The 115343-nt window shown below is 69.9% G+C and carries 83 protein-coding genes, 7 pseudogenes and 3 CRISPR repeat arrays; of the genes and pseudogenes, 55 read left to right on the top strand and 35 right to left on the bottom strand.

The window, feature by feature from the left end:
• The first annotated feature begins 51 nt into the window (after positions 1-51).
• Complete coding sequence (locus tag FHX81_RS02505; protein ID WP_425473797.1) at positions 52-1545, top strand: SulP family inorganic anion transporter; 1494 nt, start codon at positions 52-54, stop codon at positions 1543-1545.
• Here the strand turns inward: FHX81_RS02505 and FHX81_RS02500 are convergent.
• Positions 1531-2301: a S41 family peptidase gene (locus FHX81_RS02500; protein WP_246107586.1), complete on the bottom strand. Its 771-nt coding sequence runs from the start codon at positions 2299-2301 to the stop codon at positions 1531-1533. The genes FHX81_RS02505 and FHX81_RS02500 overlap by 15 nt on opposite strands.
• Before the next feature lie 386 nt (positions 2302-2687).
• Here FHX81_RS02500 and FHX81_RS02495 point away from each other — a divergent pair, with 386 nt between their 5' ends.
• Positions 2688-3509, top strand: a complete 822-nt coding sequence (locus tag FHX81_RS02495; protein ID WP_141975008.1) for a bifunctional DNA primase/polymerase — start codon at positions 2688-2690, stop codon at positions 3507-3509.
• Here FHX81_RS02495 and ligD read toward each other — a convergent pair.
• From ligD to FHX81_RS02480, 3 genes are read right to left on the bottom strand one after another with little or no spacing between them, the layout of a single operon-like run.
• The gene (gene ligD / locus FHX81_RS02490; RefSeq protein ID WP_141975007.1) at positions 3506-4450 is read right to left on the bottom strand and encodes a non-homologous end-joining DNA ligase; all 945 of its coding nucleotides are present in this window, start codon (positions 4448-4450) and stop codon (positions 3506-3508) included. The two genes, FHX81_RS02495 and ligD, sit on opposite strands and share 4 nt — an antisense overlap.
• A gap of 28 nt (positions 4451-4478) precedes the next feature.
• Positions 4479-5591 carry an MFS transporter gene (locus FHX81_RS02485; protein ID WP_141975006.1) on the bottom strand — a complete coding sequence of 371 codons (1113 nt, stop codon included), beginning with the start codon at positions 5589-5591 and terminating at the stop codon, positions 4479-4481.
• Positions 5591-6205 carry a hypothetical protein gene (locus tag FHX81_RS02480; RefSeq protein ID WP_141975005.1) on the bottom strand — a complete coding sequence of 205 codons (615 nt, stop codon included), beginning with the start codon at positions 6203-6205 and terminating at the stop codon, positions 5591-5593. Before FHX81_RS02480 ends, FHX81_RS02485 begins: the two co-directional genes overlap by 1 nt.
• Before the next feature lie 613 nt (positions 6206-6818).
• On the opposite strand from FHX81_RS02480, the gene FHX81_RS02475 reads away from it, so the two are divergent.
• Genes FHX81_RS02475 through FHX81_RS02455 form a run of 5 tightly spaced genes read left to right on the top strand, consistent with a single transcriptional unit; the run spans position 6819 to position 15027 of the window.
• A complete protein-coding gene (locus FHX81_RS02475) occupies positions 6819-7874 on the top strand; it encodes an ACP S-malonyltransferase (RefSeq protein ID WP_141975004.1) in 1056 nt (351 codons plus the stop codon).
• Positions 7875-7884: 10 nt separating this feature from the next.
• Positions 7885-8712, top strand: coding sequence for an ACP S-malonyltransferase (locus FHX81_RS02470; RefSeq protein WP_141975003.1), 828 nt, complete (start codon positions 7885-7887; stop codon positions 8710-8712).
• A gap of 11 nt (positions 8713-8723) precedes the next feature.
• On the top strand, positions 8724-12302 hold the full coding sequence (locus FHX81_RS02465; protein WP_141975002.1) for a type I polyketide synthase: 3579 nt from the start codon (positions 8724-8726) through the stop codon (positions 12300-12302).
• Positions 12302-13639: an MATE family efflux transporter gene (locus FHX81_RS02460; protein WP_141975001.1), complete on the top strand. Its 1338-nt coding sequence runs from the start codon at positions 12302-12304 to the stop codon at positions 13637-13639. The genes FHX81_RS02465 and FHX81_RS02460 overlap by 1 nt, the downstream gene beginning before the upstream one ends.
• Positions 13636-15027, top strand: coding sequence for a condensation domain-containing protein (locus tag FHX81_RS02455; RefSeq protein WP_170231898.1), 1392 nt, complete (start codon positions 13636-13638; stop codon positions 15025-15027). The genes FHX81_RS02460 and FHX81_RS02455 overlap by 4 nt, the downstream gene beginning before the upstream one ends.
• 60 nt (positions 15028-15087) lie before the next feature.
• Here FHX81_RS02455 and FHX81_RS02450 read toward each other — a convergent pair whose 3' ends face one another.
• Positions 15088-15954 (bottom strand): DUF4231 domain-containing protein, encoded by an 867-nt coding sequence (locus FHX81_RS02450; RefSeq protein WP_141974999.1) that lies wholly within the window; start codon positions 15952-15954, stop codon positions 15088-15090.
• 133 nt (positions 15955-16087) lie between these two features.
• Positions 16088-18340 (bottom strand): rhamnogalacturonan lyase, encoded by a 2253-nt coding sequence (locus FHX81_RS42550; RefSeq protein WP_141974998.1) that lies wholly within the window; start codon positions 18338-18340, stop codon positions 16088-16090.
• A 319-nt stretch (positions 18341-18659) separates the two neighbouring features.
• On the opposite strand from FHX81_RS42550, the gene FHX81_RS02440 reads away from it, so the two are divergent.
• The 9 genes from FHX81_RS02440 to FHX81_RS40235 all read left to right on the top strand — a co-directional run bounded on the left by FHX81_RS02440 (position 18660) and on the right by FHX81_RS40235 (position 28334).
• Complete coding sequence (locus FHX81_RS02440; RefSeq protein ID WP_211363357.1) at positions 18660-18902, top strand: hypothetical protein; 243 nt, start codon at positions 18660-18662, stop codon at positions 18900-18902.
• On the top strand, positions 18899-19051 hold the full coding sequence (locus tag FHX81_RS40240; protein WP_170231897.1) for a hypothetical protein: 153 nt from the start codon (positions 18899-18901) through the stop codon (positions 19049-19051). The genes FHX81_RS02440 and FHX81_RS40240 overlap by 4 nt, the downstream gene beginning before the upstream one ends.
• Positions 19048-20871 (top strand): DUF6807 family protein, encoded by a 1824-nt coding sequence (locus FHX81_RS02435; RefSeq protein WP_141974997.1) that lies wholly within the window; start codon positions 19048-19050, stop codon positions 20869-20871. Before FHX81_RS40240 ends, FHX81_RS02435 begins: the two co-directional genes overlap by 4 nt.
• A gap of 81 nt (positions 20872-20952) precedes the next feature.
• Positions 20953-21273 carry an L-rhamnose mutarotase gene (locus FHX81_RS02430; protein ID WP_141974996.1) on the top strand — a complete coding sequence of 107 codons (321 nt, stop codon included), beginning with the start codon at positions 20953-20955 and terminating at the stop codon, positions 21271-21273.
• A gap of 18 nt (positions 21274-21291) precedes the next feature.
• On the top strand, positions 21292-22476 hold the full coding sequence (gene rhaI, locus FHX81_RS02425) for an L-rhamnose isomerase (protein WP_246107585.1): 1185 nt from the start codon (positions 21292-21294) through the stop codon (positions 22474-22476).
• On the top strand, positions 22473-24497 hold the full coding sequence (locus FHX81_RS02420) for a bifunctional aldolase/short-chain dehydrogenase (RefSeq protein WP_425473796.1): 2025 nt from the start codon (positions 22473-22475) through the stop codon (positions 24495-24497). Before rhaI ends, FHX81_RS02420 begins: the two co-directional genes overlap by 4 nt.
• Before the next feature lie 151 nt (positions 24498-24648).
• Positions 24649-25689, top strand: coding sequence for a LacI family DNA-binding transcriptional regulator (locus FHX81_RS02415; RefSeq protein ID WP_141974994.1), 1041 nt, complete (start codon positions 24649-24651; stop codon positions 25687-25689).
• A 176-nt stretch (positions 25690-25865) separates the two neighbouring features.
• Positions 25866-28076, top strand: coding sequence for a rhamnogalacturonan lyase family protein (locus tag FHX81_RS02410; protein WP_281291712.1), 2211 nt, complete (start codon positions 25866-25868; stop codon positions 28074-28076).
• 120 nt (positions 28077-28196) lie between these two features.
• Positions 28197-28334, top strand: a complete 138-nt coding sequence (locus FHX81_RS40235) for a hypothetical protein (protein WP_170231896.1) — start codon at positions 28197-28199, stop codon at positions 28332-28334.
• Here FHX81_RS40235 and surE read toward each other — a convergent pair.
• The 5 genes and pseudogenes from surE to FHX81_RS02385 form a co-directional block, all read right to left on the bottom strand.
• On the bottom strand, positions 28331-29071 hold the full coding sequence (surE, locus tag FHX81_RS02405) for a 5'/3'-nucleotidase SurE (protein WP_141974993.1): 741 nt from the start codon (positions 29069-29071) through the stop codon (positions 28331-28333). The genes FHX81_RS40235 and surE overlap by 4 nt on opposite strands.
• On the bottom strand, positions 29068-29988 hold the full coding sequence (locus FHX81_RS02400; protein WP_141974992.1) for a PfkB family carbohydrate kinase: 921 nt from the start codon (positions 29986-29988) through the stop codon (positions 29068-29070). Before FHX81_RS02400 ends, surE begins: the two co-directional genes overlap by 4 nt.
• A 32-nt stretch (positions 29989-30020) precedes the next feature.
• Complete coding sequence (locus FHX81_RS02395) at positions 30021-31292, bottom strand: M1 family metallopeptidase (RefSeq protein ID WP_141974991.1); 1272 nt, start codon at positions 31290-31292, stop codon at positions 30021-30023.
• Complete coding sequence (locus tag FHX81_RS02390) at positions 31289-35077, bottom strand: Pls/PosA family non-ribosomal peptide synthetase (protein ID WP_246107584.1); 3789 nt, start codon at positions 35075-35077, stop codon at positions 31289-31291. The genes FHX81_RS02395 and FHX81_RS02390 overlap by 4 nt, the downstream gene beginning before the upstream one ends.
• Before the next feature lie 149 nt (positions 35078-35226).
• Positions 35227-36105 (bottom strand): annotated as a pseudogene (locus tag FHX81_RS02385) (LLM class flavin-dependent oxidoreductase); the annotation flags it as partial.
• 663 nt (positions 36106-36768) lie between these two features.
• On the opposite strand from FHX81_RS02385, the gene FHX81_RS02380 reads away from it, so the two are divergent.
• Positions 36769-38241 (top strand): hypothetical protein, encoded by a 1473-nt coding sequence (locus tag FHX81_RS02380; protein ID WP_141974988.1) that lies wholly within the window; start codon positions 36769-36771, stop codon positions 38239-38241.
• Positions 38242-38285: 44 nt separating this feature from the next.
• On the opposite strand, the gene FHX81_RS02375 is transcribed toward FHX81_RS02380, so the two are convergent.
• Positions 38286-38516 carry a hypothetical protein gene (locus FHX81_RS02375; protein WP_141974987.1) on the bottom strand — a complete coding sequence of 77 codons (231 nt, stop codon included), beginning with the start codon at positions 38514-38516 and terminating at the stop codon, positions 38286-38288.
• An 81-nt stretch (positions 38517-38597) separates the two neighbouring features.
• Entirely contained in the window at positions 38598-39632 is a 1035-nt protein-coding gene (locus FHX81_RS42920; RefSeq protein ID WP_141974986.1) for a S8 family serine peptidase, read from the bottom strand.
• 500 nt (positions 39633-40132) lie between these two features.
• Between FHX81_RS42920 and FHX81_RS42915 the strand changes: the two genes are divergently transcribed.
• Positions 40133-40324, top strand: coding sequence for a zf-HC2 domain-containing protein (locus FHX81_RS42915; RefSeq protein ID WP_425473874.1), 192 nt, complete (start codon positions 40133-40135; stop codon positions 40322-40324).
• Here the strand turns inward: FHX81_RS42915 and FHX81_RS02360 are convergent.
• The 3 genes and pseudogenes from FHX81_RS02360 to FHX81_RS02350 all read right to left on the bottom strand — a co-directional run.
• A pseudogene (locus tag FHX81_RS02360) lies at positions 40297-40578 on the bottom strand (transposase family protein); the annotation flags it as partial. The gene FHX81_RS42915 and the pseudogene FHX81_RS02360 overlap by 28 nt on opposite strands.
• A 47-nt stretch (positions 40579-40625) precedes the next feature.
• Positions 40626-43487, bottom strand: a complete 2862-nt coding sequence (locus FHX81_RS02355; protein ID WP_246107582.1) for an AfsR/SARP family transcriptional regulator — start codon at positions 43485-43487, stop codon at positions 40626-40628.
• Positions 43488-44274: 787 nt separating this feature from the next.
• The gene (locus FHX81_RS02350) at positions 44275-47064 is read right to left on the bottom strand and encodes an AfsR/SARP family transcriptional regulator (RefSeq protein WP_342787158.1); all 2790 of its coding nucleotides are present in this window, start codon (positions 47062-47064) and stop codon (positions 44275-44277) included.
• Positions 47065-47208: 144 nt separating this feature from the next.
• Between FHX81_RS02350 and FHX81_RS02345 the strand changes: the two genes are divergently transcribed.
• Positions 47209-47754 carry a hypothetical protein gene (locus tag FHX81_RS02345; protein WP_141974984.1) on the top strand — a complete coding sequence of 182 codons (546 nt, stop codon included), beginning with the start codon at positions 47209-47211 and terminating at the stop codon, positions 47752-47754.
• A 221-nt stretch (positions 47755-47975) separates the two neighbouring features.
• On the opposite strand, the pseudogene FHX81_RS02340 reads toward FHX81_RS02345, so the two are convergent.
• Positions 47976-49083, bottom strand: a pseudogene (locus FHX81_RS02340) (IS110 family RNA-guided transposase).
• Between the two features lie 120 nt (positions 49084-49203).
• On the opposite strand from FHX81_RS02340, the gene FHX81_RS02335 reads away from it, so the two are divergent.
• Positions 49204-49572, top strand: a complete 369-nt coding sequence (locus FHX81_RS02335; RefSeq protein ID WP_170231895.1) for a transposase — start codon at positions 49204-49206, stop codon at positions 49570-49572.
• Positions 49573-49669: 97 nt separating this feature from the next.
• A pseudogene (locus FHX81_RS02330) lies at positions 49670-50284 on the top strand (IS3 family transposase); the annotation flags it as partial.
• Here the strand turns inward: FHX81_RS02330 and FHX81_RS02325 are convergent.
• Complete coding sequence (locus tag FHX81_RS02325) at positions 50232-51605, bottom strand: IS30 family transposase (protein ID WP_141974981.1); 1374 nt, start codon at positions 51603-51605, stop codon at positions 50232-50234. The pseudogene FHX81_RS02330 and the gene FHX81_RS02325 overlap by 53 nt on opposite strands.
• 44 nt (positions 51606-51649) lie before the next feature.
• Here FHX81_RS02325 and FHX81_RS02320 point away from each other — a divergent pair, with 44 nt between their 5' ends.
• Positions 51650-51994: an IS3 family transposase gene (locus FHX81_RS02320; protein WP_211363356.1), complete on the top strand. Its 345-nt coding sequence runs from the start codon at positions 51650-51652 to the stop codon at positions 51992-51994.
• 261 nt (positions 51995-52255) lie between these two features.
• Here FHX81_RS02320 and FHX81_RS02315 read toward each other — a convergent pair whose 3' ends face one another.
• Complete coding sequence (locus tag FHX81_RS02315) at positions 52256-52654, bottom strand: hypothetical protein (protein ID WP_141974980.1); 399 nt, start codon at positions 52652-52654, stop codon at positions 52256-52258.
• A 246-nt stretch (positions 52655-52900) separates the two neighbouring features.
• On the opposite strand from FHX81_RS02315, the gene FHX81_RS02310 reads away from it, so the two are divergent.
• From FHX81_RS02310 to FHX81_RS02300, 3 genes and pseudogenes are all read left to right on the top strand, one after another.
• Positions 52901-55723 (top strand): AfsR/SARP family transcriptional regulator, encoded by a 2823-nt coding sequence (locus FHX81_RS02310; protein WP_246107580.1) that lies wholly within the window; start codon positions 52901-52903, stop codon positions 55721-55723.
• A gap of 377 nt (positions 55724-56100) precedes the next feature.
• Positions 56101-57102 (top strand): annotated as a pseudogene (locus FHX81_RS41740) (transposase).
• Between the two features lie 56 nt (positions 57103-57158).
• Positions 57159-58418 (top strand): IS701 family transposase, encoded by a 1260-nt coding sequence (locus FHX81_RS02300; RefSeq protein WP_425473873.1) that lies wholly within the window; start codon positions 57159-57161, stop codon positions 58416-58418.
• 232 nt (positions 58419-58650) lie between these two features.
• On the opposite strand, the gene FHX81_RS02295 is transcribed toward FHX81_RS02300, so the two are convergent.
• Both FHX81_RS02295 and FHX81_RS02290 read right to left on the bottom strand, forming a co-directional pair.
• On the bottom strand, positions 58651-59691 hold the full coding sequence (locus tag FHX81_RS02295) for an IS110 family RNA-guided transposase (protein WP_141983673.1): 1041 nt from the start codon (positions 59689-59691) through the stop codon (positions 58651-58653).
• A gap of 215 nt (positions 59692-59906) precedes the next feature.
• The gene (locus FHX81_RS02290) at positions 59907-60395 is read right to left on the bottom strand and encodes a transposase (RefSeq protein WP_246107578.1); all 489 of its coding nucleotides are present in this window, start codon (positions 60393-60395) and stop codon (positions 59907-59909) included.
• An 877-nt stretch (positions 60396-61272) separates the two neighbouring features.
• On the opposite strand from FHX81_RS02290, the gene FHX81_RS02285 reads away from it, so the two are divergent.
• From FHX81_RS02285 to FHX81_RS02275, 3 genes are all read left to right on the top strand, one after another.
• On the top strand, positions 61273-61884 hold the full coding sequence (locus FHX81_RS02285; RefSeq protein ID WP_141974978.1) for a hypothetical protein: 612 nt from the start codon (positions 61273-61275) through the stop codon (positions 61882-61884).
• Positions 61885-62581: 697 nt separating this feature from the next.
• On the top strand, positions 62582-63067 hold the full coding sequence (locus tag FHX81_RS02280) for a hypothetical protein (protein WP_141974977.1): 486 nt from the start codon (positions 62582-62584) through the stop codon (positions 63065-63067).
• Entirely contained in the window at positions 63064-66015 is a 2952-nt protein-coding gene (locus FHX81_RS02275; RefSeq protein ID WP_141974976.1) for a tetratricopeptide repeat protein, read from the top strand. The genes FHX81_RS02280 and FHX81_RS02275 overlap by 4 nt, the downstream gene beginning before the upstream one ends.
• 677 nt (positions 66016-66692) lie before the next feature.
• On the opposite strand, the gene FHX81_RS02270 is transcribed toward FHX81_RS02275, so the two are convergent.
• On the bottom strand, positions 66693-67052 hold the full coding sequence (locus FHX81_RS02270; protein ID WP_141974975.1) for a hypothetical protein: 360 nt from the start codon (positions 67050-67052) through the stop codon (positions 66693-66695).
• Between the two features lie 73 nt (positions 67053-67125).
• Positions 67126-67398: a CRISPR direct-repeat array (repeat unit 29 nt; unit sequence CGGACCACCCCCGCTCGCGCGGGGAAGAC).
• Positions 67399-67623: 225 nt separating this feature from the next.
• Entirely contained in the window at positions 67624-70803 is a 3180-nt protein-coding gene (locus FHX81_RS02265; protein WP_141974974.1) for a hypothetical protein, read from the bottom strand.
• Between the two features lie 108 nt (positions 70804-70911).
• Here FHX81_RS02265 and FHX81_RS43135 point away from each other — a divergent pair, with 108 nt between their 5' ends.
• Positions 70912-71127, top strand: a complete 216-nt coding sequence (locus tag FHX81_RS43135) for a DUF6192 family protein (RefSeq protein WP_484336716.1) — start codon at positions 70912-70914, stop codon at positions 71125-71127.
• A gap of 552 nt (positions 71128-71679) precedes the next feature.
• Here FHX81_RS43135 and FHX81_RS02260 read toward each other — a convergent pair.
• Positions 71680-71877 (bottom strand): hypothetical protein, encoded by a 198-nt coding sequence (locus FHX81_RS02260; RefSeq protein ID WP_141974973.1) that lies wholly within the window; start codon positions 71875-71877, stop codon positions 71680-71682.
• Between the two features lie 326 nt (positions 71878-72203).
• On the opposite strand from FHX81_RS02260, the pseudogene FHX81_RS42910 reads away from it, so the two are divergent.
• Positions 72204-73099 (top strand): annotated as a pseudogene (locus FHX81_RS42910) (IS5 family transposase).
• 215 nt (positions 73100-73314) lie between these two features.
• Positions 73315-74355, top strand: coding sequence for an IS110 family RNA-guided transposase (locus FHX81_RS02250; protein WP_141983673.1), 1041 nt, complete (start codon positions 73315-73317; stop codon positions 74353-74355).
• A 285-nt stretch (positions 74356-74640) separates the two neighbouring features.
• Here FHX81_RS02250 and FHX81_RS02245 read toward each other — a convergent pair whose 3' ends face one another.
• From FHX81_RS02245 to FHX81_RS02230, 4 genes are all read right to left on the bottom strand, one after another.
• Positions 74641-75198, bottom strand: a complete 558-nt coding sequence (locus FHX81_RS02245; protein ID WP_141974972.1) for a flavoprotein — start codon at positions 75196-75198, stop codon at positions 74641-74643.
• Positions 75195-76316 (bottom strand): helix-turn-helix domain-containing protein, encoded by a 1122-nt coding sequence (locus FHX81_RS02240; RefSeq protein ID WP_170231894.1) that lies wholly within the window; start codon positions 76314-76316, stop codon positions 75195-75197. Before FHX81_RS02240 ends, FHX81_RS02245 begins: the two co-directional genes overlap by 4 nt.
• Before the next feature lie 180 nt (positions 76317-76496).
• Entirely contained in the window at positions 76497-77141 is a 645-nt protein-coding gene (locus FHX81_RS02235) for a 2'-5' RNA ligase family protein (protein ID WP_211363352.1), read from the bottom strand.
• Positions 77138-78472, bottom strand: a complete 1335-nt coding sequence (locus FHX81_RS02230) for a helix-turn-helix domain-containing protein (protein WP_141974970.1) — start codon at positions 78470-78472, stop codon at positions 77138-77140. The genes FHX81_RS02235 and FHX81_RS02230 overlap by 4 nt, the downstream gene beginning before the upstream one ends.
• A gap of 318 nt (positions 78473-78790) precedes the next feature.
• Here FHX81_RS02230 and FHX81_RS02225 point away from each other — a divergent pair, with 318 nt between their 5' ends.
• From FHX81_RS02225 to FHX81_RS02180, 10 genes are all read left to right on the top strand, one after another.
• Positions 78791-79777, top strand: a complete 987-nt coding sequence (locus tag FHX81_RS02225; protein ID WP_141974969.1) for an NB-ARC domain-containing protein — start codon at positions 78791-78793, stop codon at positions 79775-79777.
• Positions 79778-79806: 29 nt separating this feature from the next.
• Positions 79807-81189 carry a tetratricopeptide repeat protein gene (locus tag FHX81_RS02220; protein WP_141974968.1) on the top strand — a complete coding sequence of 461 codons (1383 nt, stop codon included), beginning with the start codon at positions 79807-79809 and terminating at the stop codon, positions 81187-81189.
• A gap of 47 nt (positions 81190-81236) precedes the next feature.
• On the top strand, positions 81237-81959 hold the full coding sequence (locus FHX81_RS02215) for a hypothetical protein (protein WP_141974967.1): 723 nt from the start codon (positions 81237-81239) through the stop codon (positions 81957-81959).
• A 2-nt stretch (positions 81960-81961) separates the two neighbouring features.
• Positions 81962-84055 carry a tetratricopeptide repeat protein gene (locus FHX81_RS02210; protein WP_246108215.1) on the top strand — a complete coding sequence of 698 codons (2094 nt, stop codon included), beginning with the start codon at positions 81962-81964 and terminating at the stop codon, positions 84053-84055.
• Positions 84056-84255: 200 nt separating this feature from the next.
• The gene (locus FHX81_RS02205; protein WP_141974965.1) at positions 84256-84474 is read left to right on the top strand and encodes a helix-turn-helix domain-containing protein; all 219 of its coding nucleotides are present in this window, start codon (positions 84256-84258) and stop codon (positions 84472-84474) included.
• Between the two features lie 61 nt (positions 84475-84535).
• Positions 84536-84745 carry a helix-turn-helix domain-containing protein gene (locus FHX81_RS02200; protein WP_141974964.1) on the top strand — a complete coding sequence of 70 codons (210 nt, stop codon included), beginning with the start codon at positions 84536-84538 and terminating at the stop codon, positions 84743-84745.
• A 6-nt stretch (positions 84746-84751) separates the two neighbouring features.
• A complete protein-coding gene (locus tag FHX81_RS02195) occupies positions 84752-85630 on the top strand; it encodes a tetratricopeptide repeat protein (protein ID WP_141974963.1) in 879 nt (292 codons plus the stop codon).
• Positions 85593-85901, top strand: coding sequence for a PadR family transcriptional regulator (locus FHX81_RS02190; protein WP_211363351.1), 309 nt, complete (start codon positions 85593-85595; stop codon positions 85899-85901). Before FHX81_RS02195 ends, FHX81_RS02190 begins: the two co-directional genes overlap by 38 nt.
• Positions 85898-86857, top strand: a complete 960-nt coding sequence (locus tag FHX81_RS02185) for a helix-turn-helix domain-containing protein (protein WP_141974962.1) — start codon at positions 85898-85900, stop codon at positions 86855-86857. The genes FHX81_RS02190 and FHX81_RS02185 overlap by 4 nt, the downstream gene beginning before the upstream one ends.
• Positions 86858-86922: 65 nt before the next feature.
• Positions 86923-87771 carry a helix-turn-helix domain-containing protein gene (locus FHX81_RS02180; protein ID WP_141974961.1) on the top strand — a complete coding sequence of 283 codons (849 nt, stop codon included), beginning with the start codon at positions 86923-86925 and terminating at the stop codon, positions 87769-87771.
• 143 nt (positions 87772-87914) lie between these two features.
• On the opposite strand, the gene FHX81_RS42780 is transcribed toward FHX81_RS02180, so the two are convergent.
• Positions 87915-88280: a DDE-type integrase/transposase/recombinase gene (locus FHX81_RS42780; protein ID WP_425473872.1), complete on the bottom strand. Its 366-nt coding sequence runs from the start codon at positions 88278-88280 to the stop codon at positions 87915-87917.
• 622 nt (positions 88281-88902) lie between these two features.
• Positions 88903-90704: a CRISPR direct-repeat array (repeat unit 28 nt; unit sequence GGACCACCCCCGCTCGCGCGGGGAAGAC).
• A gap of 671 nt (positions 90705-91375) precedes the next feature.
• Here FHX81_RS42780 and FHX81_RS02170 point away from each other — a divergent pair.
• Positions 91376-91684 carry a hypothetical protein gene (locus tag FHX81_RS02170; RefSeq protein WP_170231892.1) on the top strand — a complete coding sequence of 103 codons (309 nt, stop codon included), beginning with the start codon at positions 91376-91378 and terminating at the stop codon, positions 91682-91684.
• Between the two features lie 1235 nt (positions 91685-92919).
• Here the strand turns inward: FHX81_RS02170 and cas2e are convergent.
• The gene (cas2e, locus tag FHX81_RS41720; RefSeq protein ID WP_246108214.1) at positions 92920-93102 is read right to left on the bottom strand and encodes a type I-E CRISPR-associated endoribonuclease Cas2e; all 183 of its coding nucleotides are present in this window, start codon (positions 93100-93102) and stop codon (positions 92920-92922) included.
• Positions 93103-94210: 1108 nt separating this feature from the next.
• Between cas2e and cas3 the strand changes: the two genes are divergently transcribed.
• The 7 genes from cas3 to cas6e are packed head-to-tail and all read left to right on the top strand — an operon-like array spanning position 94211 to position 101625.
• Positions 94211-96589, top strand: coding sequence for a CRISPR-associated helicase Cas3' (cas3, locus tag FHX81_RS02155; RefSeq protein ID WP_342787157.1), 2379 nt, complete (start codon positions 94211-94213; stop codon positions 96587-96589).
• Entirely contained in the window at positions 96582-96944 is a 363-nt protein-coding gene (locus FHX81_RS02150; protein ID WP_141974959.1) for a hypothetical protein, read from the top strand. The genes cas3 and FHX81_RS02150 overlap by 8 nt, the downstream gene beginning before the upstream one ends.
• Positions 96941-98539, top strand: coding sequence for a type I-E CRISPR-associated protein Cse1/CasA (casA, locus tag FHX81_RS02145; protein ID WP_246107576.1), 1599 nt, complete (start codon positions 96941-96943; stop codon positions 98537-98539). Before FHX81_RS02150 ends, casA begins: the two co-directional genes overlap by 4 nt.
• Entirely contained in the window at positions 98536-99150 is a 615-nt protein-coding gene (gene casB, locus FHX81_RS02140) for a type I-E CRISPR-associated protein Cse2/CasB (protein WP_141974958.1), read from the top strand. The genes casA and casB overlap by 4 nt, the downstream gene beginning before the upstream one ends.
• Positions 99147-100253: a type I-E CRISPR-associated protein Cas7/Cse4/CasC gene (gene cas7e, locus FHX81_RS02135; protein ID WP_141974957.1), complete on the top strand. Its 1107-nt coding sequence runs from the start codon at positions 99147-99149 to the stop codon at positions 100251-100253. The genes casB and cas7e overlap by 4 nt, the downstream gene beginning before the upstream one ends.
• On the top strand, positions 100250-100969 hold the full coding sequence (gene cas5e, locus FHX81_RS02130; protein ID WP_141974956.1) for a type I-E CRISPR-associated protein Cas5/CasD: 720 nt from the start codon (positions 100250-100252) through the stop codon (positions 100967-100969). Before cas7e ends, cas5e begins: the two co-directional genes overlap by 4 nt.
• A complete protein-coding gene (gene cas6e, locus FHX81_RS02125) occupies positions 100960-101625 on the top strand; it encodes a type I-E CRISPR-associated protein Cas6/Cse3/CasE (RefSeq protein WP_141974955.1) in 666 nt (221 codons plus the stop codon). Before cas5e ends, cas6e begins: the two co-directional genes overlap by 10 nt.
• 653 nt (positions 101626-102278) lie before the next feature.
• Positions 102279-102854: a CRISPR direct-repeat array (repeat unit 29 nt; unit sequence GGGACCACCCCCGCTCGCGCGGGGAAGAC).
• Between the two features lie 468 nt (positions 102855-103322).
• Here cas6e and FHX81_RS02115 read toward each other — a convergent pair.
• The 3 genes from FHX81_RS02115 to FHX81_RS02100 form a co-directional block, all read right to left on the bottom strand.
• Positions 103323-103520 (bottom strand): hypothetical protein, encoded by a 198-nt coding sequence (locus FHX81_RS02115; protein ID WP_141974953.1) that lies wholly within the window; start codon positions 103518-103520, stop codon positions 103323-103325.
• A 570-nt stretch (positions 103521-104090) separates the two neighbouring features.
• Positions 104091-104990 (bottom strand): TIR domain-containing protein, encoded by a 900-nt coding sequence (locus tag FHX81_RS02110; RefSeq protein ID WP_141974952.1) that lies wholly within the window; start codon positions 104988-104990, stop codon positions 104091-104093.
• Positions 104991-105286: 296 nt separating this feature from the next.
• Positions 105287-105550, bottom strand: coding sequence for a hypothetical protein (locus FHX81_RS02100; RefSeq protein ID WP_141974951.1), 264 nt, complete (start codon positions 105548-105550; stop codon positions 105287-105289).
• A gap of 35 nt (positions 105551-105585) precedes the next feature.
• Here FHX81_RS02100 and FHX81_RS02095 point away from each other — a divergent pair.
• The 3 genes and pseudogenes from FHX81_RS02095 to FHX81_RS02085 all read left to right on the top strand — a co-directional run.
• Positions 105586-105684, top strand: a pseudogene (locus FHX81_RS02095) (IS5/IS1182 family transposase); the annotation flags it as partial.
• Between the two features lie 695 nt (positions 105685-106379).
• Positions 106380-107894, top strand: a complete 1515-nt coding sequence (locus FHX81_RS02090; protein ID WP_141974950.1) for a NucA/NucB deoxyribonuclease domain-containing protein — start codon at positions 106380-106382, stop codon at positions 107892-107894.
• 78 nt (positions 107895-107972) lie between these two features.
• Positions 107973-108419, top strand: a complete 447-nt coding sequence (locus FHX81_RS02085; protein ID WP_141974949.1) for a hypothetical protein — start codon at positions 107973-107975, stop codon at positions 108417-108419.
• Positions 108420-108533: 114 nt separating this feature from the next.
• On the opposite strand, the gene FHX81_RS02080 is transcribed toward FHX81_RS02085, so the two are convergent.
• Positions 108534-109190 carry an HNH endonuclease family protein gene (locus FHX81_RS02080; protein ID WP_141974948.1) on the bottom strand — a complete coding sequence of 219 codons (657 nt, stop codon included), beginning with the start codon at positions 109188-109190 and terminating at the stop codon, positions 108534-108536.
• 440 nt (positions 109191-109630) lie between these two features.
• Between FHX81_RS02080 and FHX81_RS02075 the strand changes: the two genes are divergently transcribed.
• Both FHX81_RS02075 and FHX81_RS40230 read left to right on the top strand, forming a co-directional pair.
• Complete coding sequence (locus FHX81_RS02075) at positions 109631-111901, top strand: hypothetical protein (RefSeq protein ID WP_141974947.1); 2271 nt, start codon at positions 109631-109633, stop codon at positions 111899-111901.
• A gap of 160 nt (positions 111902-112061) precedes the next feature.
• Entirely contained in the window at positions 112062-112256 is a 195-nt protein-coding gene (locus FHX81_RS40230) for a hypothetical protein (protein WP_170231891.1), read from the top strand.
• Positions 112257-112671: 415 nt separating this feature from the next.
• On the opposite strand, the gene FHX81_RS41115 is transcribed toward FHX81_RS40230, so the two are convergent.
• Positions 112672-113475 carry a hypothetical protein gene (locus FHX81_RS41115; protein WP_211363350.1) on the bottom strand — a complete coding sequence of 268 codons (804 nt, stop codon included), beginning with the start codon at positions 113473-113475 and terminating at the stop codon, positions 112672-112674.
• Positions 113476-113737: 262 nt separating this feature from the next.
• On the opposite strand from FHX81_RS41115, the gene FHX81_RS02060 reads away from it, so the two are divergent.
• A complete protein-coding gene (locus FHX81_RS02060) occupies positions 113738-115033 on the top strand; it encodes a hypothetical protein (RefSeq protein WP_141974946.1) in 1296 nt (431 codons plus the stop codon).
• Positions 115034-115343 lie beyond the last annotated feature (310 nt).

Here is a 115343-nt window from a genome sequence, read left to right as displayed (position 1 = left end):
CGGCCCACGTCCGCGCGCCCGAACGGCGTGCCCGACCACGACAGGGTGGTTGTGAACCCCTCCGCACCGACCACGGCACCACGCCCGACCTGGCCGACCCTGCGCGCGTTGCGCGACCCCAAGACCCTGCGCACCGAGGTGCTCGCGGGCCTGGTGGTGGCGTTGGCGCTGATCCCCGAGGCGATCTCGTTCTCGATCATCGCCGGGGTCGCGCCCGGCGTCGGCCTGTTCGCCTCGTTCACCATGGCCGTGGTCATCTCGGTGGTCGGCGGCCGGCCGGCGATGATCTCCGCCGCCACCGGCGCGGTCGCCCTGGTCGTCGCGCCGCTCGTGCGCGAGCACGGCCTGGGCCACCTGCTCGCGGCCGTCATCCTCGGCGGGTTGGTCCAGGTGGCGCTGGGCGCGCTCGGGGTGGCCGGGCTGATGCGGTTCGTGCCGCGCTCGGTGATGGTCGGGTTCGTCAACGCGCTGGCGATCCTGATCTTCCTCGCGCAGGTCCCCGAGCTGGTCGACGTGCCGTGGGCGGTGTACCCGCTGGTGGTCGGCGGGCTGGTGCTGATGGTGCTGTTCCCGCGGTTGTCGAAGGTGGTGCCCGCGCCGCTGGTGTCGATCGTGGCGCTGACCGCGGTGACGGTGGGCGCGGGCATCGCGGTGCCGACCGTCGGCGACCGGGGCGAGCTGCCGTCGTCCCTGCCGACGCCCGGCCTGCCGGACGTGCCGTTCACGCCGGAGACGCTGCGCGTGGTCGCGCCGTACGCGGTGGCGTTGGCGCTGGTCGGGCTCATGGAGTCGCTGATGACCGCGAAGCTGGTGGACGACCTCACCGACACCGGCTCGGACAAGCGGCGCGAGTCGATCGGCCAGGGCGTGGCCAACGTGGTGACCGGGTTCTTCGGCGGCATGGGCGGCTGCGCGATGATCGGCCAGACGATGATCAACGTCAAGAACGGCGCCCGCACCCGGCTGTCGACGTTCCTGGCGGGCGCGTTCCTGATGGTGCTGTGCGTGGTGTTCGGGCCGGTCGTGTCGCAGATCCCGATGGCCGCGCTGGTCGCGGTGATGGTGCTGGTGTCGTTCGCGACCTTCGACTGGCACTCGATCGCGCCCGCGACGCTGCGCCGGATGCCCGCCGGCGAGATCGGCGTCATGGCCGTCACCGTCGCCGTCGTGGTGGCCACGCACAACCTGGCGATCGGCGTCGTGGTCGGCTCCGTCGCCGCCCTGGCGGTGTTCGCCCGCCGGGTCGCCCGGGTGGCGACCGTGGAGGCGCGCAGCGACGGCGAACGGGTCGTCTACACGGTGACCGGTGAGCTGTTCTTCGCCTCCAGCAACGACCTGGCGCACCGGTTCGACTACGCGGGCGACCCGGACCGGGTGGTCATCGACCTGTCGGCCGCGCACGTCTGGGACGCGTCGTCGGTCGCCGCGCTGGACGCCGTCACGGCCAAGTACGCCGACCGGGGCAAGACCGTCGAGATCACCGGCCTCAACCGGCACAGCGCGAAGCTGCACGGCACCCTGACCGGCCGGCTAAGCGCTCCCTGACCGGGCGGCGCGCACCTCCGCGAGCGCGGGCGGGTCGCCACCGCGGCGGTCGAGCTCGGCCAACGCCTCGCGGTGCGCGCGGTCCAGGGCGTCGGCGGCGGGCACGGCGATGTCCGGCGTCACGCCGACCAGCTCCCAGTTCGTGCCCGACACGGGGTTGACGGCCCGCGCGGTCGGGATCGTCGCCTCCAGGTGGGGGTGCACGGTGAAGCCGCGCCGGGGGTGCGCGCCACCGCCCGTGCGCTCGCCGACGACGGTCGCCCGGCCGAGCTGCTGCAGGTCGTAGGCCAGCTCCTCGGCGCCGGAGAACGTCTTGCCGCTGGTCAGGACGTACACCGGTTTGGTGCCGCCGAACCGCCTGCCCGGCACGTGGGTCGGGCTCCAGAACTGCCGGGACGCCTCGCCGCCCCGGTCGTGCATGGTGTTGAGGTGCGTCGCCTCGTCCAGCAGGTGGCCGCAGACCAGCGCGACCGTCTCCGGGTCACCGCCCGTGTTCGCGCGCAGGTCGATGATCAACGCGTCGCCGCGGGAGGCCAGGGTGAACGCGGCGGTGATGCCCTCGGCCGCCCACGCGACCGGGAACAGCGACGGCCCGAGCTCCAGGTGCACCACGTTGCCCGTCATCCTGCGCAGTCCGGGCACACCGCCCAGGGACCGCCCGAACGAGCGGGCGACCTCCTGCATGAGCGCCGCGTCGTCGCCTTCGGGCACCCGGTCGGGGTGGAACTTCAGCCGCAGGTGCCGATCGCCGTTCACCGACGTTCCTCATCAACATCCCGGTGACCGCGCTGATCCTGGCCTGCACGCCGTTCGTGATCACCGAGAGCCGCGTGCCCGAGCGGGTCAAGCTGGACGTGCCCGGCGCGATCACTGGAGGTCGGCGGTGACCGCGGTGCCCAGCTCCTCCGGCGTGGCCACGTCGTAGGCGCCGGCGGCCAGCCGCGCGGCGAGCAGCGCGTCCAGCTCCTCGGCCACGTCGGCGGTTGGGGGAGACGTTGCGCCGGCTGGTGCGGCAGGCGCGGGACGCGGGAGGTGACGAAGCCGTCCACGGCGTCCTGGTGGCCCTGTACCGGCAGGCCTGAGCCCGGCACACTGGACGTCGGCGGCGCTTCCCCCGTTGCCCGACACCAGGGGGGACGAGCATGACCAGGTACCGGGCGGCGCTGGCCGCCGCCGCACGAGGCTGGCCGGTGGTCCCGTTGCGCCCGCACGGCAAGGAGCCCGCGCTGCGCGGCTGGGACGACGAGGCGACCCTGGACCGCGACCGGATCCGGCACTGGTGGTCGCGCCGGGCCTACAACGTCGGCATCTCCTGCGGTCCCGCCGGGCTGCTGGTGGTCGACCTGGACGTGCCGCACGGCCGCGAGGCGTTCGCCCGCCGCGCCTGGCAGCACGGCGCGGAAGACCCGCGCGACACCTACACCGTGGCGACGCCCAGCGGGGGAGAGCACCGCTACTTCCGGGCGCCCGACGTGCCGCTGGGCAACAGCGTGGGCCGGATCGCGCCGCACGTCGACACGCGCGGCGCGGGCGGGTACGTGGTCGCCGCCGGTTCCCTGCTGGGCCGCGGCCGGTACCGGGTGGTGCGGGACGCGCCGGTCGCGCCCGCACCCGGGTGGCTGGTCGCCGTGCTGACCCCGGAACCGCCGGAGGACCTGCCGATCCCGGCGCAGCGGCCCTCGCCGCGCCGGGTCGACGCCTACCGCGCCGCCGTGGTGGAAGGCGAGGCGGACCGCGTCCGCGACGCCCGGCCCGGCACGCGCGCGCACGTCGTGTTCACCGCCGCGTGCCGCCTCGGCGAGCTGGTCGGCGCGGGCTGGCTGGACGAGGGCACCGCGATGGCCGTGCTGCTGACCGCGGCCTCCCGCCACGACGGCGTGGACGGCTGGACCGCGCGGGAGGCGTTGCGGCACGTCGAGAACGGCCTCGCCCTGGGTCGGCGACGACCACGCGTGCTGCGCTAGGGCTCGGGCACGTCGACCCCGTCGCGGTCGGCCCACTCCAGCAGCGGCTCCAGCGAGAACACCGCGTCGTCGATCCCGGCGTGCAGGTCGCCCAGCTCGGCGAACCGGGCGGGCACGGTGGCGATGGTGAAGTCGCGCGGGTCCAGCGAGTCGATCTCGTCCCACCGCACCGGCGTGGACACCGTCGCCTCCGGCACGCCCCGCACCGAGTAGGCACTGGCGATGGTGTGGTCGCGCGCGTTCTGGTTGTAGTCCACGAACAGGCTGCGCGGGTCGCGGTCGCGCCGCCACCAGGCCGTGGTCACGTCGTCGGGCGCCCGCCGCTCCACCTCGCGCGCGAACGCCAGCGCCGCCCGCCGCACGTCGGCGAAACCCCACTCGGGCTTGATCCGCACGTAGATGTGCAGCCCCGACCCGCCGGACGTCTTCGGCCAGCCCACCGCGCCCAGCTCGTCGAGCACCTCGTGCGCCACGTGCGCGACCCGCCGCACCCGGTCGAACGGGCAGTCCGGCATCGGGTCGAGGTCGATGCGCCACTCGTCGGGCTTCTCGGTGTCGGCGCCGCGGGAGTTCCACGGGTGGAACTCCACCGTCGACATCTGCACCGCCCACACCACGTCGGCCACGTGGGTCACGCACAGCTCGTCGGCGTGCCGGTCGTACCGGGGGAAGTGCACCCGCACGGTCCGCACCCACGGCGGCGCGCCGCTCGGCAGCCGCTTCTGGTGCACCTTCTCGCCGGCGACCCCGGACGGGAAGCGGTGCATCATGCACGGCCGCTCGCGCAGCGCGCGCACGATCCCGTCGCCGACCGACAGGTAGTAGTGGGCGAGGTCCAGCTTGGTCTCCCCGCGCGCGGGGAAGTAGACGCGATCCGGGTTCGAGATCCGCACGACGCGGTCCCCGACCTCCAGCTCCACCGAAGGCACCTTTCCGGCCATGCGGGCAACCTAACCCGGATCGCGCCGATCAGCGCGTCACCAACCTCCTTCCGCGGTTCGTGGCGGCGATCGCGGCGGCCGCGACGGCGACGGCGGCGCCCACGAGGGGGACGGCCGGGGCGTGCACCGCGCCGCCGAGCACACCCGCGCCCGCGATGCCGGTGTAGATGGCGGAGGCGTTCAGGGCGAGCAGGAGGTTCGCCCGGTCCGGGTCCACCGCGACCAGCGCCGCGAACAGGGGCGGGTTGAACGCCCAGAACAACGCGCCCCACGCGGCCATCACGACGACCGCCGTCGCGCCGGCCAGCATCGTCGGCAGCACCACGAGGACCGCCGCGCAGCCGCCCAGCGCCACCAGCAGCGGTGTGCGCGGCCCGTGGCGGTCCGCGGCCACGCCGCCGATCGCGTTGCCCAGCACCCCGCCCAGGCCGTAGGCCAGCAGGTGGCCGCCGTCGGGCGGGCGGCCGGTGATCGGGCCGAGGTAGCCGTACACGCTGAACGTGGCCAGGCACGCCAGCAGCGACACGGCCAGCAGCCGGCGCACCGGGGGATCGGCCAGCGGCGCGAGCCGTTGCCGCAACGCCACCGCGGGCCCCGGCCGCACCGGCGGCACGGCGGACCGCACCACCAGCGCCGCCACCACGCACAGCGCCGCCACCAGCACGAACGACGCCCTGTAGCCGTAGCGGTCGGCGACGAACCGCCCGGCCGGCACGCCCAGCAGCGTCGCGGCCGTCAACCCGGCGGTCACCACCGCCATGGCCTTGGCCTTGTGCTCCGGGTTGAGCTGCGCGGCGACCGCGGTCGCCGCCGGCGTGGCCAGCGCCGCCCCGCACGCGGTGAGCACGCGGGCGACCAGCAGCAGGTCCAACGTGGGCGCGAGCGCCGCGCCGACGTTGCCGACCGCGGCCACCAGCAGCGCGGCGACCAGCAGGGCCCGCCGCTCGAACCGGGCGGTGAGCATCGCGAGCACCGGCGAGCCGACCGCGTAGGCCAGGGCGAACGCGGTGATCGTCCGCCCCGCGGCCCCGGTGGTGACGCCGAGGTCGGCGGCGACCTCGGTGAGCACCGCCGCGACCACGTACCCGCTGGACCCCGCCGCCACGGTCGTCGCGGCGAGCGCGGCGGTCCGGGCGCGCATCAGGACACCAGTCGGGGCGGCGCCGGGGTCAGGTAGCCGGTCAGGTCGGGTGGGCGGCGGCCGGTGAACGCGACCCGGTAGACGGTCTCGCGGACCAGCGCGACGGGCCGGCCCGCGCTGAGCAGCGTGGCCTGGCACCACAGGGCGGGCACGTCGGCCGGGTCGTCGGGCAGCGGGTCGGCGAAGTCGGGGTCGTCGGGGGCGCGGGTGGTGGTGGCGTAGTGGGTGGCCCGGCGCGCGCCCGTGACCAGCACGCCGAGCGGCGTGTAGCCGCGGTCGAGTTCCTCGCGCGCGGGTTCGTCCAGTTCGAGGCCGCGCTGGTGCACCAGCGCGGTGATCGCGGCCAGGCGCGGGCCGTGGTCGCCGAGGTGGGGCACCAGGTAGCCCTCGCGCCGGGTCACCTCGGTGTGCGGGGGTAAGCCGAGCAGGCAGGCCTGCCGGGGGGTGAGGCGGTGTCGGGTGTCGGGTTGCCGGGGGTCGCGGCGCAGGCGGTAGCCCACCCACAGGGACAGCACGCGGGTGAAGGGGACGGGTACGTCGCGCAGGAGCCGGGCCATGGTCTCGGCCCGCGCGCCTGCTTCGTCCGCGTGCTCGACGGGTGCGGAGTTGATCATCGGGTGCACCTTCCGTGAGGGCCGCACAGGTCGTTGTGCGGGCGTCGGTGCGATGGACACCACGATGAGGCCGCACTGATGCGGAGACATCGGTCGGGTGACGGAGAAGATCGCGCGCCGAGTCCGGGTTGGACGGTCGTGGCCGAGGCGACCGGGCGCTGTGCCGTGTGGGCCGTCCGGCCGCGTGGACTACGTGCTCCCGTACCCCGCCACGTGCGGCGGCGACCCGCCACCTCGGCGTCCCGGGCTCCCGAATTGCCCAGGTGGGGGACTCCGACGCCGGCCGGAGTGCGCTTTCCGCGTCGTCTGCGACCGCTTCCGCGGTGCGCTCGGTCAATTGTCGTGAACCCTCCTCGCGATTAGCGTGACGCCGCGTTCGCGAGAACACGACGACCGACCGAGGAGAACACCGAAGACGGGCCGACCGGCCCGCCATAAAAAAGGCGAATGCCGATCACGGCCCCATAGGGGTGGCCTATCAGGTCGTCGCCGAAGTCGCTTTGAATTAATTTCTTCGCGACTCCCTGTTAACACATCGGGCCAGGTGGACGGTGCCGTGACCCGGCACGTCACCCGGCCGGACCAGTGCTGCCCCGAAACAGGTCGAGGTGCTGTGCGCTCTCTTTTGCTGTTCGACGGTCTGGGTGGGACCGACGATCACCTGATAACCGGCCTGCGCGAGCTGCGCGCACGGCCGGAGAACGCCGCGTTCTTCCACGCCGTGTACCGCGCGCTGGACGAGGCGGTCGATTATCTGGGCCCCGACGCGCGGCCGGACGGGTTGCCGTTGGAAAAGTGGCTCGGCGGTGTGGAACCACCACCGCCGGACTCCGTCGCGGCCGGTGTGTGCGTGCACGTGCACCAGCTCTGCCGGCTTCAGCCGCAGGGCGGGGGCGACGGCGTGGTGGCGACGCTGGGGCACAGCATCGGCTTGCAGGCCGCGGTGGTGGCCGGCGTCCGGGCACGTCGCCTGGACGAGTTCCTGGCGTTGGCCGTCACGTCGGTGAAGCTGGTCGCGGTCAGCCTGGTCCGGGCGCACCGGATCGCGCCGGACGGGGACGTGGATCCGGACCTGGTCGCCCGGTACCGGCGCGGCCGCGGCGGCCCGCCCGGCCCGATGGCGTCGGTGACGGGGATGCGGCGCGACGAACTGGCCGCCCTGCTGGCCGACTTCGGCGCGGTGGCGCTCGGCCTGGCCAACGCGCCCACCGCGCACGTCGTCAGCGGCGCCACCGCCGACCTGCTCGCCCTGCGGGCCGCGCACGCCGACGCGTTCGACCGCCCCGGCGTGTCCTGGGCGTTCCTGCCCAACACGATCCCGTTCCACAGCCCCGCCCTGGCGGACGTGCCCGCCCGGGTCCGCGCCGACCTGGACTTCGTCGGCCCCACGCCCGCGCCCGACCGGCTCGAGCTGCCGGTCTACGCGGGCGACGGGCCCCGCGACCTCCGGCACGCCGACGACCTGGTCGACGAGTACCTGTGCCAGGTGTTCGCGCGGCCCATCGACTGGGAACCGGCCGTGCGGCACGCCGTCGCGGACTCCGCCGCGGACCAGGTGCTGGACTGCGGGCCGGGCGCGGGCGCCCGCCGGTTCACCCGCGAGTGCCTGCGCGCCGGCGACCGCGCCGTGCGCGTCGAGTCGTTCCGCCGACCCCACCCAGCCGGATAGGAGATCCGCCGTGTTCTGTCTGCTCTTCCCCGGTCAGGGAGTCCAGCGCAAGGGCATGGGCGCCGAGCTGTTCGCCCGCCACCCCGACGTCACCGCCCTGGCCGACGACGTCCTCGGCTACTCGATCGAGGAGCTGTGCGTCCGCGACCCCGACCGGCGGCTGCGCGACACCCGGTACGCCCAGCCGGCCGTGTTCCTCGTCAACGCGCTGTCGGCGCTGGACCGGCTCGCCGAGCACCCCGGCCGGTACGCCTTCTTCGCCGGGCACAGCCTGGGCGAGTACAACGCGCTGGTCGCGGGCGGTGTGCTCGACCTCGCCGACGCGCTGCGGCTGGTCAAGCGGCGGGCCGAGCTGATGTCGACGATCAGCGGTGGCGGCATGTCCGCGGTGCAGGGCGTGCCCACGGCGTTCGTGCGGCGCGCGTTGGCCGAAGCCGGCCTGCCGAACGTCTTCCTGGCCAACCTCAACGCCGACACCCAGACCACCATCGCGGGCGACCGCGCGGAGGTCGCGGTGGCGGGCAAGGCGATCGCCGCGTTGCCGGGCGCGCGGGTCGTGCCGATCAACGTCAGCGGGCCGTTCCACACCCCGCTGATGGAACCCGCGGAGACGGCGTTCCGCGAGGTGCTGGCGGGCTTCCCGTTCGCGCCCGCGACGACACCGGTGGTCTCCAGCGTCACCGGCGAGCCGTTCACCGGCCCCGACCTGCTCGCCCGCCAGCTGTCCGCGCCGGTGGAGTGGGTGCGCGCGGTCAAGACCCTGCGCGAGGCCGGGGTCACCGAGTTCGACGAGGTCAACGGCCGGACCTTGACCTCACTCGTCATCAAGATCCACTGAGGGGTACCGCCATGAACACCGACATCGCAGTAGTGGGCCTCTCGGTGGACGTGCCCGGCGCACGCGACCTGGACGCCTTCTGGCACATCATCAGCACCGGCACGAGCACCAGCAGGCCGTTCCCCGCCGACCGGCGCGAGAAGCTCGCCGAGTACATCCGCTACCTGCGGGCGACCAGCATCGACCCGGTGCCCGACCCCGACATCGACTACCACAACGGCTACTTCCTCGACGCCGTCGACCACTTCGACCACGCCGCGTTCGGCATGAACCCGCGGCAGGCCACGCTCACCGACCCGCACCACCGGATGGTGCTGCGGGCGATGTACCTGGCGTTCGAGGACGCGGGCTACTCGCTGGACCGGCTGCGCGGCAGCCGCACGGGCGTCTACGTCGGGTTCGCGGTCAACCCCGGCTCGACGTACCTGGACTACATCAGCCGGGTCGACCCGTCGGTCGGCCAGCAGGCCATCACCGGCAACATCCCGGCGATGCTCGCCAACCGGCTGTCGCACTTCCTGGACCTGCGCGGCCCCAGCATGGTGGTGGACACCGCCTGCTCGGCCACCCTCGTCGCGGTGCACCAGGCGAAGAACGCCCTGCTGCTCGACGACTGCGACATGGCCGTGGTCGGCGGCGCGCGAATCGTGTTCGCGCCGGTCAAGCACCGGCACTCCAACATCGGCATCGAGTCGTCCGACGGCGTCACCCGCACGTTCGACGAAGCCGCGGACGGCACGGGATTCGGCGAGGGCTCCGGCGCGGTGGTGCTCAAGCGGCTGGACCGGGCGCTGGCCGACGGCGACCGGGTGTACGCGGTGATCAAGGGCAGCGCGGTCAACCACGACGGCAACACCGAGGGCATCACCAACCCGGACTCCGACTCGCAGGCCGACCTGCTGCTGTCGGCGTGGCGCAACGCCGACGTCGACCCGCGCACCATCGGCTACTTCGAGGCGCACGGCACCGCGACCCGCGTCGGCGACCCGATCGAGCACGAGGGCGTGAAGCGGGCGTTCGCCAAGCACACCACCGACCGGGGTTTCTGCGCCGTCGGCACGGTCAAGGCCAACGTGGGTCACCTGTTCGAGGGCTCCGGCGTGATCGGCCTGATCAAGGCGATCGCCGTGCTGCGCCACCGGATGATCCCCCCGCAGGCAAACTTCACCACCCCGAACCCGAAGCTCGACTTCGCCTCCGGCCCGCTGTACGTGCCGACCAGCCTGGAGCCGTGGGAGTCCGACGGCCCTCGCCGCTGCGGCGTCAGCGCGTTCGGGCTGGGCGGCACCAACGCGCACGTCGTGCTGGAGGAGTTCACGGCCGTGCCCGACGAACGCCCGGCGTCGTCCGGCGCGCACCTGTTCACGCTCAGCGCGGCCACCATCAAGTCGTTGACGCGGATCGTGGAGCGGCACATCCGGTTCATCGACGGCGGCGGGCTCGACGGCGTGGACATCGCCGACGTCTGCCACACCAGCCGGGTCTCGCGCGGCGGCCACCGGCACCGGGTCGCGCTCGTCGTCACCGACGCCGCCGACCTGCGCCACCAGCTCGCCGAACTGCTCGCCGACCGGCCGACCCCGCTGCCCGAGGGCCCGCTGGGCGACCAGGCCCGGGTGTTCACCCGCGGCGGCGAGGTCGACTGGAAGACCCTGCTCGGCGACCGCGCACCGCGCGTCGTCCGGCTGCCCGGGTACGCGTTCGACGAGACGCCCGCCTGGGTGAGCTTCCCCGACACGTGGCGCGAGAAGCTGAACTTCGACACCACCGACGAGCGGCACCCCGTGACGCACGACGTCGAGTTCCAGGACGCGCCCGCGGCACGGCCGGTGTCCGCGCCGAACGCCGGGGTGCTGGCCCTGGTCGACCCGGACACCGACGCCGAAACCGTCCTGGCCTGCTTGGGCGACGTCACGTTCCTGCGCCTGGGCGAGCCGATCGGGTCCGGCACGCCGTTCGCCGCGGACGACACCGCCGCGCACGAGGAGATCGCCCGGCTGGTGGGCGACGGCGTCACGCACCTGGTGCACGCACTGGCGTTCGAGGACGCGCCGGCGACCGACGTGGCCGAACTCGAACGGCGCGCCGGCAAGAACCTGCACAGCCTGTTCCTGCTGACCAAGGCGCTGATGGCGGCGGGGGTGAAGGTCGACCTGACCGTGCTCACGCGCACCGCGGTGTGCGCGGAGGAGGGCGACGCCGTCGTGGCGGAGAACGCCGCCCTGGTCGGGTTCGGCAAGGTGGTCGGCCGCGAGTACCCCTACATCAAGGTCAAGCACGTGGACGTGGACGCGTCCGTGCCGCCCGCGGCGCTGCGGGCCGAGGTGTTCGCCGACGAGCACGGGCTGTTCCTGCTGCGCGGCGACCGGCGCCTGCGCGAGGTGTTCGTGGAGGTGCCGGAGGTCGAGCCCGCCGGCGCGGACGACTACCTCAAGCCCGGCGGCACCTACCTGATCACCGGCGGCACCGGCGCGCTGGGCCTGGCCGTGGCGGAGCGGTTCGCCGCCGCGCGGCCCGACCTCACCCTGGTGCTGCTGAGCCGGTCGGGCGTGCCGCCGCGCGAGCAGTGGGACGACCCGATCGCGGTGCCCACCGGCTCGGCCGCGGCCAAGCGGGTCGACGCGGTGCGGGCGCTGGAAGCCGCAGGGGCGACGGTGGCCGTCGTGGCGGCCGACGCGGGCGACCCGGAGGCGTTGGCCGAGGCCGTCACCGCCGTCCGGCGCGACCACGGGCGCATCGACGGCATCGTGCACGCGGCCGGCCTGCCCGGCGGCAGCACGATCATGTTCCGCCGGTCGGCCGACTTCGACGCGGTGGTGCGGGCCAAGCTGCACGCCGCGTTCGTGCTCGACCGGCTGACCGGCGACGACCAACCGGACTTCATCGCCCACTTCTCGTCCGTGGCCTCGGTGTTCCCCGCCCCCGGCCAGGCCGACTACGCGGCGGCCAACTACTACCTGGACAACCTCGCGCGCGCCCGGGCGGGCGGGCCGTGCCACGTGATCGCGCTGGACTGGGTCGCCTGGAAGGAGATCGGCATGGCCGTCGACTTCGGCACCAACGGCGACACCATGTTCAAGGCGCTGCCCACGGCGGTCGGCCTGGACGTGCTGGACGCGGGCCTGAGGTCGACGCGCTCGCGACTGTTCGCGGGCGAGCTCAACTACCGGGGCGAGCTCATCCACCTGCTGCGCTCCTACGACGTGACGTTGTCGGCCGACATCGAGGCCAAGGTGGAGGCGGAGATGCAGGCGCTGGAGCAGCGGCTGGTCGAGGCCGCGGAGAAGACCCGGGCGAGCGTCGCGGCCGTGTCGGTCGAGCTGGAAGGCCGACCCGACGGGCAGTACAGCGACGTGGAGCGGTCCGTCGCCCGGTGCCTGGCGCTGGCGTTCGGCTACGACGCGCTCGACGTGGAGGCCGACTTCTTCGACCTGGGCGGCGACTCCATCATGGCGGCCGGCGTGGCGGGCACGATCGCGATCTGCCACGGGGTGTCCTACGACGTGGCCGACCTGCTGGCCGACCGCACCATCGCCGAGATCGCCTACCACGTCGAGGACCTGGCCGCCTTCGCCGCGGAAGTCGCCTGATGTCCGACGTCTCCGACATGACCGCGGGGCCGGCGCTGCGGCGCATCGTCGGCTTCGCGCTGCCCCTCACCGCGGCCAACCTGCTGCAACAGGGCTACCTGCTGGTCGACGGCATCGTCGTCGGGCACTACGTGGGCGTCGAAGGGCTGGCCGCGGTCGGCGCGAGCGGGCCGTTGTTCTACCTGCTCAACGCGATGTTCATCGGGTTGGGCACGGCGTTCACCATCCGGCTGGCGCACCTGCGCGGCGCGCGGCAGGACGGCGAGCGGCGCGGCGTCGTGCTGTCGCTGGCGCTGCTGACGGCGGTGTGGTCGGTCGGGTGCGTCCTGCTGGTCACGGTGCTGGCCCGGCCGACGTTGGCGCTGATGGGCATCGAGGGCGCGCTGGCCGACGACTGCGCGGAGTTCATCGGCACGCTGTCGCTCGGGTTCCCCGGCATCTTCGGCTCGGCGGCGGTGAGCGCCTACCTGCGCGGCTTGGGCGACTCGCGGGCCGCGATGTGGGTGCAGGGGTTCGGCAGCGTCGTCAACGTGGTGCTGGTCCTGCTGTTCGTCGCGGTGCTGGACCTGGGCATCTCCGGCGCGGCGCTGGCCACCGCCGTGGCCGCCACGGCGGCGCTCGTCGCCGGTCTGCTGCACGCCGCGCGCACGCATCCCGTGCCGGGGGTGGGGGAGCGGCCCGCCGTGCGGCGGGAACTGCGGGACGCGGTGCGGCTCGGGTTCCCGTTGGCGAGCCAGCACATCATCCTCGCGGTGGGGATCATGGTGCTGGTCTGGATCGTCCAGGGGTTCGGCCCGGTGGTGCTGGCGGCGTTCACGATCGTGTCGCGGATCGAGCAGTTCACCGCGATCCTGTTCCTGGACTTCTCCGGCGCGGTCACCGCGTTCACCGCGCAGAACCTCGGCGCGGGCCGGGAGGAGCGCACCCGGCGAGGCCTGTGGCAGACCCTCGGGCTGACGGTCGGCCTCACCGCGGCGCTGGCCGCCGCGGTGCTGCTCGCCCGCGGCCCGATCGCCGCGCTGTTCACCGACGACCCGGCCACCCGCGAGCTGACCGAGCGGTACATCGTGATCATCTACCCGTTCTTCGCGCTCTACACGGTGATGGTGGTGCTGCACGGCCACCTCAACGGCGCCCGCCGCACCACCGCGCCGCTGGTCTGCACGGTGATCGCGTTCGTGCTGGTGCAGATCCCGTTCGCCTACCTGTTGCACGGCGTGTTCGGCATCGAGGCGGTGATGTGGGCGGTCGTCGCGGGCTGGACCGCGGGGCTGGCCTACTCGGTGTGGTGCCTGCGCCGCGTCCTGTTCGCCCAACCCGCGGGAGTCGCGTCGTGATCACCGAGAGCAGCGCCGAGGTCGAGTTCCACGGCGGCCGGGCCCGCACCGGCCACCTGACGTGGGGCCAGCAGGGCACGTGGGACGGCCTGGAGCACTGGCTGCCGGAGGTCAAGCCGTTCTTCTTCCTCACCCGGTGGCTGCCGGTACCGTTGCTGCTCGAACTGGGCGACGTGCTGGACGTGGTGGGCGAGCTGCTGCGGCGGCACGAGTCCCTGCGCACGCACTTCCACGTCAGCCCGAGCGGTGACGTGACGCAGGAGGTGCTGGGCTCCGGGGTGCTGCGGGTCGACGTGCACGACCGGCCGGCCGACGACCCCGTGCAGTTCGGCGACATCGTGACCACGTGCTGGCAGCGCGGCACCGCCACACCGTTCGACCACGCCCGCGAGCTGCCGATCCGGCTGTCCGTCGCGCTGCACGAGGGCATCCCGGTCCTGGTCGTGTTCGCCCTGTCGCACATGGCCGCCGACTACACCGGCACGGAAGTGCTGGTGACCGAGATGGCGGCCCTGTTCAAGGCCCGCGCCGACGGCTCGCCGCCGCCCAGCCCCCGCCCGTCGCTGCAACCGGTCGACCTCGCGTCGTCCGAGCGGTCGCCGGACGGCCAGCTGCTCAACGTCGAGGCGATGCGCCGGCTGCGGGCCGAGCTGGAGCGGATGCCACCGGCCACCCCGGCCCGCGCCGAGCCCGCGTCACCCCGCTTCGTCGGCGCCGACCTGGACTCCCGGGCCCTGCCGGTGGCCGTGCGGCTGGCCGCGCGGCGGTGCCGGACCACCACGTCCGTGGTGATGCTGGCGATCGCGACCGCGCTGGTCCGCTGCTTCTGCCCCGGCCCGCTGCACCGCCTCGACGTCATGCAGAGCAACCGGGTGACGCCCGAGCTGATGGGCAGCGTCACGACCCTCAACCAGGCCGTCCGGACCGTGGTCGACCTGCGCGCGGACTCGTTCGCCGACCTGCTGCGCCAGGCGGAGCGCACCATGGCCGACGCCCGCGCCCGCTCCCGCTACGACACCCGCGCGGCGCGCGAGGTGGTCCGGGCGTGGGGCGGCGTGCTCGAACCCGGCACCCAGTTCAACGACATGTGGTCCACCGTCCCCAAGTCCCGTGCCACGACCACGGAGATGGACACCTCGACGTCGGAACTGACCTGGCCCGCCACCTCCGACGCCGAGGACATGGTGCTGTACCTGGACACCCGCGGCACCGCCGACCGGATGCAGCTGGTGCTGATGGCGGACACGGCGGTGCTGGCGCGGGAGGAGATCGGCGGCTTCCTGCTCGCGTTCGAGCGGGTCGCGGTCCTGCTGGCCACCGAGGACGTGCCCTTGGCACGGGTGGGGGAGCTGTTCGCGGAAAGCCGGGTGGAGCCGCTGACGGGCTGAGGCCGCGTCGGGCGGCCGCGCGCCGAACGCGGCTGCCCGGCACGCCGTCGACCGGGACCGTCAGTTCTCGACCGGCCGGGACGCCAGCCACAGCCGGTGCTCCCGGCCCATCGACTTCTCGGCCTCCGCCACCGCGTCGGCCCACGACGCCTCGTCCGCGTCCAGCAGCTTCACCCGCACCAGCGCCAGCTCTCGCGCGGCCATCGAGTAGCTGGTCGCGAGCGTCGAGTGCCGCCGCGTGCCGAGCCACGCCGCACCGCTGGCCACCGCGGCGGCCAGGACACCGGACATGTCGACCTCCCACACGCCGAACGTCCGCACGCCCGCGAGCACGATGGCGGCCACCTCACCCGCGATCAGCGCGCTGCGCCACTGCAACGCGCGCGTGCGGTTGTGCTGCGCCCGACCCGAGTACCAGGTCTTCTGCTCCTGCAGCCGGTGCTCCAGGTAAGCGGCCCGGCGCTGCTCGAACGGCGCCGCCCGCAACGCGGTCATCGCCGCCGTGGGCGACGGGTCGTCGCCCACCATCGCCAGCCGCTCCTCACTCGCCGCGACCACCTCGGCCACCCGGTCGCGGTACAGCGCCTGGGCGCCCGGCGCGTCCGCCGGGAACGGCGCACCGGCCGCCGCGTACCGCCAGGCCAGCGTCTTGATCGACTCGGCGACCGCGCGCCCGGCGTACCAGTCGCGCTCGGGCTGCTGCGTCCACAGCAGGATCTCCACCACGAGCGCCACCGAGAACGCCACCATCGCCAACGCGCCACCGGGAGAGGCGTCCCCGAAGAACTTCCACGTCATCGCGCCACCGATCGCCGCCAGCACGGCGCTGATCAAGCGGATCCTGCTCCACGCCAAGGCCTGTCGCTGGCCGCGCAGCGAAGCGCGCTCGGCGTCGTGGAAGAGCGCGGGAAGGTCGGCGTCGGTCATGCCCCTCCATCCGTGGTGCCCGTCGGACCGCCGCCGGCACCGCGGCGTCCACCCCGGTGCCGGCGGCAGCCGATCATCCCACCGGACGGTCCCACACCGCCGAACGACCCGCCGACGTGACCACCCACCGGGCCTAGCGCGGCACCTTCGCCCAATCGACGTCGGAAGCCAGGTGGAAACCGGTGTACGCGGGCTGGTTGTAGGCGGTCTGCTGACGGGCCACGTCCGCCCGGTACTGCGGGTCGTGCATCAGCGTGTAGAGCTTGTGGCCGGTGACCTCGGTGCTCAGGTAGACCCGCAACGCCGAGCTGTCCGCCGTGCGCACCACCAGCTCCTCGCGCCAGTCGCCCAGCACGTCCGCCACCAACGACGGGTTGCCCTTCGTGCCGTTGTTCGTCCGCGTGCCCGTCGCGGTGAGCACCGTGCCGCGCCGCCAGTCCTTGACCGTCGGCGTCACGTCCTGCGCGCCGTCGACGACCTGCGTGGTCAGGTCCGCCGCCCAGCGGATGCTCGCGTTCGTGCCCGGGATCGCCGTCGACAGCGGTCGCCCGTCCGCCGACCACAACCCGGCCGCGTCCGTGCCACCCGGCAGCGACGCCCACGTCTCCAACCCGGGCTCGTCCGGCAGCACGTCACCGACCATGCCGCGCCCGGTGTCCCGGCCGGTGTACCCGCCGTAGATCACCTCACCGGTGGCCGCGTCACGCAGCGCGTAGCCGTAAGGCGCCGAGGTCGCGCCCTCGTGCACCATGTAGACCTCCAGCCCCGGACGGGCCGGGTCGATGTCGGTCACGTGCAGCGCGTCGCCGTGCCCGAGCCGCGCCACCGCGCCGGGGTTCGCGCTGCCCGGCGGCAGGACACCCGACGAGTGGTACAGCACCTCGCCGTCGTGGTCGAGGGTGGACGCGCCGTAGACGATCTCCTGCTTCCCGTCCCCGTCCACGTCCGCCACGCTCAACGAGTGCGCGCCCTGCGTGGCCAGGCCGCCGTGCGTCGGCGACGTGCCGTCCCGCCCGTGCACCGGGAAGTCGAACGGGTTGCTCATCGGCACCCAGCCGCTGTCCACGAACCAGTCCTTGACCAGCTCGCGGCCGTTCCACCGGTACGCGGCCAGCGTCGTGCGCGTGTAGTAGCCGCGCGCGAACACCGCCGACGGCCGCTTGCCGTCCAGGTACGCGACACCCGCCAGGAACCGGTCCACCCGGTTGCCCGGCTCGATCCGACCCAGCGCGTAGTCACCCCACATGAGCCCGTCGTCGTGCCTGCCCGGCTCGTACCGCACCGTCTCCAGCTCGCGGCCCGACCTGCCGTCGAACACGGTCAGGTACTCCGGGCCGGCCACGATGAACCCGGCGAACGCCCGCAGGTTGTTGCGCGTGCTGCGACTCGGCGCGTACACGTCCATGAAGTGGTCGGCCAGCGCCCGGGCGTCCGCGTCGGACAGCGGGTAGGCGTAGCGCGGCTCGATGCCGAACGCCTGCTCCAACGTCGCGGGCCACCGACCCGCCACCACCTCGGGGTGCCGGTGCCAGGCCCGGAACATCCCCACCACGTGCTCGTAGTAGCCCGCGGCGCTGAGCCGGTAGTCGTCGCGGTGCGAGTACCCCGCCCGCACGTCCTCGCGCGGCATCGTCACGTACCGCTCGGACACCGCGTTCCCGCGCCGGTCGTACGTCGTCACCTTCGTCCCCGGCGCGGTCTTCATCATCATCTCCGAGCGGCCGTCGCCGTCGAAGTCGTAGACCAGGAACTGCGTGTAGTGCGCGCCGGCGCGGATGTTGACGCCCAGGTCCACGCGGTGCAGCAGGGTGCCGTCGAACCGGTACGTGTCGATGTAGGTCGGCCCGGTGTAGCCGACCTGCGAGACGTCCTTCTGGTTGGACGGGTCCCACTTCACCACGTACTCGTAGGCGCCGTCGCCGTCCACATCGCCGACGCTGACGTCGTTGGCCGAGTACGTGTACGTCTCACCGGCCGGCGTCACGCCGTCGGCGGGCTTGCGCAGCGGCAGGTCGTAGGACCCCGCGGCCCACGGCGACACCGGCCTGCTCGTCTTGCCCTGCCGGCCGCGCACCACCGGCGCCACCCGGTACTCCGAGCCGCCGTCCGGGTCGAGGTAGTTCGTGCTGTCGGTGACCGTGGCGATCCGGCGGCCGTCGCGGTAGACCGCGAACGCCGGACCGGCCAGGCCGGTCGCGGTGTGGCCCGTCACCTCGTGGCGGAGGAGCCGCCAGCTCAGGAACACCCCGCCGTCGGTGCGGGTGGCCACCAGGCCGCGGTCGAGGCGTTCGAGCCGCGGCCCGTCGGGCGTCGCCGAGGCGGGGGACGGGCTCAGGACTAGCGCTAGGGCCGCCAGGAGGGCGGGCAGGGGTCTGACGCGGGTCATCGGCTGCCTCCAAGGAGCGCGACGGTGCGCGAGGTGCGTGACGACGCCACACGATGAACCGTTTCAACGCGAAAGGCAAGGGCAGGTGTCGGGATAGTCGTGTCGGTGGAACGCGAGCCTTGACGGCGTGCGGGGGCTCACCTACGTTGGTTGAACCGATTCAATCCACGGGTGAGGGTGATGGGACGAGTGTCTCGCCGCGGCGCGGCAGGCCTGCTGGTCGGTCGGGTGTCGCCGTCCGGCTGCGGCCGCGAGTCGACCGGCGGCCCGGTGACTCCGCGGTTCGCCGCGGCGCCCGACCGGCGACGACCACGCCGAGGTGTTCGACGGCGTCGGCGGGTTCGGGGTGCTGCACCACTCCCGGAACCCGCTGGTGATCCCGGTGGGGGCGGGAGTCACCCTGCCGTCGGCGCTGTGGCTGTTCATCGACCGGGCGACGCGGTCCGCGTTCGGCCCGATGTTCGCCATGTCGGTGCTGGAGCTGCTGCCCGTCGGCCCGTTCTCCTCGGCGTTCCAGCGCCTCCTCGTGGACGGTGCGGCGACCTGCGGGATCAACGGGTGAACGCCTCGGCGCTGCCGGCCGGGGTGCTGCTGATGGGTGGGCTGCCGGGCGCTGCGGTGCCGGGGCCGGTGGTCGCGCGGGCGCCCGCGTTCGCCGTGGTCGTGCCGGGCCTGCTGGTGTTCGCCGCGGTCGCGGTGGAGCGCCGGTGACGCCGCGGGTGGTGCTCGCCGGAGCGGGCGGCTACGGGCGGTTGTACCTGCGGGAGATCGCCGCGCTGGAGGCCGAGGGCCTGGTCCGCCTCGCCGGGGTGTGCGAGGTCGACCCGCTCGACGGCGAGGCGCGGCGGCTGGTCGGCGACCGGCCGGTGTCCGCCGACCTGCCGGCGCTGATGCGTGACGCGGACGTCGGCATCGTGTCCACGCCGCCGCACACCCACGCGCCGCTGGCGCACCAGGTGCTGGACGCCGGCGCGCACCTGCTGCTGGAGAAACCGCCCGCGCCGACGTTGGCCGACTGGCACGACCTGGTCGCCCGGTCCGGGGGCGCGGTGGTCCAGGTCGGGTTCCAGAGCCTCGGCTCGCACGCCGTGCACCGGCTCGCCGAGCTGATGCGGTCGGGCGCGTTGGGCGAGATCCGGGGCATCGGCGTGCGCGGCACGTGGTCCCGGGACGACGCCTACTACACCCGTGCGCGGTGGGCGGGCCGTCGCACGCTCGACGGCGTGCCGGTGGTGGACGGCGCGCTCACCAACCCGTTCGCGCACGGCATCGCGACCGCGCTGGCGCTGGACGGCAGCACCGGCGTGGACGACGTCCACGACATCGAGCTGGAGCTGCTGCGCTCCCGCGACATCGAGGCCGACGACACCTCCTGCCTGCGGCTGCGCACGCGCAACGGCACGGTCGTCGTGGCGGCGGTGACGCTGTGCGCCGAGGTCGTGCGCGATCCCGTGCTCGTCGTCCACGGCAGCCGCACCCGCGCCGAGCTGCACTACGCCGAGCACCGGCTGGTGATCGACGGCATCGAGGAGCGCCACCGGCACGTCCCGCCGCTGCGCAACCTGCTCGACCACCTGGCCGACCCGGCCGTGCCGCTGCAGGCGCCGCTCACCGCGACCGGGGCGTTCACGCGCGTGCTGGAAGCGGTCCGCACCGCACCCGACCCGACCCCGATCGACCCCTCCTGGCTGCGGCGCAACGGCAGGCGCGTGGACGTCGACGGCGTCGACCACGTGGTGGCCAAGGCCGCCGAGCACCTGCGCACGTTCGCCGAGCTGGAGGTGCCGTGGTCGCCGCTGGGCGGAGTGGCCCGGTACGGCTGGGACGGCGTGCGGCTGCCGCTGGTCGTGCCGCGGCCCGCGCTGCACCCCGTGCGCACGCTCGGCGGGGTCGTGGTCACCGGCGAGCACCCCGACGACCACCCGTGGCACCGGGGGATCGGCCTCGCCCTCCCCGACGTCAACGGCGTCAACCTGTGGGGCGGGCGCGACTACGTGCCCGGTCAGGGGTACGTGCCGGGCGAGCTGGGCCGGGTCGAGGAGACCGGACCGGGCGAGTTGGCCTGGTGCGACTCGGCGGGTGCGGTCCTGCTCCGGGAACGCCGCCGGGTCCGCAGGCGCGTGGTCGACGGCGGCTGGGAGCTGGCGTGGACCAGCGTGCTGACCGCCGAGCGGGACGTGGTGCTGCACAGCCCCGGGAGCAAGGGCCGGGAGGGCGCGGGCTACGGCGGCTGGTTCTGGCGGCTGCCCGACCTCGACCCGCTGTCCGTGCGCGTGTACACGCCCAACGGCGCGGGGGAGGCGGAGGTCAACGGGCGGACCGCGCCGTGGCTCGCGGTCGTGGTCGCCGACCCGGCGCACCCGTGGACGGCGGTGGTGTCCGGGCCGACCGACCCGTGGTTCGTGCGGGTCGGCCGGTACCAGGGCATCGGCTCGGCCCTGGCCTGGGACGAGCCGCTCGTGCTCGCGCCGGGCCAGGAGCGGGAGATCGCCGTGACGGTGGCGTTCCACGACGGCGTGCGACCGCCGTGACCGCGAACAGTCCAGACCATTGACAAGCGTTGCGGCGCAACCATAGCGTCCGTGTGAAACGTTTCATTTCCGGAGGTCGACGTGCGACGTGTCTGCTTCCTGCTCCGGGTGCGCCCGGAGCGGCTGGAGGAGTACCGGGAGCGGCACCGCGAGGTGTGGCCGGAGATGCGGCAGGCGCTGCGCGAGACCGGGTGGGGCAACTACAGCCTCTTCCTGGCCGACGACGGGCTGCTCGTCGGCTACCTGGAGACACCCGACTGGGACGCCGCCCGGGCGGGGATGCGCGACCGCGAGGTGAACGACCGGTGGCAGGCCGAGATGGCCGAGTTCTTCACCGCGCTGGACGGCAGGCATCCCGACGAGGCCATGAGACCGCTGACCGAGGTCTTCCACCTCGACTGAGCAGGTAAGGAGTCCGGAGTGGACACCAACACACCAGCACCCGGGACGGTCGCGGTGGCCGAGGCACTGGCCGGGCAGCGGATCGAGCTGCCGTCCTGGGCGTTCGGCAACTCGGGCACCCGGTTCAAGGTGTTCGCGCAACGCGGCGTGCCGCGCACCCCGCACGAGAAGATCGCCGACGCCGCCGCGGTGCACCGGTTCACCGGTGTGGCGCCGTCGGTGGCGCTGCACATCCCGTGGGACGCGGTGGACGACTACGCCGAGCTGGCCGAGTTCGCCCGGGACGAGGGCGTGTCGATCGGCACGATCAACGCCAACGTCTTCCAGGACGACGCCTACGTGCTGGGCAGCGTGTGCTCGCCGGACCCGGCGGTGCGCCGCAAGGCGGTCGACCACCTGCTCCAGTGCGTCGACATCATGGACGCGACCGGGTCGCGCGACCTCAAGCTGTGGTTCGCCGACGGCACCAACTACCCCGGCCAGGACAGCATCCGCGCCCGCCAGGACCGGCTCGCCGAGGCGCTGCGCGAGACCTACGACCGGCTCGGCCCGAACCAGCGCGTCCTGCTGGAGTACAAGCTGTTCGAGCCCGCGTTCTACACCACCGACGTGCCGGACTGGGGCACGGCGTACGCGCACTGCCTGGAGCTGGGCGAGCGGGCGCGGGTCGTGGTGGACACCGGTCACCACGCGCCGGGCACCAACATCGAGTTCATCGTCGCGGTGCTGCTGCGAGCGGGCAAGCTGGGCGGGTTCGACTTCAACTCCCGCTTCTACGCCGACGACGACCTGATGGTCGGCGCCGCGGACCCGTTCCAGCTGTTCCGGATCATGGTCGAGGTGGTGCACGGCGGCGCGCTCGCGGCCGACTCCGGGGTGGCGTTCATGCTCGACCAGTGCCACAACATCGAGCCGAAGATCCCCGGCCAGATCCGGTCGGTGATGAACGTGCAGGAGGCCACGGCGAAGGCGCTGCTGGTCGACCGGGAGGCGCTGGCCGCCGCGCAGGCGGCCGGTGACGTGCTCGGCGCGAACGGCGTGCTGATGGACGCCTACAACACCGACGTGCGGCCGCTGGTGGGGTCCGTGCGCGAGGGCATGGGGCTGGACCCGGACCCGATGGGCGCCTACGCCCGGTCGGGGTACGGCGAGCGGATCGTGGCGGAACGGGTGGGCGGCGAGCAGGCGGGGTGGGGAGCGTGAACGACCAGGTGCGGGCACTGCTGGCCCGCTCGCACGAGCTGGGCGCGGACCCGGCGACCACGAACTACGCGGGCGGCAACACCTCGGCCAAGGGCGTGGGGACCGACCCGGTCACCGGCGCGCCGGTCGAGCTGTTGTGGGTGAAGGGCTCGGGCGGTGACCTGGGCACGTTGACCGAGCGCGGCCTGGCCGTGCTGCGGTTGGACCGGCTGCGCGCCCTGGTCGACGTCTACCCCGGCGTGGACCGCGAGGACGAGATGGTGGCGGCGTTCGACTACTGCCTGCACGGCAAGGGCGGGGCCGCGCCGTCGATCGACACCGCCATGCACGGCCTGGTGGAGGCCGCGCACGTGGACCACCTGCACCCCGACGCGGGCATCGCGCTGGCCGCGGCGGCGGACGGCGAGGCGTTGACCGAGGAGGTCTTCGGCGACCGCGTGCTGTGGGTGCCGTGGCGGCGTCCCGGGTTCCAGCTCGGACTGGACATCGCCGCGATCGCCCGCGAGCACCCGCAGGCGATCGGCGTGGTCCTGGGCGGGCACGGCATCACCGCGTGGGGCGCGACCTCGGCGCAGTGCCGGGAGCGGTCGCGGGAGATCATCCGGCTGGCCACCGGGTTCCTGGCCGCGCGCGGCCGGCCGGACCCGTTCGGCGCGAAGCTGCACGACCCGCTGCCCGCCGACGAGCGCCGCGCCCGCGCCGCCGCGCTGGCACCGCTGCTGCGCGGACTGGCGTCCGCGGACCGGCCGCAGGTCGGCCACTTCACCGACGCCGACGTGGTGCTGGACTTCCTGGCCCACGCCGAGCACCCGCGGCTGGCCGCGCTGGGCACGTCCTGCCCGGACCACTTCCTGCGCACCAAGGTCCGGCCGATGGTCCTGGACCTGCCGCCGACCGCGCCGCTGGACGAGGTGGCGGCACGGCTGCGCGAGCTGCACGAGGCGTACCGCGAGGACTACCGGGCCTACTACGAGCGCCACGCCACCCCCGACTCGCCGGCGATGCGCGGCGCGGACCCGGCGATCGTGCTGGTGCCCGGCGTCGGCATGTTCTCCTACGGCAAGGACAAGCAGACCGCGCGGGTGGCCGGCGAGTTCTACGTCAACGCGATCAACGTGATGCGCGGCGCGGAATCGGTGTCGAGGTACGCGCCGATCGACGAGGCGGAGAAGTTCCGCATCGAGTACTGGGCGCTGGAGGAGGCCAAGCTCCAGCGGATGCCCGCGCCCAAGCCGCTGGCCACCCGCGTCGCCCTGGTGACCGGTGCGGGCTCGGGCATCGGCAAGGCCGTCGCGCTCCGGCTGGCCGCCGAAGGCGCGTGCGTGGTCGTCGCGGACGTCAACGCCGACGCGGCGCGGGCCGTGGCGGACGAGCTCGGGCCGGACACCGCGGTGGCGGTGGTCGCGGACGTGACCGACGAGGACGCGGTGGCCGCGGCGGTCGGCGAGGCGTGCCTGGCGTTCGGCGGGGTCGACCTGGTGGTCAACAACGCCGGCCTGTCGATCTCCAAGCCGCTGCTGGAGACCACGACCCGCGACTGGGACCTCCAGCACGGCGTGATGGCGCGCGGGTCGTTCCTGGTCGCGAAGGCGGCGGCGAAGGTGATGGTCGAGCAGGGGATGGGCGGCGACATCGTCTACATCGCCTCGAAGAACGCCGTCTTCGCCGGGCCGAACAACGTCGCCTACGGCGCGGCCAAGGCCGACCAGGCGCACCAGGTCCGGCTGCTGGCCGCCGAACTGGGGGAGCACGGCATCCGGGTCAACGGCGTCAACCCCGACGGCGTGGTGCGCGGGTCGGGCATCTTCGCCGGCGGGTGGGGCGCGCAGCGCGCTGCGGTGTACGGGGTGCCGGAGGAGGAGTTGGGCGCGTTCTACGCCCAGCGCACGTTGCTCAAGCGGGAGGTGCTGCCCGAGCACGTGGCCAACGCGGTGTTCGCCCTCACGGCGGGGGAGCTGTCCCACACGACCGGCGCGCACATCCCGGTCGACGCGGGCGTGGCGGCGGCGTTCCTGAGGTGACCGGGCCGACCGCGCCACCGGAGGCGGGTGAAACGTTTCAACCCACAGCTCGGCGGGTTAGGATCACCAGGTGGTGCCATCGCCGGACCGGGAGCGGTACCGGCCGATAGAGTCCACTCCCTCCACACCTTCAGTCCGCCGAGGAGGCGCGGTGGTGTCACCGGTGAGCATCCGCGACGTGGCCACGCGTGCGAAGGTGTCCGTCGGCACGGTGTCCAACGTGCTGAACCGTCCCGAGGTCGTCGCACCGGCGACCAGGGACCGGGTCATGGGCGCGATCGAGGAGCTGGGTTTCGTCCGCAACGACGCGGCGCGCCAACTGCGGTCGGGCACGCCGCGCGCCATCGGGCTCGTGGTGCTGGACGTGGGCAACCCGTTCTTCACCGACGTCGCCCGCGGTGTGGAGGACACCGCGAGCGAGGCGGGGCACGCGGTGATCCTGTGCAACAGCGACGAGTCGCCGCAGCGCGAGGCGCGGCACGTGGAGCTGCTGGCCGAGCAGCGGGTGCACGGCGTGCTGATCACGCCCGTGGACACGGACCTGGCGGCGGTGCGGCGGCTGCGTGACCGGGGCATGTCCGTGGTGCTGCTCGACCACCCGACCACCGACCCGGACCTGTGCGCGGTGGCCGTGGACGACCGGGCGGGCGGCGAGCTGGCCGTCACGCACCTGCTGGCCGAGGGCTACGAGCGGATCGTGATGGTGAACGGGCCGTCGCGCATCCACCAGGCCCGCCAGCGGCACGAGGGCGCCCTCGACGCGGTGCGCAAGGCGGGCCGCGACGAGGGCGTGCTGGAGGAGCTGAGGGTCCCGGCGCTCAACGTGGTGTCCGGGCAGCGGGCGGCCGAGCAGCTCCTGGCCCGCTCCGCCCGCCCGGACGCGGTGTTCTGCGCGAACGACCTGCTCGCGCTGGGCGTGCTGCAGGTGCTGGTGCGTGCGGGCGTCCGGGTGCCGGAGGACATCGCCATCGTCGGCTACGACGACATCGACTTCGCCGCCGCCGCTGCCGTGCCGCTCACGTCGGTGCGCCAGCCGCGCCAGCAGATCGGCCGCACGGCCGCGGAGCTGGTGATCGCCGAGACGATGACGCCCGCCGAGCACGAGCACAAGCACGTGCTGTTCGCGCCGGAGCTGGTGGTGCGCGAGTCGAGCCGCCGGGTGCAGCGGCCCCGGCGTCGAGCACGGGACTGAACCCTTTCAGGCCGCATCGGTCCAGCTAGGAGCGTCCGCCGGTACCCGTCGAGCGGAGTGCGGCGAACCGTTTCACGCTGTTGACACCGGTTCCGGCTCGGTGCTGTCATGTCGGCAGCGAGGGCGTTCCCGGTCCGGTTCTGGGAGCGCTCCCGGAATGAGACGGAGGAGCAACGGTGCTCACCAGTTCGTTCAGGGTGCGGGCGATCGGCGCGGTCACCGCGATCGGCGCGCTGACCGGTGGACTCGTCATGGCGGGCGTGGCGTCGGCCGCCCCCGGCTGCAAGGTCGACTACGCGGTGCAGACGAAGTGGCAGGGCGGGTTCACCGCCAACGTGACCATCACCAACCTCGGCGACCCGGTGGACGGGTGGCGGCTGGCCTGGGCGTTCCCCGGTTCCGAGCGGTACGGCCAGGGCTGGAACGCGGTGTTCTCCGCTTCGGGGGCGAGCGTGACGGCGTCCAACGTGGACTACAACCGGCAGATCCCCACCGGGGGCACGGCGTCGTTCGGGTTCAACGGCACGATGACCGGTGACGTGGTGGGTGTGCCGTCCACGTTCACGCTCAACGGCACCACGTGCACCGGGGCCCTCAACCCGACGACCACCACCACGACCACGACCACGACTGACCCGGGCCCTGGCCAGGGTGACCCGACGGGCCGCAAGCAGGTCGAGCGGTTGGACCGGGGCGTGGTGAGCGTGCGGTCGGGTTCGGGCAACCTGGTGAGCTGGCGGCTGCTGGCGGGCGACTCGCCGTCGACGGGCTTCACCGTCTACCGGGGTGGCACCAAGCTCAACGCCACCCCGATCACCGGGTCGACGAACTACCTCGACAGCGGCGGGGCGGCGGACGCCTCCTACACCGTGCGTGCGGTGGTCGACGGCGTGGAGCAGCCTGCCTCGTCGGCGTCGCTGGCGTTCGGCTCGGGTTACCGGGACGTGCCGATCCAGTCGCCGGGTGCCGGGTACGGCGCGAACGACGCGAGCGTGGGCGACCTGGACGGCGACGGTGACTACGAGTTCGTGCTGAAGTGGGATCCGGACAACGCCAAGGACAACAGTCAGGCGGGTGTGACGGGGAACGTCTTCGTCGACGCCTACCGCCTGGACGGTTCCCGGTTGTGGCGGATCGACCTGGGTCGCAACATCCGGGCGGGTGCGCACTACACGCAGTTCCAGGTCTACGACTACGACGGTGACGGCAGGGCCGAGGTCGCGATGAAGACCGCGGACGGCACGCGGGACGGGCGGGGCGCGGTGATCGGCAACGCCTCGGCCGACTACCGCAACTCCTCGGGCTACATCCTGACCGGGCCGGAGTTCCTGACCATGTTCGACGGTCGGACCGGCGCGGCGATGTCGACGGTGAACTACGACCCGCCGCGCGGCAACGTGGGCTCGTGGGGTGACACGTACGGCAACCGGGTGGACCGGTTCCTGGCCGGCACCGCCTACCTCGACGGCGCACGCCCGTCACTGATCATGGCGCGGGGCTACTACACGCGTGCGGTCGTCGCCGCCTGGGACTTCCGCGACGGCACCCTGACCAAGCGGTGGACCTTCGACTCCAACACCTCGGGCAACTCCGGGTACGCGGGGCAGGGCAACCACTCGCTGACCATCGGCGACGTGGACGCCGACGGCCGGGACGAGATCGTCTACGGCGCCGCCACGATCGACGACAACGGGCGGGGCCTGTGGACCACGGGTCTCGGGCACGGTGACGCGGCCCACCTGGGCGACCTCGATCCGTCGCGGCCGGGCCTGGAGTACTTCAAGGTGTCGGAAGACTCCTCGAAGCCGGGTTCGTGGTTCGCCGACGCGCGCACCGGCGCGCGGTTGTGGACCACGGCGTCGGGCAGCGACAACGGCCGCGGCGTGTCGGGCGACATCTACGCGGGCAGTCCGGGCGCGGAGTCGTGGTCCTCGGCGGACGGCGGCCTGCGGAGTCCGAGCGGCGCGAACGTCGGCCGCAAGCCGTCGTCGGCGAACTTCCTCATCTGGTGGGACGGCGACCCGACCCGCGAGCTGCTCGACCAGACCCGCATCGACAAGTACGGCACCGGCGGCGACACGCGCCTGCTCACCGGTTCCGGCGTGGCGTCGAACAACGGCACGAAGGCCACCCCCGCGCTGAGCGCCGACCTTGTCGGCGACTGGCGCGAGGAGGTCGTGTGGCGGACCTCGGACAACTCGGCGCTGCGGATCTACTCGACGCCGCACCCGACCGACCGGCGCATCCCCACGCTGATGCACGACACGATGTACCGCGTCGCCATCGCGTGGCAGAACACCGCCTACAACCAGCCGCCGCACCCGAGCTTCCCCATCGGGAACGGCATGGCCACCCCGCCGTGGCCGGACGTGCACTACGCCGGCTGACCACCCGCTGATCACCCTGCGTGCCGTGGCCTACCTCACCCGGGGGTAGGCCATCGGCCGTTCGGGGTGTGGAACGCCCGGTCTGTGGGTACCAGTCCGGGGATCGAGGGAGGTCACACCATGGGCAAGCACAGACTGGGCCAGGCAGAGGGACGTCAGTGGGGCGGTCCCGACCTGGTCAACGGCGCGGAGGACGCGCTGGGCCGGTCCGACGGCGAGCAGGCCGAGCCGGCGGCGGAGCGCGCGGAGGACGACTAGAACTCGATGTCGTGGTCTTCGGCGACCGACCTCAGCGGTGTGACGGTCGGGCGTCCGGCGGCCAGCAGCGCCGCGTCGGTGCCGGGGGACAGGTCGTCCTCGACCAGCACGGCGGCGAGGGCGATCGTGCCGTCGTCGCTGTCCTTGATCCTGGTGCGCACGGCGCCGAACTCGGCGAGCCCGGCCCGTTCCGGTTCGCCCACCTCGGCCCGGTTGGGCACGTTGAGGTTCACCACCGCCCCGGCGGGCAGGGCGGCGACCCGGTCGAACAGCGTCGCGGCGACCGCCACCGCGGTGTCCCAGTGGTGCGGCACGTCGACGTCCAGCCCGACGTCGAGGGAGACCGCCAGGGCGCGGGCGCCGTTGACGGCGGCGGTCAGCGCCGCGCCGACCGTGCCGGAGTGCAGGACGGCGCGGCCGACGTTCGCGCCGCGGTTCACGCCGGACAGCACGAGGTCCGGCGGGTCGCCGAACGCGCCCTGCGACGCGACCAGCGCGATGAAGGCCGGGTGCGCGGCGACCGCGTAGGCGGGCACGCCGTCCAGCCCGGGCAGCTCGCGCCGCTCGACCTGGACGCGCCGGTCGTCCTCGGCGGCGGTCAGACCGGCGCTCGTGCCGCTGGACTCCCGCGCGGGCGCGGCGACGACGGTCGTCCAGCCGTGCGCGACCGCGCCGCGGGCCAGGGCGGCCAGCCCCGGCGAGTCGATGCCGTCGTCGTTGGTGATGAGCACCCTCATGCGTCCTCCCACGGACGCAGTCCTACCCGGTCGACCAGTTCGCGAACCACGTCACCGCTGCCGGTGCCGAGCCCGTGCCGGGTCACGTTGACCGCGCCGGCCGCCGCGCCCAGCTTCAGCGACTCCGTCAAGGATCGGCCCAGGGCGAGCCCGGCGGCCAACCCGGCGGTCATGGAGTCGCCGCCGCCGCGCGTGTCGACCGGGCTCAGGTCGGGAGCCTCCACCAGGTGCAGGTCGCCGTCGAGCCAGGCCAGCGTGTCCTCGGCGGCCCGGGACACCACGACCGCGCTCGCGCCGCACTCGGCGATCTTGCGGCAGCCCTCGACCAGGTCGGGCAGCGAGTCGGACGCGGCCAACCCGTCGGACACCAGCTCCTCGTGGCTGACCTTCACCACGGTGGGCCCGCCCGCGAGCGCGGCGGCGAGCCGGTCGCCGGAGAGGTCCACGACGACCTGGCAGCCGTTGCCGCGCAGGTCCTTGGTGAGCCGTTCGTAGACGGAGTCGGGTACGGGCGTGTCCTGCCCGGCGGGTCCGCTGAGCACGGCGACGCCCGCGTTGAGGGCCTCGACCAGGGTCATCTCGTACAGGTCGTCGAGCTCGTGGCGGGACAGCGCGTCGGCGGGCATCCGCACGATCTGGTCCCGTGCGCCGTCGCGCCGGTCGTGCACGTACCCGCCGTTGCGGGCGGCGACGTCGCGCGCCCTGAGCTCGACGCCGATCAGGTGCCGCAGCACCTGCCCGGTCTCACCGCCCAACGCCGAGCACAGCACGACCTGCGCGCCCAGGGACTCGATCATGCGCGAGATCCACACACCCTGCCCTCCGGCGTGGATGTGGATGTCGGGCGTGCCGTCCAGCTCTTCGACCGTCACCGTCAACTCGGGGGAGGGCGCGAACACCGCTACTTGACCGGGCATACCGGACATCTACCCGTTCTGCCGTGATCGAATCACCGCGCAGGTAGGCGCGGTTCGGCCAGCCAGGCGCGGAAGAACGCGGTCAGCGGCTCGCGGGCGTGCCGCTGGGCCAATCCCACGAAGTCGCTCGTGGTCGCGGTGCCGTGCCGGTGGCCGTCGGTCCACTCGCGGAGGACACCGAAGAACGCCGCGTCACCCAGCTCCCCGCGCAGGCCGTGCAGGGTCAGCGCGCCGCGCTGGTACACGCGGTCGTCGAACAGGTCGGCCACGCCGGTGTCGCCGACGCGGAGGTCCTGCGGGAGGCGGGCCAGCCGCGCGTGGGCGCGTTCGGCGTGCGCGGCGGCGGACGGGCCGCCGGACCGCTCCGACCACAGCCACTCCGCGTAGCAGGCGAAGCCCTCGTTCAGCCAGATGTCGCGCCAGTCGGCCAGGCCGACGCTGTTGCCGAACCACTGGTGCGCCAACTCGTGCGCGACCAGCCGCTCGTGCCCGCGCCGCCCGTCGACGTGGTTCGCGCCGAACACCGACATGCCCTGCGCCTCGACCGGCACCTCCAGCTCGTCGTCGGTCACCACCACCTGGTAGTTCCGGAACGGGTAGGGGCCGAACAGCTCCTCGAACACGGCCATCATCCGCGGCTGGCGGGCGAAGTCGTGCCGCGCCGCGCGCAGCAACCGCGCGGGCGCGGCCACGTCCTGCCCCTCGGCCAGCGCCAGCCGTTCGTAGCGGCCGATCTGCACCGACGCCAGGTACGTGGCCATCGGCTCGGCCTGCTCGTACACCCACGTCGTGCTGCTGCCACCGGCGCGCAGGTCGACCGGCACGCCGTTGGCCAGCACGGTGTAGGGCGACGGCGCGGTCACCGAGACGCGGTAGGTGGCCTTGTCGCGCACCAGGTCGTTGCACGGGAACCAGGACGGCGCGCCGATCGGCTGGCTCGCCACCAGCGCGCCGTCGGTCAGCTGGTCCCAGCCCAGCTCGCCCCAGTGCCGGGAGCGGACCGGGCGCGCCACCCCCGAGTACCGCACCTCGACGGTGAACGCGCCGTCCACCGGCCGCGCCGGGCGGACCCGCAGCTTCCCGCCGCCGTGCACGTGCCGGGCGGGCCGGCCGTCCACCAGCACCCGGTTGACCGTCAGCGTGCCGAAGTCCAGCACGACCCGCGCGCACGGGCCGTCGGCCACGGCGGACAGCGTCGCCCGCCCGGCCAGCCGCCCGGTGTGCGGCTTGTAGTCCAGCTCCAGGTCGTAGTGCGAGACCCGGTAGCCGCCGTCACCGTGGTCGGGCAGGTACGGGCCGGTCATCGCCAGGCGGAGATCGGGTTGCCCAGCCAGCGCGTGCCGTCGGGCACGTGCTCGCCGCGCATCACCAACGACGCCGGGCCCACCGCCGCGTGCGCGCCGACCGTCGCGCCCGGCAGCACGATGCCGTGCGGTCCGAGCGTGGCGCCGGCGGCCAACTCCACCTGGTCCATGCGCAGGATCCGATCATGGAACAGGTGGGTCTGCACCACGCACCCCCGGTTCACCGTCGCGCCGTCGCCCAGCCGCACCAGGTCCGACTCCGGGAACCAGTACGACTCGACCCACGTGCCGCGGCCGATCCGCGCGCCCAGCGACCGCAGCCACGCCGCCATCACCGGCGACCCGCCGGCCCGGCCGACCAGCCACGGCACGGCCAGCACCTCGACGAACGTGTCCGCCAGCTCGTTGCGCCACACGAACCCGCTCCACAACGGGTGCTCCCGCGCCCGGAACCGGCCCACCAGCAGCCACTTCGCCGCCGCCGACACCGCGCACGCCAGCACACCGGCGGCGAGCAGCACCGGCCCGGCGAGCCACGGGCCCACCTCGCGCAGCGCGAACAGCACACCGACGACCAGCGCCACGTGGCACATCACCGGCACCACCCGGCACAGCTCGACCAGCGCGCGGGCCACGACCAACCGCCGCGGCGGGTCGAACGTGCGGCTCTGGTCACCCTGCTCGGCCGCGCGCGGCAGCTTCATCGGCGGCATGCCCAGGTACGAGCTGCCCGCCTTGGCCCGCTTCGGCGTCGCCGACAGCACGCCGACCAAGCCCCGGTTCGGCACCGAACGGCCGGGCGCGGTCATGCCCGAGTTGCCCAGGAACGCGCGCTTGCCGATCCGGGCCGCGGCGATGCGCAGCCAGCCGCCGCCCAGCTCGTAGGAGGCGACCATGGTGTCGTCGGCCAGGAACGCGCCGTCGCCGATCGTGGTCATCTTCGGCAGCGCGAGCACGGTCGACGCCTCGACCCGGCGGCCGACCCGCATCCCGAGCATCCGCAGCCACACCGGCGTGAACAGGCTCGCGTACAGCGGGAACAACGCGACCCGCGCGGTGTTCATGAGCCGTTCGGTGGTCCATGCCTGCCACGCGACCCGGCTGTGCACCGGGTACGTCCCGGCGCGCAACCCGATGCCGAGCAGCCGCACCGCCACCAGCACCGACAACGCGTAGGAACCCAGCCACACCACCGTCGCCGGCGGCACCGCGAGCAACGCCGACCCGAGCGTCACCGGCTCGCGCACGACCAGCAGCACCGGCGGCACGGCCGCCGCCACCGGCAGCAGCCCCAACGCCGACGTCGTCACCGCGTAGACGAGCCGCCACCACCACGACCGCGGCGGACGCGGACCCGGCCGGCCCGCCTTGCCGTCGCGCTGCGCCGGCACCCCCGCCCACCGCTGGCCCGTCGGCACCGAACCGAGCACGCCCGAACCGGGCGCGACCACCGCCCGCTTGCCGACCCGCGCACCCGGGAACAGGGTGCTGCGCGCGCCGACGACCGCGCCGCCGCCCACCCGGATCCGGCCGACGTGCAGCCGGTCGCCGTCCACCCAGTACCCGGACAGGTCCACCTCGGGCTCGATCGCGCAGCCCTTGCCGAGCTTGAGCAGGCCGGTCACCGGCGGCGCGGAGTGCAGGTCCACGTCCGGGCCGACCTTCGCGCCCAACGCGCGCGCGTAGTGCGTGAGCCAGGACCCGGCCAGGTTCGTCGCACCGCTGAACTCCGCGAGCCGTTCAGCGGTCCACAACCGCAGGTGCACGCCGCCGCCGCGCGGGTACGTGCCAGGACGCAGACCGCGCAGCAGCAGCCGCGCCCCACCGGCCGCGATGAGCACCTTGCCGGGCGGGCTGACGAACACCAGCCACCCCGCGGCGATCCACCACCACGACACGGGCGTGGTGAAGCCGACGACGTTGCCGACCGCGGCCAGCGCCACCGACCACCGCAGCCCGACCAGGCTCATCAGCGGCACGAGCAGCAGCGACTGCACCAGGCCGGTGCGCCGCGGCGTGGGCGCGACCTCGCGCGTGACGCGCTGGTGACCGCTCAGCTCGTCCAAGCGGGCGGCCAACGCGCGCAGCGTCGGGTGCTGGTAGACGTCGTTGACCGAACCTCCGGGGTGGCGGGTCCGGATCGCGGTGACCAGTTGGGCCGCGGCGAGGCTGCCGCCGCCGTGCGCGAAGAAGTCCGCGTCACGGCTGCCCACCCGGGTGCCCAGCAGCCGCGACCACTGCTCGGCCAGCCACCGCTCGGTCCCGGTGAGGTCGTCGGTCGGCGCCGCCGCGTCCAGCTCGGGCAGCGGCCACGGCAACGCGGCCCGGTCCACCTTGCCGGACGTGCGGGTCGGCAGCGTGTCCACGGTGGCCAGCAGCGGCACCAGGGCCGCGGGCAGCGCGGAACGCAACCGCGACAGCGCGTCGGCCTGCTCGAAGCCCTCCGGCGCGACGACGTACCCGACCAGCACCTGGTTGCCGGCCCGCGTGGTGCGCACCGCGGCGGCGGCGCCGGCGACCCCCGGCAGCGCCTGCAGCGCCGCGTCGACCTCGCCCAGCTCGATCCGCCGCCCACCCAGCTTGACCTGCTCGTCCGCCCGGCCCAGGAACAGCAACCCCTCGGGCTCGGCGCGGACCAGGTCACCGCTGCGGTAAGCGCGGTCCCACCCCAGGGCCGGCAGCGGCGCGAACTTCTCCGCGTCCTTGACCGGGTCCAGGTAGCGGGCCAGGCCGACACCGCCGATCACCAGCTCCCCGGAACCACCCATCGGCACCGGCACGCCGGCCGCGTCCACCACGGCCAGCTCCCACCCGTCCAGCGGCAGCCCGATCCGCACCGGACCCGCACCCGTCAACGGCGCGGCGCACGCCACCACGGTCGCCTCGGTCGGCCCGTAGGTGTTCCACACCTCGCGACCGTCGACGGCGAGCCGTTCGGCCAGCTCCGGCGGGCACGCCTCACCACCGAAGATCAGCAGCCGGACGTCGTCCAGCGCGTCCACGGGCCACAGCGCGGCCAGCGTCGGCACCGTGGACACCACCGTCACCTCGCGCTCGACCAGCCACGGCCCCAGGTCGAACCCCGTGCGGACCAGGGCGCGCGGCGCGGGCACCAGGCACGCGCCGTGGCGCCACGCCAGCCACATCTCCTCGCAGGACGCGTCGAAGGCCGCGGACAGGCCCGCCAGCACCCGGTCGTCCGGCCCGATCGGGTCGTCGGCGAGGAACAGGCGCGCCTCGGCGTCCACGAACGCGGCGGCCGACCGGTGCGAGACCGCGACGCCCTTCGGCTTGCCCGTCGAACCGGACGTGAAGATGATCCACGCGTCGTCGTCCGGCCCGGGAGCGCCGACGAGCCCCAGGGGCGTGCCGCGCAGCCGGAGCCCGTCGGTGACGACCGCGCACACGTCGGCTTCGCCGAACACCAACTCGGCGCGCTCATCCGGGTCGTCGGCGTCGACGGGCACGTACGCCGCGCCCGCCGCGAGCACGGACAGCACCGCGAGGTAGAGGTCGACGGTGCCGGACGGGACGCGGACGCCGACCCGGTCACCGACACCGATGCCGGCCGCGGCCAGCGCCCGTGCCCGCGTGCCGACCTCGTCCAGCAGTTCGCGGTAGGTCAACGACGTCGTGCCGTCGTCCAGCGCGGGGGAGTGGGGGTGCCGGCGCGCGGTGTCGGCCAGCACGTCGACCAGGGTGCGCTCAGGGGCGGCCGAGCCGGCGCGGAACACCGCCGGCGTCTCGATCAGCGTGGGGAGTGCGGTGTCGGGAGCGATGGTCACCGACGGGCACCGGGGAAGCGAAATGGCACAGTGAAGTCCTCCAAGAAAACGCCGACCTGCGACTTTACCGGGGATTCACGTGCCCGTCGCGCCCATGTGACCGCGAGTGGGTGGTGTCACATCGTGCTACGGCACCGGATCTCGGCCGATCAGTCCACAGTGGAGGAACCAAGTTCTCTGTGCACCAACGGCATGATCTCGGTGCCGAGCAGTTCGATCGCCTCCATGACGAGGTGGTGCGGCACCCCCGACCAGTCCATCTGCAACGCGTAGCGGTCGGCGTTCACCAGGCGGCCCACCGAGATCAGGCGTTCCGCCACCTCCTGCGGGCTGCCCGCGAAGATCGACCGCGCCCCGCGCGTCCACGCGTCGTACTCCGCCCGCGACGGCACCGGCCAGCCACGCGCCCGCGAGCCGTACTTCATCGTCTCCAGCCAGTACGGGTAGAACGCGTCCTTGGCGTCCTGCGAGCGGCGCGCGACGAGGCCGATCGCGCTCATCGTCACGCTCAGCTCGGCGGCATCGTGCCCACCCGCTTCGCCCGCTTGCCGGTACACGTCCACCAGCGGCGCGAACCGCTCCGGCTCACCGCCGATGACCGCGTACACCACCGGCAGGCCGAGGAGCCCGGCCCGGATCGAGGACTCCGGGTTGCCGCCGGTCCCGACCGAGATCCGCAGGCGCTCGCCGTACGGGCGCGGGTGGACGTGCGCGTTCCGCAGCGGGGCCCGGAACTTGCCCGACCACGTGATCGGGTCCTCCCGGTCCAGTCGCAGCAGCAGCGCGAGCTTTTCCTCGAACAGCTCGTCGTAGTCCTCCAGGCTCGCGCCGAACAGCGGGAACGACTCGGTGAACGACCCGCGCCCGGCCAGCAGCTCCGCCCGGCCCCGGCTGAGCTGGTCGAGCGTCGTGAACTGCTGGTAGACCCGCACCGGGTCCTCGGTGCTGAGCACGGTGACCGCACTGCTCAACGTGATGCGCGAGGTGACGCTCGCCGCGGCGGCGAGCACCGTGCCCGGGTTGGAGATGCCCTCTCAAACACGCAGATGTGGGACTCGACCCACCTTCAAGGTGAAGGATGCGAGTCACACGTACAAACTAGCAGCGGAGACGGCGATCCGTACAGGTGGGACCGATCCCACACCGGCATCGCAACGTCGTCACCGTCAGTGCACGCCGGACGTGGACGATGCGGCCACTGCGGGCGAGAAGCCAGGCGCACATTGACCTTCTCGCGGTCGCTGAGCCGACTCGCGACGCCGTCGAGTCGGACTGGGTTACGCGCCGCGATGTGCGGCGGCGGCGTGTGGCCGACATGCTGCTGGCGGACGCAGAGCGGGCGCTTGAGAATTGCTATTCACCGGCCCAGAAGGGGTGTAGCCGATCAGGACGACCACGCCGATGACGATCCACAACACCAGGTAGACGAGCCCTTCGAGTAGCGTGCGGGTTTCCCGGCCGATGCGGCGGCAGGGCATCGCGCCGAAACTGGACGGTGTCCGCCCTGCTGTGGAAGCCGCCCAGGAACCTGAAGATCGCCGACACGGGCCCGGCGTCGGCGGCCCAGAAGTCGTGCACGACCAGCTTCATGCCTCGCGGTTCCCGTCGCGCCACGAGCTGGCCGACGTGGTCGGCTAACCCTACCGGTCAGGACGATGATCCGCCACGGATCTTCCAGCACACTGACTGGCATGGACTTATCGCCCGAGTCGGTGCTGCGGATGGTGCTCATCTGGGCCGTGGCCATGCTGGCGTTGTCCGGGCTAAGCGAACGGCGGACGCGCCGGTTACTCCTCGGGATGCTGTACCGGAGAGTGTTCCCGCTTCTGCTGGTCGGGCTCTTCGCGGTCGTAGTGTTTCTGGTGCCCGACCGCTTCCCGCAGTGGTGGGACAGGTGGTGGCGGTACGTGGTTCCGCTGTCCACGGTGCTCCTCGGCCTGGCGCTGTGGCTGCGACAGCAGGGCCAACGGCTGATCTGGAGCGGTTACTGGGAATTCCGTGATCCCACCCCGGAACCCGAGATCGGCGTGGAGGGTCTGACCCGACCTCCGATCACGAGGCTGCGGGTGCTCGGCTACATGATGATGCTGGTCGGTCTCGCCCTCACGGCCGTTCCCACACTGGTGTTGCAGCGGCGCGACATCACCCCGGACTGGGTGGAGCCGAACGGGTTCCTCATCGGCGTCGCCGGGGTGTTCACCATCCTTTACGGCGGCAAGACGCTTAAGCTCGCCCGCACCCGGCGGGCGCGGGAACTCTCGTCGCGGCCGATCCGCGGGAATGCGTGGTCGGGATCGCTGCTGTGGGTCGCGGCCTGGCTGTGCTGTCTGGCCGGGCTGGTGCTGACGCTCGGCGGGCTGTCGGTGATGATGGACCCTCGCGACCTCGCGTGGTGGCAGACGTTTCTCACGCTGTGGACCATGATCCTGGGCGGTGCCGTGTTCACGCAGGGCCGCAAGGCGTTCCTGCGGGCAAGGCGGCACCGGACCCGTTTCATCCCGGATCATCGGCACCTCCGGGCCGGTTCCTATGTGCTCTACCTGCGCTCGTTCGAGGAGGACGAGCGGCACACGGCCCTGCATGAGGTGCCGCTACCCGGTCTGACCGGTGGTGCGATGTTCGGATTCCTGGTGTCCGGGCGTTCGGCGGAGGAGCACGTCGCCGAGATCCTGCGGCCGGTCGGGCCGTTGGTCGCGGTCGGCGCACCGGGTGAGCGGCTGCCGCATATGGGCGCGGTGCGCCTGTACCTGCCCTATGAGGGCTGGCAGGAGCCGGTGCGCGAGCTGATGCGTGGATCCCGGCTGACCGTGCTGACCCTCGGCACGAGTGAGGGCACGATGTGGGAGTTGGCCGAGGCGTTCCGGCTGCTGTCTCCGCAACGGCTGGTGTTGTTCATCCCGAACCTGGGCGACGCGGACTACCGGCGCATCCGCGCATCCGTGCCGCGTCTGCCGGAGTGCCCCGTGTGGCTGGCCACCGGGCACCGAACTGTGATCCAAGGCGTCATCCATTTCGCTGCGGACTGGACGCCGTCCATCGTGCCCGTCGTGGACGACCACGGCGACGCGACATCGAACCTCTTCACGGCAATGATGCCCGCGCTGCTACCCGCCTTCACCGCGCTCGGGGAGTACGAGAAGGAAACCGGCGCCGACCGACTGTGAACTGGTGTCCGTTCGACGAACAGCGCTGTCGTCCCCGGCCTGGGTTACAGGTCGCGCCACGTTCCCCGGCCGTTGTGCCACGACGTCCACCGCATCCCGCCGCCGTGTTCGAGGGTGAACAGGTCCATCTCGTTGGTGTAAGGGGCGACCGCCGTGACGACGGACTTCGGCGCGGCCGTGCTGCTCGGGATTGGAAACCAGGGGCGCCAGGTCTCGTCGGGGTTCTTCCAGGTCGACGACACGGTTCCGGTGGGGCTGACGGTGAACAGGTCCATCTGAACGGGTTGTGTGCCACGACGGACACGGTCGCGCCGGGCGCCGCTACGCCGTCGGAGACGGTGTTCCAGCCCAGCCAACTATTGAACGGATGGCCCCACCAGGCGGTCCTGATCCGGCCGTCCGAGCCGACGACGAACAGTTCCATGCGGTCGGGGTTGCGGGCCAGCGCGGTGACCGTCGTGCCCGGCGCGGCGATCGGGTCCTCGGTGACCGCGGCCCAGCTGTGCCAGTCTTCGACGGTGTTCCACCAGTTCGTCAGGACGTGGCCAGCGGCGTTGGTCGTGAATAGGTCCATGAGTTCGGGTTTGCGCGCCACCACCGACACCGTCGCACCGGGCACGGCGACCGAAGCCTCCGTGAGACGGTACCAACTCTGCCAACCCCTGATCGGACCGTCCCACCGGACCGACACGACCCGGCCGGCGGTGTCGGTGACGAACAGGTCGATCAGGTCCGCACTGCGCGCCACCGCCGACACTGCGGCCCCGGGCAGCGTGACCACCTGGTCGTCGATGGAAAACCAACTGTGCCCACCCTCGGCGGGATTCCACCAGTTGGTCAGCACGCGCCCCTCGGCGTCGGTGTCGAAGACGTCGACCTGATCGTGCTTGCGCGCTACGGCGGTGACCGCCGTGGTCGGCCCGGCCGCAGGCAGGTCTCCCAGGCGCTCCCGTGCAGGCCACCACGCGCTTTGGTTCCACCACCGTGTCCAGACATGCTTGTCCGCACCGACTGCGAAGGTCTCCAGGTGGCCCGGAATACGGTCGAGAGCCGACTTCCCGTGGTTGGACAGCACCGACAGGTCGGCGTAGAAGAACCTGTTGGGCGAACCGGCGCCGGGATCGCGGACCTGGTTGATCGTGGCGGCGGCGGTGAGCGTGTCCCTGACCTGCCGCGGAGTCGCCAGGGGGGCTGAGCGCCAGGTAGCGCGCCGCGATCCCCGCGACGTGCGGGGCCGCCATCGACGTGCCGCTGAGCGTCGCGCTGTCGTTGTCGTTGCGGTGGTACGCCGACACGATGTTGACGCCGGGCGCGAACAGCGACAGACAGAAGCCCCGATTGGAGAACCCAGCCCGTTGGTCGTTGCTGCCGGTCGCCCCGACCGTGATCACACCTCACGCCCGCGCGGGCGTGGATGCGCACGCGTCGGCATTGTCGTTCCCCGCGGCCACCACGACGGTGGAACCCAGACCGGCAAGACGGGTGACCGAGTCGTCCACGATTGGGTCACGCCGGAGGTGCTGAAGCTCATGTTGACCACGGCGGGCCGGGCACGGACACCGGCCACCCAGTTGATCCCGGCCAGGAAGTCCGACACACGGCCGGGATTGTCGGGCGTCGGCTGCATGCCCGGCGTCGTGAGGGCGAGCAACTGGACGGTGCGCACGCCAGGCCCGCCGCTCGGGCCCGTCGGACCGCTGCCTGGACGCGTGGCGGGTGACCGGGTTCTCCGGCGGCTATCGGGTAAGCATACGGGGTTGCAACGACGGTGAATTGTAGAAATGGGGCGGCATGCAGCTCGACGACGGCTCCATCGCGATTGTGAACGCCAAGTGGCCAAGTGCCTTGGACGCCCCCCCGTGGGCGGGTTCGCGTACCGGGCCCGTAAGGCCTGCAACAGGCGTACCTCCAGGCTCACATCGCCGACGCTTCGACAGAACGCTGTCGTGCTGCGATCACCCGGCTCGGCGCGTGGATCCGCAGCGGCCTGACCCGGCGCGAGACAGCCCAGGTAGAAGATCACCTGGATTACTCTCTCACTGCTGCACGCTGGCTGCCGTGGCGCTTGTGTTTTCCCGAGTAGTACGGCCGGTCGGCGGCGACGCGGTTGATCCGGAACAGGGTGTGCCGTCAAGGATGACGTAGGTCTTGCTCATGGCGATTTTCGGCGCGTCGGCCAGGTCCGGTGCCAGCGCCGCCAGGAGTTGGGCGGCCTTGTGGATGTAGTGGCAGACGGTGGCCGGGCCGGCGCCGAACCCCGCGGCCAGGCGGCTGTAGGTGTCGCCGCAGTGCAGATAGGGGCAGGACCGATAGGGCTTGGCGTCCGGGACGAGCCCGGAGATCCCGTTTTATGGTTAGCGGAGTCTGCGGGTTGTCATCGGCTGTCATCGGCGGAAATTATCGACGGGATCGCGTGCGAACTCGTCGAGTTGTTGTCGGATGCGTTCTGCTTCGTCTTCTCTACCGTGTTTTCGGTAGAGCTCGAGCGCTTGGCGCCATGCTGTGATCGCCTGCTCGTGGCGGCCGAGGGCGGCGTAGGAGTTGGCGATGGTGGCGAGTGTGGGTGCGGCGGCGTATGTGTGGCCGAGTGTGTGGAGCAGGGTGAGCGCGAGGCGGTGGTGCTCGACGGCTTGGTGGTGGTGGCCGGTGGCCTGGTCGATCCATCCGAGGACCACCAGGCTGTCGGCTTCGCCGGCGATGTAGTTGTCGCGGCGGGCGAGGCGCAGTGCGGCGTTGCAGTGTTCACGGGCGGTGCCGTGGTTGCCGTTCAGGGTTTCGTACCAGCCGATCATGGTCAGCGTGTTGGCTTGCCAGGCTGTGTTGTCGAGGGTGCGGTAGAGGTCCATTGCTTGTCGGGCGTGTCGGAGCCCGTCCGGGTGGGCCTGCGGTGGTGCTTCATGCCGGGATGCGACCCAGGCGATGGTGTAATGCAGGTACGCCTGTTCGTGCATGTCGGTGTGATGGGCGCTCAGCGTCAGGGCGCTGTCGAGGTGTTCGGTCGCATCGTCGTGCCGCCCCAGCCTCGCGAACGTGAGCCCGAGTCGTCGGTGGATCATGGCTGTGACTGCGGGCTGGTTCAGTTCTTCGGCGGCGTCGAGCGCGGTGTTCCACACGGGCAGTTCGTCGTCGTAATGCCCTCGTCGGAACTGGAAGGTGTGAAGACTCCAGGCCAGCTGCCATGTCGCTTGGTGCCAGTGGTGCGCGGCAGCGGTCTGTTGTGCGCCGAGTATGTGGTGGTACTCGTGGTTGAGCCATGACAAGGCGGCGGGGTAATCGGGGAGAGCTTGGGGGAGGACCGTGTCAGCGGGTGGCATGAGGTGGATCGGTTGGCGATGGGGGTCCAGGAGGTGGTCGGCGACGTTCGCGGTATGCAGGTAGAACTCGACGACCCGCTTCAGCGCCCCGCGTCGGGTGCTGTCGGGCAGGTCGGCTGCGAGCGTGGCGGCATAGGTGCGTACGAGGTCGTGCATGGCGTATCGGCCGCCGGAGCGACGTTCGACGAGCGAGGCGTCCTCCAAGACTCGCAGGACGCTGCGTGCTCGTCGTTCCGGTAGCCCGCTGAGGCTTGCGGCGGCAGGCAGGCCGATGTCGGGGCCGGGCGCGATTCCCAGCAGTGCGAAAACAAGTCGTTGCTCGTCGGTGAGGTGGCGCAGGGACCACGACAGAACCGTAGGCAGGCTTGCGGTCGGATCCTCCGACGCCAAGGCGTCCAGGCTCGAGTCGCGCAGTTCGGCGACGGCGTCGGACAGTGCCAGTCCGGTGCGGGCGCGGGCGCGGGCGGCGACGATCGCCAATGCCAGGGGCATGCCGCCGCATAATCCGATGAGGTCGACGGTGGTCTGCTCGTCGGTGCCGAGAACGTCGCTCCCGAGGTCGGCGGCCAGCATCGCCTGGGATTCCGCGTGGGTGAGTACTCCCAGGGTGAGGGGTTGGGCGCTGTGACGGGCCGTCAACGCGGGCAGTCGATGGCGGCTGGTGACCAGCACGGTGCACGAACGACTGCCGGGAAGCAGCGGCACGATCTGTTCGGTGGTGGCCGCGTTGTCCAGGACGATCAGCATCCGTTTGTCCGCGACAAGGCTACGGAATCGGGCTGCCTGGGTGTCGAGGTCGGCGGCGTCACCTGAATCGGCGCCCAGGGCGTCGAGGAATCCCCGTACCGCCGCCACCGGCTCGACGGGCGCTTCGTCGGGGCTGAATCCCCGTAGGTCGATGAACAACTGCCCGTCGGGGAAGCGGTCCAGGTTGTTGTGCGCCCAGGCAAGGGCTAGCCAGGTCTTACCGACGCCGCCGAAGCCCGCGATCGTGCAGAGGGCCGCTGTACCTTGGTCCTCCAAGATGGTTGTCAGATGCGCCAGTTCGCCGGTGCGGCCGATGAATCGTCGTGGAGGGGCGGGCAGTTGCCGCGGAACGGTTACCGAGGCATATCCCGCAGCTGCGGGATATGCCTCGGTAACGGTGGTCGAGGTGGTGAGGCCGGGGTCGGCGGTGAGAATGCGCTGATGCAACTCGTTCAGGGCGGGACTGGGGTCGGTGCCGAGTTCGTCTGCCAGGTGGCGTCGAGTGTGCTGGAAGTGTCGAAGGGCCTCGGCCTGCCGCCCCGACCGGTACAGGGCCAGCATCAACTGGCCGACCACTCGTTCGTCCGACGGCTCGGCAGCCGCGCGGGTGGTCAACTCGGGCAGGAGGTCGCGGTGCTTGCCGCAACGCAATGCCCAGTCGACCTGATCGGCCTGGGCGGCCGCGTGCTCGAGGTGTAGCCGCCGCCGCACCGAGTCGGCCCACTGCGTGTTCGACTCCGCCAAGGGCTCACCCCGCCACAATGCCAACGCTTCACCGGCCAACGTCAACGACCGGACGGCATCGGGATTCTCACGGGCTGCGGCCCACAGCGCTCGAAAGCGGTGCAGGTCCACCATGTCCGGCTTGACAGCCAGGAGATAGCCGTCCCCGCGATAGGTGATCGAGATTCTTGCGCGGGCCAACGCCCGACGCAGGTGGGCCACGTAGGTGCGCAGTGTCGGCCTGGCGCTGAAGGGTGGGCGCTCACCCCATATCCGGTCGATCAGCACACCCACCGGAACCACACGACCCGCATCGATCGCCAGCGCCGCCAGCACTGAACGTTGCCTGGCGTGCCCCACCGCCACCAACAGATCGCCGCAACGGACTTCCAAGCCACCCAGAATATTCACCATGAACTCCTGGGCGTCGTCCTCGGCGCACCCCTCCCGCGTCACCGGCATCGATCACCCGCCTTCAGTGCCGGCCTTCGCACCACGCCCGACCTGACGTGACGACGAGTTCCTTCCCGATCGGTCATAGATACCGCTGTCAAGCAGGGAATTCAACGACCTTCCGGCGGACTTCCGGCGTCGGAAGCCGATGCTGGCGACGCCGGGCAGAGGGGGCTCGGACGGCAGGGCCGGGACGGGCGTCGTGCCACCCCCAGGGCACAGAGCCCTCCCGGCCCGCTCGCCGAGACCTGGGATCGGCTGCCCGACTGCCCGGTGTGCGGCACCACCGCGCCGGTCGGGCCGACGGCGGCAGATAGAGCCGACCAGTACGCCTGACCGGCTCCAAGTCACGGACGACAGACCACTTTCGCTTGGGTAGTTCACCGTGAACGGTGGGCGGCCGGTGTCGGACCGGGCCAGCGGTACCGGAACCGGACCGTCAGGCAGCGGCCAGCTCGGGAACGAGATAGGCGGCCAACACCCAGTTGTCGAACCCCGCGCCGAAGCACATCGGACAGCTGACCCGGTCGACGAACTCATATGCCCAGAGCCAGGATAGGCCGGGGTAACGAATCTCGTCCCAGACCTCGCTGGTAGTTCAGTGAAACACCGGCAACCAACGATCCACCTCCCGGCGACCGTGGGGAATTGGTCTGACGGCTCGCCAGAGGTACACCTGCGTAGCCAGTGGTACCGGGAGACGGGCCGGTGGGTGGGGACCACCTCAGGGTCACGGGCCGTGGCCGTCATCCGGGTCGACGGACGTTGGCGGGTCAGGGTGTGCTTGCCGGGGCCGTTATCGGGTGTTGTGGAGGTCGGCAAGTTGTCGTTGCACCCGCTCGGCGTCGGCCTCACGCCCTTGCTGTCGGTACAGCTCCAGTGCTTCCCGCCAGACCGTGAGGGCTTCGTCATGTTGACCGAGGGCGGAGTACGGATGGCCGAGGTGTTCGAGGACGTCGGTGGCGGCGGTTGTGTGGCCAAGGCGGTGGAACAGGGTCAAGGCCTGTTGGTAGTGATCGACGGCCTGGTTGTGCTGGCCGGTTTGGTGGTCGATCCAACCCGAGACGTCCTGGATGTTCGCCTCGCCGAAGAGGTCATGCTGGCTGCGGTGCAGGGCCAGGGCAGTCTGGCAGTGCTTACGGGCCGTATCGTACTCGCCTAGGTGGGCGCTCAACCAGGCCACCATGTTGAGCGCATGGGCTTTCCAGGCTTGTTGGTCGAGAGCATTGTGGATTTCTAGAGCGCTTTTGGCGTGCTCTAAGGCTTGCTGACCGTTTGCCCGCACGTACAAAGCCCACGAGAGTTCGCCGTGGGCTTGGGCCTGTTGGCTGGGGTCGTCGTGGTGTTCGGCGAGTGCGAGGGCTTGGACCAGATGCCGGTCTGCCTCCTCGTGTCGCCCCATATCTGCATAGGCGCGGCCGAGGCGTCGGTGGCTGAGGACAAGTGCGTTGGGGTCGGGCAGATGGGCAGTGGCGTTCAGCGCGGTCCTCCACACGGTGAGGTTGTCGTGGCGGTGTCCGCGCCGAAGGTGGAAGGTCGTCAGAGCCGAGGCCAGTTGCCACACGATGTGGTGGCGGTGCTCTGTGGCGGCGACGTGCTGTGCGGCCAACAGGTGGCGGTGTTCCGCGTCCAGCCATGCGAACGCGGCCGACCTGTCGGCCAACGGTTGAGAATGACCGCCGGACGTCGGTGGATCGAGGCGAATCTGATGGAGTTGGGGAAACAGGAGGCGGTCAGCGGCATAGGTGGTATGCAGGTAGAAGTCGACCACCCGATCCAGCGCCGCTCCCCGGACAGGTTCGGGCAGGTCGTGAGCGATGGTGGTGGCGTAGGCGCGCACCAGGTCGTGCATCGCGTATCGGCCGCCAGAGGTGTGGTCGAGGAGGGAGACGTCGGCCAGGGCGCGCAGCACGATGCGTGCTTCCCGGTCCGGCAGGCCGGTGAGGCTGGTGGCGGCGGGCAGGCCGATGTCAGGGCCGGGGGCGATCCCGAGCAGCGCGAACGCGGTGCGCTGAGTGTCGGTGAGGTGGCGCAGGGACCAGGACAGCACGGCGGGCAGGCTGGCGGTGGGGTCGTCGGCGTCGAGGGCGTCCAGGCCCGACTCGCGCAGCTCGCTGACTGCCTCGGCCAGGGGGAGGTCGGGTTGGGCGCGGGCGGCGACCAGGCCGAGCGCGAGCGGGAACCCTGCGCACAGCGCGATCAGTTCGGCGGTGAAGTGGGCGTCGTCGGCGATGCGGTCGGCGCCGAGGATGGCGACGAGCAGGGCGTGGGACTCGGCGTCGGTGAGCACCCCGAGGGGCAGCGGGTGGGCGCCGTGCCGGGCGGTCAGGCCGTGTAGTCGGTGGCGGCTGGTGACCAGCACGGTGCAGGTGGTGCCGCCGGGCAGCAGCGGCATGACCTGCTCGGTGGTGGCAGCGTTGTCCAGCACGATCAGCATCCGCTTCTCGGCGACCAGGCTGCGGTACAGCGCGGCCTGGGCCTGGGGGTCGACCGGGATGCGGTCGGGGGGCACGCCCAGGGCGTCGAGGAAGCCGCGCACCGCCACCGCGGGATCGGTGGGTGTGCCGTCCGGGCTGAACCCGCGTAGGTCGACGAACAGTTGCCCGTCGGGGAACCGGTCGAGATGGCGGTGGGCCCAGGCCAGGACCAGCCAGGTCTTGCCGATGCCGCCCGCTCCGCCGATCGCGAAGATCACCCCGGTGCCTCGCCGGTCCAGTGCGGCGTTCAGGACGGTCAGGTGGTCGGTGCGGCCGGTGAACCTCCGGGGCGGGGCGGGCAGTTGCCGCGGCACCATCAGTGACGGCGCGCCAACTGTGGTTGTTGTTGTGTTCGTCGGGCTGAGGGTGGGGTCGGAGGTGAGGATGCGCTGGTGCAGCTGGTGCAGTGCCGGGCCGGGGTCGATGCCCAGCTCCTCCACCAGGTGCTGCCGGGTGCGCTGGTAGTGAGCCAGGGCGTCGGCTTGACGGCCGGCGCGGTACAGCGCGAGCATCACCTGCCCGGTCACCCGCTCGTCCAGCGGCTCGGCCTCGGCCCGTGCGGTCAGCTCCGGCAGCACCTGTCGGTGCCGGCCGCAGGCGAGCGCCCAGTCGATCCGGTCGGTCTCGGCGGCGGCGCGTTCCCGGCGTAATCGCTCTCGCACTGCCTGCGCCCAGGCGGTGTCCAGCTCGGCCAGCGGTTCACCCCGCCATAACGCGAGGGCCTCCTCGACGACCGTCAGGGCACGCTGCGGGTCTTCCTGCCCCCGCGCCGAGGCGAAGAGCCAGCGGAACCGGTGCAGATCCACGGTGTCGAGCTCGGTAGCCAGCACGTATCCGCTGCCGTGTCGGGTAACCGTGGCCCTGGACGTGGCCAGCGCCCGGCGTAGGTGGGTCAGGTAGACGCGCAACACCGATCGCGCCGTGTTCGGCGGGCGTTCGCCCCAGACACGGTCGATCAGGCTGTCCACCGGCACCACCCGGTTGGCCTCCGCCGCCAGCACCGCGAGCACCGACCGCTGGCGGGCGTGCCCTACGGGTTGCGGCCGGTCATCCAGCCACATCTCCACCTCACCCAGCACCCCCACTACGACGCGACGATCAGCTTCCACCGCAACCCCTCCCCTCATCCTGGATACCGGTTGGGAGCAGGAGATACAACGGAGATTTAGCGGGTTCTTAGCGCGCTGCCGCGATGGTGGACAACACCACGACGGCCCCCAACCGGATCCACTTCGAGAGCGAGTTACCCGTACATGCAGGGCGACGTGCAGCAGGAGCCAATCCGGGAGTGTCGTTCCGTTCGTGGCCAACTCGCGATAGACCGCGAGGCCAATCCTCGGGAAGGAACCATCTTGAAATCGATTATCAAACCGCTCGGCGTGGCGCTGGCCGCCCTGTTCACCGTCCTGGCGTTGTCCTCGCCGGCCTTGGCCGCGCCGAGGTCGAGCGCAACGGCGCAGCAGCAGGTGGGAACGCAGCAGGCGGTCAGTGTCGACAGTGTTGACGGCTACTACAACGGCTCCGTCGTCGTCGGCACGAACGTCGTCAAGGCCAACGGCAGCATCGCGGACACCGGGTTTCACCGCAGTTCGAGTGCGCTTTACATCAAGATCACATCAAGCGCAGGCACCTACAACCTCCCGTTCGTCACGGTAGGCAACAACAGCAGCTTCGTCTTCCCGACCCGCGAGGCGAAGTTCCCCGGGACGTTCATCCGGGGGACGGCCACCATGTGCTCGTGGATGAACTCGGGCAGCAGCAGCGTGTGGTCCTGCGGCACGCCGCAGTCCATCAGCTGATCGAACCGGGCGAGGCGCCGCAGCCGCAGCAGCTGCGGCGTCCGCCATCGATCATCAAGTGCTGCAGGGGCACCAGATCGTGAACCTTGCCCATACCGCGGCGACCATCAACTTGGTACGCGACGGCCATTCTCTATCAACGGCCCGTGAGGTTCCCCCGGTAGCCAGGAGTCTTCCCAGGCATGGTCCGATAGGGCCTGAAGGGAGTCTCAATGTCGGTGTCAAGCCGCGTGGGCTGTGATCGGGAGTGAGGCTTGGTAGTGCCGGTTGTCGCGCAGCAGTGCCCATAGGACGTTGATTCGTCGGCGTGCCAGGGCCATGAAGGCCTGGACGGGGCGTTTGCCTTCGCTGCGTTTCCTGTCGTAGTAGGCGCGGGAGGTCGGGCAGCAGCGGATGGCGGTCAGGGCGGCCATGAACAGTGCTCGTCGCAGTCCGCGGTGGTAGCGGGTGGCCTTTGCAGGCGGCCGGTGCGTTTGCCGGAGTCGTGGGGCACCGGTGCCAGTCCGGCGTAGGCGGCCAACTGGTCGGGCGAGGTGAACAGGTCGGGGTCGCCGACGGCGGCGAGGAACTCGGCGCCCAGGCGGAATCCCATGCGGGTAGGCTGGTGATCACCGTAGCCTGGTGGTGGCGGCGGAACCGGGCCTCGATGGCGGTGTCCAGCTCGGTGATCCGCCCGTCGAGGTCGGTCACCTCCTTGGCCAGGCCGGCGACCAGGTCGGCGGCGATGTCCTCGCCGGCAGACGGGCGGTCTGCGCCTTCGCGGCGGATCGCCTTCGGGCGTTGGTAACGCGACAGCCGTACCACCCAGGCGCGTGGGTCGGTGGGGCTGGCCGCCCGTTCCAGCGCGGGGCAGACCGCGGTCAAGTGTTGGCGCAGTCGGTTGAGAGCGCGGGTGCGGGCGGCCACCAGGTCCGCACGGCGGGTGGTGAGCATCCGCAACTCGACCACGAGCTCGTCGGTGGGGCGCAGCTCGGCCAGATCGCGTCGCATCCGGGCCTGGTCGGCGATGACACGGGCGTCCTTGGCGTCGGTCCTGCCCTCGCTGCGGTAGCCAGCCGCGGCGCGGCTGACCGCCTTGCCGGGCAGGTAGCTCACCGACTGGCCGTGTTCCCACAACACGGTCAGCGGCAGAGCCGCCTCCACGGTGGTCAGGTCCACCGCCCACTGCGCCTGGTCGGCGCCCAGGCGGGTCATTTCGCCCAGCAGTGCCAGCAAATCGGCCTCGTCGTTGGCCACTCGCCGGGACAGCAGACGGCGTCCCTCGGCGTCCAGCACACAGGCCCAGTGGTGTTCCTTGCCGACATCCACCCCGACCCACACCGGGTTCAACCAATCCTCCCGCTTGCACGTTGACGCAGGTCAGCTTATGGACGCTCCGCTGGCACCTCCTTGAACGCAGCGACGGTTCGCAGACTTCAATCAGCGGTCGGCAGCGTCCGGACAGGTCGGGTGGCCACTCCCTTCAAGCCGCACCCGCAGGCCGGCAAGGCGTCCCAGCCATACCCGACCCGTCCAGGCATCCGGCACGTCGTACCGGACGACTACCAACTTAAGAAGTCGTCCGTGGCACCACCGAAGAAGTACCCCGACGAGTTGCGGGCTCGGGCTGTCCGCTTGTACCGGGAGTCCGACCCCAAGCCGGTGATCCGGCGCCTGGCCGAGCAGCTGGGCGTGCACCACGAGGCGTTGCGGAACTGGATCCGGCAGGATGAGGCCGACCGCGGCGAGCGGGACGACCGGCCCACCGGGACCGAGTCGGAGGAGCTGCGCCGGCTGCGCAAGGAGAACGCGGAACTCAGCGCGCCAACGAAATTCTGAAGACCGCGTCCGCGTTTTCGCGGCGGAACTCGACCCGACCCGCCGACGGTCGTGAAGCTGATCGAGCAGCTTCGCGACCGCTTCGGGGGTCGAGTTCGTCCTCCGGGTCCTGGGCGTCGCCTCCTCCACCTACCACGGCTGGGTGGCCCGACAGACCGACCCGTCGGATCGCGATCGCGAGGACCGGGCGATCACCGCGGAGATCGCCGACATCCACACCGCCTCGGGCGGTACCTACGGCAGCCCGCGGGTGCACCAGGTCCTGCGACGTCGTGGTATCCGCGTGTCGCGCAAGCGGGTCGAGCGGCTGATGCGCCAGGCCGGCCTGCAGGATGCCTTCCTGCGCAAACAGTGGCGCGCCCCGTCGACGAGGCAGGATCCGCGGGCCGCACCGGCACCGGATCGGGTGAACCGGGACTTCACCGCACCCGCGCCGGACCGGTTGTGGGTCGCCGACGCCACCCGGATCCGCACCGGCGAGGGCGTCTTCTGGCTCGCGGCCGTGCGCGACGCGTTCTCCAACCGGATCGTGGGCTGGAAGACCAGCGACCGCTGCGACACCGACCTCGTGCTCGGCGCCCTGGAATACGCGATCTGGTCCCGTGATGTGCGCGACGGACAGCTGATCCACCACAGCGACCGCGGATCGACCGGCGGATTCAATCGGTCGTCGCAACACCAGCTTGTTGGAGCGAGGATAGATGATCGTTGAAGGCTTCCGCAGGTGTCCTCCAGCCGAGGGTCTTGCGGGGTCTGCTGTTCAGTGCGGCGGCGACGGCTTCGATCTCGTCGACGTCCCATCGGGACAGGTCGGTTCCCTTGGGGAAGTACTGGCGCAGCAGGCCGTTGGTGTTCTCGTTCGTGCCGCGCTGCCATGGGCTGTGCGGGTCGGCGAAGTAGACCGCCACCCCGGTCTCGATCCGCAGCTGCGCGTGCCGGGCCAGTTCCTTGCCGCGGTCCCAGGTCAACGACCGCCGCAACTGGTCGGGCATGGTCGTGAACCTCGCCGCGATCGCGTCCTTCACCGCCAGGGCGCCGCGACCGGCCAACGCGGGACCGTTCTTGACGTGCCGTTCGGTGCCGAAGCCTTCCATGCGGGGCAGGTGCAGCAGCATCGTGAACCGCGTCGTCCGCTCCACCAGCGTGCCGATGGCCGACCGGTCGGCGCCGATAATCAGATCGCCTTCCCAGTGACCCGGCACCGCCCGGTCCTCGACTTCGGCCGGACGCTCGCTGATCATCACCTCGGCGGTGACGTGACCGCTCGCGCGTTGGCGGGCGCGAGCACGCGGCACCCGCAGCGCACGACCGGTGCGCAGACAGGCGACCAACTCCCGCCGCAGCGCGCCGCGCCCCTGGACGTAGAGGGCCTGGTAGATCGCCTCGTGCGAGATCCGCATGGACTCATCATCGGGGAAGTCCAGCGGCAACCTGCGACTGATCTGCTCCGGACTCCACGCCGTCACCCATTCGCGGTCCTCTTGCCGGGGTTTGCCGCGGCCGTTCCACTTGCGCGCGATCGGCCCGACCTCCACTCCTCCGGGCGTGCCGATCGCGCCGGCAAGCCGGTCCTGGACGTACTCGCGGAGCAGATCATCGGCGGCGAGCTTGGCGGCCTTCGGGCGTCGGGCCATCAGTTCGGCCTTCCACTGCGCGATCGAGGCCCGGTAGTCCAACCGACCACCGCGGGTGGCGGCGTTGCGGCGCAACTCCCGCGAAATCGTCGACGGTGACCGCCCCAACCTGCGGGCGATCTCGCGCACGCCGACGTCCTGGACCCTCAGCAGCGCAATCTCCTCGCGCTCGGCGAACGACAGATACCTGCCAGATGGTGGGGTGAGACTGATCGAGGGCACGCCACCACGCTGCCGGAACCACCGCCAGCCCACCGGCCCCGACACGCCGCACGCGACAGCCGCATCCTCAGTGGACACCCCTTCCGCGATCGCATTCCAGAACGCACGCTCCACATCACGACGAATCGGAGGCCGCCCCGGGGATCTCATCGCCGGACGCCCCGTCACAGTCGTCATCCACCCTGCTGGCCGTCCCATCCGACCCCTCCACGATCAAGGTGTTGCGACGACCGGTTGAATCCGCCACCTACACGGCCTTCCGCTTCGCGGAACGGTTGCAGGACAACGGGATCCTTCCCTCGATGGGATCGATCGGCGACTCCTACGATAACGCGCTGATGGAGAACTTCTTCTCCACGCTCAAGATCGAACTGGTCTACCGCCGCTCCTGGCGCACCCGCGACGAGGCCGAGAACGACCTGTTCCGCTATATCGACGGGTTCTACAACACCGAACGCATCCAGAAGGACCTCGGCTGGCTCAGCCCCGACGAGTACGAAGCCGCCTGGCACGCCGCCCAGGCCCATCCAGCTACCATCCCGGCGGAACCGACCGCATCCAGGTAACAACCACCTCGGGTCATCGGGGGAACCTCATCCCGGTTACCCTCGCGAGGTCAGGCGTCTCCTGGCACACCTGATCACTACCATTCACGACCGCACCTGGGCCTGGGCCTGGGCCTGGTCCCACTGGCGCAGACTCCACCGACACCGCGCCAAAGAAGCCCACTATCAGCGAAGACAAATGCAACATCACGAGGTGCGACTGGAGTACTAGTTGATGTGGCGTCCCCGCCCGACCAGGCGGGGACGCCCACGGGAGGTAGGTCAGCAGCGCACGGCCGAGCCGTAACCTTCCAGATTCTCGTCCCAAACCCAGCCGGCGATGTCCTCGCCGACCACCCGGACCCACGTCCAGGTGTTGCCGTAGTCGTTGACCGTGTAGCAGTGGTAGTGCAGTCGCGTGCTGCTGTCGATGTAGCCGTCGATCGAACAGTCCCCGTACGGGCCCGCCGAGCGGACCGGGACGCTGCCCTTGGACGGGTAGCCGTTGTTGAACGTGTCCTTCGGCGAGTGTGAGTGCGGACGACACGCCGCCGTCGCCGACACGCCGCCTTCGGCCGACACGCCGCCTTCGACCGGCACGGCGGCTGCGGGCGACGGTGCCATGGAGATGAGGCAGATCCCGAAGACGCCGAGCGCGGCCAACGATTTACGCAACGCCATGTGGTTCCTCCGTATGGTGGATGAATCGGCACGTCCTTCACCCGTGCCAGGTGACCCGCCTCGGCAGCGGTACGACCTTTGGTGTCGAGCACCCGATCGCACCGATTGCTCCACTCGGATCACTTCGAGCGGATTTCTCGGCTGGCCTGTGCGTTGCTCAGCGTCGCGGCAGCGCGCTAAGCAACCGCTAAATTCCCGTTGTAATGCCTGTTCTGAGCCGGTATGCAGGAGAGTGAGGGGGTCGCGGTGGAGGTGGATCGTCGCGTCGTGGTGGGGGTGCTGGGCGAGCTGAAGTTGTGGCTGGACAACCAGCCACAGCCCTTAGGACACGCCCGCCAGCGGTCGGTGCTCGCGGTGTTGGCGGTTGAGGCCAACAGGATGGTGTCGGTGGACAGCTTGATCGACCGTGTCTGGGGCGAGCGGCCGCCGGGCACGGCGCGCTCGGCGTTGCGCGTCTACCTCACTCACCTGCGCCGGGCACTCGCCCCGAGCGGGATCACGATTACCCGGTCGGGCGGCGGCTACGCACTGGCTGTCGAGGCGGACATCGTGGACCTGCACCGTTTTCACCGGTTGCTCGCCCTCGTGCGCGAGCAAACCGATCCCCAGCGTGCCCTGGCGGTCGCCGAGGACGCCCTCGCGTTATGGCGGGGTGAGCCGCTGGCCGAGCTGGACACCGTTTGGGCGCAGGCGATGCGGGAGCGATTACGCCGCGAGCGCACCGCCGCCGAGACCGACCGGATCGACTGGGTACTGGCCTGCGGCCGGCATCGGCAGGTGTTGCCTGAATTGACTACTCGGGCCGAGGCCGAACCTTTGGACGAGCGTGTTGCCGGACAGTTGATGCTCGCGCTGTACCGCGACGGTCGTCAGGCCGACGCCCTGGCCCACTACCAGCACACTCGCCGGCACTTGGTGGACGAGTTGGGCACCAATCCCGGCACGGCACTACACCAGCTGCACCAGCGCATCCTCACCGCCGATCCCGCCCTCGCCCCGACGGAAATTGCAACTGTCACAGTCGCAACCGGGTCGTCGCCGGTGCCGCGGCAACTGCCCGCCCCGCCCCGCTGGTTCACCGGCCGTGTCGACCACTTGGCCGCGCTGGACGCCAACCTGGACCACCAAGGCACTGCGGTGATCTTCGCAATCGGAGGGGCGGGCGGCATCGGCAAGACCTGGCTCGCGCTGGCCTGGGCGTACCGGCACCTCGACCGGTTCCCCGACGGGCAGCTGTTCGTCGACCTGCGCGGCTTCAGCCCGGACGGCACACCCACGGACCCGGCGGTGGCGCTGCGCGGATTCCTCGACGCCCTCGGCGTGCTCCCTGACCGCATCCCGTCCGACATCGAGGCCCGGGCCGCGCTGTTCCGCAGCCTGGCCGCTGATAGACGCATGCTGATCCTGCTGGACAACGCCGCCAACACGACCCAGGTCACCCCGCTGTTACCCGGCGGCGACACCTGCACGGTCTTGGTCACCAGCCGCCACCGACTTTCCGGCCTGGTCACTGCGCATGGCGCTCACCACCGAGCCCTCGACGTGCTCACCAAGGTTGAGGCCCGTGTCCTGTTCGCCCGTCGGCTCGGCGTCGAACGCATCACCGCCGAACCGGCTGCCGTGACCGAGCTGATCGCGTTGTGCGGCGGTTACCCGCTGGCGCTGGGCATCATCGCCACCCGCGGCCGCACCCAACCCGGCCTTCCACTGGCCGAACTCGCCGCTGAACTGCACGAAACCGGGCTCGACGCGCTGGACGACACCGACCCTGCCGCCAGCCTGCCCATCGTCCTGTCTTGGTCCCACCACGCCCTGTCCTCCGAACAGCGGACGGTGTTCGCGCTGTTGGGCATTGCCCCCGGCCCCGACATGGGCCTGCACGCCGCGGCCAGCCTCACCGGCCTGTCGCCCGTGCAGACCAGAACGGCGCTCAACAAGCTGGCACAGGCGTCACTGATCGGCCGGACCGCCGATGGCCGGTACCGGATGCACGACCTGATCCGCCGCTACGCTGTCGACGCCGCCCATCGCGGTCTGACCGAGCAGCATCGGAATACGGCGTTGCGGCGTGTAATCGACCACTACGCGCACACCGCTCACACCGCATCGCGACTGGTACACCCGCACAACCGCGATGTTGTTCCGCGACCGGCTGCACCGGGTTGTCGCCCTGAAGAGGTCCACTCGCAAGTACAGGCATGGGCGTGGTTCCACCGTGAACACGAGTGCGTTTTGGCCGCCCAACACGCGGCCGCCGAGCGGGGTGACCACCGGACAGGGTGGCTGCTGATGAGATTCCTGTACCCGTTTCACCACTTGAGCGGGGATTTTCACCGGCACGCCGCATCCTGTCGAACTGCACTGTCGGCCGCTCTTCACCTCGAGGACCCGGTGATGCACAGCGACGCACACCGCCTTCTTGGCTTAGCACTGTGTCGCATCGAACGGTATGAGGAGGGCATGGACCATCTGCGCATGGCCGAGACCCTGGCTCGGCGACTCGGCGACGCTCGGTGCCTGACACGGACCCACGAAGGTTTCGCTCTGGCCTGGGACCAGCAGGGGCAACACGAGCTGGCGCTACGGAGCGCCACCCGTGCTTTGCGCTTTGTCGCCTCGCTGCACAACCCGGTATGGCAAGCCACAGCCCACACCATCGCGGGCCGCAGCGCGGCACGTCTCGGCCTCCATGAGCTGGCCACGAGCCACTGCCTGGCTGCGATACCCCTACAACAGGAGCACGGCGACCACGACGGCGAGGCCAATTCCGTGTTCACCCTCGGCTTGGTCGCCCAGGACACCGGAGACAGCGACCGGGCGGTGCTCCACTTCCGCCGATCTTTGGCGGTATTCCGAGCCCACGCCAACGCCCCCTTGGAAGCCGACACTCTCGACCTGCTCGGCCACGCTTATGCCGCACTCAGGCAGCAAGACCGAACCCGCGAGGTGTGGCGGGAAGCGCTAGATCTGTACCAAGAACAAAGACGCCGCGAGGATGCTGAACGTGTGCAGCGGCAACTCTGCGAACTCGATCTCGAAGGCGACCCGGCCATAGAATCCGCAAAATAATCCGAACCATTTCGGGGTGGCAAAGAAGCGCGAAGTGCTGCGGGTGCCGGTGGTGGTCGCCTTGTAATCCGGAAAGGTCGAGAGCCATCGGCAACCCGCGGAGTGTCGGGTCTTCGAACGCTCGGTGAGCCTTTGGAGGCGTCCCTATCGACAGGACGGCTGTGACGTCCTGGCGACGCGCAAAGAGCGTCCTGGCCCGGTTGAGCCGATCAGCGCGGAAGATCGCGGCTTGTCACGACGATGACCGCCTAAACGCCCTGAGCTTGCCTTTTTAGGTCCCGGACGGGTGACGGACACCCTGGTTGATCACGAAGCAGCCCTTGGTCGATCATCACTCTTGCGACAGAAGGATGTTCGACCAAAGGGCTGCGTGATCAGTGTGCACCATCTCGACGGCAAGAGGTCACTCGGGGCGTTGTCCGGTTCAGGCAGGAGTTCCACGAGTGTCTGACCCGCCGGGCGGACGGGCTGTTCGAATTGGCCGACGCCGTGCTGTGCGCCGACGGACCGGTACGGACCCTGGTGGGGTTGTCGCTGGCGCCGGGCACCGACGCGGGCACGGTGGTCTTTACGACGCGGTCAACAACGGCCGCATCGGGGTCGACCGGTTACGTGACGCGCTGGCCTGGATGCCGTTACCGCGTGCCGCCGACGGCCGCCTGGTGCTCTCGGTCGACGTCTCACCGTGGCTGCGACCGGACGGCGAGACCTGTCCGCAGCGCTCGTTCTGCCACGTCTACGGGCGCGGTCGCAACGAGCACCGCATGATCCCGGGCTGGCCGTACTCGTTCGTGGCCGCGCTGGAGACCGGCGGAACGTCGTGGACCGCGCTGCTGGACGCGGTCTGCCTGGCGCCCGGCGCGGACGCCGCCGTGACCGTCGCCTAGTTGCGCGGGGTGGTCGAACGGCTGATCGCCGCCGGGCAGTGGAAGCAGGGTGATCCGGAGATCCTGGTGGTGCTCGACGCCGGTTACGACGCGCCGCGCATCGCGTATCTGTTGACCGGTCTGCCGGTGCGGGTGCTGGGGCGGATGCGGTCGGACCGGGTGCTGCGCCGTCCGACTCCACGCCGGGGTCCACAACCCCATGGGCGGACGTTCTCCCAAGCACGGCGGCGAGTCCGTCTTCGGCGACCCGGCCACTTGGGGCGTGGAGGACGTGCTGACCCGCACCGATACCCGCCTCTACGGCACTGCCACCGCACAGGCCTGGAACCGACTGCACCCACGACTGACCCGCCGGGCCGCCTGGATCGACCACGACGGCCCACTGCCGATCATCGAGGGCACCGTCATCCGCCTGACCGTCGAACACCTGCCCTCCGGCGGGGTGAACAAACCGGTCTGTGGTGCTCCGACACCGACGCCGGGCCCGCCTAGTAGGGCTTTGTTAGGTCGAGTGATGGGATGTGTGGGCGGTGTGGTTTCCTGCGGTGGTGACGCCGGAGGAGATGGCCGAGGTGCGGCCGGTCATCGAAGGGTTCGCCGCGGAGGTGTTCGGCGGGTTCGCCCGGCGTGACCAGCGCGGCAAGGGTGAGCTGTATCTGCGTGGGCTGCTGTTGGACGGCAGGCGCAAGTCGATGCAGCCCATGGCCGAGCGCCTCGGTGTGGACCATCAGCAGTTGCAGCAGTTCGTCACCACCTCGACCTGGGACCACGTCGAGGTCCGGCGCAGGTTGGCGGTGTGGGCGGCGGGGTTCGTCGACCCGGACGCGTTGGCCGTGGACGACACCGGGTTCCCCAAGGACGGGACCTCCTCGCCCGGGGTGGCGCGGATGTACTGCGGGGCGTTGGGCAAGCGGGGCAACTGCCAGGTCGGGGTCAGCGTGCACGCGGTCACCGACTGGACCTCGGCCGCGGTGGACTGGCGGCTGTTCCTGCCCGAGTCCTGGGACGACACCAAGGCCGACGACGAGCGGACAGCCGCGGAGATCGCCCGCAAGCGGGCCCGCTGCGCGATCCCCGACCAAGTGCGGCACCGGGAGAAGTGGCGCCTGGCCCTGGACATGATCGACGAGCTGCTGGACTGGGGCATGCCGCGGCGGCCGGTGGTGGCCGACTCGGCCTACGGCGACAACACCGCCTTCCGCCAGGGGCTGACCGACCGCGGTCTGACCTACGCGGTGGCGGTCTCGGCCTCCACCAGCCTGCATCCCGGCTCGACGGCCCCGGTCCCGCCGAGCTGGTCGGGCATCGGCCGCCCGCCGACGAAGACGACCTACCCGGACAAGCCCGTCACCGCCAAGACCCTGGTCACCGAAGCCGGGCGTTCGGCGGGGCGGTTCGTGGTCTGGCGCCACGGCTCCCGCAGGAGCGCGGGCAACCCGACCGCGACCATGCGCTCCCGCTTCCTTGCGCTGCGGGTGCGCCCGGCCAACCGCAACATCCCCCGCGCCCCCGACGGCAGCCTGCCCGAATGCTGGCTACTGGCTGAATGGCCCACCGGAGAACCCGAACCCACCGACTACTGGCTGTCCACCCTGCCCGTCGACATCCGCCTGCGCGACCTAGTCAAGCTGGCCAAAATGCGCTGGCGCATCGAACACGACTACCGCGAACTCAAGGACGGCCTCGGCCTGGACCACTTCGAGGGCCGCTCCTGGATCGGCTGGCACCGCCACGTCACGCTGGCCTCGGTCGCGCAGGCAATCTGCACCCGGCTGCGCCGCACCCCAAAAGCCCCTGCGCAGGTCTGACCCTCTACGCCGTCCTGCGCGAACTCCAAGCCTTACTCGCGGCCTGGACAGGCGTCTGCCACACCTGCCGACAACCCGTCCAGGCCACGACCACACCACAGCAACCGCAGGTCAACAGCACCTAACAAAGCCCTACTAGGGCGTGTTTCAGATGTGGCGTAGCCAGATGTTGATGGCGGCGATGTCGATGGTGGCCTGGTAGCGGACGGCGAGTTTGATGCCCCTATGGATGTCAAGCGGCTTCGGATAGTGGCGTGGATGTGTCGTCAGGACTGTTGATCAGCGAGTAGACCTCGCGGGCGATGTAGCGCTTGAGGCAGCGGATGGCTTCGCGGCGGGTTCTGCCCTGGGCCAGGCGGCGGGCGAGGTAGTCCTGTGTGCGCGGGTCCCAGCGCAGGCGGGACAGGGCGATGCGGTAGAGAGCGGCATTGGCTTGGCGGTCGCCACCGCGGTTGAGCCGTCGACGTCGGGTCTTCCCGGAGGACGCCTCGATCGGGCTGACGCCGCACAGCGCGGCGAACGAGGCCTCGCTGCGCATCCGGTCGGGGTTGTCTCCCGCGGTGATGACGAGCGCGGCTGCGGTGTCCGGGCCGATGCCCGGTCGTCGTAGCAGCTCGGGGACGTGTGTCTGGAGAACCGTCTCGATCCGGTTGTTGAGGTCGTCGATTTCGCAGGTCAGATCGCGGATACGGCGGGCGAGCAGCCGAAGCGTGTATGTCGCGGCCGAGCGGGGATCGGTCGGGGTGTCGGCATCGAGTTCGGCGCAGCGGCGGACGAGTTTGGGGTTGCCCAGCCCGGACAACGAGTCCCTCAACTCCGGGTCGGCGGAGACGAGTACGGCCTTGAGCTGGTTGATCGCCTGGGTGCGCGACTTGATCGCCGATGCCTTCGCCAGCTTGAACATGCGAATCATCTCGACCGGGCCGGCACCGGTTTTCGCTTTCGCGGCAGCGCGGCCGGACAGCACCGCCCTGGCCGCTGCCTCGGCGTCCCCGGCGTCGGTCTTGCCCCGGCGACGCTGGACCTTGTCGGGCTGGTTGACTTCCACCACCGCGATGCCCGCTGCGGTGAGATGACGTGCCAGGGCTGCTCCGTAGGAGCCGGTGCATTCGACACCGGCGTGGCGCACCCTGCCGAAGGACGAGGCCCAGGACAGCACCCGCCGATAGCCCGACACGGTCGTCGGGAACGTCTCACTGCCCAGCAGCACGCCGAGAGTGCTGATCACGGCGGCGACGTGGAAGTCCTTGTGCGTGTCGACACCGAGAACGATCTCCGGCCGGTCGGCCTGGTCGCGTTCGGGCTTGTCGGGGACACTGGGCACGGTCGTTTGTCTCCTGGTCGGCTCTCGGGACGGATCGGCCGTCGCCGGGCCGGTCGGGAGCGGTCAGGACTGTGATGGCGCCTTGTTAGCGGCAAGGCCCCTATCGGGACACGCTCCGCCGGTCCGGCGACAGCAGGCACCGCTCCAGGCCCATGGCCGACAGATCAAACTAAGGACACTTGGTCAGTCGTAGCGCGGGTCAGACCACCGACCCGGAGCGGCACAACATGATCCTCACAGTCGTAGCGGGTGGCGACCGCCCGGTGCTGCTTGAGCAGGTTGATGCCGCACTCGACGGCGTGGCGCTGTTTGTAGATCTCCCGGTCGATCGTGGGTGGCCGTCCACCGGCGGAGCCTTTGGCCTTGCGGTGGGCGGCCTGGTCACGGGGCTGGTCGATGGTGGCCTTGATCCCGCGGTGTCGCGGGTAGGCGCGGTTGGCCTTGGAGCTGTAGGCCTTGTCGGCCAGGATCCGGTCCGGTCGGGTTCGTGCCCGGCCGGGTCCGACGCGCGGCACCGAGATCCGCTCGATCACCGGGACGAACTGCGGGCTGTCACCCCATTGCCCGGCGGTGACCAGCAGGGACAACGGCCGGCGGCCCTGCTCGCAGGCCAGGTGCAGCTTGCTGGTCCACCCGCCCCGCGACCGACCCAACCCGTGATCATCGGGCTCGACCCCTCCGGCCGGGGTGTCGGGCGGTTCGACCTGCAGATCCCCCTTTTACGCGCACCCGCGGCATGCTGGTGCGCCCGCATGATCGTGGAATCCACGCTCACGTCCCACACGATCGACCCCGCGGCGTCGGCGCGCCGTCGTGGACGACCGCGCCGGGTGCGCGGGCCGAGCGTTCGCCAACTCGATCGGCGCGCGGCCGTTGGTGGTGCTGTCCTCGGGCCATTCCGCATCAAGGTCTGGCCACCCTGCGCCCTGACGACGGAGCCGAGCTTGCCGTTCCACACGAGCAGGTCCACGTCGCCGCCGGGCAGTGGGTCGAGGACGTGGGAGAACCACCAGGTCCACGACCCGTCCGCAGTGCACCGGTGCAGCACCCACCCGAAGTACTCGCTGTCCAGCACCCGTAGGTGCGCACCATGGTGTAGAGGTAGGTGCCCTGCGCTGCACTGCGCTGCACTGCGTCCCGCATGACGGCGTACTCGTTGGTGATCCGGTCGTACTTGTCGTGGATCGACCCGGGACCTAGGAACGAGCCCCCGGAGTCGTGGGTCTCGGCAGGGGGTCGCCTTGTCGGGCTGAGCCTTCTGGCTCTGCCGAGGCCACCGCTGTCGTGCGGATACCGAGACGGCCTCAGCGCCTCGGGTGGGATGAGCCTATCCGTGCTTGCTCGTCGCGACGGTGACGAGAGTGGATGTCAAGGCAATCCTGCGGACAAAAGCCGCTTCGAGTGCGACCCCTGGCATGTCCGCTGCTGCGGTGCGATGTGACTCCACTTCAACGACCTGCGTTATGCTGGCGGCCTGCCGCAGCGGCGCTGTTTGCATTGTTCGCTAATACTTGTATCTTGGGGGTAGCCGTGATTGACGACAGAACCGACGACTCTTCACGGTTGTCACCCGACGTGGGCTCCACGCCTGCTGCCAACATCATAACCGGTGGCAGCTACGGCAATGTCGTACAGTCCCAATCGATCGATTCACTTACCATAGGCAACTCGGTGGAGGCGGTGCGAGCGAGCAGATTCTTGGACTGCTACGTTATAGTCAAAGATGTCTTGACCGATGTGTACGAGATCCGTGAAAAGTGCGAGCAAGTATTGCGGCTGAAGTCGGAGCAAGCGAGGGTTGCGCTCGAATCCGACCTTCAGAAAGCGGTGGAGCGGCTCACGGTCAAGAAAGCGCGATTCGAATCGACGCTCTATGCGCTGGAGCCGCTATGCAATGCCTCGGGGTGTCGATTTCTCGAGCATGTCCACGTTACGGCCGAAAGCATGGCTCATGCAAGCGAGTATGTAGCAATCATGGCGATCTGGGGAGGGTTCCCTCCAGGGTATCCGGTCGAGAACATCGCGCCTCTTCATGCGGGTTATCGGAAGCTTCCGGATATGGAGACTCACCGGACAGTGATGCTCACGCTGCTGGAGCGTCTAAAGGGCCTCCTCGTCGTTGACGGACAGTTGGAAGTATAGTCCGATGATGGCACGACGAAGCTGTCACTACCGGGACCGGTGACGGTCATCGACAGGATCCCGCCTGATTGACTGCTTGGTGACCTGGTTTGAATCGCCCGTCAAAATAATCGCAAGTTGTCGATGACTTTCGAGTGGTACAGTATCGCCCTCCACTACGTCGGACACGGGTTGATCAGCAGAACCGACTCTCCCGTTCGCCGGCACATTCGGTGCCAGGACGAGCCGGTTGAACTCCGGGTTTTCTTCATAGGGGGTGTTCTGTGCACTGCTGTACGCGTTCCCTGCAGGTCGTAGGACTGCGAACTGTGGGTCGAGGGGGCGATCGATGGGCTGCCCTTCTTGCTCGGCAAACGACGGCTCGCCGTGCAAAAAGGGTTGACTGTGGGCCGAACAGATGTCGGCGTACTGGTCCACCTGGCGGCGCGGCAGCATGGAATGCCTCGGTTGAGGGGCCTTCGGCGAAATGCCCCTCGCGAACATTGGCTCTCCGGTAGGATGCGGCCATGGATCGGCAGTCGATGTGCCTCGTTGAAGGTGCTCGATGACGAACTGGGGCTCATGGCGGACAAACAGGGTGGGACCCTCTGGGGCTTTATGCCGTCATGCGACCCGGGTCGGCCCGGTCGTTATCAGCCGCCCTCCTGGGCGGAGCTAGTTCAGGGAATAACCTTCGGCGAGCAAGGGAGTATCGACGATGCCTATGGATCCGACGACAGCAGCCCTGGCCATGACCGCCGCGACGACCATCGTGGGGGCCATGGCCACCAGTACCTGGGAAACTGCCCGCACCTGGACCGTGCAGCTATTCCAACGTCGTGGCCGTTCTCCGCAGGAGGTCGAGGCCCAGCTGGACAGAAGTGTTGTCCGCGTGACGCGCGCCGAAGACTCCGGAACTGCCCGTGAGACCCAGATCTTACGTTGGAGGGATGACCTGGAAGATCTGCTATCTGAGCACCCGGATGCTGCTGACGATCTCGAGTCCCTGGTCCGCGAGGTGCAGCAGTTGCTTCCGCCTGTCCAGCAGCAATGGATAGCGCACGTTATTGCACACGGTGGAATTGCTGCGGGAGCTGTGGGACCCGGCAGCGGCGTTCACATCCACAATTACTCAGGCTCTGGACAGGTGCGGCCAGCCGCTTCTGAGCCGAATTCTGTCGCCAACACCGGCGATGCCGAGTGACCCGGTCAGCTGAAGCGCGAGAGGAACCGGAAGAAGCGCGTAATCCCCAATTGATAGTACGTGCGGAGGGCGGCTTCGCCTACGGGGTGATCGGTGCCGACATCCACGTCTTCGGCGACGGCACCCCTCTGTACCTGCTGGAGCTTTGGCGCGTGCCCCGGACTCCGGAGCCGGACTGGTTGCTGGAGTCACCCAGCCGCATGCTTAACGCACGCTACGAGGTGGCGGACTTCACCGGCCGCGAGGAGGACCTGGCCGAGCTGCACCAGTGGCGCGACAGCCGTCCGCGCCGGGCAGCGCGATGGCTGTACGGGCCCGGCGGGCAGGGCAAGACCCGGCTCGCCGCCGAATTCGCCTCCCGGTCCGCCGACCAGGGTTGGACGGTCGTCACGGCGGCCCACGGACCCGGCACCGTCCACCCGCCACCAGGGAGCCAGGACCTGCGGCTGCGCCATGCCCGCGGTGTGCTCCTCATCGTCGATTACGCCGACCGCTGGCCGCTGACCCATCTGTCCTGGCTGTTCAGCAACGCCTTGCTCCACAAGCCCGACATGCCAACACGCATCCTGCTCCTCGCCCGCACCGGCGACTCCTGGCCCGGCGTGCGCGCCACCCTGGCCAATCACGAGGCGAGCACCTCCACCCACGAACTCGCGCCGCTGTCCTCCGACGGCTCCGCCCAGCGTGCCGAAATGTACGATGCGGCGCGGAGCAGCTTCGCGGCCTTCTACGGAATCGCCGACCCCAGCGACATCCCGCCGCCCGCGTCCCTGGACCACGAGGACTTCGGGTTGACCCTCGCCGTCCACATGGCTGCCCTGGTCGCTGTCGACGCCCGAGCCACCGGCAGCCGCCCGCCGTCGGATATGGCGGGCCTCACCGTCTACCTCCTCGACCGTGAGCACCTGCACTGGGCCCGCCTGCACGGTGACGGCACCCATGAGTTGAACCCGGCGGAGCGTACATACCGGACTTCACCGCAGGTGATGAACCAGGTGGTGTTCGCCGCAGCGCTGACGGGCGCCGTCCCTGCACCGACCGGCGTGGCGATGCTGCGCGACCTCGGGTTGGAGCTCGATGCGCCGCAGATCCTCACTGATCACGGCGTCTGCTACCCGCCCGCTAACCCCACGATCCCCACCGTCCTGGAACCGCTCTACCCCGACCGCCTCGCCGAGGACTTCCTCGCCCTGACCCTGCCCGGACACACCGCTGACTACCCGGCCGCCCCCTGGGCCCCGGCCACCGCAAAGACCGTACTCACCGCAGAAACCGCAGAGACCGCGCACACGGCGAGGACTTGGGGCCCCACCGGAAACGCGCCCACGGTGGGCGAGGCCGCCCCTCCCCCCTACCTCTCCCGCGCCATCCCCACCCTGACAGCGGCAGCGGAACGATGGCCACACGTCGGATCCGACTACCTCTATCCGCTGCTGAAGCAACACCCCCAGCTGGCCGTCCAGGCCGGCAACGCCGCTCTGTTCGCACTCGCCATGCAAGAGAGCGCCGACACCGACGCTCTGGAGGCCATCGAAAGGCTACTGCCCCACGGACCGCACGCAGACCTCGCCCAGGGCATCGCCGCCATCACCTACCGCGTCATCTACCAACGCATCGAACGCACCGACGACCTCCGCCTGAACGCCATGTACCGAACCCAACTCGCCGAACGGTTGCACTATGCCGGCTTCCACGAGCTGGCCGCCGACATGGCCCACGCCAGCGTAGAGATCTGGCGCCGACTCGCCGATGACGAACCGTTCATCAACGCGTCCCTCCTGGCTTCCTCACTGAACTGGTACAGCACTTACCTCGCAAAGCTCGGCCAGCGAGAGGAGGCGCTGCAGACGGCCGAAGAGGCCGTCGCACTGAACCGCCGGCTCATCGACGGCGACCACACCACCTCCCACGACGAGCAGACACTGGGAGACGCTCTGGGCAACCTCGCCACCCGGCTGTCCGAAGTGGGCAGGGGTGCCGAAGCCCTTGCTGCCGCAGAGGAGGCCGCCGCCATAAGGGACCGCCTCGGAGCCGCCGGCGTCCACTTCTACGTGAGTGAGAACGCCCGCGACCAGCTCAACCTCGGCGCGCGTCTGGCAGATCAAGGGCGTACGGAGGAGGCCCTCGCCGCGATCGAGAAAGCCGTGATCGGGTTCCGAAAGGTTGTAGAGGTCAATCCCGCAGCCCACACCTTCGAACTCGCCACGGCACTGAACAACTACGGCAGCCACCTGCTCGAGGTCGACCGACTCGCCGACGCCCTCGCCGCCGCGGAGGAGTCCGTGACGCTGTGGCGTCAACTCGTCCTCAAATCGAGCCTTGCCCACGATCAAGGGCTCGCCATGGCTCTCTTCAACCTGGGAACCTGCAAAGTGGCTGCGGGACACCAGGCCGAGGCATACGCGGCCACTGACGAATCGGCCAAGCTCTACCGCAAGCTCGCCGCCCGGAACCCTGCGGCCAATGATGAGAGCCTGGCGACAGTGTTGGGCCGCCTCACCACCCTGCTGCAGTCCGAGGAACGCTACGCCGAGGCCCTGCCGATCACCACGGATAGGGTGGCCGTATGTCGTCGGCTGGTCGCGGCCGATCCTGCGGCGTACGAAGCAGGACTCGCACATGCCCTGTTCGAGCAAAGCATGATGCTCTCCGAGTGCAACCGGGAACTGCAGGCCCGGTTCGCCGTTGAGGAAGCCGTCGACATCCACAGACGCCTGGCCGGAGCGGACCCGGCTGCCCACCTGCCGCGCCTCGCCCAAGCCCTGTACGCCTTGAGCGCGTCGAAATACGACATGCATGACGACATGTCGGAAGTCCTGAACATCCTCTCGGAGAGCATGGTCATCTACCAGCACCTCGCCACCGCCGATCCGGAGACCTTCGCCGACACCGCGCGGGAAGTCAGAGCCACCTTCGCAGAGCTCTTGCCGGAGCCTCAGGGGCTGTAGCCCAACCCGCCGAAGACCTGGTCCATCACCGACTTCCGTCGGCGCAGCGCAGAGAGCGGCCTGGGCGTCGCGGCTGATTCAGCGGCCGCTCACAGCGGCGGTCGAACGGGCTCCACCCACGGCGCAGGCTGTGTACGGCGAGGCTGAACCACTCAGCGAGGTCACCGACGGTGTCCGTTAGCTGCTGCGGTCGAGAGCCCCGAGCGCTTGTCCGGAAGGGAGACGAAGGGTGTCCTGTGCGCCAGGCTCCACATCAGGACGTGTGCATGCTCCTGATCCTCGGAAGATAGCTGAAGTTGCCGTGGCCCACCGGAGAGTCAACTCGTGGTACTTGCGCAGTTGAATGTAGTTCAACCGAGTGGCGTTGCCGCCACCGACCCGTCGAACGAACGTCCTCTTCTGCCGACGAGCGGACGTGTCGGGGGCGCGGGCAAAGGCTCACCTCCGCGATCAGGCCCGTCGTGGCGCCTCCTGCCGCTAGGGTCGCGGGGTGATGACCAACCCCGGTTCCGGTCCTCCACCGGAGCGGCGGTGGACGTGGAAGCATCCGGTCGGCCCGCGTTGGCTGCTCCGCAGTGACATCGGCGTCAATGACACCCATGACGACATCTCGTTGGCACTGCGCGCGGAGATCGAAGGACTGTTCGTCGACCTGCCACCCCGGCCGCGGGAGCGGTTCACGCTCGTCGACTGCACCCCTGCCGGCATCTCCCGATCTCCTCGACCGGCTGCCCGCCGAGGCACTTGGTACCGAACGATAAGCATGGCAGTTCGCTGTCGATGATCTTCGCCGGCCACCATGCCCGTTCAAGGCGCGCGGCGGCATGTGCCGACACACCGGGTGCCAGCACCGGGGGAGCACCGAGTCCGGCGAGGCTCAGCGACCTGGCGGCAGCAGCGGCGACGTCATGAGAGCTGCTGCAGACGTCGACGACCGGCGCGTACCAGTGCCCGTCGGCGTGGGCCATCGATTCGAAGTCGGCCGCTTGCACGACACGGCGGGACAGGTAGGGCTCCGAGACGTCCAGCAGAGCCATGCTGGCAGCGAAGTTCGTACCCCCGCTCGCGCGGGAAAGACCCGGGTAACGCGGTGGCCGCCTTGCGTCATGCCGGACCACCCCCGCTCGCGCGGGGAAGACTCGGTCAGCACCGCCGCCGCGTCGGCGCGCAGCGGACCACCCCCGCTCGCGCGGGGAAGACGGCGAGCGCAGGCCCAGCCGGGTCGCTGTGCCCGGACCACCCCCGCTCGCGCGGGGAAGGCTGCGCGTCCTCCGGGTGGGGCATCCGGAGGCCGGGACCACCCCCGCTCGCGCGGGGAAGACCCCGAAGGGGTGAGCAACAGAAACGCGACACCGGGACCACCCCCGCTCGCGGGGGGAAGACACTTCTTGACCAGGCACGATACACGCCGGATGGTTGATTCTCATTCGGTTTGGTCGCATGGGGAAGACTGCTGATCGGCTGTGGTGTACTGACCTGTAGCGACCGCTGGCTGCTCTCAGCAGGAGTCTCACGACGGTACTCCGACCCGACGGCGAGCCTGAGTTTCGCCTGTTGTGGCGACGGGCAGTGGGCACCCGCGAGCAGCCGCACCGCGCAGGCACCTGGCTACGCCTGGTTCTCGTAAGGTGTCAGGTCGGCGGCGGCATCATGCCCGAGTTCGACCAGTCTGGTCCGCAGCGGCAGGAAGTTGTCGTCCGGGCGGTCGCCGCTGAGCATGTGCAGGGTCTTGAGCGCGACCTGGGCGACGTGGTGCTGTTCCCACGGTTCGCCGCGGCCTTGGAGCAGTAGGAGGATCCTGGTGCTGTCTCCTGGGACCGGAACGGTTTCGCAGCGGTCGGCGATCTCGCCAGGGTAGTCAATCCGTCCTTCAGTGAGGGTCAGGGTTCGGGCCGTGAGCGGTGCCCAGATGGTGTCGGGCAGGCCGGTGACGAAGGCCCATCGTCCGGTGCGGCGCAGCACCTCAACAGGGGCGACGTCGCGGTTGGCGTCGAGCAGGGCCTGCCAGAACCGTGTCGCGGTGGCGAGCACTGGTGAGTCCGCCGAGCTGTTCTGCACCAGGTGCGCCATGTCCTCGGCTGCCTCGGCCAGGACGGCGGGATCTTTGCGCAGAACCGCGATGACCTCGTCGACGTCGTAGCCGGGTTCGCCGTGCAGGGTGCCCAGCAGCAGGCAGGGGACCGCGCCGGCGCTTCGCAGCGCCGCGGCGATGATCTCGTCGCGCAGGGTCTGGTGCAGCCACGGGGTGGTGTACCGGGAGTACGCGAGCACGAGGTCCACCGTGGCCCGGCCGATGTCGCCGTCGCGGAACAGCGCCTGGACCCGGGAGTCGAGCCAGACCGGGGCGATGCGCTCCAGCCGTGGGCGTTCCCATGCCAAGATCGCCCGGTATCGCATGGCGACCAGGCCGGTTGTCCGGATGACGCGGTCGAGGGTGTCGAGGAACCGCGGGCGGATCGCTGCGGTGTTGCGCTGTTCCCAGTCGGCCAGGGCGAGCACCGTCTGCAACCCACGTCCGTGCGGCGTGCCGATCGCCCGGTTGTAGGAGACGTCCACCGGGTCCTCGTCGGCTTCGGGTGGGGAGTCGAGGGCGGACAGTGCCCAGGACCAGGCGGTGTCCAGATGCTCGTCGGCCATGGGTGCGTCGTGCTCGGCCAACGCGGTGACCAGCTCGATGATGGCGGTGTCGACGTTGTGCCAGCCAGGCTCGAAGTCGAAGTCGTCGTTGCCCAGAATCGTCGGCGCCCACCGCCGGGACCTGGCCAATCGTGCCGCGGCGATAATGCCCCCGGCGTAGGAAATGACGTCGGCTGCCTTCTCGGTCAGGGCGCGGAAGTAGTGCAGCACGTACACGGGTTCGCGCAGCGTCTCGACCACGGCGACGGGGTCGGTCGACCACGTCGAGGGCGCTGCTGCGACGACGGCCTGAAGGGTGCGGGCCAGCTCGCGGGCGCTGATCAGCCGCTGCTCGCTGTCGGCGTCGGGGCGCCACCCGGCGATCAGCCGGGCGGCGTCGAGTACGGGCAGGGCCGCCAACTGCTCCTCGGTGTAGGCAGACTGCCCCCACTGGGAAAAGAAGGCGGGGATCCTCCGGTCGAATGCCTCACGGTCGAGCCTGCCGTGGTGCTCGGCGACCGCCGTGATCGGTTCCTGCCATCCGGTGAGCAGGTGTTCGGGCAGGATCGCCGACCAGCGCCACGCCCTGGCCCAGTCCCGGGGCAGCACGGCGGGGTCGGCCGGGAGCGGTGAGGGGGAACCCAGTGCGTCGGTCCACGCGGCGAGCCGGGCGGGACCCGGGCGGGCGGCGAGTACCGCGTCGACGAGCTCCTGGTCGTCACCGGTGGCCGTCGGCGAGGCCAGCCGGCGCGTGATGTGGTCGATCTTGTCCTGGAGCGGGATGTCCTCGGCGCAGGCGAGGATCCGGCAGACGAGACGTTCACCGACCTGGCCGGGGATGGCGGTGACCCAGGCGAGCAATTGCCGGCTCGCCACCCCGAGCACCTGGGCACGTGCCATCATCCGGGCGAGGTAATGGGAGGCCACGATCAGGAACTGCCGGTCGTTCTCGCCCAGGTCCGTGGTCAGCCGGGCGATGCCCAGGGCGACCCAGTCCGCGTTCTGCGCTCCGGCGGCCAGGCGGACCTTGGCCGCGACCATCCGGGTCCGCTTCTCGACGTTGTCCGGGGTCATCCCGGTCTCCAACCGGTCCAGCAGCAGCTGGTAGTAGTAGTTGTCCCGGTCCATAGGGCCGGCGTTGAGCAGCGCGGTGCCCACACGCTCGACGAGGGGATCGGTGGGGTCGGCGCGCTTCACCGTGCCGGCCGCCAGTGACCGCACCGCCCGCACATCCGGGTGCGCGGTGGCGATGTCACCAACGATGGTGTGGCCGTCGGCTCCCAGTTGGGTGGCCATGGTCAGCAGCATGAACCGGGCGTCCAGGCGTTGCTCCGCCGGTAGCTGCTTGCAGTCGGCGAGCAGTCGTCGCGCCAACGCCGCGACCGCCGCGGACGCCGAGCGCCCCAGCCCTTCCAATAGGCCGGCCACCGGCCACGGTGTCCCGGACTCCGGCAGGCGCACCACACCGGCCTCGTACAGCGGGTCCAGCCAGGCCGGGTCGACCAGACGGGCGAAGAACAACCTCAGGTGGTGCGGATTCGACGCCGTCTCCCGCAGACGGTCGACCTGCTCGGCCCCTCGCCACGGCTGAGCGGCCAACTCCCGAAGCCTCAGCACGATGGCGTCCGGTGGCGTGAACATGCGCACGAACCACGCCAGCGTGTCCTGATACGACCCGGTGACGGTGTCCAGTGCCGTGTCCCGGTGCAGGCCCTGACTCACGGTCCTGCGCAGGCGCTGGTACTCGATCACCGGGTCGAGGTCACCAGCCAGCGGGTCGACACCGGACTTGTCCCGCAGGTAGCCCAGCAGCCGGTTCTGGTGATAGGAGTCGCGCTCCTGCTTTTCAGTCGTTTTACGGATCACGGCCCTGAACACATCCAGCGACGCGGCGTCGTCGTTGCCCGGCTGGGCCGCCTCGCGCTCGAACCGCTCCCACGCCTCGACGACCACCGGCAACCCGCCCGGCACGGGAGTACGGCCGGTGACCACCGCGTCCAACGCCTCGCGCAGGTTGTACGCGGCACTCTCCGCCAACCGCAGACCCGACTCGTCATGCACCGCCTGCATGATCAGAACAGCCGCGGTCCGCAACGCCGCCACAACCTTCTCACCTTGCGCGGACAGCTCGGCCACGACGCGCTCGACCACCTCCGGAGGCAAGTCGAGCAACAAACGGTTGTCGTTCTGGCTCATCGTCACGACTCAGTGTGAGCACCACGGCCGCATGAGCCCGACCCGACGCGCCGAACGCCCGCTGCAACACGCCGCGAGACAACGATCGCTTCGCTATGCCGTCCGCCGCTGCAACCGCAGTCAAGAAACCGACGGTGGATGCCGGACAAGACCAAGCGGCTGATGGCGTGGCAGATCAACCGACCGGCGACTGTGCGCAAGAAGGTAAACACATCCACCCGACCCGGCAGAAACCACTCCTCTCCAAAACGCCGACGGTTCGCGCCCGTCGCCAGCGAACCAGGTGACCGCAACCCGTAGTACATGGCTGGCGGCCGCGACTACCCGCCGACACCACCGCAACGGAGTACGGCAGATGGACCACCCCCCGCTCGCGCGGGGAAGACACTTCTTGACCAGGCACAATACACGGTGGATGGCCGTTTTTCGTTCGGTTTGGTCGCGTCGGGACGACTGCTGGTCCGCTCTGATGCGGTGACGCTGTGTCGGCTGTGGTTACCTAACGGCGGGCACGGTGCGCCGATGTCTCGCGTCGGTGTGGTGGGTGCGTGCCGCCTGCTCAGTGCACCTTCACCCGCCGGATGACGCGTTCGGGTGCGATCACCGGGTGTTCTCCACGCTGTGTCTTACGGCCAGGGCGTGTGACACACCTCGCTGTGTGCCGTCGGTTCGAGACGAGCGCCTGACTTGGTCGAATCCGGCTATGGCGCTTGCTGGTCAGGGCGGTTGTGAAACGTCGGGTGTCGACGTTGGCGGCGGGGTTGGCCGGCCGTGGTTGTCACAGCAACGTCGGTGCCGAGGTGGGGTGATGGGGGGCTGTAGGTCGATGCCGGTCGGGGGTGGACGCGCCGGTTACTTTGGGTTCTGGTTCATGTCGGCGACGAGCTGTAGGTAGGCGAGTTCGTACGGGTTCGTGTCCGGTGCTTCGCGGGCGTCGGCGAGGGCCTGTCGCAGGAGGCGATCGGCGTGTTCCCTGGTCGCGCCTAGGTGTTCGGCCTGCTGGTGGTAGTCCTCCTCGGACTGGATGGCGTCGGTGTAGGGGTTGTTCACGCTGTAATGCTGCCTCGGAGTACTCGAGCTCGCCGATCAGAGGGTGTGGTGGAGCTGCCTTGCTGTCGATGCTGCGTTCGCGCTTCGGCTGATTCCCGGTGACGATGAATGGCCGTCGGTGCTGGAGGTGGTCGGAGTGGGCCGTGCGGCCGTTGTTGCCGGTGACCAGCCGGTCATCCCGCCGATGCTGGCGACCCTAGCGCGTGTTTCAAAGGTGAGGTGAGCGGCGGCGTGTCGGTGGCCGGAACGTGGCGAGGTCTCCGGTAAGTGGTTTAGCGACCAAGCAAAACCGCAGTACCGGAGACCTCGTGGCCAGCGTAGTGGCAGTGGGGCGGGCCGACCTGACCGACGCGCAGTGGGCGGTGCTGGAACCCTTGCTGCCTGTCGGTGCCAAGCCGGGCCGTCCGCCGAAGTGGAGCAGGCGGCAGTTGATCGACGGCATCCGGTGGCGGGTGCGCGTCGGTGCCCCGTGGCGCGACATCCCGCCCGACTACGGCCCCTGGCAGACCGTCTACGGGTTGTTCCGCCGCTGGCAGCGGGCCGGAGTCTGGCGGCAGGTCGTGGCCGCGTTGCAGGCCCGCGCCGATGCCGCCGGGTCGATCGTGTGGGACGTGAGCGTGGATTCCACGATCATGCGGGCGCACCAGCATGCCGCGGGTGCGCGTAAAAGGGGGATCTGCAGGTCGAACCGCCCGACACCCCGGCCGGAGGGGTCGAGCCCGATGATCACGGGTTGGGTCGGTCGCGGGGCGGGTGGACCAGCAAGCTGCACCTGGCCTGCGAGCAGGGCCGCCGGCCGTTGTCCCTGCTGGTCACCGCCGGGCAATGGGGTGACAGCCCGCAGTTCGTCCCGGTGATCGAGCGGATCTCGGTGCCGCGCGTCGGACCCGGCCGGGCACGAACCCGACCGGACCGGATCCTGGCCGACAAGGCCTACAGCTCCAAGGCCAACCGCGCCTACCCGCGACACCGAGGGATCAAGGCCACCATCGACCAACCCCGCGACCAGGCCGCCCACCGCAAGGCCAAAGGCTCCGCCGGTGGACGGCCACCCACGATCGACCGGGAGATCTACAAACAGCGCCACGCCGTCGAGTGCGGCATCAACCTGCTCAAGCAGCACCGGGCGGTCGCCACCCGCTACGACTGTGAGGATCATGTTGTGCCGCTCCGGGTCGGTGGTCTGACCCGCGCTACGACTGACCAAGTGTCCTTAGTTTGATCTGTCGGCCATGGGCCTGGAGCGGTGCCTGCTGTCGCCGGACCGGCGGAGCGTGTCCCGATAGGGGCCTTGCCGCTAACAAGGCGCCATCACAGTCCTGACCGCTCCCGACCGGCCCGGCGACGGCCGATCCGTCCCGAGAGCCGACCAGGAGACAAACGACCGTGCCCAGTGTCCCCGACAAGCCCGAACGCGACCAGGCCGACCGGCCGGAGATCGTTCTCGGTGTCGACACGCACAAGGACTTCCACGTCGCCGCCGTGATCAGCACTCTCGGCGTGCTGCTGGGCAGTGAGACGTTCCCGACGACCGTGTCGGGCTATCGGCGGGTGCTGTCCTGGGCCTCGTCCTTCGGCAGGGTGCGCCACGCCGGTGTCGAATGCACCGGCTCCTACGGAGCAGCCCTGGCACGTCATCTCACCGCAGCGGGCATCGCGGTGGTGGAAGTCAACCAGCCCGACAAGGTCCAGCGTCGCCGGGGCAAGACCGACGCCGGGGACGCCGAGGCAGCGGCCAGGGCGGTGCTGTCCGGCCGCGCTGCCGCGAAAGCGAAAACCGGTGCCGGCCCGGTCGAGATGATTCGCATGTTCAAGCTGGCGAAGGCATCGGCGATCAAGTCGCGCACCCAGGCGATCAACCAGCTCAAGGCCGTACTCGTCTCCGCCGACCCGGAGTTGAGGGACTCGTTGTCCGGGCTGGGCAACCCCAAACTCGTCCGCCGCTGCGCCGAACTCGATGCCGACACCCCGACCGATCCCCGCTCGGCCGCGACATACACGCTTCGGCTGCTCGCCCGCCGTATCCGCGATCTGACCTGCGAAATCGACGACCTCAACAACCGGATCGAGACGGTTCTCCAGACACACGTCCCCGAGCTGCTACGACGACCGGGCATCGGCCCGGACACCGCAGCCGCGCTCGTCATCACCGCGGGAGACAACCCCGACCGGATGCGCAGCGAGGCCTCGTTCGCCGCGCTGTGCGGCGTCAGCCCGATCGAGGCGTCCTCCGGGAAGACCCGACGTCGACGGCTCAACCGCGGTGGCGACCGCCAAGCCAATGCCGCTCTCTACCGCATCGCCCTGTCCCGCCTGCGCTGGGACCCGCGCACACAGGACTACCTCGCCCGCCGCCTGGCCCAGGGCAGAACCCGCCGCGAAGCCATCCGCTGCCTCAAGCGCTACATCGCCCGCGAGGTCTACTCGCTGATCAACAGTCCTGACGACACATCCACGCCACTATCCGAAGCCGCTTGACATCCATAGGGGCATCAAACTCGCCGTCCGCTACCAGGCCACCATCGACATCGCCGCCATCAACATCTGGCTCCGCCACATCTGAAACACGACCTAGGCCGAGTTGCACGACCTGGACGAGGCGGTGCTGGCTCGGATGCAGTGCCAGCAGGTGCTCTAGGAGCCCGGCCGCGACATCGAGATCCTGATCGCGGAGGCCGCGCGGCCGCATCCGGTGCGCACGCCCACCAAGACGGCGGCGCAGCTCGACCGGTTTGTAGGCAAATTTCCGGCAGGCGGAGGACACTAGGCGGGCAGTTCGGGTGGGGCTGTCGCGGTAGCTACTCGTGTGAATGTGCTGATGATCGTGTGCCAATGGAAGTCGGCGAGGCCGTCGGGTGAGCGGGTGGTCACGTCGTCGGGGTTCATCGCTGTCACGTGCGCGGCGAGGAGTGTTTCCAAGCTTGTCTGGTATGCGGGGTGTTTGCGGAGATGTTCTTTGACGCACGGTACGACGACAATCGGTACTTCGGTGCCCAGGAGTTCGTTGAGTAAGCCCAGGGCGAGGTTGTCGCTGATGCCGTGCGCCCACTTGTTGATGGTGTTGAAGGTGGCGGGGGCGACGAGTACGGCGTCGGCTCGGGGTAGGGAGTCCCGCTGTCCTGGTGGGCTTGCTTCGGTTCTGATCAGTGTTCCCCTGCGGGTGGTGAGGTCGTCGAGGTTCATCCACGATGCTGCTATGGGAGTGGCGACAAGGCACACCTGCCATCCGGCGGAGCGAAGAAGATCGATCAGGTGCGTGATACCGAGTACCGGTGGTGCGGCTGTGACGATGAGGTAGACGGTGCGTGGGCCGCTGTTCATGTCAGGACGCCGATCCGTTTGGCCAGACCTCGCAAGCCGGGTGTCTTGCTGCGTTGTTCGCGGGTCATGAGTTCGCCTACGAGCGTTCGCCCGGTCTGTTCGGTGGCGAGCAGTTGCGGGGCGACGCGTTCGACTTCGAGCAGGTGGATGACTGCCAGCGGGTCATCACCGAGTTGGGTGTGTGCCCAGGCGTTGTCGAGGTGGAAACGTCCTTGTCGGCCGTGCAGTCCGGTGGGCAGGGTGGTGACGTCCACGGGGTCGGCTTGGGCGAGCAGCAGGCGCGGGTCGTCGGCCGATGCGGCTGTGGATACCCGATGGATCTGGACATTGGTCGGCCCGAATGCGGTGAAGCCGATGTTGCCGTCGTGTCCGAGTGCGGCTGCAAGTTGTTCGGCGTGGTCGAGGCGTTGACGGGTCTCGCTGTGATCGTACCGTTGGGCGGCGATGACGGCGGCGATGAGCGCCATCATCCCTTGCCACGTGAGGCTGTGCGGGTCGCTGCCGTGGAGGGTGGCGAGGGTGGCGACAGCGTGCCGCTCGGCTTCGTCGAAGGCGTTGAGGCGAAGCAGGGCGCAGGTCAGTTGATAGGCGGCGGAGGCCTGCCCGAAGACATCATCGGCGGTCTCACTGGCGGTTCGGGCTTGTTCGGCGGCCTCGTAGGCGGCGATGCCGTCGCCGATTTTCGTGGCGAGCTTGGCGGCCAGGACCGAGGCCTGGCACTGCACGTTCAGCGCTCGGTACTGGTCGTCGCCGGTGCTGTCGTCAACCAGCGCGGCGACCGTCTCCAGCACTGCGGGCAGCGCCCGGCGGACTTCGTCGTAGCAGGCCGCCTGGTAATCGCGGTGCAGCCTGTCGACCAATGCCGCGGCATAGCGCGGAGCACCGGGAGCCGACCTCACGGCCGCACTGGTGCGCGGTTCGCCGAGCAGTTGCTCGAGTTGGTCGAGGGTGACGTCGAGGGCGTCGGCGAGGGGCTGTCGGTATTCGGGGTAGGGGGCGCTTGTGCCTGCTTCCCAGCCGCGGATGGTGCGGGGGCTGACGTGTAGCAGCGCGGCCAGGCCCTCCTGGGTGAACCCGCGCTTGGTTCGCCGCTCTTGGAGCTTCCCGCGTTTCGCCATCCCCGTCGTCCCCTTCGTGTCCGGGTCCGAAACAGTAGTTGAAACGGTGGGGAAGCAGCAGGTGAATCGAGCCGAAGCTCGGTGCATCACCCGTTCGACGGATGAGCGTTGCCGCAGGATTGCCGCAAGTCTGCCGCTAGATTTCCGCCTCTGGCGCGCCGTCGCCATCCGCGCAACCGGTCACGTCCGGGACGGTGTGCCCCCGCCGAGCGGTACTGAGGCGACGTCGGTCCACTCGTATGCCTTGCGGTCCCTGTTGAGATTGATCAGCGACACCGAGGTCACGGTGACCTCGCCGGTGTATCCGCCGTGGGCGTCCAAGGCTTGCGCGACGGGTTCGGCCGGGCCTGCGGTGTTGGAGTAGCCGAGGCTGACGTGCGCCCGGAATCCGGCCTCGGGCTCGGGCACGTTGTCGTGCCCCCAGACGTCACCGATGGCGGCGCGGATGGCCAGCCGCAATCGAGCCAGCGGTTCCAGTGGTCGGGCGGGCATCTGGATGGTCTCGGGGTCGACGTGGGCCGGGCCGATGGCGACGGTGAACGGCTCCAGCTCGGCGCAACGCTGGCGGGCGGCCCGCACGATGCGGTCCACGTCGTCATCTGCCACCTCGTCGGTGAAGCCGATGCCTTGAAGCGTCAGGTGCAACCACCGGCTCGGGACCGGGTCGAGTTGGGGCAGCTTTTCCAGGACGGGCGCATAGTCGGCGACGAGGCGTTGCGCGCCCGGCTGGTCGGCGAACGTGACGTGCCAGGTGTAGAAGGATCGGCCGGTCTTCCAGCCAGGTCGCCACCACCAGTGGTCGCGCATCGGCTCGGTCGCACTCACGCGGTCAGCTCCTCGATCACGGTGTCCCTGCGAAAGTCGGTAACGGCCCCGTGGATGCGCCGCGCTGTGGCATCGGTCGAGCCGCCGATCTCTGTCGCCAGTGTGCCTACCTCGGTCACGCGGTGGACCAGCGGGCGGACCCGGTTGACGGGAGGTGTGTCGAGCACCGGGCGCAGGGCGCCCTCGGCGCTGGCCAGATCGCGCAGCACGAGGTGCGCCTTGACCTGCTGGACGCGGGTCATGCGCTCCGAGCCCCGGTTGCGGAGTTCATTCGGGGCGGCTTCAAACGCCGCCACGGCCCGGTCGGCGTAGGCCAGGGCACTGTCGGCGCGGCCCAGCACCAGGTCGGTGTCCGACCACAGCGATCCGGCGCGCTCCAGCGAGCAGGTCAGCGGCCCGGCGAGTTCGTCCTCGGCGCGCGTGACGGTCTCGGCTATCTGCTGCGCCTGAAGTAGCGTGCTGTCGGCCCTGTCGGCATGTCCTGCGCGGGCCAGGTCCAAGGCGAGGGCGCTGGACAAGAACAGCTTGGCTGTGCCTGTGCCGGTGTAGTTCAGGCCGTCGGCCGCGTGCTGGGCGGCGGTGTCGTAATCGGCCTGCCAGAAGGCCGCGGTGTGCTGGGTGGCGCGTACCCAGGCACGTAGCGGGTTGTGGTCGGCCCGCTCGGCGCACATCCATGCCGCGCGGGCGTGGTCCTCGGCGGCATCGGGGCGGCCGAGGTCGACCGAGATCCAGGACAGCAGGGTGAGCGACCACCCGGCCGCGGCGTATAGCTCGCGGGCGTGACGCGGGGCCTGATGCCCGGACAGCAGGCCAAACGCCCGGTCCCGCAGCGCCAGGGTGCGGGAGAACAGCGGCAGGGTGGGTACCTTGAGGTAGGCATGAGCGATACGCCGCACCTCGGTGTGCATCTGCTCGATGGTCAGATCGCCGACGTTGGTGGATTCCGCCCAAGAGAGGAAGTCAAAGGACTCCTCGGCCGCGTTCATCAGCAGCTCCTCCACATTGTCCGGCTTCCTTTTGCCGCCCGAGGATCCTGCGAAGAAGGCTGGGACTCGACCTCGTCCGGCGGTGTGAACTGTAGTGGAGTCGAAGCGCGCCGCAGAGGTGATTCCGGATTCGCCGAGGGAGAGTCCATCGAGGAGTCGGTCAAGGCCGTCGAGGGTTACATCGAGGGCGTCGGCGAGCGGTTGGCGGTGTTCAGGGTAGGGAGCGCTGGTGCCCGCCTCCCAGCCACGCACGGTACGAGGGCTGACGTTCAGCAACGCGGCCAAGCTCTCCTGGGTGAACCCACGCTTGGTTCGCCGCTCCTGGAGCCCTTCGCGCTTCGGCATCCCCGCTGCTCCCTTCGTTCCCTGGACCCGGAACGGTAGTCGGGACGGCAGAGAAACAGCAGGTTATTCGGCATCGTGGCATGGTGCATCACCCGTTCGGTGGACAGTTGATACCGCAAGATTGCCGCAAAGTTGCCGCTTCTTCGCCTGGCGTGAGTCAGTAGCGGGCGATTGGCTTTCACTCGGCATCCGTCATCGTCTCGGTTCCCGCCCACGCGACCGCCTTTCTCTTGGGCGAAAGGCGGTCACCGCGCAGGCGGTCGGGTCGGTAACGGATGCCTTGTCCGAGCTCGACTCGCAGGGGGGAGCACTTCGCACATGCCGTATGTCACCACTGCCGCGGTTGTCACCACATTGCCAGCCCATGCCGAAGACGCGGTCGATGGCGACGTGTGCCGGACCTCGGTGTGTGCTGGGAGCGGTGGCATGAAGTCCGGTGGCGTCGACACGGCCAACCACCTCGGTGGAATGGTGCACGGCCCGGCCTTGCAAGCGGGCAGCGTCGACGTGTTTAACATCCAACTGCCGGGCTCAACCGCTGGCGCCGTGAGGGTCCCGCAGCAGCTGCCGCCGGTCACCCGGGCGTTCACTGAACGGCAAGGGGACCGGGAGCGGTTGAGCCTCGTGCTCGCCGAGACCCACGGAGCCGGTGATCAGAGGGGCGAAGGGCTGATGGTGGTCGGCCTGCATGATGCCACCGGCATCGGGAAGTCGACCTTGGCGGTGCGGTGGGTGCTCGACATCGGCGAGCAGTTCCCCGATGGGGTGCTGTATGCCCGCTTCGACATCGGCGGCCCGGGACAGACCCGTGAGTCGGAGTCGGTCCTGGCGGGGTTTCTGCTCGCGCTGGGCGTGGCGCAGCATGCGCTGTTCGCCGATCCGGAGCACCGCGCCGCGTTGTATCGCACGCTGACCGCCCACCGGACCTTGGTGGTGCTGCTCGACGACGTCGACCACGGCTGGCAAGTGACGTCGCTGCGGCCCGGTGGCTCCGCCTGTCTGATGGTGACCACTAACCGCCACCCACTGGGATCGCTGGTCGAGCACGGCGTGCGCGTCCACCACGTAGGACCCCTGGATTCCGAACACAGGCTGGCCTTGTTCCAAGGCATTACCGGCCCCGATCGCGCGTGTTCCGACCTCCTGGCCGCCGCCAGGCCGGTCGAGCTGTGTCACGGGCGTCCGCTGACCATCGCCGCCTTCGCCGCAGCCACGGCGCTCCGCCCCGGTATGCCGTTAGCGGACCTGGTCGACGACCTCAACCGCCCGTTGGACACCTTCGACCGAATGGCGACAACCTCGTGAACCACGCAGTCCGGGCAGACTACGACGGCTTGACCCCGCTCGGCCAAGCTCTCTTCCGGCTGATCGGCACTCAACCGACCAGCCGGTTCTCATTCCGCATGCTGACCGCGCTGCTCCCACCCGCTCCGGAGCACCCGCTTGCGGCCGGGACCAAGGAGGCCGCCGACTACCAACTCGACCTCGACCCGGCGAACTCCCTATCCCGGCGGGACAGCCGCGTGCGGCAGCTGATCGACGAGTTGACCAGGGCCGACTTGCTGGTCGACTACCCGCTCGACACCGCATCCGAGAGTGCCGCCGGCGATCCGACCGGCATGGCCGGGCCGGTGTGGACCATCGAGGCGGTGCCTCACCAGGTCGCCCGTGAACTCGCCGACACGCTCGACCTTCCGGAAGTCCGGGCCGCCGTCGTCGTGCGTGTGGTCGACCAGGTGCTGTGGCCGGCGTTGCGTGCCGCCGACACGCTGGTCACCCCGTACCGGCGCCGGATGCCTTCCCTTGCTCGGCCTGGGGCCCTGGCCGCGATCGGCGAGGTGGCGTTCACCGACCGCGCGCAGGCGCTGACCTGGCTCGACCTGCACATCGACACCATCGCGGCCTACGTCCGTGCCCTGTACACCATGGGGGAGTACCAGCGGGTGCTGCTCCTGGTCGACGCGTTGTGGCCGTTGTGGCTGCACCGCAAGCACTACACGATGCGCTTGGAGCTGGACGCGCTCGCGCTGCGCGCAGCCGGGGAACTGCACGACGAGGCCGCTCAGGCGGAGATGCTCAAGCGGATCGGGCTCGTGCAGATCTCTATGGGTGGGTACGAGGAGGCCCACGAGGCGCTGCGGGCGGCCTTGGCGCTGCGGTTGACGCTGCGCGACCAGTGGGGGCAGGCAGACTGCCGCAACGCCCTGGGTCTCTACCACCGGGCTGTCGGCAACAGTGACTTCGCCGCCACGCAGTTCCGCCTGGCCGCGAACACCTACCGGGTGGTGGGCGCGTTGCGTGAGCAGTGCTTGGCCAACCACAACCTCGGCGCGCTCTACGTGGACACCGGCCAGTACAACCTTGCGCTGGTCCAGTTGCAGCGCACTGTGGAGGAGTTCGCCGCGCTGGCCGAGCCGGACGAGTACAACGCCCTGCGCGTGCGCATCGATCTGGCTCGAGCCCACCTAGGTCTGCGGCACTACCGAGAAGCCCGTGATCTGGCGGTCGAAGCCCTGGGCGGGTTGGCGGCCTTCGCCAATGCCGTGGAGAGCGCGCGGGCTGTTGAGCTGCTGGCCGACATCGCGCGCGCCACCGAGGATTCGTCCTATCGGCAGCGTCTCGCCGAAGCCCTGAGCCTGTACGAATCGGTCAACTCGCCCCACGCCAACCGAATCCGTGACTTGCTGGCCGACGTGACGGCCCAGGACAAGCACTGACCACCAGCTGGACACCATCCCCGACCATTCGGACCCCTGGACGTGCTGTGACCTTGGCCGAAGACGACTTCACCGACTCCGCCCGCCGCCTGTGCACCGCGGTACGCGCAGCCCCGCAGGACGACCTGGAACGCAGCGCCGCTCACGCTCTGTCGCCCGAGCACGGACCCGACTGGCTCGACACCGACCTGACCCAGCTGGTGGCAGCCGGTCTGCTCCAGCAGACCGGCGAGAAGGACACCGCTGCGCTGGACACCTACGCCGCATCGGGCGCGTGGCGCGCGTACATGCTGACTCTCTTCGACCCGGGCTCGATCGCGCTGGTCGCAGGTAACGCCGACGGCGCGCTGCGCGAGCTCGAGACGGCGGAAACGGTGTTCGCCGAGCTGCTCGAGCAGAACGACTGCAACGCCGCACTGATGCTGGCCGCCCGGGGCCGCGCGCTGACCGCGCCGGGCCGGTTCCGCGAGGCGCGTGCCGTGCTGGTGAAGGCGCCGGAGCGGGTGCGGCAAGTCGCGCCGGGCAACCTGACCGAACAGAGCCGCATCGTGAAGGCGCAGGCCGACGTCGCCGCGGCTACCCAGGATCCCACCTGGCCCGCGCTGCTGCGTCAGGCGCTGAATCTGTTCGACCGCGCCCACTCGCCTTATGCGGACCGGATGCGCCGACGCGTGCATGGGACGGCGCTGTTGCCGCTCGGCTCGCCGCCGGGCGCCTCGCCTCCAGCGCCGCGTCCCGACCCGCGCCGACGCGGGGAGGGCGGGTGGTGAGCATGGAGGTGGGCAACGCTGTGGGCGGCCGGGTCGTGGGCCCGGTGGTGCAAGCGGGGGCGATCACCGTGCACGAGCTGCTGCCGGTGTTCGTGCCACCGGTGCCACGCCAACTGCCGCGCCGTCCGGCACTGTGGGTCGACCGGGAGCGCGAGCTGGGCTGCCTGACGGCCGTGCTCGCCGCGGGCGGCGACGGCGAGGGCTCCGGCGAGGTAGTCGTGGTCAGTGGTCTGCCGGGCATGGGCAAGACGGCGTTGACGCTGCGCTGGGCGCACCGACACGCCGAGCTGTTCCCCGACGGGCACCTGCACGCCGACTTCACCGAGCAGGGCCTGACCGCCGCAGTGGTGCTGCGGCGCTGGCTGCGGGCGCTGGGAGTGGCCGAGGCAGGGCTGCCTCCGACCGATGTCGAGCTGGCGGGGCTGTGGCGGTCGATGACCAGCAGCCGCCGGCTGCTGCTGGTGCTGGACGGCGTGACCGACACCGCGCAGGTCCGCGACCTGCTGCCCGCCGCGCCGGGCTGCCTCACGGTTATCACCAGCTGCCGTCGCCTGCCCGGCCTGGCCATCAACGGCGCACGGATGGTGTGGCTGCTCGCGCTGACCGACGAGGACGCGATCGACCTGCTCGCCGCCTACGCCGGTCCCGAGCGCGCCGGCGCCGTGCACGAGCTCCGTGAGTTGGCGGCAGCCTGCCACGGCCACCCGCTGGCGCTGAGCCTGCTGGGCGGACAGCTCGCGGCGCACCCCGAACTCCCCGTCGGCCTGCTGGCCGCCCGCTACCGCGACCGCGATCCCGAGCCCGCGCAGACCTGGACGGCCGCCGTGACCCTCGCCGAGGACGACCTGCCCGCCGCCACCCGCCAGCTGTGGCGGACGTTGCGCGCGCTGCCGGTCCCCGACATCGGCCGCGACACCATCCGCGTCCTGGCCGCCGACCCGGCCGGGGCCGACGCCGCGCTGACGGAGCTGGTCGACCGCAACCTGCTCGCGCAGACCACCCGGGACCACGGCGACGGCGACGTCCGCTTCCACGTGCCCGCGATCCTGCGCGCGACGGGCGGGCCGCCCTACGACGACGTCGAGGTGATCGCGGCGTTGCAGCGGCTGGTCGAGTACGTCGCGATCCTGGCCACGGCCGCGTCGGAGGCGGTCGAGCCGGGCAAGCACGCGGTGTCCCCGCTGCGGGGCCTGTACCGGTTCGCTGGCCGCGCCGCCACGCGCGAGTGGTTCGACCGCGAGCACGCGTGTCTGCTCGCGGTGCAGCGGCTGGCCGTGGACTTGGACCTGGACGACCTGGCCTGGATGCTCGGTGAGGCGCTGTGGGTGCCGTTGCGGTCGGGCGGGCATGTAGCCGACGTCCTGCTCTCCCAGCGCATCGCCGCCGAGGCGGTCGGCCGTCTCGGGGTGCACGCCGACGGGCGTCGGGCGCAGCGCTACGAGTCGACGGCGTGGTCGCGGCACGGGTGGGCACTGCTGCGCCTGGGCCGCCCCGACGAGGCGGCCCCGGTGTGCCTGCGGGCTATGGGGCTGGCCGACGAACGCGGCGACGACGTGGCGCTGGCGACCGCGTTGTCCACGCTCGCGCAGGCCCACATCGCGGCCGCCGACCCTGCTGCGGCGCTGCCGGTGCTGGACCGGGCGATCACGGTGGACCGCCGTCGCGGGGCGCCCTGGTGGGTGATCGGGCTGCGCTGGCGGCACCGGGCCGAGGCCCGCCACGCACTGGGCGACCTCGTCGGTGCCCGCACCGCGGCGCGAATCGCGGTGCACCTGACCCTGCTCAACCCCGTGCCCCGGCCCGTGGAGACGGCCAGGGCGCTGACCGTGCTGGCCGCGATCCTGCTCGACCTCGGCGACCCGGACGGCGCGCGGGCCGAGGCGACCCGGGCGCTGGGCCTGCTCGACCCGCCGACCGACCGGCTCTACCTAGCCGAACTGCACGAGCTGATCGGCCGGGTTGAGACCGCGGCCGGCGCCCACGACGACGCCGCCCGCCACCGCGCCCTGGCCGCCGGGCTGTTCGAGCACGCCGGTCACCCCCAGCGTGCGTCGGGCCTGCGCGCACAGCACGGGCCGGAGCCGGACCGGCAATGACACCCCAGCTACCCCCTCCGACGGGCCGCCCCCTCCTCGCGGGCCCGTCACCAGGTCGACAGGACGTTCCCCCGGACTCCTGTCGACCGCCACCGCGTCCCGGCCTGGTGGGGCGTCCCGGCCGGGACGCGGTGCCGCTTCTCCTGCTCGGCTGAGCCGAACCACAACCACGACGACACCGGACCGCGAGGACTCGCGACATGACCCGCTCCGCACGGCCGATCCGCTACCGCAAGATCACCGGCACCGCACGAAAGAGGATCGGCGACCGGATGAAGAAGCAGTACGAGAAGGGCGCGAGCATCCAGGCACTGGCGGAGTCCGTCGGCCGCTCCTACGTCTTCGTGCGCACCGTGCTCCTCAAGGCCGGCACGACGCTGCGCAGCCACGGCGGTCCGCGCCGCGCCAACCGCACCTGACCCCGGCTGGTCACCCTCACCAGCCCGGACACATCCGCCACCATCGAAAGGGACGCCCAATATGACCACACCGGCCAAAGGCACCCGCGTCACCGGCACCGCACGGAAGGACCTGTCCGCCCGGCTGAAGGAGCAGTACGGAAAGGGCGCGAGCATCCGGACACTGGCGGAGTCGATCGACCGCTCCTACGGGTTCGTGCGCCGGATCCTCCTCGGAGCCGGCGTGCGACTGCGCGGCCGGGGCGGTGCTCGGGAACAGCAGAAGGGCTGACCACACGTGGACGAGCCGCGCCATGCGGTCGCACGGCTGTTGGGGGAACTGCGCACCATCTCCCGCACCACCGTCGGCCGGGGGGACGAGACCGGCCACACGTGGTTCGGCGCGCACCGCGACCACTTGTCGGCCACGCTGCGCGACTCGCTGACCGAGCCGGAGCCGGCGGTCGCGTTGTTCGCCGAGGTGTGGCCGGTGGTGCCCGTCGAGGTGAACGAGGCGTGGGCGCGCGACCTGCTCGACGCCGGCGCGGAACTCGCCGCCGTGCTGCCCACGTCGCTGCTGTTGGCCACCGGCTTCCGCCGGGCCGCGGCGTCCCTGCGCCTGCGAGGCGCGCTGCGCCTGGCCGCCGTCGCCGGAATGCGCGAGTTGGCGATCCACCGCCTGCGCGACGACGACCCGGACACCGCCGCCGCCGCGCTGGGCGACCTGGCCGCCACCTACCGGGCCCAGGGCCGGCTGCACAAAGTCGTCGGATGCGCCGACGAGGCGCTGGAGCTGTACCTGCTGCACGACGACCGGCCCGGCACCGCGGCGGCGCTTGTCCATCTCGGAGCGCTGATGCTCGAGGTCAGCCGGCACGACTCCGCGGTCAAATACCTCTCCCGGGCCGACAAGCTGTTCACCGAACTGGACGATCCCGCCGGACGTGCGGCCTGCCTGCCCGAGCTGGGCCGGGCGCTGTGGCTGTCCGGGAACCGCGCCGAGGCGTACCGGCGGTTCAACCGTGCCATCGGCCTGCTCATCGGCACCGGGGGCGACGCCACCCGGTCCGTACGCGACAGGATCCGCGAACTGGAAGAAGGAGACCGTGCGGCTACGGATGACCCCTCACACCCGGGTGGTGCTGGCGGCGGTACTCGCCAACCACGCACGTGGTGAGGAGACCTACGGCAGCGCTGTCTCCACCGAGCGGGGGATGTATCCCGCCACGGTGATACCGATCCTGCACCGGATCGAAGTACTCGGCTGGCTGACCTCGCGGGTGGAAAGCGACGACGAGTGGCCCGGCGACAGGCCACGCCGCCGCTACTACCGGCCGGTGCCGGGATACGACGCCCGGATCCGGGACGCCCTGGCGGAGGCCGATCGCCGCCGTCCCCTGCCGACCCTGGCACCTCTACCCGCGAAGCGCCGCACGAACCCGGGATGAACCGGCTATCACCGTCGGTGCATCCGACGGATGACGACTCATCAGCTGACGTTACGGAAGGTTCCACGTTGCAGAGCACCACGTCGTCGGGACGGTCGCTCCCGCAATCACCGGGGAAGCGGAAAGTGGGCAGCGCCCAGACGCGCGAGCTGGGCGAGGAACTGCGCCGCCTGCGACAGCGTCGCGGGCACTCGACCGCCGATCTGGCTCGGTACCTGGGCTACTCGGAGGCATGGCTGTCCAAGATCGAATCCGGGACACGCCGCGCGAGTCCATGGGAGATCGACGTGCTGCTCGGCTTCTGTGATGCCGACCTGGCCACCCGCGACCGCATCAACCGGCTCGTCGACGAGCCGGTCACCGGGCATTTCCTCCGTCCCCACCCTGGGCGGGCACCCGACGAGTTGACCGTGTTGGCCGTGCACGAGGCGGTCGCCTCGACGATCACCTGTTACGAACGGTCGGCGGTGCCCGCGCTGGTGCAGACCGAGGGCTACGCCCGTGCGGCGCTGGCGCACTGCCAGGACGTCGAGCAGGCCGTGCGCCGTCGTCTGGAGCGCTGGCAGCGGCTGCGCTTCAGGACGTCGTGCACCGCGCTGTTCTTCGTGCACGAGTCGATGCTGTCGGACGCGAGCGACGATGAGATCCCGCGTGATCAGGCTGCGACGCTGGCGTCCCTGGTGACCGATACGCCCAACGTGCGCGTACGGCTCGTTCCGACGACCACCGACCCGCTACTGCGGCACGACTTCACGGTGATGACCTTCGAGGCCCCCGTCGAGCCCCTGGCCTACAGCCAGACCCAGCACGCGACCGTGTTCGCCGAGGGCGACCACGCACGCGCCTACCGGTCCGCGCTGGACCGCCTGGACCAGGTGGCGCTCGATCCGGACCAGTCCGTGCGGACGTTGTACCGACTGGCGGACACCCGGACCAGGTCACGCCGCCCCGACTGACAACCGAGCCGTGTCGTCCCCGACCCGGCTCCCCGCGTTGCCGAACCCGCCAGAGAAAGGTCCAAATGGACGACGAGGACCGTCATGATCCGGAGAGCGCCCGGCCCGGAACCGCCCGCGACCGGGAACTGGGAAGAGAGGTGCGGCTACTGCGCAGCGCAACGGGCCGACGTGCGGTCGCCGTGGCCGAGAGCCTGGGACGCTCGGCCGGATGGCTGGCCAAACTCGAGGTCGGCAGACGAAGCGCGGACGCCCGCGACGTCGGAGCCCTCGTCGGACAGCTGGGTGCGGACGCAGCGACCCGTGACCGCATCCAACGCATCGTCAACGAGCCCAGGACCGGCAGCTTCCTGCGCCCCAACGACCCGGCCGCGGACTCGCTGACCGCGCTGGCCGTGCACGAGGACCTGGCCGTGGCGATCTCGACGTACGAACCGCTGATCATCCCGAGCCTGCTGCAGACCGAGGACTACGCCCGTGCCATCAGCGGCGACGAACAGGTCGCCAGGATTCGCAGGGAACGCCAGGAGCGTCTGTTGCACCATCCCCGAGGCCCGGTCGTGCACTTCTTCGTCCACGAGGCCGCGGTCCATCAGATGGTCGGCGATCCGCGCGTCATGACCGAACAACTGCTGACGCTGACGATGTGGCATACGGACAACGTCCGCGTGCGGCTCGTGCCCATGAGGACGAACGGCGGCACGCTCGTGCGCCATGGCAGCACGCTGATCACCCTGCGCGAGCCGGAGCCGCCCGTCGTCGTCCAGGAAACCGACACGGTCACCGTCTTCCAGGACGACCCGCAGGCCGTGGCCGTACACGAGCGGAAGTTCCGCGATCTCGCCGCGCGGGCACTGGACGTCAACAATTCGGCCAGGGTCTTCGCCCGGTGGGCCGACACCTACGACCGGTGACCCGCATCGTGACCGGTCCTGCGACGTCACGCAGGACCGGCCGAGCAGAGATGCCGCGTCGCGCCGCTGGTTGTCCGCGTACGACGCCAAGTATTCCCACGACGCAACTGGTTTGGGCATGTCGGTGGCGAAGACTCCGCATACTACGCGCCCAGGCGCCCACGATGTCGATTCCGGTCGCCGGTCGTGCCCAGGAGTATCCGGATTTCAGTCGGGCTTCGTCGTACGGACGTCGTGAGGCGCGAGGTTGTCGCGCAGGCCGCGAAAGGAGGGTGGCTCAGCCTACCTGCGGGAGTCCAGCTGCGGTAGGCGAGTACGGAGCGGACCCAGCGGGCGGTGCGAGCGAGGGCGCCGAACCGGCGGGAGGTGTATTGGCAGCCGCGGTCGGCGTGGAAGATCACTCCGGGTTCGGGGCGGCGGTGTCGCACGGCGTTGTCCAACGCCTGGGCGACCAGGTCGGTGCGCAGATGATCGGCTGTGGCCCAGCCGGCCACGCGGCATGAGGCGATGTCGATGGACGGGCTGTGCGGGGTCTCGAGCGGAGTGAGCCGGGCGGTCAGCGTGGTGAGGGTGCGGTCGGTCCATCCGGTGCCCGTGTGCGGTGCCAGTCGGGAGTAGCTTCAGCCTGCTCTACGCCTTTTGATTTCTCGAGTCTGGTGACGTTGGCGTTGACGTCGCTGATCCGTTGGTCGCCGGTCAGTTCGGCAAGGCCGCCTTCGACGCTGTCGGCCCGTTGTTGCTGATCGGCTGGGCGGAGGTCGGGCCGGAGCTGTTGCGGGCTGTGAACGGGACGGTCGTCGTCCGGGATGATGCGGTGGTCGAGGAGGGCACCTCATGGTGGCGACGATGTCGTATTCGACGCGGCGGCTGCGCTCCTGCATCAGGCTCGGTTGGAGGACGCTCGTCATTAGGAAGCGCACCGGGGTCCGATCTTGGCTGAGACCCTGCGCAGGCGTCTTCGGATTGGGGTACGTCGGCACGGCGTCTGGTCGAGGCGTGCGGTCCGAACGCGCTGGCATGCCGTGATTGGACGAGGGTGGCCATGGACTGACGGGCCGCGCGCGTGAGGAAGACTCGCCCCGCTTACGCGGGGAAGACCACGCGTATCAGGCCGCCCAGCTCCGGGTCCTCGGACCGCCCCCGCTCGCGCGGGGAAGACGAACCGGTCGGTGGCCGCGCCGGAGCCGTTGGTCGGACCATCCCCGCTCGCGCGGGGAAGACCTCGGTGTTGAAGCGGGCGATCCGGGCCAGCGGGGGACTACCCCCCGCTCGCGCGGGGAAGACGTCGAGGTCTCGACCGTGTAGGTGCGGCCGGCCGGACCACCCCCGCTCGCGCGGGGAAGACATCGGCACGAAGGCCACGACGGGCATCGGCGCGAGACCACCCCCGCTCGCGCGGGGAAGACACCACCGCGTCGCATACGCCGAGTCGGCGCTGCGGACCACCCCCGCTCGCGCGGGGAAGACGCCGCCCTCAGGCAGCAGCTGCGGGAGCGGCACGGACCACCCCCGCTCGCGCGGGGAAGACCGGCTCGCCGACCTGAGCGAGGTGTTCGGCGAGGGACCACCCCCGCTCGCGCGGGGAAGACTCGGTCCGGATCACCCGGACCTCGACCACGTCCGGACCACCCCCGCTCGCGCGGGGAAGACGTACCCGAACACCAGCGGCGCACCGTCGCGAACGGACCACCCCCGCTCGCGCGGGGAAGACTGGTGGGCGGTGGACTTCGGCTACCGCAACCCGGGACCACCCCCCCTCGCGCGGGGAAGACCGGGACGGGATCGAGCGTCGCAGGCCGCCCTTGGGACCACCCCCGCTCGCGCGGGGAAGACCGGGACGGGATCGAGCGTCGCAGGCCGCCCTTGGGACCACCCCCGCTCGCGCGGGGAAGACCACGTTCGCCACGCGGTCCGCCAGCGCCAGGTCGGACCACCTCCGCTCGCGCGGGGAAGACTCGGCCAGGGACGTTGGGGCGAACGACTGCGGGGGACCACCCCCGCTCGCGCGGGGAAGACCAGGCCTACGAGCTGTTCGGCAACTCCTCGCAGGGACCACCCCCGCTCGCGCGGGGAAGACGCAACTCCCCCACCGGCTCAGCAACCTTGTCCTGGGACCACCCCCGCTCGCGCGGGGAAGACCGGGTCTTCTCGACGTTCAGGTACGGCCGCCGCGGACCACCCCCGCTCGCGCGGGGAAGACGCTCGGCGTCACGAGCCGCCACCTGCGCGCCGAGGGACCACCCCCGCTCGCGCGGGGAAGACGTGCCCGGGTAGACGATCTCCAGGCCGAGCACCGGACCATCCCCGCTCGCGCGGGGAAGACTCGGCAGCGTCCACCTTGCGCCGCCACTCCCGCGGACCACCCCCGCTCGCGCGGGGAAGACGGTGTACGTACACCGCAACCCCTGCCCGTGGACGGACCACCCCCGCTCGCGCGGGGAAGACGCGAACAGTTGCCGGTACATCCACCGGATCACCGGACCACCCCCGCTCGCGCGGGGAAGACGGAACCGGTCGCTCCCTGCAGGAGATGAAGGACGGACCACCCCCGCTCGCGCGGGGAAGACGGAACCGGTCGCTCCCTGCAGGAGATGAAGGACGGACCAGCCCCGCTCGCGCGGGGAAGACTGGTCCTGGCGCAGCTCGCCGTCCGTGGTCAGCGGACCACCCCCGCTCGCGCGGGGAAGACCACTGCGGCACCGCGCGCATCGGCACCAAGGCGGGACCACCCCCGCTCGCGCGGGGAAGACGCAATCGCCGCCACCCGGTCCAGCGGGTACTCCGGACCACCCCCGCTCGCGCGGGGAAGACGATCCGGCGGCTGAACTCGGCGTAGGTGATGGGGGACCACCCCCGCTCGCGCGGAGAAGACACGCCGGTCAGCTCGGCCAGCTTCTCCACCAGCGGACCACCCCCGCTCGCGCGGGGAAGACACTTCTTGACCAGGCACGATACACGCCGGATGGTCGATTCTCATTCGGTTTGGTCGCATGGGGAAGACTGCTGATTGGCTGTGGTGTATTGACCGACCTGTAGCGACCGCTGGCTACTCTCAGCAGGAGCCTCACGACGGTGCTCCGACCCGACGGCGAGCCTGAGTTTCGCCTGTTGTGGCGACGGGCAGTGGGCCCCCGCCGGGCAGGGGCGGCCGAAGCGACCCAGGGGTCATCGCCCTCCCGTTCGCTGTGTGCGCCGCTGGTCGATCGAACTGGGCGAGCTCGCCGACGACGCCGTGGTGCTGTGGGTGGCCGGTGCGGTGACCTACTCGAGAATGCTGCCTCTGAGCAGTGGCTTCGCTCGATTGCTGCTGTCGGAGCGGACACGGTGGTGGTGAACCTGACGGGCGTATACCCGCTGTGCAGCGAGGCAGCGGTCGCGTTGGTGCTGCTGACGGCCCGATTCAGCGGGCGGGGGCGCGTTCTGCGTCTGGTGCCGTCGTCGGTGGTGCGGCACAAGCTGGCCGTCCGAAAGATTGTAGAGGTCAATCCCGCAGCCCACACCTTCGAACTCGCCACGGCACTGAACAACTACGGCAGCCACCTGCTCCAGGTCGACCGACTCGCCGACGCCCTCGCCGCCGCGGAGGAGTCCGTGACGCTGAAGCATGATGCTCTCCGAGTGCAACCGGGAACTGCAGGCCCGGTTCGCCGTCGAGGAAGCCGTCGACATCCACAGACGCCTGGCCGGAGCGGACCCGGCTGCCCACCTGCCGCGCCTCGCTCAAGCCCTGTACGCCTTGAGCGCGTCGAAATACGACATGCATGACGACATGTCGGAAGTCCTGAACACTCTCTCGGAGAGTATGGTCATCTACCAGCACCTCACCGCCGCCGATCCGGAGACCTTCGCCGACACCGCGCGGGAAGTCAGAGCCACCTTCGCAGAGCTCTTGCCGGAGGCTCAGGGGCTGTAGCCCAACCCGTCGAGGACCTGGTCCATCACCGACTTCCGTCGGCGCAGCGCAGAGAGCGGCCTGGGCGTTGCGGCTGATTCAGCGGGGGAAGACGTGCTGCCCGTCCCGATGGCGTCGAGCACGGGCGGACCACCCCCCGCTCGCGCGAGGAAGACTGAACCGCTTGTAAATCAGCGCTTCGAGCCTCAGGACCATTCCCGCTCGCGCGGGGAAGACCGGCACGAGACCGTGCGCCAGGTCGACCTCCTGGGACCACCCCCGCTCACGCGAGGAAGACGCCGCGATGGACCCGGCCGAGCAGGTCAGGCGGGGACCACCCCCGCTCGCGCGGGGAAGACCACCGGCACGGCCGGGTGCGCGTACGGGTCCTGGGACCACCCCCGCTCGCGCGGGGAAGACCACCGGCACGGCCGGGTGCGCGTACGGGTCCTGGGACCACCCCCGCTCGCGCGGGGAAGACCACCGGCACGGCCGGGTGCGCGTACGGGTCCTGGGACCACCCCCGCTCGCGCGGGGAAGACGAGCACGGAGACGCCGGCTGTCGGGTCGTGGATGGACCACCCCCGCTCGCGCGGGGAAGACGGTGACGACCTTGCCGACGACCCACAGCCAGCCGGACCACCTCCGCTCGCGCGGGGAAGACGTCGACGGCGAAGGACACGACCCGGCGTCCGCCGGACCACCCCCGCTCGCGCGGGGAAGACGGATCGTGGGCCCTGGGCTCGTCGTTTATGGACGGACCACCCCCGCTCGCGCGGGGAAGACCGTCTGGTTCCCGGCGCGGACACGACGTATTCGGGACCACCCCCGCTCGCGCGGGGAAGACCGCCAGATCGGCCTGTGCGCAGCCGCCGACTGGGGACCACCCCCGCTCGCGCGGGGAAGACACTTCCTGACCAGGCACGTTACAGCGGCGGAGTCGTTTCTGGCATCGGTTTGCTCGGGGAACGCACGGGCCGCCGAGTAGCTTAGAGTGGCCGTGTCTCGCTTCGGAGCTGGCGGAGGGTCGCGGTTGGCGGGTCTCGGCGGGTTGTCTGTCGGCGAGGGTGGTCGCGCTGTACCGGTTGAGGTTCAGCGTTGCCGTAGCGGCGTCGGCGGGCTGCTGTGCTCCAGTTTTTGCCGCCGGGTGCGGGAGTGGTGTCGTCGGGTTGCGGGTCGGCGGGGCGGAGCATGAGTTGGACGCCGTCGTAGTCGACGGGGTGCCAGGTGTGGTGGTGGACCTTGAAGTCGAGTCCTTATTCGTTGTCGGCGTGGTGGACCATGATGGCGCGTCCAGTGCGGACCATGTCGATGACCCGTGCCCACATGAGGTCGCGGACGCGTTTGCTGACTTTGCCGACGAGGACGCCGGGGGAGATTTCGAGGAGCCAGCGGGTGAGGTCGCCGCGGAGTCCGGTAGGGCAGGCGGCGACGACGATGACGGTGACAGGTCGTCGTCCTGGTCGTGGTAGTTGGTGCCGCCGGCGACGGCTCGTCCGTTGTCGTCCCAGAGCATGACGACGTTGCGGGATTCGAAGTCGGGATCGTCGAATGCTTCGGGGCCGTACTCGACGAGCCCGTCCTCCTCGCGGAGCAGGGTTTAGATGTCGCGGACGCAGTGTACGGTCATTGTGCCGTCCTGGACGATGCCACGGCGGACGGTAGTAGTGCCCGTGAGCGCTTCAAGGCATTGGGCTTCATACGCTCTCTAACTGCACGGACGAGGTTACAGGCAGGTACACCACCCCCACTCGCGTGGGGAAACCAAGCCCGCCCGGCGAGCCCGCGCGGCCGGGATGGGCCACCCCCGCTTGCGCGGGAAACTTGCGCCACCATCGAGCGCGCCAAGGGACTATCTCCGCTTGTGCGGGGAGAACCCTTCGTAGGGATTGTACCTAACCCCGACCTCGTTCTGTATGCGGTTCGCTCTAGAGTCGGAAAGAGGCGACCACGTCACCGGCCGCCATACGACACCGGTGCCCTACGCAGATGGGATGGTCCTCTATGTCGCTGCAGGTAAAGCGGCCCGTGGTAAGCGCCTGCGTCAGGTGCGTGCCGGCAGGCGATCGCATCCGGACTATCTCGCTCGCGCGGGACACATCGTTTCGGTGCTCGGTGAGCGAGCTGGCGTAGGCCCACTCAATTGGTGGAGAGAACTCACTGTGCAGGTTGTACTCGACCATGCCGACCCATCGCCCTCTTGGGCAGTGGAGTCGGCAAGTACGTCGATCCCACGGGTGGGTGTCCGCTTGTTCTGGTGTCTCGACACCAGGCTCGCCTGGTGTGTGCTCGGGATGTCGGCAGCCGGGTCCTCGTGAGTGCCATCGCCTAACGTCGGGAACCGCAATTTTGCGGGATGTGCCAGCGTTGGTGAACTGTCGGCCATTGCAACTGGCCTGCAGTTCAGTGGACTGCGTCATTCGGGTGACCTTCGAACGCGGATGTAGTCGGGTGGATGCCGGATTGGCGTTTCTGTGCACGATCTGCTTGTATGTCCAGCCTCGGGAGTCGGGGGGGCAATCGAGAAGTAATTGAAGGTGGGTTGTTGTGGGGTCACCTCCCGTGTGGGGTGCCTGGGGGAAGGCGTCCGGGACACGGTTGCCTCATCCGTTGGTCTGTCACATCGTCGACACGGCTGCGGTCGCAGAGCTGTTGATGCCGGTCCTGTTGGGGCCTGGGTGCGTGAGGGAGTTGCGAGCCGCGTTCTCCGCCACTGGCGACCCTGACGGCTGGATCGCGTTGCTGTGCGGTCTGCATGACCTGGGGAAGTACGCGCCGGGGTTCCAGGCTCTTCGTGCCGATGTGGCTGTGGAGCGGCTGCCGGTGGCGGCGGTGGATGTGTTGTATGTGGAGCGGCCGAAGGGGGTGGGGAAGGTGGACACGCCGCACGGGACGGTGACGGCGTTGCACGTGCGGGGGATGTTGCGGCGGTGGGGGATGGAGACGCCGGGGGCGGTGACGGTCGCGGCGGCGTTGGGTGGTCATCACGGTTACTTCCCGGCTGTCGATCAGGTCGAGCAGGCGAGGCGTGAGGTCAACGATCACGGCGGTCGGCGGTGGGCCGGGTGGCGTGACGAGATGGTGGTGGAGGTGGCGCGGGCGCTGGGTTTGGCTGAGCCGGGGTCGTTGCCTTGGGGTGGGGTGCGGGTTGGTGTCGAGGTGGCAGTGTCGTTGGCGGCGTTGACGTCGGTGAGTGACTGGATCGCGTCGGACACGTCGAACTACACCTCGCCGCAGGGTGGGTTCGATCTGAGCGACTATGTGGAGCAGGCACGGGAGCATGCCCGTGAGGCCGTGCGGACGGCCGGGTTGCGGGCTTGGGTCGCTCCTGTCGATACGTCGTTCGGCGTGCTGTTCCCGCACCACGACAAGGTCAGGCCGGTGCAGCGGGCGGCGGAGTCGCTGACGGCTGGCCGGGACGGGTCGACGATGCTGGTGGTCGAGGCGCCGACGGGTGAGGGTAAGACGAATCTGGCGCTGCAGGTGGCTGCCACGCTCGTGCGGGATTTGGAGTTGAGCGGGGTTTACGTCGCGATGCCGACGAAGGCGACGAGTCATCAGTTCCTCGGTGAGGTCGAGGAGTTGTTGGAGCGTTTGGGTGATTCGACGGCGGTGCGGTTGATCCACTCCGAGGCGAGGGAGTTCTTGGAGGAACGTGCGGTCGAGCCGTCCGACGTCGGTCGGGATCACGGTGAGGATTCGGATGTGGCGGCGGGGGAGTGGTTCACCCGCAAGAAGAGCCTGGTGGCACCTCTGGGGGTGGGCACCTTGGATCAGGCCTTGAAGTCGGTGGTGCGGTCGGGGCACTTGTTCGTGCGGTTGACGGCGTTGTCGAGCAAGGTCGTGGTGTTCGACGAGGTGCACGCCTACGACACGCAGATGTCGAAGCTGCTGGATCGGCTGCTGATGTGGCTGGGGCGGTTGGGCGCGTCCGTCGTGCTGATGTCGGCCACCTTGCCGTCGCATCGTCGTCGTGAGTTGGTCGTGGCGTGGCAGTCCGGGTTGCTCGGTGTGGCGCCCTCGGCGGTTCCTGCCGAGGACGGCAGCGCTTCCTACCCGCGGGTCACGATCGCCGGCCGTGAACCGGCCAGGGTGGTGGGGGTCGGTGTGTCGGAGGAGCTGAACGCCGACCGGCGGGTGGTACTGGACAAGGGCATAGCTGACGATGAGGTCGCCGACTGGTTGATCAAGCACGCTGAGGGTGGGCGTGCCGTGGCCGCAGTGCACAACATGAGACCGCGGGCCAAGGCCACCTACGAGGCGGTGCGCGACAAGGTCGAGCACCTGCCCCCGGACCGACGGCCGGAGGTCGTCCTGCTGCACGGGGACATGACCAACGCGGTACGCCGTCGTAAAGAGGCGGATCTGCGGTCGTGGTTCGGCCGTGACGGCAGGCGGCGGCACGCAATCGTGATCGGTACGCAGGTGTTGGAGCAGAGCCTGGACCTGGATTTCGACGCGATGCTGACCGATCTGGCACCGGTCGATCTGTTGATCCAACGCGCCGGCCGTGTCCATCGACACCGGCGCGATGACCGCGGGGAGCTGGTGCTGGGCATCACCGGTGTGACCGACACACCGGAGGGGCCGAAGTTCCCGAAGGGTCTGCACGGCGTGTACCGCTTCCACCTACTGGCCAGGACGTGGGCGTTGCTGCGTGAGCGGTCGATGATCACTTGCCCGGACGACGTGTCCGGTTTGATCGACGCGGTCTACGGACCGGAGGACGCGGTCGAATGTCCGGCCGGGTGGGAGGCGTCGTGGCGGGCGTGGGCGCAGACCTATCGCCGGGCGGTCGACAGGGAGCGGGCTCAGGCCCGTGAGTGGTACGTGCCCATGCCGATGGCGTTGGAGCGGTTGAACGAGATGACCGACATCCCCAAGTACGTGACGAACCTTCGGAGCGGGGGCAGGCGGCGTGGCTGAGCATCCCGAGCCGTTGACCATGGCGGTGTCCGTCGCCTTGCTGAAACGCGATCCGTCCTCCGGTGCGGTGACCACGGTGTCGGGTAACGAGCCGCTCGACCTGGCCGATGATCGACTGTCAACGGCGGTGACGGCGCAGGTGCTCGACGATGCCACGGTGTTGTCGGCGCCCGACGGCGTCCCCGAGGCGGTGGTGCACGCACTGCAGGCGGCCGCGGTGCCGGCGGCGTTCGCGGCGCAGCCGTGGTTGCTGCACCACCGGGCGCTGGTGTTCGAGAACGGACGATGCGTAGTGGGGGATCGGGTGTTGCACTACGACGAGGAGCTCGGTGTGTACACCGATGATGACCTGTGACCGGCGCTCGGTTCGATCTGCTCAGCGAACGTTGGATTCCCGTGCTGGACATGGATGGCTACGCCGATGAGGTCGGTCTGGAGGACGTTCTTCTTCGTGCTCATGACCTGCGGCGGATCACCGGTGACACGCCGCCGATGACTGCGGCTCTGCACCGTGTGGTGTTGGCTCTGCTGCACCGTGCCTATGGGCCGGAAACGGAGCGGGACTGGGGCCTGTTGTGGCGCGACCCGGAGCTGCCCCGCACCCGCCTGCGGAAGTACCTGACGGGCAAGGAGTCGAGGTTCGACCTGTTCGATCCGGTGCGCCCGTTCTTCCAGTGCCCGGCGTTGGCGAAGCTGACGCCGAGCACCCCGTTCAAGCTGGTGCCACACCGGGCGGTGGGCAACAAGGTCACGTTGTTCGACCACACGACGGCGTCGGACCGGGTGACGATGACGCCCGCGGAGGCGGCCCGCTGGTTGGTCACCGCGCAGGCGTTCGACCCCGGTGGGATGAAGACACCGTTCAACAAGGACAAGTCGTCGCAGAAAGCCCCCTGCAACACGATGGGGGTGGTGCTGGTCGAAGGCGCGACGCTGAAGGAAACCCTGCTGCTCAACGCCCTTCGCTACGATCCGGAACTGGAGCGCCCGGACGGCACGTGGCCGGACGACCACCCCGTGTGGGAACAGCCGGAGCCACCGGGCGGCGAGCCGGAGACCTCGCAGGTCTCGCGAGGCTGGACGGATCTGCTGACCTGGCAGTCACGGCGGATCCTTCTGTTCCACCGTCAGGTCGACGACCGGCAGGTGGTGGACGGGGTGGTCGTGACGCCGGGGGACCGGTACGACGGGTCATCGGCCGATGAGGAGAAGATGGCGGCGTTCCGCAAACCGGTCGGGACCAACGGCAAACCGATGAAGGACAAGCCGCTGCTGCCGGTGCGCCTGCACCCGGTGCGCGGCGTGTGGCGGCACAGCGTGGAGCTGCTGCTCACCGACCGGCGCGAGGAGAACAAGTCCCGCCTGCGGCCCAGAACGCTGCACGCGATCCCGGACCGTGTCGTGCACGGCTACATCCCGGCTGACGCGGTCTACACACTACGGGTGTACGGGCAACAATTGGACGACAACAACTCGGTCGTCGAGACCTACCTGGAAGATCACGTGCCGGCGCCGGTGGCGTTGCTGAGGGCCGACGACGAGGTGTTGGGCGCGTTGATCGGCACGGCCATCAGCCTGGCCGACAACGCCGGGGCCGCGCTGCGGCACATGGAACGCGACTACCGCAAAGACAAACGCGCAAAGCCGTCAAGCACCCTCGATCTGGACTACTGGCCCAAGCTGACCGCGCCCTTCGCCACCCTGCTCACCGACCTGGCGACGGCATGGCCCGAAGGCACTGCCTCCACCGCGGCGGTCACGGCATGGTCGAGGCACGTGCGCCGCACCGCGCAACACGCCGCGCAGCGGTGGACCGGTGGTGCCCAGGCCGAGGCGGCCGACCTGCTGCTGATGGCCAAGTACCTCGACCGGTTCCTCACCCGCCTCACCACGCTGATCCGCACCTTCGACCACGAGGTGCGCAACTACATCCCCCGGGAGGAGGAATGACCGAGCCGATGACCGTTCGCGACCGCCGGCAAGCGTTCGTCGACAACCTCTACGCCCGCGAACGCGGCACCCGATCGAAGAATCCCAAGTACGCGGGCGACTGCCGTCAGGCTCTGGCACGGATGCGCCGGATGTTCTCCGGCACCCGGCAGCAGACCGAGGCGTTCGAGTACGTCTTCCCCTACGACCCGCCGCAGGCCGAGCAGGACACCTGGCTGCTGGTGGCAGGGCTGTTCGCACTCAACCCTCAGCCACCGCGCAGCAGGAAGGGCCGCCGCACCTTCGGCGCCTCGATGGGCGAGCTGAAGGCCAAGACCGGCACCGCCGCCGACCGCCGCTTTACCCAGCTACTGGCACGCGACCGCGACGCCCTGTCACACCACCTGCGCCAGACCGTCCGCCTACTCGCGTCCCACGGCATCCCCATCGACCACCACCAGCTGCTCGACGACCTGGTGGTGCTGCTCGGCGAGAACTACCGCGGCGACCACGCCCACCAGATCCGCCTGAACTGGGCTCGCGACTACCACGTCCCGGCCAGGAACGGCCGGTCGACCGAGGCGGTCGCCGACAACGACGACGAAGAACCCGAACCCGGAGACGCATCGTGATCCTCGAACTGCACCTGCTGCAGTCCTTCCCGGTCAGCAACCTCAACCGCGACGACGTCGGCCAGCCCAAGACGGCGACCTTCGGCGGACACACCCGCGCCAGGATCTCGAGCCAGTCGCTCAAGCGCGCCGCGCGGCTGCTGTTCAACTACCACGGCCTGGACGCCGGTGAGACCGGAGTGCGGACCAAGCGTCTGGTCGACAGCACCACCGAGCTGCTCGTGGCACGAGGCCGTGAGGAGAAGGAGTCGCGGGAGATCGTGATGGCTGCGCTGGGCCACCTCGGGTTCGGCGTCGACGTCAACAAAGGGCTGACCCAGTACCTGCTGTTCGTCGGCCGGTCCTCGATCGAGCACCTGGCCGAGTACTGCCTGGCGAACTGGGACACGCTGGCCAAGATCGAGAAGAAGGGCACGAAAGCCAAGCCGGACAAGGCCACCTCCGCGGAGGCCAAGCGCATCCTCGACGGCAGCCGCGCGGTCGACGTGGCGCTGTTCGGGCGGATGATCGCCGACAACAAGGACTTCAACGTCGACGCCGCCTCCCAGGTCGCCCACGCGCTGTCCACCCACGCGGTGGTCAACGAGTTCGACTTCTACACCGCGGTCGACGACCTCAAGGCCACCGAGGACTCCGGCGCGGACATGATCGGCACCGTCGACTTCAACTCCGCCTGCTACTACCGCTACGCCAACGTCGACCTCGCCCAACTCGCCCACAACCTCGGCGACGACGCCGAGCTGGCCGCGCGTGGTGTGCGGGCGTGGCTGCACGCGTTCGTCAACGCCGTGCCCGGCGGCAAGCAGAACTCCACCGCCGCCCGCACCATGCCGGACACCCTGCTCGGCGTCGTGCGTGACACCGGCGCCTGGAACCTCGCCAACGCCTTCCTCAAGCCGGTCACTGACACCGACCTCATGGCCGCCTCCACCGAACGACTCGCCCACCACTTCACCCAGCTGCGCACCTTCTACGGCAGCACCGGCCTGCACACCGTCGCAGGCGCCTCCGTTACCGGCGTGCTGCCCCACCTGCCGGACGAGGAGATCGTCACCGGTATCGATGAGTTCACCGGCCGACTGCTGGCCGCGGCAACGGCATGACCACCGCCTCACTGGCCCTGTGCTTCGACGCCCCACTGCAATCGTGGGGCACCCGATCACGCGGCATCATCCGCGACACCACCCGCGAACCCACCAAATCCGGGGTCGTGGGTCTGCTCGCCGCCGCACTGGGCAAGCACCGCGGAGACGACGAGGCGACAGAGGCGCTCGCGAACCTGCACATGGCGGTCCGGGTCGACCGCGAAGGCATCCTCGAACGCGACTACCACACCACCCAGAACGTGCCCACCACCGAAGGTAAAGGCCACCGCACCGTGGTCAGCGAACGCTACTACCTCGCCGACGCGCTCTTCCTCGTCGTACTCGAGGGCGACCCCGCCCTGCTGCAAGAACTGCATGATCGGGTCGATCGCCCTCACTGGCCACTGTTCTTCGGCCGCCGTGCCTTCGTTCCCGCCCGCCCTCTCCTCACGCGCGAGGCACTGAGTGAACAACCCGCCGCCGACGTGATCGCCACCCACTCGTGGCTGGAAATCGATGTCGACGTGCGCAACACCGAACGCCTGCGCCCAGCCACCGACAGAGCCCCGCTGCGGACCGTCACCGACTGCACCCCCACCACACCCGGCGCCGAACCCCGCCACGACCACCCCGTCAGCATCGCCCAACGAACCTTCCGTACCCGCCACGTCCTGGTAGCCGACACCGACCTGACCGACGAGATGATCCGCACAGGAGAGACCTCGTGTTCCTGACCAAACTGACCGTCAACGTCAGGTCCCGCGAGTTCCGCCGCGACTTCGCCAACATCCACGACCTGCACCGCACCGTCATGTCCGCCTACCCCGACACCGACGGCGACATCCCCGCCCGCCAAGCCCACGGCGTCCTCTGGCGCCTGGACCCCACCCACATCGGCTACACCGCCTACATCCAAAGCCACACAAACCCCACCTGGATCAAACTGCCCCGCGACTACACCACCACCACACCCGAAGTCCGCCCACTGCAACCCGTGCTCGACGCCATCACCCCCGGCCGCAAACTGTCCTTCCGACTCCTCGCCAACGCCACCCAGGACACCCGCCCCATCCCACTCAAAGGCAAAACCCGCCGCGTCGCACACCACCAACCCGACGACCAGATCACCTGGCTCATCCGCAAAGGCGAACAACACGGCTTCGTCATCCCCACCGCCCGCGACGGCCAACCCGACGTCAACCCCTCACCCGTCCCGAGAATGACCGGCCACAAAGACAACACCACCATCACCATCGACCCAGTCCGCTTCGACGGCCACCTCATCATCACCGACCACATCGCCTTCACCCACGCCCTCACCACCGGCATCGGACGCGCCAAAGCCTACGGCTGCGGCCTCCTCACCCTCGCCCCACCACGCAACACATAACCCACCCCCACCGGGGCCGTGAAGATCATGGTGGCAGAGCTGAAGCGTGCCGCAGTCGCGGGATCTTCGCTCGCACGGGAAAGGCCCGGCCGTTATGCAACCGGAACTCTGTATACGGACCACCCCCGCTGGCATGGGGAAGACTCGACCATGCGATCCCCGACGACACGCCACGTGGGATCACCCCCGCTCGCGCGGAGAAGACAAGCCAGCCATGCGCCAGCGCTTCCCCTTCGGCGAACCACCCCCGCTCGCGCGGGGAAGACATGCGCGGCGGCGGCAGTGATCCAGTGGGGACCACCCCCGCTCTCGCGGAAGACCGGCCGCAGGATTGAGGTAGGGCATGGCTTCGGACCACCCCCGCTCGCGCGGGGAAGACTGTGGCTGGACGAGTTGTGGACAGCACGAGAGAGGACCACCCCCGCTCGCGCGGGAAGACGTCGCCGACCGCGGCGAACAGCTTGGTGAGCGCGGACCACCCCCGCTCGCGCGGGGAAGACGGAACCGCTGGTGACGGAGTACACCGGCGACTGCGGACCACCCCCGCTCGCGCAGGGGAGACGAGAAGGAACGCCGGGCCATGAAGCCCGAGAGGATCACCCCCCGCTCGGTCGGGGCTGACCGTGAGGTGCTGTGCTTGCGGGTGGTGGCCGCGGACCACCCCCGCTCGCGCAGAGAAGACGGCACCGTCAAGGAGCTGAACGAGTTCGCCGACGGACCACCCCCGCTCGCGCGGGGAAGACCGCGCGAACAGGCCATTGGGCAGCCACCAGTGGACCACCCCCGCTCGCGCGGAGAAGACGTGTGGACGAAGGCACCAGGCGCGTCCTTGGCGGGACCACCCCCGCTCGCGCGGGGAAGACGACGCCGGTCAGCCGATCGACGCGAGGTACGCCGGACCACCCCCGCTCGCGCAGGGAAGACGCCTCGCTGAGAGCCTTATGGGCCTGATCCACGGGACCACCCCCGCTCGCGCGGGGAAGACGACGACGCCGCCGAGGCCGACCGGGGCCTGCTGGGACCACCCCCGCTCGCGCGGGGAAGACAGGCACGTGGACACCACGTTCGACCTGGAGGCGGGACCACCCCCGCTCGCGCGGGGAACACTTTGGCATCCACTTCCACACGAAGCAGGCCGACGGACCACCCCCGCTCGCGCGGGGAAGACAGCAGGGCGGTGGACGCGAGGGCTAAGCGGATCGGACCACCCCCGCTCGCGCGGGGAAGACACTCCTTGACCAGCCACGATACACGGCGGATGGCCGTTTTTCGTTCAGTTTGGTCGGGTAGGGACGACTGCTGTTCCGCTCTGGCGTGGTGACGCTGTGTCAGCTGTGGTTACCCCCGGAGGGCACAGTGCGCCGATGTCTCGCGTCGTTGTAGTGCATGCGTGCCGCGGCCCAGTGCGCCTTTCCCGTCGGATGACGCGTTCGGGTGTGACGATCACCGGGTGTTCTCCACGCTGTGTCTTACGGCCGGTGCGTGTGGCACACCTCGCTGTAGGTCGTCGGTTCGAGACGAGCGCCTGACTTGGTCGAATCTAGGTGCGGCGCTTGCTGGTCAGGGCGGTTGTGGAACGTTGGGTGTCGACGTTGGCCGCGGGGTTGGCTGGCCGTTGCCACAGCGACGTCGGTGCCGAGGCGGGGCAGTTGTGGGTGGCTGTATGTCGATGCCGGTCGAAGGGGTGGACGCGCCGGTTACTTCGGGTTTTGGTTCATGTCGGCGACGAGCTGTAGGTAGGCGAGTTCGTATGGGTTCGTGTCCGGTGCTTCGCGGGCGTCGGCGAGGGCGCGTCGCAGGAGGCGATCGGCGTGTTCCCCGGTCACGCCTAGGTGTTCGGCCTGCTGACGGTAGCCCTCCTCGGACTGGATGGCGTCGGTGTAGGGGTTGTTCACGCTGTAATGCTGCCTCGGAGTACTCGGGCTCGCCGATCAGAGGGTGTGGTGGAGCTGTCGGTGCTGCGTTCGTGCCTCGGCTGATTCCCGGTGACGATGAATGCCCGTCGGTGCTGGAGGTGGTCGGGGTGGAGCGTGCGGCCGTTGTTGCCGGTGACCAGCCGGTCATCCCGCCGATGCTGGCGACCTAGGTGAACCGCCGTCGGGTCCGGGGTGGGCGGTGGAGTTCAAGTGGGACTTCTGTGCACGGTTTCGAGCTGTTGGTCCAGGCACCCAGGCCGACACGCCGCGCCGCCGCGTTCAGCGATACACAGGGTGTGGGCTCTGCTCTAACTCTGATGGGCGCCCTGCTTGATGGAGTGGCACGAGCAAGCGGCCGGGCCACGCGCATCGCGGAATGACAGGATGTTTGTTTTGCGAGGCGTGGACGTCCGTCCTTAAGGGGACACCCTGCCACCTGGTCGAGGAAGCCGATGCGCTGGGCTGCGGTCCGTTCCCCCTCCTACGGAGAAGGACAGTTCGTGGAGTCGTCTGCCCGGTGTTGGGCGTCCGTTACGTATGTGAGGTACATCAACTGGCCGAAGCGAGCTTCCGGATAAGAAGATCAACTATTCCTATCACGCCGAGACTGACTTGCACATGGGCAACAGTGGGCGGCAGGCCCGGTATCGAGACATCTTCCAAGTAGACCGGAAGAATGTACTCTCGTTCACGCATCTCGAACGCTCTCACCTGCGCTGCAACGCGCTCATGATTCGTCCACATCTTATCTCTGTATGCCTTGCTTACTAAAAGAAGACAAAAACGGCACTCGTGAGCGTAGACATCATACAGAGTGGTGTAGAGGTTTGCGCCCCAAAGGGATGCCCGTTGATCATCGTCGTAAAATACGCGAATGCCGCGCTCGGTCAAGAGTCTCGCCAGCTGCGACGCAATTTCACGATCCTCGCCAGCGAAGGATAGGGCCACATCGTACTTGTGACGACGGAGCGCCGGTTCGCGGATTACCCTCGCATGCCAGGATCGGCACTGGTCGATGGCGTTGTCCGTTATTTCGTTGAGTAATCGCTTCGGCGCCGACGGATCTATCCTGTAGTAGTGGTCGATCCTGTTTCGAATCTCGTAGGGAAAGTCCGGCCTGCGCGATCGAATATCCGCTTCCGATGCAAGAAGAACAAAAACGACGTCTGGATACTGCACTCGGGTGTTCAAGATGAATAGAGACGACTGGTGCGGATCGAAGCGGTCGGAGAGCGGGTCGATAAACACTGTGTTTACCCGAACACCATCGTCACGGCAATGCCGGATCAAGCCGTAGGAGTACTCGGCGGACTCCGCTTCTGCCACAACTATCAGATTTGCGTGAGCTTCAAGCCGACGGGAAACCGATCGCAGTTTCTGTGAATCTCCGATCATGATAACCTTCAGGGCCACAGCGTCATCTGATTCGCTCATCTGCAACTCCCTCATCAAGTTGAAGGAACTCAATCCTATCGTAGTCCGAGTCGCATCGTCGCCAAGACAAGCGGATCGCCTGCAACCATACGTTACACCTCGAAGCGGGATGTGCAGCGTCAGCACACCCACATCAGCATGAGTCGATATCGATCGCAAGACCAATGCTGTTCAAAGGGCGAGCATATTCAAATTGTGAATCACGGCCGCGTCGTCGACCCGTAGGTGCAACTCTCCGGTCAGCGCTGTCGCCGCGGCCATCGCACGCGAAACGATCTCGGTCTCCAACGTGGGTCCTCGCACGTGCTCGCTCATCGGGCGGCCTTCTGGATCGCCTCGAACTGCGCCTGGGTGTAGAAGGGTTTGTCCTTGCTCCGGTGGACGCGGCCGACGCGCATCTCGATCGTGCGGGCGGTGTCGGCGCGCAACTCGGGCAAGGCCAACGCAACCACACGCGAGTCCAGCAACCGCTCGTGGCCGGACATGGCCGTCGGTTGCCGACCCTGTGCCCGGGGTGCAGGGTTGACCAGGTGCAGCCGCCACCGGTTCCACACTGCCGGAGTCAACTCGGCCACCGAGCCCACCTGCTGCTCGGCCAGCCGTCTCAATTCTGGAGGCCTGGCGGCTGCTGCGCAGACTCCGCTGCTCCACCACCCGCATCACCGACCTGACCAAAGCCGTGCTCACACTCCACCTCAACGGCGGATGAGGTTGAAAAGGGCTCAAGCACTCGAAGCTCCTGGCGATGGCCTTGCTCTTGGTCGCTAAGTCATCTACCAGGAGCTTCGCTATGTCCCCACCACGGTCACCGCCCACGCCGTCAGGTTGGAAAGGGCTCAGTGACACCGGTAGGTATTGGTGATATGTGTGATGTCGGCGGTGAGATCGGAGAAGTGAATCCCGCAGGCGGTTACGCCACTACGCGTGCGATAGAATCCTTCTACCGTAAAATTACGGCCACCACAGCTTCACCGTACGAGCTTGCGGTCTATGTGCGCCACAACGTGGTGTGACTGTCACACGAACGGCAGAGTTGCCCGGTCGGTAATCCGCATGCCCTCAAGGCCCAGTCGTGGTCGGCTGTCGAACAAGGCGTGGGAGTCTCGTGGGCAGCGCAGCGAAGTCAAAGGTGCTGTTCCAGCGGTTGCCTGCCGTCCGACTCCGGTAGTGCACGAGAACGGTCGACGCGGACCGTAGTGTGCTGTGTGGTGCGTCGAGCGAATATCGTTGGTGACGCATGTCTCTTCGGTCGTTCCATATGTATCACGCTTGGTGACGCTCCAAGCGTCGATCTCGGCCACGCGAGTGATCCTCGCAATCATGGGTGACAAGCAGTGGAAATTTCCCTAACGTCGCTGACGGCCGATCGAGCCGGCATCGAGGGCTGAGGTCCGCAGGAAAACCGTGAAAGGCGTCACTTGTCGTGGTGTCCGGCGGACTTCTTTTGGCATCTCGTATCTCTGTTCCTGTCGTTATGGGGAAATCATGCATAGAAGGCGCGGATCCGCTTTGTCGTCCGCCGTATTAGCTTGTACCGCGAGTCTGGCGCTCGGTCAGGGCCAGGCCCTCGCCGCGCACAGCGCTCCGGAGGGCTCCACGTTCACCACCGTCACCTCGGTTCCAATGGTGCAGGCGGCGAGGACCTTGCTGGCCGACCGCATCGGACACGTCACCACCTCCGCGACACCCGACATGCGCCCGGCCACGGCGATTCCTCGACCGATCCGACCGATTCGGTCGAGGCGGGAACTGGCGGAGATCGCCCGGCCGGGCAAGGTCGCCTTCCCTCCCACCGCCTCGTCCGGACACCTCGACGCGGCGGCCGAGGGGCTGCCGGTCCGCGACCGGATCACGACCCGGGAGTGCTGGGACTTCTTCCGCAACGCCTCCTCGCCACCACCGAACTACTGGTACAAGAACCGGTTCAACGGCTGCCACGGTGTCACCCTGCTCTCCGAGCACTTCGAGGTCCGCAACGGCCGCCCCACACTGATCGCCGCCGCGTTCGTCGACGCCGCGGTGATGGTGAGCATGAACGAGAACACCCGCACCGGCGAGCTGTCCGTGGAGCTGGGCAACTGGCGTTGGACCGACGGCTACCCAATCACCAAGAGGTGGACCTTCGGCGCCGGCTGCTGGGACGTCAACCCCTCAGGCCCCGAGTGCACCCCCGACACCGTCTCCCACAGCGACACCCCGCAGGGCTGGGGCGCCAACCCCCGCCGCACCGCCACGGTGCAGTTTCCCACCGGCGGCTCCACGATGCCCGACGACCCTTCACCCAACGAACAGCGCCGCATCTACGAGTTCGCACCCTACTTCTACCTGCCCAACAGCCCGGGCTCGAACTCCTTCTACGGCGCCCCCAACCTGCACCTGCGCTGCGACCAGGCCCGCACCGCGGTCAACGCCAACTACGCCCGCGGCGCCGACTGCGTCTTCCACGAACAGGCCGGCATCTTCCAACTCAGCGCCTCCAACCCCGCCGTCGCCGAATCCGCACAACTCATCCGCGACGCCCAGGACAACCTGCCCGCCACCAAACCCGGCACCCCCGGCACCTGGATCCCGGGCAAGTTCGGCACCCCCTACCCGCTGACCCGCATGTACTACGACACCGTCGCCCGCGACAACAACCGACTCGCCGCCGTGGCCGAATGCAAGAAGCACTTCGGCCCCGACTACAGCCAGCGCAACGACCCCAACGACCCAACCGCCACCAACGACTGCGACGAGTACCCCTTCTCCGTCACCCACCAAGGCGTGCAGATGACCATCAACGCCAACACCGATCGCAGCTACGCGGTCCGACCACTGCACTCGGTCCACAACCAGAACGCCGGCAACAGCCTGTCCCAGTTCCTGGCCGACGACCACCTCGTCGAGGAAGACCCGTTCTACGTGCTGATCAAGGACTGATACCTTCCGCGGCGTGACCGGGAACAACCCTTCCGGTCACGCCGCGTGCACACCTCTTACGGGAGATCAGACCTCGCCATGACCGCGCAGAAGACCACGACGATCACCGCACGCGTCTCCATCGAGTTCGCCCAGTTCGTCCTGTTCGACTACACCGGCCAGGCGACCACCACCGACCTGCTCGCCCGCCGCACACCCGGCTGGATCGCCGTCGCCGGACCCGGCGGAGCCGTCTTCAACGCCGCCGGCCGCCAATCCCTCGCCGCCGACGTCACCCTCGAACTGTGGACCGACACCCCACCCGACGACCCCACCGACCCACACATGGTCACCGAACGCTTCGACGGCGAGTTCACCGTCGACACCGAGCAGATCCTGCTCGCCTGCACCACCGGATCACCCAACGACGTCACCGTGCACCTGCCCCACCCCGGCGCCTACCGCCTCCGCGCCCACCGCCGGAAACAAACCGCTGAGGACGTGGCACCGACCGACACCTGGACCCTGCAGATCTGGCCCGCCTGAACTGCGGCACCGCCACCGATCGGACAGCGCTCACCAACCACGACACAAACAACGTGCCGCGACCACAGGAACTTGACCCTTGGATGTTGGACACGAGATACACGTCGATTGAGGTCAGGCGGGCCGGGTGGTGATCGGCACGTCGGGGCAGTCCCGGGTCAGGGCGGTGAGCGTGGCGCGTTCGGCCGGGTCGACGGTGAGTTGCCGGCGGGTCTTCACGGTGACCCAGGCGGTGAGGTAGCAGCATGCCGCCGGCTGGTGGGGCGGCATCCATTGCCGTGGGTCCTGGTCGGCTTTGCCGCGGTTGGATCGGGCGGTGACCGCCCACAGCGCGTCGAGTTCGGCGAGGTCGTTGGCGTAGTCCTCGCGGCGTTGCGCGGTCCAGTCGCGGGCGCCGCTGTCCCAGGCCTCGGCCAGCGCAACCATGTAGTCGATGTCCAGGCCGTGTGCGTCGTCGACGTGGGTGTCGTCGTAGAAGGAGTACCAGCGTCCGCCGGTCAGAGTGCAGCGGCCGGTGACCTGCGGTGGCTCGACTACCTCCTCCAACAGCACTTCGGCCCGCGTCGAGCAGCCGTCGCGATCGGTGTCCACCCAATGCTTGAACGCGTCGTGGTGGTAGCCCTCCCGGTTCTCCTCGGCCACCGACAGCCGCGCCACCGCTTCGCGCAGCAGGATCTCCTCCGGTGCCGCGGCTGCGCGGGCCGCGCCCGGGACGGCCACACCGAGCGTCACCGCGCACACCACTGCCAGACCGACGCACCTGCCCCGCATGGCCACACTCCTCGTCCTCACACCTGGTTCTACGGTGCTTAATGGACGGTGGGGTTTCGCGCAGCGCGGCGTCGGCGGCTACACCCGTCCGGGCGGCCCGCGCACTTCGTGGGGGCGCATCGCCGAGCCGTGCTCGACAGGCATCCGCGCAACAGGCTGTCCACCGTCGATCGGCCGGACCCGAATTGGCCGAAGCCGCGAACCGGCCGGCCCGGGTCGCTGCTCCGTTCGGGCGGCCGGTATTCCACTCGACCGGTACAGGAATTTCCTGTCAAGTCAGCGTGTTGCTCGGATGGAGTATTGGTGTCGTCTGATGAGGTGATTCGCTCGGGGACAGTTGGGAGTCTGGTGGTGTGGCCGAGGCTGCTGGCAGAAGCGCCGTTGTCCGCCTTGGAGCATCGCCGTGGTGAAGCGCGACCAGATTCCGTAGCGTCGGGCGCGTGCCCGACTTTGTGCGCAACGAAATGTCCGGTGAGGCGGCGGCGGTCGTCCAGGCCGGGTCGATCACGGGCGGCGTGCACGTGTCCGTGCACACGCGGCAGGCCGCTTCCTCGCCCGCCCGGCCGATTACCGAGTGGCACCCGTTCGACCTGGACGTGCACCGGGCCGTCACGGCCGCCGACGCCCGGCTGCCGGATCTTCCGGCGTACGTGGCGCGCGAGCACGACCAGGAACTGGCCGGGCTGCTCGCGGCGAAGCGTACCGCGATGGTGGTGCTGACCGGTGAGTCGTCCACCGGCAAGACCCGTGCGCTGTACGAGGCGGTCACCGCCGAACTGGCCACGTGGCCGCTGCTCTACCCGCGCACGGCCGAGGATCTGCTGCACGTGCTGGCGAACGGCGTCGAGCCCGGCACCATCCTGTGGCTTAACGAGACCCAGAACCACATGCTCGACACCCACGGCGAACGCGCCGCCGCCGCGCTGCGCGCCCTGCTCGAACTGCCCGGCCCGTTCGTGGTCGTGGGCACCCTGTGGCCGCAGTACTGGTCCGCCCTGACCTGCCCGAACCAGCCGCAGGCCCGCGACCTGCTGCACCATCGCGTCACGCGGATCCGGGTCGCCAAGCGGTTCACCGCCGCGCAGATGGCCGCCGCCCCGACCGACCCCCGGCTGGCCAAGGCACTCGCCACCGCGCACGACGGCGAAGTCGTCCAGGCCGTCGCGGGCGGCCCCGCCGTGGTCGAGCGCTACGAGCACCCCGACACCCCCGAGGACCGATACGCGACCGCCATCCTCACCGCCGCCCTCGACGCGCGGCGGCTGGGCCACCATGCCCTGCTCACCACTGCCCTCCTGACCACCGCCGCACCCGGCTACCTGTCCGACGACGACCGGGTGGACGCGCCCGGGACGTGGTTCGAGACCGGACTGAAGACCGCCATCACCTCCCTGCTCGGCGTCGCTGCGCTCCGCCCGGTGCGCCTCGGTCCCGGCGTGGGCCCACCCGACGGCTACCACCTGCACGACTACCTCGACCAGCACGGCCGAACCACCCGACGGCGCGCCCTCACCCCGGACTCCCTGTGGGACGCCCTGCTCGCCCACGCCCGGGACCCCGAGGACCGCTTCCGCCTGGCCCGCAATGCCTACCACCGCCTGCGCTACCGCCACGCCGACCCGCTCTACCGCACGGCTGTCGCCACTGGCTCCACCACCACCGCACGGAACATGCTCGACGTGTTAGTCGACCATGGGCGCGAGGCCGAAGTCGGAGACCTACTGGACCATCAACCCGATCGCTACGACTTCCAATTCGAGGCTTGGCGGGCGTTGGACCGACGAGAGCTGCCTCGGCGCGAAGTCTTCCTTGAGTTGCTTCAGCGCCGGGGTGTCTGGGCAGGCCTGCTATTGGCCGAGCACCTGGTCGAAGTCGGCTCACTCCATCAAGCGCTCGCAACGCTGCGCCGAATGCCCCAACAGGAACAGGTCACAGAACGCCTGGTCGAGCTGCTGGGCCGAGCCGGACGGTGGGACGAAGCGCTGGAGGTCGTTCGCGACAGCAGGCGGCGCTCCCACGGGTGGACCGACCGCTGGTTCGCGGAACGGTGGGCGGACGTAGGTGACATCGAACAGTTGCGTGAGCTCGCAGCGAGCAAGGTGCCCGAAGCCGTCTGCAACCTCGCCGCTCACAGCATCGCGACCGGCGGCCGCGCCGAGGCTGTCGTCGCGGAGCTGGTGGCGTCCGGACACGTACCGACCGAACGCCTGCTTGGTGTTCTGCTCGACCAAGGCAGGATCGAATTGGCGATCGAGTTGGCCAGCCACACCTTCGCAGTCGACCTGATGGTGCGCATGTTGGTGTCGAGGAACAGGCGGGTCAGGGCCATCCGGTTCCTCCGCGACGTCACCACCAAGCCCCGGCTGCGGCCCGTGCACGTGAAGCACCGGATGCTGCTGGCGGACTTGCTGGCCGACGAGGGACGCTGGGAGGAAGCGCTCAATCTTGCACGGGGCAAGTCCTGGGCCAAGGAGTGGATCCCGCAGCGACTGGCTAAAGCGGGCAACGTGGTGGTGCTGAGGAGAATGGCCGACACCGGCCAGGCCGACGCTCAACGGGAGTTGGCCGCGCTGCTCGCCAAACACGGACGGCACAGCGAACTGCTCGACCGGACGAGGAGGGGCGACGAGCACTGCGCGTTCCAGCTCGTCGCCCTCGCTTACAGCGCGAAGCTCCCGGACAGCGAGCGGTTGCTCGCCGAAGGGCTGTGACCGCGGCAACGACCGATCCAGGTCGGCGGTAACACCTGGCGTACCTGTGCAGGCGCCGCGAGCACCGTTATCTGAAACGCGCGGGTCGGTGAGCTTGTGCCGGCCAGTCGTTCGGGTTGCCCTGTCGGGATTCGGGGAACGGGATGACGTTGGGGTCCGGATGTGCGAACGCGGCCCGGAGCTGCTGATTTTCCAGGGTGAGCTGGTTGACGACGCGGACCAGTGCCGGGACGTCGGCGCGCAGGCGGGCGAGTTCGGCGTTCTTGCCGGCATCGGTCTTGTGCAGCGAGGCGATGGTGGCGCGCAGGCGGACCTCGTCGCCGGAGGTGGCACCGCGTTCGCGGCGCGGTCGTAGAAGCGGACCTTGAGGTCGGTGTGGCGTTGGGTCAGTGCGTTGCGGGGGACGTCAGCTTCCAGGGCCAGGGCGACGACGGTCAATGCCCCGTTGGACCGCTGGGGTGTGCCGGTGAGGATGCGGTCCATTGCGGCGAGGATGCGGTCGCGTTCGTCGGGCGCGGGCTCATCGGGAGTCCTCGTCGATGTCGATGTTTCGCGGGTCTTTGTGGTTCGAGGTGATGCGGGTGCGGTCGTGGGTGTCGGCGTGGCCGCGCAGCGTCGCGGCGGTGCCGTGCAGGCGTTGAGCGAGCGGGCCGGGGGCGCGGATCGCTCGTCGGTCCAGCAGGTCGGCTCGTTCGCGCAGCAGCGTGGCGTGGTTGTCGGTGCGGGCGATGTTGCCGCAGCCGGGGACGCAGTGGTCGAGCCTGGGGGTGTCACGGATGTCGTCGCGGGTGGCACAGGGCGGTGGCCCGTTTGTAGTGGCACAGCAGCAGGGCGTGCGGGTTGTCGTAGAGCATGGCGTCCTCGTTGCCGAGCAACCTCCGCGCGGTGGTGGCGGTGATGATCGTGCTGGCGAAGGTGGGGGCAGTGGCGGCGGCCTTGATCGCGCGGCGGGCGGCCGGACCGGACACGCCGCCGTGGTCGAGGTCGTGGTGCAGGTCGGCGACGGTGTCGGCGACCGCGCGGACGCTCTCGACGTCGAGCAGTTCGTGAATGCCGCCCCGGCCCCGGTTGGCGTAGCCGGCCGAGACCGCAGTGCGCAGGTGCCCGTACTGGACGGCCAGCGCGATCAGTCCGCCCGGTCGGCGGGCGATGTGCCAGGCCAGGGATCTGCGGAAGCGGGCGGTGCCGATGGCACCTGCGGGGTCGGGCGGGATCGCCTCGCCGGTCAGGCCGCGGGTGGTGGCCTCGGTGTTGGCCCAGGCCACGAAGACCTCGATCCGTGGTGCCATCACCGCTGCGGTGACCGCCCCTGTGCGCTGCCGCGAGGTTCCGAGGTGCCGTTCGGTGGCGAACAGCAGCCCGCCCGCGGGCACGAGGCGTTCCAGCACTCGGATCGCGGCGACCACCGGCCCGATGGCCACCCAGGGCACATCGCGCTCGACACCGGCCGAGTCGTGGTTGCCGTGCTCGTCCAGCGCGGTCTTGAACACCGCGCCGCGGATGAGGTGCCGCCCGAGGGCGCCGTTCTCGGCGGGTTCGGGGTCGGGGCAGCAGCCGCTGCGCCAGCCCAGCACTACTGGTGGAAGGTACTTATTCCAACCATGCGCTATTCCTCGCTGGAGACGAGGGCCTGACCACGCTGGCGTTATGGTCACGGAGGGCAGCGCCGATTGCTGGGACAGCCAGCACCTCGCATCGTCGTGTGTCGTCGGCGCCTGCCGCCGCTCGAACGTCCTCTTCTGCCGATGAGCGGACGATGCAGTCTGGTGGATCGGCCGACTCTGGGCGCTGATCTTGTTTCGGAGCGGTGACGTTCCGGCGTCCAGGTCGGGTGCCGTGCTAGACACCGTCGTTGTGGATCCCGACTTACTGTTTGCTCTATTGGCGCCGCCCATCGCGACGTTACTGGTGTTCAGCGGCCTGGCTATGGTCGCCGTGGTTGTCGACGAACTCAGTGGCCGGGCGCCGAGCGTGGGGCGCTGGCGAGCAATGAGTGACGGGCCGATCCCAGGGCTTCGATGGTGGGTCGTGCAACGCCACCTGTGGAGGACCGCCCGAAACGCGGGGATAGCCGCGATGGTGCGACGGGTGTGTCGAGTAGGACTGCTGGTCGTCGTCGCGGGTGCGGCGGGATTCGCCGCAGGAGTGCTCGTCACGTTTCCCTACTACGCGACACTGGCGCTGTCGGGGCACGCCGTACCGGACGGCGTGCCGCTCGTCGTGATCCTGGGCGGCGTGTTGGGAGTAGTGTCCTTGGGACGGCGCGTGCGGGCGCTGGTAGGCCGAGGGCAAGGATCCGGTCCCGATCCGAGCGCCGTCCGACGGGCGCTGAGCCTGCGAACCAGGATCTCTTTAGACAGGCGAGTACACCTCTACACCCACCTGCGGTGGGCGGTTGGCGTCTCCGCCCCAGCGGCTCTCCTCCTGGTCCTCGCGGCTTCTACAGCCGGCCGTGAGTCGATGCCGCCCGCCGCAAGCTCGGACGGATCCGCCTGGACCACCGTCTTCCTGGGCTCGGCCTTACTCGTCCTCATAGTGTTCAACAGGCTCGCCACCGCAGTCGCCGTCGTGTTGTCGCCAGCACACGCTGCTGTCGCCCTCCGTCGCTGCCTCGATCAGGACGACCGCCCAACAGCGCGCACCGGATGGGCTCACGACCCGTTGGGGAGGCAGCGTCGGAACCTTGAACAGGCCGCCCGTGCGCTCACCCTCGTGGGCCGTCGCCTCGACAGAGCATGGCCCGGACACCCGCTCGCCTCGAGCGTCCTGGGAGGAGCCCGTTACCTACGGCGCTTCCTGAACGGAAGCGACTCACTCACCAGCGCCTACCCCGACCAACTCGTCGACGTGCTCAACGGACTCATGATCGTTCTGGCCGAACCCGGCGACTCGCAGAAGGTCGCCGCCCTGGGAGTTCTCGTGGGTGCATTCGACGCGGAAGGGCAGCCCTTGGGCGAACTGCGGCGAGAATCGCCTGGCCGCTGGACAGTGGCGCTCACGAGGACGGGCGACCTGCTCGACAGGTACTCGCGGATCGCCACTGCGGTTTGGGCGATCTTCAGCCTTGTCGTAGTCACAGTCTTGATCCTCACCGACAACCTGGATCTGACCAAGTTCCAACTCCAGAAGTGAACCAGCCGGTCGCGAGGCTGTCGTCCCCTATGGAACGGCACCGACACACACCTCGTCTGCGGTGCACGTAATGATAGAGGTCAACTTTCAGCCGGGCGTTATGCAACGTCCGGCGTGCTGTGCTCGGAGGGCGAGGTAGTCGGTCCAGTCTCGGCGGGCGTAGGTGACCCAGCGGACTGCGGTGTTGACGTGGAGGCCGAGGAGGTCGGCGAGGACAGCGGCGGGGAGGTCGGCGCGCAGGGCGGCGGCCCCGGCCGTGCTGGAGGCGGCTGTGCGGGCCGCCTGGGTGAGGCGTCGGCGTTCCGCCTCG

This window comes from Saccharothrix saharensis (genome assembly GCF_006716745.1).
GTDB classification, from domain to species: Bacteria; Actinomycetota; Actinomycetes; order Mycobacteriales; family Pseudonocardiaceae; genus Actinosynnema; species Actinosynnema saharense.
Note: the sequence above shows the minus strand (reverse complement) of the source record. Positions and strands in the feature narration are given on the sequence as shown.

What these genes read in the sequence shown, in the direction of transcription:
- FHX81_RS02480 (WP_141975005.1), bottom strand. Translation starts at nt 6,205, where the DNA reads ATGATCAACTCCGCACCCGTCGAGCACGCGGACGAAGCAGGCGCGCGG.
- FHX81_RS02230 (WP_141974970.1), bottom strand. Translation starts at nt 78,472, where the DNA reads ATGCCGAAGCGCGAAGGGCTCCAGGAGCGGCGAACCAAGCGTGGGTTC.
- FHX81_RS02085 (WP_141974949.1), top strand. Translation starts at nt 107,973, where the DNA reads ATGACCGCGCAGAAGACCACGACGATCACCGCACGCGTCTCCATCGAG.
- FHX81_RS02185 (WP_141974962.1), top strand. Translation starts at nt 85,898, where the DNA reads ATGAACCGGCTATCACCGTCGGTGCATCCGACGGATGACGACTCATCA.
- FHX81_RS02380 (WP_141974988.1), top strand. Translation starts at nt 36,769, where the DNA reads ATGGACTTATCGCCCGAGTCGGTGCTGCGGATGGTGCTCATCTGGGCC.
- FHX81_RS02495 (WP_141975008.1), top strand. Translation starts at nt 2,688, where the DNA reads ATGACCAGGTACCGGGCGGCGCTGGCCGCCGCCGCACGAGGCTGGCCG.
- surE (WP_141974993.1), bottom strand. Translation starts at nt 29,071, where the DNA reads ATGAGGGTGCTCATCACCAACGACGACGGCATCGACTCGCCGGGGCTG.
- casB (WP_141974958.1), top strand. Translation starts at nt 98,536, where the DNA reads ATGACCGAGCCGATGACCGTTCGCGACCGCCGGCAAGCGTTCGTCGAC.
- FHX81_RS02180 (WP_141974961.1), top strand. Translation starts at nt 86,923, where the DNA reads ATGGACGACGAGGACCGTCATGATCCGGAGAGCGCCCGGCCCGGAACC.
- FHX81_RS02225 (WP_141974969.1), top strand. Translation starts at nt 78,791, where the DNA reads ATGCCGTATGTCACCACTGCCGCGGTTGTCACCACATTGCCAGCCCAT.
- FHX81_RS02270 (WP_141974975.1), bottom strand. Translation starts at nt 67,052, where the DNA reads ATGGCTCTGCTGGACGTCTCGGAGCCCTACCTGTCCCGCCGTGTCGTG.
- FHX81_RS02170 (WP_170231892.1), top strand. Translation starts at nt 91,376, where the DNA reads ATGATGCTCTCCGAGTGCAACCGGGAACTGCAGGCCCGGTTCGCCGTC.
- FHX81_RS02280 (WP_141974977.1), top strand. Translation starts at nt 62,582, where the DNA reads ATGCCTATGGATCCGACGACAGCAGCCCTGGCCATGACCGCCGCGACG.
- FHX81_RS40230 (WP_170231891.1), top strand. Translation starts at nt 112,062, where the DNA reads ATGTGCGAACGCGGCCCGGAGCTGCTGATTTTCCAGGGTGAGCTGGTT.
- FHX81_RS02465 (WP_141975002.1), top strand. Translation starts at nt 8,724, where the DNA reads ATGAACACCGACATCGCAGTAGTGGGCCTCTCGGTGGACGTGCCCGGC.
- cas5e (WP_141974956.1), top strand. Translation starts at nt 100,250, where the DNA reads ATGACCACCGCCTCACTGGCCCTGTGCTTCGACGCCCCACTGCAATCG.
- FHX81_RS02450 (WP_141974999.1), bottom strand. Translation starts at nt 15,954, where the DNA reads ATGACCGACGCCGACCTTCCCGCGCTCTTCCACGACGCCGAGCGCGCT.
- FHX81_RS02245 (WP_141974972.1), bottom strand. Translation starts at nt 75,198, where the DNA reads ATGAACAGCGGCCCACGCACCGTCTACCTCATCGTCACAGCCGCACCA.
- FHX81_RS02395 (WP_141974991.1), bottom strand. Translation starts at nt 31,292, where the DNA reads ATGACCGGCCCGTACCTGCCCGACCACGGTGACGGCGGCTACCGGGTC.
- FHX81_RS02205 (WP_141974965.1), top strand. Translation starts at nt 84,256, where the DNA reads ATGACCCGCTCCGCACGGCCGATCCGCTACCGCAAGATCACCGGCACC.
- FHX81_RS02485 (WP_141975006.1), bottom strand. Translation starts at nt 5,591, where the DNA reads ATGCGCGCCCGGACCGCCGCGCTCGCCGCGACGACCGTGGCGGCGGGG.
- FHX81_RS02240 (WP_170231894.1), bottom strand. Translation starts at nt 76,316, where the DNA reads ATGGCGAAACGCGGGAAGCTCCAAGAGCGGCGAACCAAGCGCGGGTTC.
- FHX81_RS02400 (WP_141974992.1), bottom strand. Translation starts at nt 29,988, where the DNA reads ATGCCCGGTCAAGTAGCGGTGTTCGCGCCCTCCCCCGAGTTGACGGTG.
- ligD (WP_141975007.1), bottom strand. Translation starts at nt 4,450, where the DNA reads ATGGCCGGAAAGGTGCCTTCGGTGGAGCTGGAGGTCGGGGACCGCGTC.
- FHX81_RS42550 (WP_141974998.1), bottom strand. Translation starts at nt 18,340, where the DNA reads ATGACCCGCGTCAGACCCCTGCCCGCCCTCCTGGCGGCCCTAGCGCTA.
- FHX81_RS02110 (WP_141974952.1), bottom strand. Translation starts at nt 104,990, where the DNA reads ATGAGGGAGTTGCAGATGAGCGAATCAGATGACGCTGTGGCCCTGAAG.
- FHX81_RS02200 (WP_141974964.1), top strand. Translation starts at nt 84,536, where the DNA reads ATGACCACACCGGCCAAAGGCACCCGCGTCACCGGCACCGCACGGAAG.
- FHX81_RS40235 (WP_170231896.1), top strand. Translation starts at nt 28,197, where the DNA reads ATGGGCAAGCACAGACTGGGCCAGGCAGAGGGACGTCAGTGGGGCGGT.
- FHX81_RS02210 (WP_246108215.1), top strand. Translation starts at nt 81,962, where the DNA reads ATGGAGGTGGGCAACGCTGTGGGCGGCCGGGTCGTGGGCCCGGTGGTG.
- FHX81_RS02345 (WP_141974984.1), top strand. Translation starts at nt 47,209, where the DNA reads ATGCAGGGCGACGTGCAGCAGGAGCCAATCCGGGAGTGTCGTTCCGTT.
- FHX81_RS02080 (WP_141974948.1), bottom strand. Translation starts at nt 109,190, where the DNA reads ATGCGGGGCAGGTGCGTCGGTCTGGCAGTGGTGTGCGCGGTGACGCTC.
- FHX81_RS02315 (WP_141974980.1), bottom strand. Translation starts at nt 52,654, where the DNA reads ATGGCGTTGCGTAAATCGTTGGCCGCGCTCGGCGTCTTCGGGATCTGC.
- FHX81_RS02460 (WP_141975001.1), top strand. Translation starts at nt 12,302, where the DNA reads ATGTCCGACGTCTCCGACATGACCGCGGGGCCGGCGCTGCGGCGCATC.
- FHX81_RS02375 (WP_141974987.1), bottom strand. Translation starts at nt 38,516, where the DNA reads ATGGACCTGTTCACCGTCAGCCCCACCGGAACCGTGTCGTCGACCTGG.
- FHX81_RS02355 (WP_246107582.1), bottom strand. Translation starts at nt 43,487, where the DNA reads ATGCCGGTGACGCGGGAGGGGTGCGCCGAGGACGACGCCCAGGAGTTC.
- FHX81_RS02325 (WP_141974981.1), bottom strand. Translation starts at nt 51,605, where the DNA reads ATGACGACTGTGACGGGGCGTCCGGCGATGAGATCCCCGGGGCGGCCT.